113 protein-coding genes (2 of these 113 cut by a window edge) are annotated in these 115,343 nt (G+C 29.9%); 58 read left to right on the top strand and 55 right to left on the bottom strand.

The window, feature by feature from the left end; genetic code table 11:
* Positions 1-375, top strand: the end of a protein-coding gene (locus WG951_RS11305; protein ID WP_105049702.1) for an MFS transporter. The gene continues 894 nt to the left of window position 1, outside the view; only the last 375 of its 1,269 coding nucleotides appear in the window; its start codon lies beyond the left edge, outside the window; it ends in the stop codon at positions 373-375.
* 55 nt (positions 376-430) lie between these two features.
* On the opposite strand, the gene WG951_RS11300 is transcribed toward WG951_RS11305, so the two are convergent.
* From WG951_RS11300 to WG951_RS11280, 5 genes are all read right to left on the bottom strand, one after another.
* Positions 431-2,227, bottom strand: a complete 1,797-nt coding sequence (locus WG951_RS11300) for a cytochrome-c peroxidase (RefSeq protein WP_245893535.1) — start codon at positions 2,225-2,227, stop codon at positions 431-433.
* A gap of 14 nt (positions 2,228-2,241) precedes the next feature.
* Positions 2,242-3,762, bottom strand: a complete 1,521-nt coding sequence (locus WG951_RS11295; protein WP_105049704.1) for a phosphatase — start codon at positions 3,760-3,762, stop codon at positions 2,242-2,244.
* Between the two features lie 236 nt (positions 3,763-3,998).
* Positions 3,999-4,337: a hypothetical protein gene (locus tag WG951_RS11290; RefSeq protein ID WP_105049705.1), complete on the bottom strand. Its 339-nt coding sequence runs from the start codon at positions 4,335-4,337 to the stop codon at positions 3,999-4,001.
* Between the two features lie 312 nt (positions 4,338-4,649).
* Complete coding sequence (locus WG951_RS11285; RefSeq protein WP_105049706.1) at positions 4,650-4,988, bottom strand: hypothetical protein; 339 nt, start codon at positions 4,986-4,988, stop codon at positions 4,650-4,652.
* Positions 4,989-5,299: 311 nt separating this feature from the next.
* The gene (locus WG951_RS11280; RefSeq protein WP_105049707.1) at positions 5,300-6,946 is read right to left on the bottom strand and encodes a glycerol-3-phosphate dehydrogenase/oxidase; all 1,647 of its coding nucleotides are present in this window, start codon (positions 6,944-6,946) and stop codon (positions 5,300-5,302) included.
* Positions 6,947-7,090: 144 nt separating this feature from the next.
* Between WG951_RS11280 and WG951_RS11275 the strand changes: the two genes are divergently transcribed.
* Together WG951_RS11275 and WG951_RS11270 are read left to right on the top strand one after the other, a co-directional pair.
* Positions 7,091-7,525, top strand: coding sequence for a fructose 1,6-bisphosphatase (locus WG951_RS11275; RefSeq protein ID WP_105049708.1), 435 nt, complete (start codon positions 7,091-7,093; stop codon positions 7,523-7,525).
* Positions 7,526-8,155: a 2OG-Fe(II) oxygenase gene (locus tag WG951_RS11270; protein WP_245893536.1), complete on the top strand. Its 630-nt coding sequence runs from the start codon at positions 7,526-7,528 to the stop codon at positions 8,153-8,155.
* A 42-nt stretch (positions 8,156-8,197) separates the two neighbouring features.
* On the opposite strand, the gene WG951_RS11265 is transcribed toward WG951_RS11270, so the two are convergent.
* Positions 8,198-8,740, bottom strand: coding sequence for a pyridoxamine 5'-phosphate oxidase family protein (locus tag WG951_RS11265; protein ID WP_105049710.1), 543 nt, complete (start codon positions 8,738-8,740; stop codon positions 8,198-8,200).
* A 94-nt stretch (positions 8,741-8,834) separates the two neighbouring features.
* On the opposite strand from WG951_RS11265, the gene WG951_RS11260 reads away from it, so the two are divergent.
* Both WG951_RS11260 and WG951_RS11255 read left to right on the top strand, forming a co-directional pair.
* Positions 8,835-10,310 carry a Na+/H+ antiporter NhaC family protein gene (locus WG951_RS11260; RefSeq protein ID WP_105049711.1) on the top strand — a complete coding sequence of 492 codons (1,476 nt, stop codon included), beginning with the start codon at positions 8,835-8,837 and terminating at the stop codon, positions 10,308-10,310.
* A gap of 57 nt (positions 10,311-10,367) precedes the next feature.
* Positions 10,368-10,652 carry a hypothetical protein gene (locus tag WG951_RS11255; RefSeq protein ID WP_105049712.1) on the top strand — a complete coding sequence of 95 codons (285 nt, stop codon included), beginning with the start codon at positions 10,368-10,370 and terminating at the stop codon, positions 10,650-10,652.
* A gap of 277 nt (positions 10,653-10,929) precedes the next feature.
* On the opposite strand, the gene WG951_RS11250 is transcribed toward WG951_RS11255, so the two are convergent.
* The 8 genes from WG951_RS11250 to pheS all read right to left on the bottom strand — a co-directional run bounded on the left by WG951_RS11250 (position 10,930) and on the right by pheS (position 19,819).
* The gene (locus tag WG951_RS11250; protein WP_105049713.1) at positions 10,930-11,325 is read right to left on the bottom strand and encodes a hypothetical protein; all 396 of its coding nucleotides are present in this window, start codon (positions 11,323-11,325) and stop codon (positions 10,930-10,932) included.
* Between the two features lie 9 nt (positions 11,326-11,334).
* Entirely contained in the window at positions 11,335-11,931 is a 597-nt protein-coding gene (locus tag WG951_RS11245; RefSeq protein WP_105049714.1) for a TetR/AcrR family transcriptional regulator, read from the bottom strand.
* A 6-nt stretch (positions 11,932-11,937) separates the two neighbouring features.
* On the bottom strand, positions 11,938-13,356 hold the full coding sequence (locus WG951_RS11240; protein WP_105049715.1) for an efflux transporter outer membrane subunit: 1,419 nt from the start codon (positions 13,354-13,356) through the stop codon (positions 11,938-11,940).
* A gap of 1 nt (position 13,357) precedes the next feature.
* Positions 13,358-16,504, bottom strand: coding sequence for an efflux RND transporter permease subunit (locus WG951_RS11235; protein ID WP_105049716.1), 3,147 nt, complete (start codon positions 16,502-16,504; stop codon positions 13,358-13,360).
* A gap of 21 nt (positions 16,505-16,525) precedes the next feature.
* Complete coding sequence (locus tag WG951_RS11230; protein WP_105049717.1) at positions 16,526-17,659, bottom strand: efflux RND transporter periplasmic adaptor subunit; 1,134 nt, start codon at positions 17,657-17,659, stop codon at positions 16,526-16,528.
* A 12-nt stretch (positions 17,660-17,671) separates the two neighbouring features.
* Positions 17,672-18,175 (bottom strand): GbsR/MarR family transcriptional regulator, encoded by a 504-nt coding sequence (locus WG951_RS11225; protein WP_105049718.1) that lies wholly within the window; start codon positions 18,173-18,175, stop codon positions 17,672-17,674.
* Positions 18,176-18,422: 247 nt separating this feature from the next.
* Positions 18,423-18,680, bottom strand: coding sequence for a hypothetical protein (locus WG951_RS11220; RefSeq protein ID WP_105049719.1), 258 nt, complete (start codon positions 18,678-18,680; stop codon positions 18,423-18,425).
* Between the two features lie 119 nt (positions 18,681-18,799).
* Positions 18,800-19,819 (bottom strand): phenylalanine--tRNA ligase subunit alpha, encoded by a 1,020-nt coding sequence (gene pheS, locus WG951_RS11215; protein ID WP_105049720.1) that lies wholly within the window; start codon positions 19,817-19,819, stop codon positions 18,800-18,802.
* Positions 19,820-20,036: 217 nt separating this feature from the next.
* Between pheS and gdhA (WG951_RS11210) the strand changes: the two genes are divergently transcribed.
* From gdhA (WG951_RS11210) to WG951_RS11130, 17 genes are all read left to right on the top strand, one after another.
* Positions 20,037-21,380, top strand: a complete 1,344-nt coding sequence (gene gdhA / locus WG951_RS11210) for an NADP-specific glutamate dehydrogenase (protein ID WP_105049721.1) — start codon at positions 20,037-20,039, stop codon at positions 21,378-21,380.
* A gap of 117 nt (positions 21,381-21,497) precedes the next feature.
* The gene (locus WG951_RS11205) at positions 21,498-24,530 is read left to right on the top strand and encodes a PEP/pyruvate-binding domain-containing protein (protein WP_105049722.1); all 3,033 of its coding nucleotides are present in this window, start codon (positions 21,498-21,500) and stop codon (positions 24,528-24,530) included.
* 179 nt (positions 24,531-24,709) lie between these two features.
* A complete protein-coding gene (gene gdhA / locus WG951_RS11200; RefSeq protein ID WP_105049723.1) occupies positions 24,710-26,047 on the top strand; it encodes an NADP-specific glutamate dehydrogenase in 1,338 nt (445 codons plus the stop codon).
* 87 nt (positions 26,048-26,134) lie between these two features.
* Positions 26,135-26,758, top strand: a complete 624-nt coding sequence (locus WG951_RS11195) for a LysE family transporter (RefSeq protein ID WP_105049724.1) — start codon at positions 26,135-26,137, stop codon at positions 26,756-26,758.
* A gap of 6 nt (positions 26,759-26,764) precedes the next feature.
* Positions 26,765-27,385 carry a LysE family transporter gene (locus tag WG951_RS11190; protein ID WP_105049725.1) on the top strand — a complete coding sequence of 207 codons (621 nt, stop codon included), beginning with the start codon at positions 26,765-26,767 and terminating at the stop codon, positions 27,383-27,385.
* Positions 27,386-27,443: 58 nt separating this feature from the next.
* On the top strand, positions 27,444-28,049 hold the full coding sequence (locus WG951_RS11185; RefSeq protein ID WP_245893537.1) for a LysE family transporter: 606 nt from the start codon (positions 27,444-27,446) through the stop codon (positions 28,047-28,049).
* Positions 28,050-28,059: 10 nt separating this feature from the next.
* Positions 28,060-28,899 carry an alpha/beta hydrolase family protein gene (locus WG951_RS11180; RefSeq protein ID WP_105049726.1) on the top strand — a complete coding sequence of 280 codons (840 nt, stop codon included), beginning with the start codon at positions 28,060-28,062 and terminating at the stop codon, positions 28,897-28,899.
* Positions 28,900-28,994: 95 nt separating this feature from the next.
* Positions 28,995-30,077, top strand: coding sequence for a DNA polymerase IV (gene dinB / locus WG951_RS11175; RefSeq protein ID WP_105049727.1), 1,083 nt, complete (start codon positions 28,995-28,997; stop codon positions 30,075-30,077).
* Positions 30,078-30,220: 143 nt separating this feature from the next.
* On the top strand, positions 30,221-30,670 hold the full coding sequence (locus tag WG951_RS11170; RefSeq protein WP_211296736.1) for a GNAT family N-acetyltransferase: 450 nt from the start codon (positions 30,221-30,223) through the stop codon (positions 30,668-30,670).
* Complete coding sequence (locus tag WG951_RS11165; protein ID WP_105049729.1) at positions 30,671-31,120, top strand: 3-oxoacyl-ACP synthase; 450 nt, start codon at positions 30,671-30,673, stop codon at positions 31,118-31,120. It abuts the gene before it with no gap.
* Between the two features lie 4 nt (positions 31,121-31,124).
* The gene (locus WG951_RS11160) at positions 31,125-32,033 is read left to right on the top strand and encodes an AraC family transcriptional regulator (RefSeq protein ID WP_105049730.1); all 909 of its coding nucleotides are present in this window, start codon (positions 31,125-31,127) and stop codon (positions 32,031-32,033) included.
* A gap of 318 nt (positions 32,034-32,351) precedes the next feature.
* Complete coding sequence (locus tag WG951_RS11155; RefSeq protein ID WP_105049731.1) at positions 32,352-32,987, top strand: DUF6973 domain-containing protein; 636 nt, start codon at positions 32,352-32,354, stop codon at positions 32,985-32,987.
* A 191-nt stretch (positions 32,988-33,178) separates the two neighbouring features.
* Positions 33,179-34,795 (top strand): aspartate:alanine exchanger family transporter, encoded by a 1,617-nt coding sequence (locus tag WG951_RS11150; RefSeq protein ID WP_105049732.1) that lies wholly within the window; start codon positions 33,179-33,181, stop codon positions 34,793-34,795.
* Positions 34,796-34,840: 45 nt separating this feature from the next.
* On the top strand, positions 34,841-36,703 hold the full coding sequence (locus tag WG951_RS11145) for an SLC13 family permease (protein ID WP_105049733.1): 1,863 nt from the start codon (positions 34,841-34,843) through the stop codon (positions 36,701-36,703).
* A gap of 249 nt (positions 36,704-36,952) precedes the next feature.
* Positions 36,953-37,618 (top strand): succinate dehydrogenase cytochrome b subunit, encoded by a 666-nt coding sequence (locus WG951_RS11140; protein WP_105049734.1) that lies wholly within the window; start codon positions 36,953-36,955, stop codon positions 37,616-37,618.
* Between the two features lie 12 nt (positions 37,619-37,630).
* The gene (locus tag WG951_RS11135; RefSeq protein ID WP_105049735.1) at positions 37,631-39,643 is read left to right on the top strand and encodes a fumarate reductase/succinate dehydrogenase flavoprotein subunit; all 2,013 of its coding nucleotides are present in this window, start codon (positions 37,631-37,633) and stop codon (positions 39,641-39,643) included.
* Positions 39,644-39,653: 10 nt separating this feature from the next.
* Entirely contained in the window at positions 39,654-40,394 is a 741-nt protein-coding gene (locus tag WG951_RS11130; protein WP_105049736.1) for a succinate dehydrogenase/fumarate reductase iron-sulfur subunit, read from the top strand.
* Positions 40,395-40,550: 156 nt separating this feature from the next.
* On the opposite strand, the gene WG951_RS11125 is transcribed toward WG951_RS11130, so the two are convergent.
* Positions 40,551-40,823 carry a helix-turn-helix domain-containing protein gene (locus WG951_RS11125; RefSeq protein ID WP_105049737.1) on the bottom strand — a complete coding sequence of 91 codons (273 nt, stop codon included), beginning with the start codon at positions 40,821-40,823 and terminating at the stop codon, positions 40,551-40,553.
* A gap of 326 nt (positions 40,824-41,149) precedes the next feature.
* Here WG951_RS11125 and WG951_RS11120 point away from each other — a divergent pair, with 326 nt between their 5' ends.
* The 12 genes from WG951_RS11120 to WG951_RS11065 all read left to right on the top strand — a co-directional run bounded on the left by WG951_RS11120 (position 41,150) and on the right by WG951_RS11065 (position 52,211).
* The gene (locus WG951_RS11120) at positions 41,150-43,507 is read left to right on the top strand and encodes a TonB-dependent receptor (protein WP_105049738.1); all 2,358 of its coding nucleotides are present in this window, start codon (positions 41,150-41,152) and stop codon (positions 43,505-43,507) included.
* 6 nt (positions 43,508-43,513) lie between these two features.
* Positions 43,514-44,512, top strand: a complete 999-nt coding sequence (locus WG951_RS11115) for a DUF4249 domain-containing protein (protein WP_105049739.1) — start codon at positions 43,514-43,516, stop codon at positions 44,510-44,512.
* Positions 44,513-44,740: 228 nt separating this feature from the next.
* Positions 44,741-44,932: a hypothetical protein gene (locus WG951_RS11110; RefSeq protein ID WP_146105291.1), complete on the top strand. Its 192-nt coding sequence runs from the start codon at positions 44,741-44,743 to the stop codon at positions 44,930-44,932.
* A gap of 107 nt (positions 44,933-45,039) precedes the next feature.
* Entirely contained in the window at positions 45,040-45,258 is a 219-nt protein-coding gene (locus WG951_RS11105; RefSeq protein WP_146105292.1) for a carboxypeptidase-like regulatory domain-containing protein, read from the top strand.
* 282 nt (positions 45,259-45,540) lie between these two features.
* Positions 45,541-45,768: a hypothetical protein gene (locus tag WG951_RS11100; RefSeq protein ID WP_105049741.1), complete on the top strand. Its 228-nt coding sequence runs from the start codon at positions 45,541-45,543 to the stop codon at positions 45,766-45,768.
* 60 nt (positions 45,769-45,828) lie between these two features.
* Positions 45,829-46,560, top strand: a complete 732-nt coding sequence (locus WG951_RS11095; RefSeq protein ID WP_105049742.1) for a GLPGLI family protein — start codon at positions 45,829-45,831, stop codon at positions 46,558-46,560.
* Between the two features lie 33 nt (positions 46,561-46,593).
* A complete protein-coding gene (locus WG951_RS11090; protein WP_146105293.1) occupies positions 46,594-46,806 on the top strand; it encodes a hypothetical protein in 213 nt (70 codons plus the stop codon).
* A gap of 55 nt (positions 46,807-46,861) precedes the next feature.
* Positions 46,862-47,584 carry a GLPGLI family protein gene (locus WG951_RS11085; protein WP_105049744.1) on the top strand — a complete coding sequence of 241 codons (723 nt, stop codon included), beginning with the start codon at positions 46,862-46,864 and terminating at the stop codon, positions 47,582-47,584.
* A gap of 69 nt (positions 47,585-47,653) precedes the next feature.
* Positions 47,654-48,382, top strand: a complete 729-nt coding sequence (locus WG951_RS11080; protein ID WP_105049745.1) for a GLPGLI family protein — start codon at positions 47,654-47,656, stop codon at positions 48,380-48,382.
* A 7-nt stretch (positions 48,383-48,389) separates the two neighbouring features.
* Positions 48,390-48,608, top strand: a complete 219-nt coding sequence (locus tag WG951_RS11075) for a carboxypeptidase regulatory-like domain-containing protein (protein ID WP_105049746.1) — start codon at positions 48,390-48,392, stop codon at positions 48,606-48,608.
* A 204-nt stretch (positions 48,609-48,812) separates the two neighbouring features.
* Positions 48,813-49,550, top strand: a complete 738-nt coding sequence (locus WG951_RS11070; protein ID WP_105049747.1) for a GLPGLI family protein — start codon at positions 48,813-48,815, stop codon at positions 49,548-49,550.
* A 12-nt stretch (positions 49,551-49,562) separates the two neighbouring features.
* On the top strand, positions 49,563-52,211 hold the full coding sequence (locus tag WG951_RS11065; RefSeq protein WP_105049748.1) for a carboxypeptidase-like regulatory domain-containing protein: 2,649 nt from the start codon (positions 49,563-49,565) through the stop codon (positions 52,209-52,211).
* A gap of 262 nt (positions 52,212-52,473) precedes the next feature.
* Here the strand turns inward: WG951_RS11065 and WG951_RS11060 are convergent, their stop codons facing one another.
* The gene (locus WG951_RS11060; RefSeq protein ID WP_105049749.1) at positions 52,474-53,109 is read right to left on the bottom strand and encodes a viroplasmin family protein; all 636 of its coding nucleotides are present in this window, start codon (positions 53,107-53,109) and stop codon (positions 52,474-52,476) included.
* Positions 53,102-53,674: a phosphoribosylglycinamide formyltransferase gene (locus WG951_RS11055; protein WP_105049750.1), complete on the bottom strand. Its 573-nt coding sequence runs from the start codon at positions 53,672-53,674 to the stop codon at positions 53,102-53,104. Before WG951_RS11055 ends, WG951_RS11060 begins: the two co-directional genes overlap by 8 nt.
* Positions 53,675-53,845: 171 nt before the next feature.
* Between WG951_RS11055 and WG951_RS11050 the strand changes: the two genes are divergently transcribed.
* The 6 genes from WG951_RS11050 to WG951_RS11025 all read left to right on the top strand — a co-directional run bounded on the left by WG951_RS11050 (position 53,846) and on the right by WG951_RS11025 (position 59,009).
* The gene (locus tag WG951_RS11050) at positions 53,846-54,082 is read left to right on the top strand and encodes an acyl carrier protein (protein ID WP_004569249.1); all 237 of its coding nucleotides are present in this window, start codon (positions 53,846-53,848) and stop codon (positions 54,080-54,082) included.
* A gap of 6 nt (positions 54,083-54,088) precedes the next feature.
* The gene (gene fabF / locus WG951_RS11045; RefSeq protein WP_105049751.1) at positions 54,089-55,342 is read left to right on the top strand and encodes a beta-ketoacyl-ACP synthase II; all 1,254 of its coding nucleotides are present in this window, start codon (positions 54,089-54,091) and stop codon (positions 55,340-55,342) included.
* A 6-nt stretch (positions 55,343-55,348) separates the two neighbouring features.
* Entirely contained in the window at positions 55,349-56,086 is a 738-nt protein-coding gene (rnc, locus tag WG951_RS11040; RefSeq protein ID WP_105049752.1) for a ribonuclease III, read from the top strand.
* A 305-nt stretch (positions 56,087-56,391) separates the two neighbouring features.
* Positions 56,392-56,862, top strand: a complete 471-nt coding sequence (locus WG951_RS11035; RefSeq protein ID WP_105049753.1) for an IPExxxVDY family protein — start codon at positions 56,392-56,394, stop codon at positions 56,860-56,862.
* Positions 56,863-56,864: 2 nt separating this feature from the next.
* Positions 56,865-58,292, top strand: coding sequence for a pyruvate kinase (pyk, locus tag WG951_RS11030; protein WP_105049754.1), 1,428 nt, complete (start codon positions 56,865-56,867; stop codon positions 58,290-58,292).
* Between the two features lie 246 nt (positions 58,293-58,538).
* Positions 58,539-59,009 (top strand): CBS domain-containing protein, encoded by a 471-nt coding sequence (locus WG951_RS11025; RefSeq protein WP_105049755.1) that lies wholly within the window; start codon positions 58,539-58,541, stop codon positions 59,007-59,009.
* 6 nt (positions 59,010-59,015) lie between these two features.
* Here WG951_RS11025 and WG951_RS11020 read toward each other — a convergent pair whose 3' ends face one another.
* On the bottom strand, positions 59,016-59,366 hold the full coding sequence (locus WG951_RS11020; RefSeq protein WP_105049756.1) for a hypothetical protein: 351 nt from the start codon (positions 59,364-59,366) through the stop codon (positions 59,016-59,018).
* Positions 59,356-59,898: a GNAT family N-acetyltransferase gene (locus tag WG951_RS11015; RefSeq protein WP_105049757.1), complete on the bottom strand. Its 543-nt coding sequence runs from the start codon at positions 59,896-59,898 to the stop codon at positions 59,356-59,358. Before WG951_RS11015 ends, WG951_RS11020 begins: the two co-directional genes overlap by 11 nt.
* A 159-nt stretch (positions 59,899-60,057) precedes the next feature.
* Between WG951_RS11015 and WG951_RS11010 the strand changes: the two genes are divergently transcribed.
* Positions 60,058-60,393: a single-stranded DNA-binding protein gene (locus WG951_RS11010; RefSeq protein WP_105049758.1), complete on the top strand. Its 336-nt coding sequence runs from the start codon at positions 60,058-60,060 to the stop codon at positions 60,391-60,393.
* Positions 60,394-60,459: 66 nt separating this feature from the next.
* On the opposite strand, the gene WG951_RS11005 is transcribed toward WG951_RS11010, so the two are convergent.
* On the bottom strand, positions 60,460-61,380 hold the full coding sequence (locus WG951_RS11005; RefSeq protein WP_105049759.1) for a L,D-transpeptidase: 921 nt from the start codon (positions 61,378-61,380) through the stop codon (positions 60,460-60,462).
* 153 nt (positions 61,381-61,533) lie between these two features.
* Between WG951_RS11005 and WG951_RS11000 the strand changes: the two genes are divergently transcribed.
* Positions 61,534-62,031, top strand: coding sequence for a hypothetical protein (locus tag WG951_RS11000; RefSeq protein ID WP_105049760.1), 498 nt, complete (start codon positions 61,534-61,536; stop codon positions 62,029-62,031).
* Between the two features lie 14 nt (positions 62,032-62,045).
* On the opposite strand, the gene WG951_RS10995 is transcribed toward WG951_RS11000, so the two are convergent.
* From WG951_RS10995 to WG951_RS10980, 4 genes are all read right to left on the bottom strand, one after another.
* Entirely contained in the window at positions 62,046-62,507 is a 462-nt protein-coding gene (locus WG951_RS10995; RefSeq protein WP_105049761.1) for a pyridoxamine 5'-phosphate oxidase family protein, read from the bottom strand.
* A 151-nt stretch (positions 62,508-62,658) separates the two neighbouring features.
* A complete protein-coding gene (locus WG951_RS10990) occupies positions 62,659-62,955 on the bottom strand; it encodes a chaperone modulator CbpM (RefSeq protein ID WP_105049762.1) in 297 nt (98 codons plus the stop codon).
* 2 nt (positions 62,956-62,957) lie between these two features.
* Positions 62,958-63,845 carry a DnaJ C-terminal domain-containing protein gene (locus WG951_RS10985; RefSeq protein WP_105049763.1) on the bottom strand — a complete coding sequence of 296 codons (888 nt, stop codon included), beginning with the start codon at positions 63,843-63,845 and terminating at the stop codon, positions 62,958-62,960.
* Positions 63,846-64,011: 166 nt separating this feature from the next.
* On the bottom strand, positions 64,012-64,425 hold the full coding sequence (locus WG951_RS10980) for a hypothetical protein (protein ID WP_105049764.1): 414 nt from the start codon (positions 64,423-64,425) through the stop codon (positions 64,012-64,014).
* 140 nt (positions 64,426-64,565) lie between these two features.
* On the opposite strand from WG951_RS10980, the gene WG951_RS10975 reads away from it, so the two are divergent.
* The 11 genes from WG951_RS10975 (at position 64,566) to WG951_RS10925 (ending at position 75,194) form a co-directional block, all read left to right on the top strand.
* Positions 64,566-65,807 (top strand): PAS domain-containing sensor histidine kinase, encoded by a 1,242-nt coding sequence (locus WG951_RS10975; RefSeq protein ID WP_105049765.1) that lies wholly within the window; start codon positions 64,566-64,568, stop codon positions 65,805-65,807.
* Positions 65,804-66,853 carry a response regulator gene (locus tag WG951_RS10970; protein ID WP_105049766.1) on the top strand — a complete coding sequence of 350 codons (1,050 nt, stop codon included), beginning with the start codon at positions 65,804-65,806 and terminating at the stop codon, positions 66,851-66,853. The genes WG951_RS10975 and WG951_RS10970 overlap by 4 nt, the downstream gene beginning before the upstream one ends.
* An 89-nt stretch (positions 66,854-66,942) precedes the next feature.
* Positions 66,943-67,782 carry a universal stress protein gene (locus WG951_RS10965; RefSeq protein ID WP_105049767.1) on the top strand — a complete coding sequence of 280 codons (840 nt, stop codon included), beginning with the start codon at positions 66,943-66,945 and terminating at the stop codon, positions 67,780-67,782.
* Between the two features lie 11 nt (positions 67,783-67,793).
* A complete protein-coding gene (locus WG951_RS10960; RefSeq protein ID WP_105049768.1) occupies positions 67,794-68,180 on the top strand; it encodes a hypothetical protein in 387 nt (128 codons plus the stop codon).
* A 93-nt stretch (positions 68,181-68,273) separates the two neighbouring features.
* Positions 68,274-68,576: a ribosome hibernation-promoting factor, HPF/YfiA family gene (gene hpf / locus WG951_RS10955; protein WP_105049769.1), complete on the top strand. Its 303-nt coding sequence runs from the start codon at positions 68,274-68,276 to the stop codon at positions 68,574-68,576.
* Positions 68,577-68,917: 341 nt separating this feature from the next.
* Positions 68,918-69,769: an ATP cone domain-containing protein gene (locus WG951_RS10950; protein ID WP_105049770.1), complete on the top strand. Its 852-nt coding sequence runs from the start codon at positions 68,918-68,920 to the stop codon at positions 69,767-69,769.
* A gap of 4 nt (positions 69,770-69,773) precedes the next feature.
* Positions 69,774-71,147 (top strand): MBL fold metallo-hydrolase RNA specificity domain-containing protein, encoded by a 1,374-nt coding sequence (locus WG951_RS10945; RefSeq protein ID WP_105050601.1) that lies wholly within the window; start codon positions 69,774-69,776, stop codon positions 71,145-71,147.
* A 15-nt stretch (positions 71,148-71,162) separates the two neighbouring features.
* Entirely contained in the window at positions 71,163-71,579 is a 417-nt protein-coding gene (locus tag WG951_RS10940; RefSeq protein ID WP_105049771.1) for a hypothetical protein, read from the top strand.
* A 247-nt stretch (positions 71,580-71,826) separates the two neighbouring features.
* The gene (locus WG951_RS10935) at positions 71,827-72,276 is read left to right on the top strand and encodes a hypothetical protein (protein ID WP_105049772.1); all 450 of its coding nucleotides are present in this window, start codon (positions 71,827-71,829) and stop codon (positions 72,274-72,276) included.
* Positions 72,277-72,456: 180 nt separating this feature from the next.
* Positions 72,457-72,918, top strand: coding sequence for a (2Fe-2S)-binding protein (locus tag WG951_RS10930; RefSeq protein WP_105049773.1), 462 nt, complete (start codon positions 72,457-72,459; stop codon positions 72,916-72,918).
* 59 nt (positions 72,919-72,977) lie between these two features.
* Positions 72,978-75,194 (top strand): xanthine dehydrogenase family protein molybdopterin-binding subunit, encoded by a 2,217-nt coding sequence (locus WG951_RS10925; RefSeq protein WP_105049774.1) that lies wholly within the window; start codon positions 72,978-72,980, stop codon positions 75,192-75,194.
* A gap of 331 nt (positions 75,195-75,525) precedes the next feature.
* Here the strand turns inward: WG951_RS10925 and metG are convergent, their stop codons facing one another.
* Positions 75,526-77,580: a methionine--tRNA ligase gene (gene metG / locus WG951_RS10920; RefSeq protein WP_105049775.1), complete on the bottom strand. Its 2,055-nt coding sequence runs from the start codon at positions 77,578-77,580 to the stop codon at positions 75,526-75,528.
* A 172-nt stretch (positions 77,581-77,752) separates the two neighbouring features.
* On the opposite strand from metG, the gene WG951_RS10915 reads away from it, so the two are divergent.
* Positions 77,753-78,706 (top strand): S66 peptidase family protein, encoded by a 954-nt coding sequence (locus WG951_RS10915; RefSeq protein WP_105049776.1) that lies wholly within the window; start codon positions 77,753-77,755, stop codon positions 78,704-78,706.
* Here the strand turns inward: WG951_RS10915 and WG951_RS10910 are convergent.
* Entirely contained in the window at positions 78,696-79,085 is a 390-nt protein-coding gene (locus WG951_RS10910; RefSeq protein ID WP_105049777.1) for a hypothetical protein, read from the bottom strand. The genes WG951_RS10915 and WG951_RS10910 overlap by 11 nt on opposite strands.
* Positions 79,086-79,148: 63 nt before the next feature.
* On the opposite strand from WG951_RS10910, the gene WG951_RS10905 reads away from it, so the two are divergent.
* Together WG951_RS10905 and WG951_RS10900 are read left to right on the top strand one after the other, a co-directional pair.
* Positions 79,149-79,508, top strand: a complete 360-nt coding sequence (locus WG951_RS10905) for a YraN family protein (RefSeq protein WP_105049778.1) — start codon at positions 79,149-79,151, stop codon at positions 79,506-79,508.
* Positions 79,509-79,586: 78 nt separating this feature from the next.
* Complete coding sequence (locus tag WG951_RS10900) at positions 79,587-80,489, top strand: DMT family transporter (protein WP_105049779.1); 903 nt, start codon at positions 79,587-79,589, stop codon at positions 80,487-80,489.
* A gap of 2 nt (positions 80,490-80,491) precedes the next feature.
* On the opposite strand, the gene WG951_RS10895 is transcribed toward WG951_RS10900, so the two are convergent.
* The 3 genes from WG951_RS10895 to WG951_RS10885 all read right to left on the bottom strand — a co-directional run bounded on the left by WG951_RS10895 (position 80,492) and on the right by WG951_RS10885 (position 82,846).
* Complete coding sequence (locus tag WG951_RS10895; protein ID WP_105049780.1) at positions 80,492-80,983, bottom strand: TlpA family protein disulfide reductase; 492 nt, start codon at positions 80,981-80,983, stop codon at positions 80,492-80,494.
* The gene (locus tag WG951_RS10890) at positions 80,983-82,347 is read right to left on the bottom strand and encodes a TlpA family protein disulfide reductase (RefSeq protein WP_105049781.1); all 1,365 of its coding nucleotides are present in this window, start codon (positions 82,345-82,347) and stop codon (positions 80,983-80,985) included. Before WG951_RS10890 ends, WG951_RS10895 begins: the two co-directional genes overlap by 1 nt.
* Before the next feature lie 148 nt (positions 82,348-82,495).
* Entirely contained in the window at positions 82,496-82,846 is a 351-nt protein-coding gene (locus WG951_RS10885) for a hypothetical protein (RefSeq protein ID WP_105049782.1), read from the bottom strand.
* An 83-nt stretch (positions 82,847-82,929) separates the two neighbouring features.
* Between WG951_RS10885 and WG951_RS10880 the strand changes: the two genes are divergently transcribed.
* Complete coding sequence (locus WG951_RS10880; RefSeq protein ID WP_105049783.1) at positions 82,930-83,433, top strand: CvpA family protein; 504 nt, start codon at positions 82,930-82,932, stop codon at positions 83,431-83,433.
* A 90-nt stretch (positions 83,434-83,523) separates the two neighbouring features.
* Here WG951_RS10880 and WG951_RS10875 read toward each other — a convergent pair whose 3' ends face one another.
* From WG951_RS10875 to WG951_RS10790, 18 genes are all read right to left on the bottom strand, one after another.
* Entirely contained in the window at positions 83,524-84,150 is a 627-nt protein-coding gene (locus WG951_RS10875; RefSeq protein WP_105049784.1) for a carbonic anhydrase, read from the bottom strand.
* An 11-nt stretch (positions 84,151-84,161) separates the two neighbouring features.
* Complete coding sequence (locus WG951_RS10870) at positions 84,162-86,024, bottom strand: SulP family inorganic anion transporter (protein ID WP_340914206.1); 1,863 nt, start codon at positions 86,022-86,024, stop codon at positions 84,162-84,164.
* A 93-nt stretch (positions 86,025-86,117) separates the two neighbouring features.
* The gene (locus tag WG951_RS10865) at positions 86,118-86,747 is read right to left on the bottom strand and encodes a carbonic anhydrase family protein (protein ID WP_105049786.1); all 630 of its coding nucleotides are present in this window, start codon (positions 86,745-86,747) and stop codon (positions 86,118-86,120) included.
* 14 nt (positions 86,748-86,761) lie between these two features.
* A complete protein-coding gene (locus WG951_RS10860) occupies positions 86,762-87,547 on the bottom strand; it encodes a universal stress protein (protein WP_105049787.1) in 786 nt (261 codons plus the stop codon).
* 5 nt (positions 87,548-87,552) lie between these two features.
* Positions 87,553-89,145 (bottom strand): SulP family inorganic anion transporter, encoded by a 1,593-nt coding sequence (locus WG951_RS10855; protein WP_105049788.1) that lies wholly within the window; start codon positions 89,143-89,145, stop codon positions 87,553-87,555.
* A gap of 83 nt (positions 89,146-89,228) precedes the next feature.
* Positions 89,229-89,525: a hypothetical protein gene (locus tag WG951_RS10850; protein ID WP_245893538.1), complete on the bottom strand. Its 297-nt coding sequence runs from the start codon at positions 89,523-89,525 to the stop codon at positions 89,229-89,231.
* Positions 89,526-89,591: 66 nt separating this feature from the next.
* On the bottom strand, positions 89,592-90,350 hold the full coding sequence (locus WG951_RS10845) for an SH3 domain-containing protein (protein WP_105049789.1): 759 nt from the start codon (positions 90,348-90,350) through the stop codon (positions 89,592-89,594).
* A 1-nt stretch (position 90,351) separates the two neighbouring features.
* On the bottom strand, positions 90,352-92,115 hold the full coding sequence (locus WG951_RS10840; RefSeq protein WP_105049790.1) for a BatD family protein: 1,764 nt from the start codon (positions 92,113-92,115) through the stop codon (positions 90,352-90,354).
* A 130-nt stretch (positions 92,116-92,245) separates the two neighbouring features.
* Complete coding sequence (locus tag WG951_RS10835) at positions 92,246-93,097, bottom strand: tetratricopeptide repeat protein (protein ID WP_245893539.1); 852 nt, start codon at positions 93,095-93,097, stop codon at positions 92,246-92,248.
* Positions 93,098-93,454: 357 nt separating this feature from the next.
* Complete coding sequence (locus WG951_RS10830; protein ID WP_105049791.1) at positions 93,455-94,849, bottom strand: glycosyltransferase; 1,395 nt, start codon at positions 94,847-94,849, stop codon at positions 93,455-93,457.
* 555 nt (positions 94,850-95,404) lie between these two features.
* Complete coding sequence (locus tag WG951_RS10825) at positions 95,405-96,451, bottom strand: vWA domain-containing protein (protein WP_146105295.1); 1,047 nt, start codon at positions 96,449-96,451, stop codon at positions 95,405-95,407.
* Positions 96,452-96,614: 163 nt separating this feature from the next.
* Positions 96,615-97,619 (bottom strand): vWA domain-containing protein, encoded by a 1,005-nt coding sequence (locus WG951_RS10820; RefSeq protein ID WP_105049794.1) that lies wholly within the window; start codon positions 97,617-97,619, stop codon positions 96,615-96,617.
* Positions 97,606-98,523, bottom strand: coding sequence for a BatD family protein (locus WG951_RS10815; protein ID WP_105049795.1), 918 nt, complete (start codon positions 98,521-98,523; stop codon positions 97,606-97,608). The genes WG951_RS10820 and WG951_RS10815 overlap by 14 nt, the downstream gene beginning before the upstream one ends.
* A 19-nt stretch (positions 98,524-98,542) precedes the next feature.
* A complete protein-coding gene (locus WG951_RS10810; protein ID WP_105049796.1) occupies positions 98,543-99,412 on the bottom strand; it encodes a DUF58 domain-containing protein in 870 nt (289 codons plus the stop codon).
* Between the two features lie 96 nt (positions 99,413-99,508).
* On the bottom strand, positions 99,509-100,498 hold the full coding sequence (locus WG951_RS10805) for an AAA family ATPase (RefSeq protein WP_068447642.1): 990 nt from the start codon (positions 100,496-100,498) through the stop codon (positions 99,509-99,511).
* Between the two features lie 105 nt (positions 100,499-100,603).
* On the bottom strand, positions 100,604-101,380 hold the full coding sequence (locus WG951_RS10800) for a UDP-2,3-diacylglucosamine diphosphatase (protein ID WP_170062914.1): 777 nt from the start codon (positions 101,378-101,380) through the stop codon (positions 100,604-100,606).
* Between the two features lie 435 nt (positions 101,381-101,815).
* Positions 101,816-103,735, bottom strand: coding sequence for a M1 family aminopeptidase (locus WG951_RS10795; protein ID WP_105049797.1), 1,920 nt, complete (start codon positions 103,733-103,735; stop codon positions 101,816-101,818).
* 62 nt (positions 103,736-103,797) lie between these two features.
* Positions 103,798-104,994: a choice-of-anchor B family protein gene (locus WG951_RS10790; protein ID WP_105049798.1), complete on the bottom strand. Its 1,197-nt coding sequence runs from the start codon at positions 104,992-104,994 to the stop codon at positions 103,798-103,800.
* Positions 104,995-105,144: 150 nt separating this feature from the next.
* Here WG951_RS10790 and thiL point away from each other — a divergent pair, with 150 nt between their 5' ends.
* Complete coding sequence (gene thiL, locus WG951_RS10785) at positions 105,145-106,194, top strand: thiamine-phosphate kinase (RefSeq protein WP_105049799.1); 1,050 nt, start codon at positions 105,145-105,147, stop codon at positions 106,192-106,194.
* A gap of 207 nt (positions 106,195-106,401) precedes the next feature.
* On the opposite strand, the gene WG951_RS10780 is transcribed toward thiL, so the two are convergent.
* The 8 genes from WG951_RS10780 to gndA all read right to left on the bottom strand — a co-directional run.
* Entirely contained in the window at positions 106,402-107,526 is a 1,125-nt protein-coding gene (locus WG951_RS10780; RefSeq protein WP_105049800.1) for a Fic family protein, read from the bottom strand.
* A gap of 667 nt (positions 107,527-108,193) precedes the next feature.
* Positions 108,194-109,258 carry a polysaccharide lyase family 7 protein gene (locus tag WG951_RS10775; protein ID WP_105049801.1) on the bottom strand — a complete coding sequence of 355 codons (1,065 nt, stop codon included), beginning with the start codon at positions 109,256-109,258 and terminating at the stop codon, positions 108,194-108,196.
* 40 nt (positions 109,259-109,298) lie between these two features.
* Complete coding sequence (locus WG951_RS10770) at positions 109,299-109,733, bottom strand: RbsD/FucU domain-containing protein (RefSeq protein ID WP_105049802.1); 435 nt, start codon at positions 109,731-109,733, stop codon at positions 109,299-109,301.
* Between the two features lie 26 nt (positions 109,734-109,759).
* Positions 109,760-110,530, bottom strand: coding sequence for an SDR family NAD(P)-dependent oxidoreductase (locus WG951_RS10765; RefSeq protein ID WP_105049803.1), 771 nt, complete (start codon positions 110,528-110,530; stop codon positions 109,760-109,762).
* Positions 110,531-110,594: 64 nt separating this feature from the next.
* Positions 110,595-111,707: a polysaccharide lyase family 7 protein gene (locus WG951_RS10760; RefSeq protein WP_105049804.1), complete on the bottom strand. Its 1,113-nt coding sequence runs from the start codon at positions 111,705-111,707 to the stop codon at positions 110,595-110,597.
* Between the two features lie 4 nt (positions 111,708-111,711).
* A complete protein-coding gene (locus WG951_RS10755) occupies positions 111,712-112,431 on the bottom strand; it encodes a FadR/GntR family transcriptional regulator (protein ID WP_105049805.1) in 720 nt (239 codons plus the stop codon).
* A gap of 67 nt (positions 112,432-112,498) precedes the next feature.
* Positions 112,499-113,773, bottom strand: coding sequence for an NRAMP family divalent metal transporter (locus WG951_RS10750; protein ID WP_211296737.1), 1,275 nt, complete (start codon positions 113,771-113,773; stop codon positions 112,499-112,501).
* Positions 113,774-113,794: 21 nt separating this feature from the next.
* Positions 113,795-115,343, bottom strand: partial view of an NADP-dependent phosphogluconate dehydrogenase gene (gene gndA, locus WG951_RS10745; protein WP_105049806.1) — the 3' portion only. 350 nt of this gene lie beyond the right edge of the window; only the last 1,549 of its 1,899 coding nucleotides appear in the window; the start codon falls outside the window, past its right edge; it ends in the stop codon at positions 113,795-113,797.

Raw genomic sequence — 115,343 nt, 5'->3', positions numbered from 1 at the left:
TCTGTCTTTGTCTTCGGATTAAGTATTATTGCCTTTGGGTTGTCTTCTATTTTTTGGGTAAGTATTTTAGCTTTATTTGTAAGTGGTGCTGCAGATGGAATATCGATGGTTATTCGTCAAACTATTTTACAATTAAAAACTCCAGATGATATGAGAGGTAGAGTATCTTCTGTAAATTCTATGTTTGTGGGTTCTTCTAATGAATTAGGTGCTTTTGAAAGTGGTTTAGCAGCTAAACTATTAGGCCCTGTAGTTGCTGTTGTTTTTGGAGGAACAATGACCTTAATTACTGTAGTAGCTATAGGTGGTTTAAACCCAACTTTAAGAGAGTTAGATTTAACAGCAGAAATAGAAGCAAACGATAAAGAAGAATAAAAAAAACCTGCTTTAGTAAAAAACAGGTTTTTATAAGATGCAATTTTATGGATAATTAATAGTTATCGGTGAGTGTTTTCATAAAAGAAATAAGACTCTTTTTCTCTTCTGTACTCAAATTTAAATTATCAAAAGGTAACGTTTGGTATTCTTCATAAATACCAATTCCTTTTCCACCACCACGATTATAAAAATCTACGACTTCTACTAATGTTGTGTATACGCCATTGTGCATATAAGGTGCTGTTTTAGCAATGTTTCTAATAGTAGGTGTTTTAAAAAAACCTTTTTTTTCTTTAGTATGAAATAAATTGTATCTACCAGGATCACTGCTAATTGTAGCATTTATAGTATCTTTTTTTTCAGGAACACCAATCAATTCTAATTCTGTATCTGTAAAATTAGGAGGCACAGTTCCGTTAAATAATGGAGGAAAATGACATGTAGCACAAGCTGCTTTTCCCATAAATAAATTAAAACCCTCTTTTTCTTGATTGGTTAACGTATTTTCTTTTCCGTTGATATTGTTATCAAACTTAGAATTAAAAGAATTTAGCGTTCTAACATAAGAGGCAATAGCATGTCTAATATTAAAATCGATTCTTTTAGATTGATATAAAGACGTTAATAAATGCTTATATTTTATATTTTTTTGCACCCTATTTACAATAGAATCCATAGGCAGGTTAAATTCATTGTGGTTGTTAGCAACCCCTATTATTTGCCCTTCTAAGCTTCCTGTACGAGCATCCATAAAATAAGATTGTTGGTAGGCAGCGTAGGTTAAAGTAGGACTGTTTCTAATCTGTCTGCTATCAAAAGTTTTTTTACCATCTGTAAAAGCTAAATCTTTTATATGACAACTAGCACAAGCCATATTTTTATTTTTAGAAAGAATTTTATCATTAAATAACGCTTTACCAAATAATTCTTTTTGTTGTAAATGCGTGGTATCACTTTTATAATCTGTAAAATAGAATACATTAATTGCTTTCGAATTAAAAAGGGCAGAAGCGGTATTTGAGATGGCCATTTCAAAAGGAAAAGTAACGTTCCAATCTTTTTGAGTTTCTATTAATACCTTTAATTGCTTGTCTGTATTTTCTTTGATAAAGGCAAACCTATCAAACGTATCAAAATCTGTATTTAATGCTTTAATAGCCGTTTTAAAAGAGGTAATTAATTGTTGATAAACTTTTTTAGAGGTAAATTTATCTTCAAAAAATTCTACGAGTGTTATTAGCGTTTCATAAGTGTATTGACTTTCTAACAAGGATGCTTTTAATACAGGAGAATCAAACCCTGTAATTCCGGTTGTAGAAATTCTAATAATTTGATTTCTTATCAACCAAATAACATGATAATCTTTTAAGTTGATGTTTATATTTTTTTTAATTAATTTTAATCTATTACTAGTTACAGCAACTGTTTTTTTAATATTTAATGAATCTAATGTAGTATCATAAAGTAGTTCTTCTATAACCTGAAAACCAAAAGGATTTGAAATTTTTATATCTGTTAAATCTTCTTCTTGTACCTGTAAAATGTTAGGTGCATTTAAAGATTTATAGTTGTTTTTATCTAATGAAGCTAAAATAGGTTCTATTCTTTTAAAGTGTTCACGAGCTTTTTTATAAAGAGTTTTATTGGTTGCTATTTTTTTTGAAACAGATATAGAATCTAGTAGCGTAATACAGGTATTTAATTGTGCATCATAAAATGTTTTTATGTTTTTGTTTGTAGAAGAGATGTTTACCATTTTCTCTTCTTTTTTGCAAGCTACTAGGGTTAAAAGCAAAAGACATATACTAAAAGTATATGCCTTGGCTTTCATAAATAAGATGTTATTCATGATGTTTTTTTAAATTATCTTTCTAAACCTTTAATTAAATAAAGCATAGAACCTTCTTTTCTGTTTGCTAAATCTGGGTTTGCATTAGGATCTGTAAAAGAAGTTCCGTCTGCAGGTTCCCATCCATGGTTTTGTGTTATTACTAAGAAGTTATTATCACCATTGTTAACAACATCTGTTACATCAATCATCCCTGTAATTTCCCATCTTCTAGCAGTGCTTCCGTATCCAATACTTGCAGCTCTATTTTGATCACATTCTAAAACGGTTTTAATAGCACCCGTAGTTAAGTTATATTGATATAATTTAGCATACCCATTAACAGCAGTATCTAAATACCCGTTTGGATCTTCTTGTATGTATGCATAGTTTTCTGTTACTAAGATATTATCTGGAGAGTGAAAACCAGCTGCTTTACCACCAATTTTATCACCATCTAATACACAGGTAATTTTACAAGCTCCTGTAGGATCTGTTTCATTTAAAACAACTTTGTATACACGTCCTAAAACGCTTCCTTTACCAATTAAATCTGGTTTATCACGTCCTGTAACACAGAAATATATTTCTCTTTGGTTTGCTGCAGAGCCTCTTCTCCAGTCGATATCTTCTAATCTAGAGAATCCCATAACGTTTTTTGTTTTAGCTTCTGTGTCTAACGCATTAATTTCTCTTTCTTCTAATTCTACAAATTCTGCATTATATTCTGTTCCTTCTGCCATATCCATTTCAAAATCAACACCAGTAGAAGTTACTTTTAAGCCATATAATTTTCCTCCATTTAAATCTCCTCTATTTCCAACATACATCCCTAATTGACCAGAAGGAACTGTATTGTCTGAGTGATCATCTCCAATAAAAATAACTGTTTTATCTGCATAAGCATCTTTACCTATTGGTACTGCATTTTCTGTAGACCATTGCCCTAAAGCAGACAATAATTCTCCTGTACTAGCATCATCAGGACTTTTTGTAGGGTCTGTTAAAAACACACCTTTAGATGCTCCTCCCCATTCACCACCAGATAAATACAAAGGACCAAATCCATGTTCTTCCGGACTTATTAATGTTCCTGAACATTGTGCTGTTTGAGCCGTAGCTGTTGCATTTAAGATATATTCTCCATGAAATGGTCTTAAATTTTTGTTTAATAAAATACGTGCTATCGAATAATCTGCTTCAATATTATTTATTAAAGTAAAGGTTTCATCTCCGTTGTTAATTAAACCTGCACCATCAGCCATAGATCCGTATACAAAATCTGGAGTATTTGGTATTACGTCTTCAGAAGTTAATAAAGGAGTAATTTTTAAGTGTAAAAAATCGTTTGTAACTTTTAAAAGACTAGGTGTTTTTGAAGTTGCTAAGAAAACAGAAGCATCTTTACCATTTTCTCCATTAATACCGTCTTTACCATCAACACCATCCACTCCGTCAATACCATCTTTTCCGTCTTCTGGCTCACAGCTAATTAATACTGTACTAGTGGCTGCCATCATAAAAAGTGCAATTACTAGTTTAAAATAATTTTTCATAATTCTGATTTAAGTTTTGTTGTTTAATTTTTGTCAAAACTATTCTTTGAATGTATGAAAGACGTTAAATTAATAAGGTTGTATGATTAACTTATAGTTAGTTTAAAGTTATTAAGGTTAAAAAATTTTTAAGCTTTTTTAACTGCTTTTGTAGTTTGTAATTAATTTGTATTTCTGTTTTTAAGGCATAAAAAAACCGTTTATCAGTAGTATTGATAAACGGTTGTAGAAATTTATTATTTTTCTTCTGTTATGGCTGTAATAGATTTAACAGTTTCTTTTTCGTCCGTAGGATTGCCATCTTCATCTAGGATATCAATTTCTTTAGTAACCCAAGTAATATTAAATTTTTTACCAATCAATTCTTCTTCGTACAAAGAAAGCTCTATATTTTCATCTAAGTCATAGAATAAAAAGGAAACATTTTTATCATCTACAAATTTAAAATATTCGGTTTCTGTAAGTCCTTTAAAAGTAGCGATAAGTTTGTTTGATGTGTCTTGAGCAGAAATTGTATTTACAGCAAAAGAAAGAGAAATAAACAGCACGAATGCTGATGCATATAATTTTTTCATGATTTTTAATTTTAAGGTTATTTTTTAATAAATATAGTAGCTTGCTCTTTTTCCTAAAAGAACCTGCTTTTGTTTTGAAGTACTCGAAACTATATTTTCATAAGCCTTAAAATTACTGATATGTGTATATCAAATATACATTTTTTTTCGATTGAAAATTAAATTTGGTGTTTATTTTTCATTCAACAAATAATTATTTTTAAACACTCGTTTTTTTAGTTATTAATTTGATTTTAAGTGTATTAAATTTTATGTATTTTTTTGTTAAAGTTGCTATATAACCTGTTTTAGCTTGATAAATAAGGTTAACTATTATTTTGTTGCTTTAATAGTTAATATGGTTTTTACAACAATTTTAGAGCCTGTTTTTTGTCCTACCGAATTGTATTCATCTACAAGTTTCTTTTTCCAGGTAAGTGTAAATCTTTTATTTATTTTACTATCATCTTCTTTTTCAAAATCTATATTTTTTGATAAATCATAGAATAAATATTCTACATTATTATCGTCTACAAATTTATAGTCTTGATTTTCTGTAGGACCAACATAAGTTGCAACTAAGGTGTGTACTGTTTCTTGAAACGTAATTTTTTTTGCAGAAAAAGAGATAGTAATAAATAAGATAACAGCCGTGGTATAAAACGTTTTCATAATTCTTAAATTTAAGGTTATTGTAAATTATAAATATTTTAAATACTCTTTTTGGGAGAAAGAAGTTATTTAAATAGAAAAGCGTAAATTCATAAGCATTATAATTATAATGATACAATCAAATATAAGCTATTTTTTTATTGAAAACCAGTATTAAGTTTCATTTTTTTTAAGTATTTTATTTTAATTGTTTTGATTTTCAGTAGGTTAAATCTAGTAAAGTATATTTAAAATACTGTTATAAAATAAAAACCTCACAGACTTTTTACAATCTATGAGGTTTTTAAATTTGTATTTTGCAAAACAATATTTTACTTAAAAGTAGTAGCCAATTGTATTTTTTCTTCTAGTTCTTTTAGATGTTTTTCTGTTGTTTTTTCGTTCCAAGAAAAATAGTTTTTAAACTCATTAAGCACATACTCTTTGTATAAAAATACACTGCGTGCATCAAAAAATAAACGTCCGGTTCTGCGCATAAAAAAATCGGTGGGAGTACAGGTCATTTCATAATTTATGGTAAACCAAATTTCTGCTTTCATCATTTTTTCTTGCATGTTATCATGCATTAAATCATCAAACTTTTGTAAAATAATATCTGTTTGTTTTCCATAATTATGCACTAAATATTCTGCATCTTTTCTATCGAAATCTACTTCTGCAATTCTATTCTGAATAGCATCTGTATAACTTTGTACTTCTTGGTAATTATTAAAAGCTCCACCAGAAAGAGCTATTTTTTTTGTTTTTATATCCTCAAACTTTGTGTCGAATCTTCGTTCGTATTTTTTGGCAACCAAATCTACAATACGTTCTGCCATTTTTCTATAACCGGTTAATTTTCCGCCTGCAATAGAAATTAATTCTGTATCAGAAACAAAAATTTCATCTTTTCTAGATAGTTCTGAAGAAGACTTTCCTTCTTCGTGTATTAAAGGTCTTAAACCTGCCCAAGAAGACTCAATATCATGTAATGATAAATTGATGTCTGGAAACATATTATTTACCGCAGAAATCAAATAAGTGGCATCTACTAAATTAGTTTCTACATTGTTTTTATCTAGTTGATAATTGGTGTCTGTAGTACCAAAATAGGTAACTTTTCCACGCGGAATGGCAAACATCATACGTCCATCTGGTATATCAAAATAAACCGATTGTTTTACCGGTAATTTATTATGTGCAACTACCAAATGAACTCCTTTGGTTAAATGTAATCGTTTTCCTGTTTTAGAATGATTGGTTTGTCTTAAATCATCTACCCAAGGTCCTGTTGCATTTACTACATACTTTGCTTTTATATCAAAAGAAGTATTAGAAAGCGTGTCTTTTACAGTAGCACCAAGAACTCTATTATCTTCGTAAATAAATTGGGTTGCTTCTGTATAATTTAAAATTTTAGCCTCGTAATCTAACGCTGTTTTTAGTACTTCTATGGTTAAACGGGCATCATCGGTTCTGTATTCTGCATAATAACCAGCGCCATTTAAAATACTTTCTGGCAACAAAGGTTCTTTTTCTAAAGCTTCTTCTTTGTCTAACATTTTACGTTTGTCTTCTCCTTCTACAGAAGCTAAAATATCATAGACTTTCAGTCCGATAGACGTTAACCAAGAACCATAGGTTCCGCCTTCAATTAAAGGTAAAATCATTTTTTCTGGAACCACCAAATGAGGCGCTAAATCATGCACAATGGCGCGCTCTGTACCCACTTCTTTTACCAACCAAAAATCGAATTGTTTTAAGTAGCGCAAACCACCATGAATTAGTTTTGTAGATTTACTAGAAGTACCAGAAGCAAAGTCGTTTTTTTCTATTAAAGCCACTTTCATTCCTCTAGAAGCAGCATCTAAAGCAATACCTGCACCTGTAATTCCACCACCAATAATTAAAACATCAAATTCTGTAGTTTGTAAATCTTTGGTAATATTTTCTCTATTGAAGTAAGAAAAGTTGCTCATAATTAAAATTGAATTTCTTTAAAGAATAATCAGTATCGATTATTTGTTAGCAAAGTACAAAAAAGCAAAACATTCATTTTATCTTTTTAGTTTTTTTTAATTGCCTTTTCTACATCATTTGTTTTATATTTATAAAAAAACAAAATGGCAATTTTAGATTTATATTCTAAAGGAAAACACCAACAAGAAATAGGACATTTTGCAAATATTGTAAAAATTGCAAAAGTAGATGGTGAAATTACCGATAATGAAAAAGAATTATTAATTAGAATGGGGAAAAACTTAAACTTAACATTAGATGAGTTTGCAGTTATTCTTAATAATCCGGAAAAATTTCCAATAAATGCACCTGTCAGTTATAATGATAGAATAGAACGTTTACACCGTTTAACAAAAATGATTTTGGTAGATGGTAACGCTAAATTAATAGAAGTTCAATTGATGATAAAAATTGCTGTAGGCCTACATTTTTCTACGGATAATGTAGAAAAAGTATGCGACGAAGCTATTCATTTAGTTTTAAATGAGAATAGTTTAGAAGATTTTACCGAGGCTATTAAAAAAGTACATAATTTTTAATTGCAAACAATTCACAAATTAGAGCTGTGGTTGTCCTGGATGGACGATCTTGCAGAGCAAGATTATGTGGTTATTGATGATTTTATAGACAACAACCTTTATAAAGAAATTAAAAACTTCCTTTTTAAAAACATAGATGTTTTTGATAAAGCAGGTATTGGTTCTCTTAACCAACACACAATAAAAAAAACCATTCGTGGCGATAAAACCTATTGGTTAAATAAAGAACGAGATACAATTCTTAAAGATTTTTGGAATTTATTAGAAGAAACAAAAAGCACGTTAAATAGGTATTGTTATCTAAGTTTATCTGGGCAAGAATTTCATTTAGCTCATTATCCTTCTGGAGGTTATTATAAAAGGCATTTAGATCAATTTGAAGGTAGAAATAATAGAATGATTTCTATGATTATTTACCTAAATGATAATTGGGAAACAGAAAATGGTGGACAATTAGAAATTTTAGATAAAAATAAAAAATTGCAATTAGTAGAACCTATTGCAAAAAGATGTGTTTTATTTAAAAGTGATAAAGTTCCACATGCTGTTTTAAAATCTTTTAAAGATAGATATAGTTTAACAGGTTGGTTGCTTTATCAACCAATAGGTTTAGGACCATTATTAGGTTAATTATAGGTTTCTTTTTTATAAGTTACAGAAATACTAATAATATTAGTCTAAAATTTTTGTTGGTAAACCATCAATACTGGTTTGGTTTTTATCTTGCCAGTATTGTGCTATACCTTCTTTACCTTGCTCTGTTGCCCAATCATTCAGCTCGTTTCTTTCTCCTTTATATTCCATAAACGGAATAGACATTCCGCAAGAGGTTTGTGCAGATGTTATAGTAATATCAAAAATCTGACGCGTTCCTGGAGTTTCTGGAAACAGCGTAATTAACTCATTCCAAGTAGCATCACCTTCTTTAATTTCTTTCCCTTTTCCGTACAAACGTAAAATATTTGGTGCACCTTCAAAAGCACAAAACATAATAGTAATTCTGTCGTTTTCTAATAAATGAGCAGCAGTTTCGTTTCCACTTCCAGTAACATTTAACCATAAAACACGGTTTTCACTTACAACTCTAAAAGAATCCATACCTTTTGGCGATAAATTAATTCTACCAGAATTTGGTGCAGTAGCAACAAAGAATATTTTTTGTGCTTCAATAAATTTTTGAAGTCTTGAGGTTATTTTTGTATAAAATTTAGACATATAAGGTTTCTTTTTAAGTGGACAATTTACAAAATATCGATTGATAAAATGTTTTATAAATTACTACCTTGTAACCAAATTAAAACTTCTCTTTATGGAATATGGATTTCTATCAGTAATACCACCAATTGTGGCCATTATTTTAGCCTTAAAAACCAAGCAAGTATACATTGCGCTATTATTTGGTATTTGGTTTTCTTGGTTAATCATAGAAGGATGGAATCCGTTAGCGGGAACGTTAGCAATGATTGAAGGAATGGTAAACGTTTTTCAGTCTAAAGGAAATACAAGAACCATAATGTTTAGTGCTTTAGTTGGCGCTTTGTTAATTTTTATTCAGTTTTCTAGAGGAGTAGAAGGTTTTATCAATATTATAAATAGAAGATTAGTAAAACTAGAAAATAAAAAAACAGGTTATAGTAGAATAATGGTGCAAGTTTTAGCAACAGTAACCGGTTTATTACTATTTGTAGAAACAAGTATTAGCTCTTTAACAGTAGGTACTTTATACCGTCCTATTTTCGATAAATTAGGCATTCCAAGAGAAAAATTAGCATACATAGCAGATTCTAGTTCTGCACCATCATCCATATTAATACCCTTTAATGCTTGGGGCGCTTTTATAATGGGTCTTTTATTAACACAAGGAATAGACAAGCCTTTTGCAATGATGATGAGTTCTATTAAATATAACTTTTACCCATTAATTGCCATTGTAACTGTTTTCATTATCATTTTTACCAAAAAAGATTTTGGACCAATGAAACAGGCTGAAAAGAGAACCAAAGAAACAGGTGAGTTAATGAACGAAGGCTCTACACCAATGGTTTCAGATGAAATTACATCATTTCCGCCAAAAGAAGGCATTCCTGCAAGAGCATATAATATGATTGTGCCGCTTTTAACCATGGTTTTAATGATGCCAATTAACTTAGTTTACACAGGTTGGAATGAGGTTAAAGAATTTACATCAACCTTAGATCATATACAACAAGCAATTGGTGCAGGTTCTGGTTCTTCATCTGTTTTATACGCTGTAATTACGGCACTTTTAGTGGCAATTGTAATGTATATGATTCAAGGATTTTTAAAACCAAAAGAAGCTATTAATTTAACCTTAAAAGGAATTAGTGAGCTAATGCCCTTAGCATTGTTAATGTTGCTAGCATTTGCTATTGGAGACGCTTGTAAAGTATTAGATACAGGAAACTATGTGGCAAATGTAACAGAAAGTTGGTTGTCGCCAGAACTGTTACCGGCGGTTGTTTTTATAGTTAGTTCTTTCATCGCATTTTCTACAGGAACATCTTGGGGAACCTTTGCCATTATGCTGGCAATTTCTATACCTATGGCAAATATTCATGGGGCAGATGCAACTATTGTAGTGGCTGCAACTTTAGGTGGCGGAATTTTTGGAGACCATTGCTCGCCAATTTCAGACACTTCTATTATCTCTTCTATGGCATCCGCAAGTGACCATATAGACCATGTAAAAACACAATTACCTTATGCTTTGGTTGGCGGTGTACTTACCGTAATTATGTACTTAGTTATTGGTTTTATGGGGTAGTAGGGTAGCATTTGGTAGAAAAGACTAAAACTAAAAAGTAAATATTAAACTAGAAATATGCATTTAGAAAAGTTAACTTTAAGTCATTTCATTTTAACTTTCATAATTATTTTATCTTTTAGTAGTTGTACAAAAGAAGACATTTGTACAAAAGAAATTAATGTGCCTATTTGGAATGAAGAAGCTCAAATATTTGAGGATAATTTTCAAGATTTTCCTTGTGATTTTAATGGAATAATTAAAAGTGTATCAGAGTTTACTCTAAATGAAAAAAAAATACTTTTACTAAATTTACAAAATAAAAAGACTACAGAAATTTCAGTACAATCTCCTGCTTATTAAACAACAAAGTTAGGTCATTGCGAGGAAGAATGACGAAGCAATCTGTTTAATCAAATAAAGATTTTTTTAAACTCTCAGTTTATAATAATTTGGGCGTTACCACAAGGGTCGCGCTTTTCACTATATCTTTTTGTAAAAAACAAAAAGGATGCCGTTGCAATCGCTAACGCGGGCGTATTTGTTAACAATTTGTCTTTACGAGGACGTTAGGACGAAGTAATCTGTTTGTTTAATGAAGAGATTGCCATAGCTTACAAAAAAGTAAACTTCGCAATGATTACTCAGCTAAAATACCACGCTTTTTAATTTCATCAATCATACGCAAAGCACCTTCTTTAACGGTGTTTTCTTTAAAGAAAAATGTTTTTTCGTGTAAAGTGTTTCCTTCAAAAAAAGAAACCTGAAAACGGTTATTTAACTTGAATAATTCTGGTTGAATAAATTCAATTTTAGCAAAAGAATTTGCGGGTAGTTTGTCTAACTTTTTACGTAATAAAGAAGTAGTTTTTGTATCAGAAAAACCCTGAGAAACAATTACCATCATTTCTAAGTCTACTTTCTTATTATTAAGAATATACACATTCCAATCATCTGTTTTGTACAAATCATTGTATTCATAAACAACAGCCATTTCTACGTCTGTAACTTCTGGTATGTGAATGTCTTTTTTCATAAAAAATAATTAAGTAAATAATTTTTTTGTGTCTTTGTAATTTGGTGTGATAAAACCTCGTAAATTATTTAGAATAAGATGCTCAAAAACCACCTCGATACCATAAATTTCAAAAAGATTTTTAGGATTAAAAACAAAGTCTTTAATTCTTGTAAAATACAAATCGCAAAACAAATCTACGTTTAAACTTTTGCGAAGATACTCTTTTTCTATAGCCTCTTCAAGCAAAGGTTTTAAGTTGTTTTTTATAAAGTTGTCTTTAAAATCTTTAAAAACAGTGTCTGCATTGTGGTAATATTTCTTAATTCCGTATAAAAATGTAGGCTGAAAATAGTTTAAATATTGAAAACTATTTTTCTGAATTAAGAGAATTCTTTCTATAGGATCTTCTGTGTTTTTTAGAATTTTATCTACTTCGTGTAAATATTTATCTACAATAAAACGAACCCCTTTAGAAATGAGTTCGTCTTTATTTTTAAAGTGTTTGTAGATGGTTTTTTTAGAAATACCAAGTTCAGAAGCAAGCTGATTCATAGAAAAACGCTTGCTTCCAAATTTGATAAAGTTGGTAATAGAACACTCTAAAAGTTCTTGTTTACTAACCATTTTAGTTTATTTTAAACCACCTCCTAAAGCTTCATAAAGGTTAACAACAGATTGTAATTGTTGTAATCTGCTACCAATCACTTTAATTTCAGAGCTTAATGCACTTTGTCTAGCCGTTAATAAGTCTAAATAAGTGGCATATCCATTTTTTAATAATTCTTCAGAATTTTTTTCTGCTTTGCGTAAAGCTTCTACTTCATTTTGTAAGAATTCATACTTTTTGTTTTCAGAATTGTAAGAATAGAGTGCATTAGAAACTTCGTTACCTGCAACTAATAAAGTCTTTTTAAAGTTTAGTAGTGCTTGTTCTTGTTGTGCAATAGCAACTTCTTTTTGTGTTTTTAATTTTCGTTTATTAAAAATAGGTTGTGTTAAACCCCCAACAATATTCGCAAATAATGAATTTGCGTTAAATAATTTATCAAAATCTAAACTTTGCAATCCGCCAGAGGCAGTTAAAGTTAAAGAAGGATATAAACTACTTCTAGCAACATTTGTTAACTCGAAAGCACTAATTAATCCATATTCTGCAGCCATCACATCTGGTCGGTTGCTTAATAATTGAGAAGCAACCCCTAATTTCATTTCAGAATTTATGGTTTGTTGGTCTAAACTACTTCTCTTAATTTGTTGAGGTGCTTTGCCTAACAAAATACCTAGTGTATTTTCTGCTTTAAAAAGAGCCACTTGTAAATCTATTTCTAATGCTTTAGCGTTATTGTATTGTGCAATATTTTGATCTACTGCTACCTGATTTGTTAAACCAGCCTCTTTTAAAGCGATAATAGTTTCTACTCCTTTTTTTCTAGTTTTAATAGATGTTTTGGTAATTTCTAACTGTGCATCTAAAGCCAAAATAGTGTAATATGTATTTGCAATACTAGAAATTAGTTGCGTTTTTACGGCTTGATGTCCTGCTACACTTTGTAAAAAAGCAGCTTGTGTTGCACGTTTATTACTACGTATTTTTCCCCAAATATCAGCTTCCCAAGAAAGTGAAGCGGTAATATCATACTGGTCTGTAGATGTATTTGTTAAAAAAGCACCAAACTGACTGTTTTTAGACAATTCTTGATGTGTAAGATTTGGACCAACACTTAAAGTTGGTAAATAACCTGCTTTACCTTGTTTTGCATAGGCTTCGGCTGCAACTATTTGTTGTATTGCAATTCTAATATCCATATTGTTTTGCAATCCTTCTTCTATGTATTGCTGTAAATAGGTATCGGTAAACAAGGTTTTCCAAGATACATCTGCCATAGATATACTATCTGATGGCAAATTATCTGTTCTGTACAAGTTTTCTGTTTCTGTAATTTCTGGTCTTGTATACTCTTTGGCAACAAAACAACTTTGTAACGTAAAAGCCATTACAGCTAAAACGACTCCTTTTTGAAGGTTTTTGTTTTTTATAATTGAGATCATCTTATTCTTCTTCTTTTTGTTGAGAAATAACGGCTGGTTTACTAGAAACTTTTTCTTGTAACCATTGAAATAATATAAATAGTATCGGAATTACAAAGACTCCTAAAATGGTACCAATTAACATTCCACCAACAGCACCTGTACCTATAGAGTTGTTTCCTTCAGATCCTACACCTTTTGCTAATACTAATGGCATTAAACCAAGAATAAAGGCAAATGAAGTCATTAAAATAGGACGTAAACGAGATTTTGCTCCATGAATAGCAGCATCTACAATACTTTCTCCATTTTTACGACGCTGCAAAGCAAACTCTACAATTAATATGGCGTTCTTGGCGAGTAGACCAATCAACATAATTAAAGCAATTTGGAAATAAATGTTGTTTTCTAGTCCAAAGAAGTAGGTACTTATATATGCTCCAAATACACCAAATGGTAATGATAATACAACAGCAAAAGGTAATAAGTAACTTTCGTATTGTGCACTTAATAAGAAATATACAAATAGAATACTTAAAGCAAAAATAAATGCAGTTTGGTTACCAGCGTTAACCTCTTCTCTTGTTAAACCAGAATATGCAACGGTATAGTTACTTGGTAATTTTGCAACTTCTTCTTCAATAACTCTAATAGCATCTCCTGTACTAAAACCTTCGTTTGTAGCACCTATTATGGTTGTAGAATTAAATAGGTTAAAACGAGTAACTGATTGTGGTCCATATACACGTTCTAATTTTACAAACTGTGTAATAGGTGTCATTTCTCCAGAATTTGTTCTAACATACATGCTATTTAAATCATCTACCGTTGCTCTGTCATCTGGTAGTGCTTGAATATACACTCTAAATTGTTTTCCGAATTTAGAAAAATCAGAAGCATACACTCCACCAATATAACCTTGTAAAGTAGAAAAGATACTATTAATTGGTACTCCTTTTTCTTTGGCTAAAGGCACATTAATATCCATTTCATATTGTGGATAATTTGTGTTGAAAGATGATTGTGCGTATTGTACTTCTGGATGCTTCATTAAAGCCATGGCAAATTCTTTATTTGCTTTATCTAAGTCTTTAAATTCTCCACCAAATTTATCTAGTAAATTTATTTCAAAACCTGCAGAGTTACCAAATCCACGTATACTTGGTGGCGAGAAGAAAATTATTTTTGCTTCTGGCATTGTAGATACAATTCCAAATAATTTACCTGTAATGGCTTGTACAGAGGTTGATGGATCTTTACGTTCTCCCCAATCTGCTAATTTTATAATACCAAAACCATAATTACTACCCGCTCCACTAATTAAACTTCTACCTTTAATAAAGTTTACTGCTACAACACCTTCTATACCATTTATTTTTCCATATAAATCTTTAGCAACCGCATTGGTTCTATCTAAAGAAGCACCTGCAGGTAACTCTATATTTGCAAAAATAATTCCTCTATCTTCATTAGGTACAAATCCTGTTGGTGTATTTTCAGTTGCCCAAAAAATTCCAACAACTGCTAAGACTAATAATAAAACAGGTATCCATTTTCTTTTGTATAAGAAATGTAGCGATTTACCATATCTTTCTACTGTAGCGTTAAAACCACGATTAAATAAAGTGTAAAAACGTTTTAATGGGCTTTTTCCTTTTAACTCTTCATCTTCTTTATGTGTTTTTAATAGTAAAGCACACAAAGCCGGACTTAATGTTAATGCATTAACTGCAGAAATAAGAATGGCAATAATTAACGTAACACCAAATTGCTCATAAAACACTCCTGTTGGTCCTGTAATAAAGGTAACCGGAATAAATACAGCTGCCATTACTAAGGTAATAGATATAATGGCACCAGAAATTTCGTTCATGGCTACCAATGTTGCTTTCTTCGGATTTTTCTCTCCTTCATCCATCTTCGCATGCACTGCTTCTACAACCACAATAGCATCATCTACCACAATACCAATGGCGAGGACTAATGCAAATAGTGTTAATAGGTTAATAGAGTATCCAAAAACATTTAAGAAAAAGAAGGTACCAATAATAGAAACGGGTACTGCAATTGCAGGAATTAACGTAGATCTAAAATCTTGTAAGAATAGAAATACTACTAAGAATACCAATAAAAAAGCTTCCATTAAAGTACTAATTACTTTTTCTATTGATGCATTTAAGAATAAACTGGTATCGTAAGGCACAAATACATTTAACCCTTCCGGAAGGTCTTTTTTAACGCTTTCTAAAGTTGTTTTAATGTTTTCAATAATTTCTCGTGCGTTAGAACCTTTTGTTTGAAAAATCCCCATAAATACGGCAGGTTTTCCTAAACTCATTGCATTAGACGCATAAGATTGTGCATCTAATTCAATTTTAGCAACATCATTTAAACGAAGAAATTGTCCGTTTCCTAATGCTTTTATAATAATATCTCCGTATTGTTTTTCTTCTTTAAAACGACCACTATACGTTAAGGTATAAGAAAATGCTTCTCCATTATTTTGACCTAAAGAACCCGCTGCTGCTTCTAAATTTTGTTCTTTTAAAGCTGCAGTAACATCCGAAGGAATTAAATTATAAGCGGCTAATTTTTCTGGTTTTAACCAAATACGCATTGCATAATCTTGTTGAGAAAATACACTTACATCTCCAACACCACTAATACGTTGCATTGCCGGAATTACGTTTATTTTTAAGTAATTCTGAATATAAGTAGCATCGTAATCTGTATTCTCAGAATACATAGAGATAAACATTAATGCACTTGTTTCTTGCTTTTGAGTTGTTACACCAGTTTGTATTACCTCTTGAGGTAATAAAGGCGTTGCTCTAGCTACACGATTTTGTACGTTTACAGCCGCAATATCTGCATCTATTTCTTGATTAAAATAAACGGTAATTTCTGCGGTACCTGTATTAGATGCCGTAGAAGTAATGTATGTCATTCCTTCTACACCATTTATTTGCTCTTCAATAGGAATAATTACACTTTCTAAAACGGTTTCTGCATTGGCACCAGGATAAGAAGCAATCACTTTAATTGTTGGTGGTGCTATATCTGGATATTCTTCTATTGGTAAGCTTGTGATACTGATAATCCCTAGTACAACTATGATAATAGAGATTACTGTTGAAAGCACGGGTCTTTCAATAAATGTTTTTAACATGTCTAATATTTTTGTTAGTTACTAGTTTTTAAATAAGATTGCTACTGGTTTAAGAGCTTCATCAAAAGAAGTTTCTTTAGGAGAAATAGCCATACCATTTCTTAATTTACCAACTCCTGATGCTATAATTTTGTCGTTTAAATCTACACCAGATGTTACTACATATAAATTATCTACAGTTGCTTTTACCTTAATAATAGAGCTTGTAACTTTATTTTCTTTATCTAACTTAAATAACATAATGTTTCCTTGTTGCTCATAAGTTGCTGCTTGCGGAACCACAATGGCATTTTCATAAACTGTTGGAATTTGAATTTTACCACTATTACCATTTGTTAATAGTTGGTTAGGATTGTTAAAAACAGCTCTTAAACTAATAGTACCTGTATTTTTATTTACTTGTCCTGTACTGGTTTCTATTTTCCCTTTTTCTGCATATATACTACCGTTAGCTAAAACTAAATTGATTGCAGAATAATTAGCTAGTTTTTCTGCTAAGTTTTTACCTTTTGCATTTTGTAAAAAGTCTAAATACTGGCTTTCGTTTAAACTAAAAAAAGCATATACCTTACTAATATCACTAACCGTTGTTAATGGAGTAGGATCTGCAGGACTAACCAATGCACCTTCTCTAAAATTAATTGCACCAACATAACCATCTACTTGGCTTCTTATGGTACCGTAACCTATGCTTGCAGAAATACTACTATAATTAGCTTTTGCTTGTGCTAAATTAGCTTTTGCAGTTTCTAATTGTACTGCACTTATTATGTTTTTTTCTACTAGAGGTATTAATTTGTTAACCTCTACCTGTGCTACATTAATACGAGCTTTTGCTGCTCCGGCATCTTGACTTAAAGATTGTGTTTCTATTTTAAATAATACTTGTCCTTTACGTACTTTTTGTCCCTCGTCTACCATTACTTTTTGAATGTATCCAGAAACCTTTGCTCTTACAGCACTATTTACGATACCTTCTATACTTGTTGGGTATTCTTTGTAACCCGTTACTGTTTTAGTTTGCATTGCAATTACAGGAAAAGAAGGTGCAGGTTGGTTTGCTGCAGCTGTTGTCTGTTTTGCCTCTTTTGCACAACTTGCAATAACTAAAAATACGCTTAGTGATAGTAGTGTTAATAATTTATGATGTTTCATTTTTTACTTCGTTTAAATATGGAATTGGTTGTTTATTAATTTTTCTCTTAATGTTTTTACTGAAAATGATGCTTCATCTATAAACTTAACATAATCGTTGTGAAAACTTAAATCAAATTTATCTTCTTCATTTTCAATTTTTAGACTGTTCTGTTTTTCTTTATAGTCTTTAATTTCTAAATGTATTGAGCGTTCTTCTTGCCAATGGCTTATCATTCTATCAACATGTTGAATAATAGTATCCTTATTAATGATAAAATATTTTTTACGATCTCCTGTTTTGGTGAAATACTCAATTTTATTTAAATCTTGTAAATGATTTAAATGGGTAGATATAGTGCTTTTACTAGCGCATAAAATACTTACCATATCTTCAAAAGTGGCTCCTTTTTTACCTGTTAAAATTATATAAGATAAAATACGAGCTGCAACAGGTGCTAATTGTTCTCTATTTTCTAGATGAACACCCAGTCTTTCTACCAAAGCCATTTTTTTCTTGCAGATTTCTTCTTTCATTTTAATTCGTTTTATACTGTTTTTGAATATCAATATTTTATTCACAGTGAAATTCTCTGCAAATATATATTATTAGTTCGGAACAAACCGAACTAGACGAAGTTAATTTATTGTTAAAGAAAAAAGCCGATATTTCTATCGGCTTTAAATTGTTTAAGTAAAAATGTATTTTAATACTGTATTATAGCTTTTCTATTTAGATTTGCTAAGTATAATGCTATTTTAGTTTGTTTTGGTATTTAAAGAATTACCAAACTTTATAGAAATCTTCTTTAGAGATTAGATCTCCATCACATTCATCAATAGTTAATGTGTCTTCACACAAACCACCAAATTGATCTTCAAGATTTTCATCACTGTATTTTGTAACTTTTCCGTTTGCATAAACGGTAATTTGTTTTAAAACTTCATCGGCATCATTGGTTTCAAAATACCAAGTAGAGGTTCCCCAATCTGCATATTCATCATCTCTGTTTTCATCCCAAAATTGTGTAAAATAGTTCATTATATAACTTATTTTCTTAAAAATGATTTTTCATTTTTGATTAGACTTATTGTTTTTTTGTTAAAATACATCAAATAGTTTAACAAGGATGATTTTATAAATAGACTCGCTTTTCTTTTTTATAAAACAGATTTAAATTGCTCTAAGAAACGTTTGTCGTTTTCATAAAACATTCTAATATCTGGTATTTGATATAATAACATAGCAATACGTTCTATTCCCATACCAAAAGCGTAACCAGAATATTTAGTTGGGTCTATGTTTGCATTTTTTAATACATTAGGATCTACCATACCACAACCCATAATTTCTAACCAACCTGTACCTTTTGTAATTCTATAATCAGTTTCGGTTTCTAATCCCCAATAAATATCTACTTCTGCACTTGGCTCTGTAAACGGAAAATAAGAAGGACGTAAACGAATTTTAGATTTACCAAACATCTCTTTTGTAAAGTATAAAAGTGTTTGTTTTAAATCGGCAAAAGAAACATCAGTATCTATATATAAACCTTCTACCTGATGAAAAATACAATGTGCTCTTGCAGAAATATCTTCATTTCTAAAAACTCTTCCTGGAGAAATAGTTCTTATAGGTGGTTTATTTTCTTCCATATAACGTACTTGTACAGAAGACGTGTGTGTTCTTAATAAAATATCTGGATCTTGTTCTATAAAGAACGTGTCTTGCATATCTCTTGCAGGATGATATTCTGGTAAATTTAAAGCGGTAAAGTTATGCCAATCATCTTCAATTTCTGGTCCTTCAGAAACGGTAAAACCAATTCTATTAAAAACATCAATAATTTGATTTCTTACCAATGAAATTGGATGACGAGAACCTAAATTAATTGGTTCTGACGGACGCGTTAAATCTCCATAAAATGATTTCTGACTAGCAGCTCCTTCTAAAGATTCACTTAATTCAGCAACTTTTCCTTCTGCAGACTTTTTTAAATTATTTAATGCCTGACCAAAATCTTTACGTAATTCTGCATCTACATTTTTAAATTCAGCAAATAAGTCTTTCAATAAGCCTTTGCTTCCTAGGTATTTAATTCTAAAAGTTTCTACTTCTTCTTTTGTAGTGGCATTAAATGCTTTTACATCACCAATCAGTTCTTTTACTTTGTCTAACATTTTAAAGGATAATTAAGGGGCAAATTTAATCTTTTTTAATGAAAAGTGGTGTTCCTTTTTTAGAAGAGTTAAAGGCTGTTAAAGTCAATTATACGAAATCGATTGAGTAAACGAAATAAATTAGGTAAATAAATGGTTTTTTAAATTTAACAAAATGTAAAATAATTATATTTGCACTTTAAAATTATCATTATCATAATAATTGAATATTTAATTTATGAATTCTAAAATAAATGCCTTTGTGGATTATGTTAAAGAACGTAATCCAAACGAACCAGAATTTTTACAAGCAGTATACGAAGTTGCAGAAACTGTAATTCCGTTTATAGAGGAGAATTCTAAGTATCAAAATAAAAAATTATTAGAAAGAATGGTAGAGCCAGAAAGAACGTTAATGTTCCGCATACCATGGGTTGATGATAATGGAGAAACACAAATTAATAGAGGATATAGAGTAGAATTTAATTCTGCAATTGGTCCTTATAAAGGTGGGTTGCGTTTTCATCCTTCAGTTAACTTATCTATTTTAAAATTTTTAGGTTTTGAGCAAGTTTTTAAAAACTCGTTAACAACTTTACCTATGGGTGGAGGAAAAGGAGGATCTGATTTTAATCCGAAAGGAAAATCAGACAGAGAAGTAATGGCATTTTGTCAAGCTTTTATGTCAGAATTATTCCGTCATATTGGTGCAAATACAGATATACCTGCAGGAGATATTGGTGTTGGAGGAAGAGAAATTGGTTTTATGTTTGGTCAATATAAAAAATTACGCAACGAGTTTGTGGGTGTTTTAACAGGTAAAGGTTCTAGTTGGGGAGGTTCTTTAATTAGACCAGAAGCAACAGGTTACGGAAACGTATATTTTGCACAAAACATGTTAAAAAGAAAAGGAGATTCTTTAAACGGAAAAAAAATAGTTATTTCTGGTTCTGGTAATGTTGCACAATATGCTGCAGAAAAAGCAATAGAATTAGGGGCTACAGTTTTAACGTTATCTGATTCTTCTGGATATATTTTAGATGAAGAGGGTTTAAATACAGAAAAACTAAAACACGTTATGTTTATTAAAAACGAAAAACGTGGAAGAATTAGTGAATATGTAACGAAATATCCGAAGGCAAAATTTGTGGCCGGAGCAAGACCTTGGGGTACAAAATGTGATATTGCTTTGCCATGTGCAACGCAAAATGAGTTAAATGGAGACGAAGCCAAACAACTAATTAAAAATGGTTGTATATGTGTTTCTGAAGGTGCAAATATGCCTTCTACACCAGAAGCAATTCATGAATTTCAAAACGCAAAAATTTTATTTTCTCCAGGGAAAGCATCTAATGCAGGTGGCGTTGCTACCTCTGGTTTAGAAATGAGTCAGAATTCTTTACGTTATAACTGGACTAGAGAAGAAGTTGATGTGAAATTGCATCAAATTATGAACGATATTCATAATTCTTGCGTACAATACGGAGAAAATGAAGACGGAACAATAGATTACGTAAAAGGAGCAAATATTGCAGGTTTTGTAAAAGTAGCAAACGCAATGTTAGACCAAGGTGTTGTTTAAATTACAACATTAATAATAGGTAAAAGCGCATCATTTTTTGATGCGCTTTTTTTTTATTTTTATAAGAGTTAGAAACTAAAATTTATATCTTGTGTGTTCAACAAGAAAGCAACTAATATGAAAGAAAATATAATAGACAACTTAAAATCTTACGCATTTAAAGAAGTTACTTTCGATAAGTTAATGAAAAAAAGAATTAACCAAGTGTTAATAGTTTGTTCTAACTATGATTTTTACATGCTCGAAGAAGATGGTAGAATTGAAGAGCGAATTTTTAATGAATATACTTCGTTAAACTTAAGATATCCACCAAATTTTGTGCACGCAAATTCTGCAAAAAGAGCCATTAAAATAATGGATTCTCATAAAATAGATATCGTTATTACTTGGTTAGATATTGGTCATTATAAAGCATTTGAAACATCAAAAATAATTAAAGAGACGTTTCCTAATGTACCCATTGCGGCATTAAGTCATCATTCATCAGAATTAAGAAGCAAGTTAAAAAAAGGAAACACAGGTATTATAGATTTTGTTTTTCATTGGAATGGCAATGCAGATATATTTTTGGCCATTATAAAGTTAACGGAAGATAGAATGAATGCAGAAGTTGATATTAATGGTGTTGGTGTAAAAGCCATTTTATTAGTAGAAGATTCCCTTAAATTTTATTCAAGATATATTCCACTTATTTATAAAGTGATCCTTAAACAAACCCAACAAATAATGTCTGAAGGGTTAAATGAGCAACGAAAAATGTTGTTAATGAGAGGAAGACCAAAAATTTTATTGGCAACAACTTATGAAGAAGGAATGCATTTATTTGATACCTACAAAGAAAACTTATTAGGTGTAATATCTGATGTTAATTATTTTAAAGATGGTGTGCGAAATGAAGATGCAGGATTTTTATTTTTAGATTATGTAAGAAATTACAAGCGTTATTTTCCTTTTTTAATTCAATCTTCGGATGCAAATAATAAAAAACGAACTTTAGAATTGAAAGGGAAATTTTTATATAAGCATTCAGAAACATTAGGGGTAGATATCAAAAATTATATTGTAAAATATTTTGCATTTGGAGACTTCGAATTTTGGGATCCCATACAAATGAAAGTCTTAGCTAAAGCCAAAGATTTAAATGAATTTCAAAAAGCAATAAAAATTGTTACAGAAGATTGTTTGATGTATCATGCCACAAGAAGCGAGTTTTCTAAATGGTTAAAATCTAGAGCACTTTTTCCTTTGGCAGATTTATTAAGCACTATAGAATATGATGATTTTGAAAACAGCAATCAAATAAGAGCGTTTTTAAATAACGCAATTAAATTATATAGAATTTATAGGTCTAGAGGAGTAATTGTAAAATTTAACAAACTTAAATATGATGAATTTGTTGGCTTTGCAAGAATAGGAGAAGGAGCTTTAGGAGGAAAAGGAAGAGGTTTGGCATTTATAGACTCTTTTTTAAAGCGAAATAATTTATATAATAAATATGAAAACGTAAGCATATCAATACCAAGAACCGTTGTAATAAGTACCGAAGTTTTTGATCAATTTATTGATACTCATAAGCTAATTGAATTTGTTGCAGAATGTTCTGATGATGATAAAATACTAAATAAATTTATTTCAAAAGATTTACCAGAATGGGCTTTAGAAGATATTAAAGCATTTTTAAAAACAACCAAATGCCCAATTGCCATTAGATCTTCTAGTATTTTAGAAGACTCTAATTTTCAGCCTTTTGCAGGTGTTTTTTCAACCTATATGATTCCGGATTCTGATATTGATAAAAAAGTTGAAATGGTTTCTAATGCCATAAAATCGGTTATGGCTTCTTCTTTTTTCGAAAACAGTAAAACCTATTTAAAAGCATTATCACACACCATAGAAGAAGATAAAATGGCGGTAATTTTACAAGAGGTTACCGGTAAACAATACCAAGACGTGTATTATCCAAATATATCGGGAGTGGCACGTTCTATTAATTTTTATCCGATTGGAGAAGAAAAACCAAACGAAGGAATTGCTAATATTGCTTTAGGTTTAGGAGAATTGATTGTAGGAGGAGGAAAATCTTTACGTTTTTCACCTTATCATCCCAAAAAAGTACTACAATTATCCTCTCCGGGTTCTACACAAAGAGATACACAACAATATTTTTATGGTTTAGATGTAGACCCAGAAAGTTATCAAACATCTACTTGTGAAGCCATTAATAAAAAGAAAGTAACGATTAGAAAAGCAGAAAATCATGGTTCTTTAAAATTTGTTGCATCTACCTACGATCTACAAAATAATAGAATTAGACCTGGCGTAATGCATGATGGAATTCGGGTAATTACCTTTGATAATATTTTAAAATACAACACTTTTCCTTTGCCAGAAATTTTACAAGAATTATTAAGAGTTGGGCAAAGAGAAATGAGAAATCCTATAGAAATAGAGTTTGCAGTAAAGCTAGATGTGCCTTCAGGAAAACCCAAAGAATTTAGTTTTTTACAAATTAGACCTATTGTAGAAAGTGTAGAAGCAGTGTGTAAATTGCCCGAAAATTTAAATGTTTTAGATACTATTATTTATTCTGAATCTGCCTTAGGAAATGGAAAATATGAAAACATTTGCGATGTTGTTTATGTAAAACCTCACACGTTTAATTCTGCCAATACAAGAGATATTGCAAAAGCAGTAGAAGCCATTAATAAAAAATTTGTAGCCGCAAATAAACCCTATATTTTGGTGGGGCCTGGTCGTTGGGGTTCTAGTGATTCTTGGTTAGGGATTCCGGTACTTTGGTCTCAAATTTCTGCAGCAAAAATAATTGTAGAATCTGGTTTAAATGATTTTAGAATAGACCCGAGTCAGGGAACTCATTTTTTTCAGAATTTAACCTCCTTTAAAGTGGGGTATTTAACCATAAACTCGTTTATACAAGATGGTTTTTTTGATGTAGATTATTTAAATGAACAAGAAGCTGTCTTTGAAGATTCTTATTTAAGACATATTTCTTTTAAAAACCCGCTTACCGTTATTGTTGATGGAACCAATAATAAGGCAGCAATTTTTAAAGCAGGTATTTCTTTAAAAGATATTTATCCTAATGAAGAAAAAACCGATGAAGAGTTGCCTCCTGAGGGATTTATGTAAAAATATGTATTCAATAAAAAATATCCTTTATGAATTTAATTATATTTCATATTCGTAAAAAAGAGTTATTTTTTTGTTAATCCTTAAAAATACAGCAAAATATGTTGTTTAAAAATCAATTTTAAAAATGTATTTTTGTTATTAAAATGATTTTATAAATAGTTGTTAATTATATAAATATGAATGTTACAGAAATTTTAACAAATCTAGAAACCAAACATCCTAATGAAAAAGAATATTTACAGGCTGTTAAAGAGGTTTTAGAATCTATAGAAACAATTTATAATGAAAACCCACAATACGAATCGGCAAAAATTATTGAACGTTTAGTAGAACCAGATCGCATTTTCACTTTTAGAGTTTCTTGGATTGATGATTCAGGAAATGTTCAGGTTAATTTAGGTCATAGAATACAATTTAATAATGCCATTGGCCCTTATAAAGGAGGTATTAGATTACACCCAAGTGTAAATTTAAGTATCTTAAAGTTTTTAGGGTTTGAGCAAATATTTAAAAATGCCTTAACCACATTACCAATGGGAGGTGGAAAAGGAGGCTCTGATTTTAATCCTAAAGGAAAATCGGATACAGAAATTATGCGTTTTTGTCAGGCTTTTATGCTAGAGTTATGGCGCTTTATTGGCCCAAGTACAGATGTACCTGCAGGTGATATTGGTACTGGAGCTAGAGAAATTGGGTTTATGTACGGTATGTATAAAAAATTACAACAAGAAAACTCGGGCGTTTTTACAGGTAAAGGTTTAAATTGGGGTGGAAGTTTAATTAGACCAGAAGCAACAGGTTTTGGTGGTGTTTACTTTACAAAAGAAATGTTACAAACCAAAAATGATGATTTTAATGGAAAAACAATTGCACTTTCTGGTTTTGGTAACGTTACTTGGGGTGTTGCTTTAAAAATTACAGAATTAGGCGGAAAAGTAGTTACAATTTCTGGTCCTGATGGATATATTTATGATGAAAAAGGTTTGGATGAGGATAAAATAAGTTACTTACTACAATTAAGAGCAAGTAATAATGATATTGTTTCTCCGTATGCAGATGAGTTTCCAGAAGCTATTTTTTATGCAAATGAAAAACCTTGGGGCGTAAAATGTGATATTGCAATGCCTTGTGCTACTCAAAATGAGTTAAACGGAGAAGATGCTGTTAAATTAATAGCAAATGGCGTACAATATGTTGCAGAGGTTTCTAATATGGGGTGTACTCCAGAAGCCATTCATGAGTTTCATAAAGTTAAAATTTTATACGCACCAGGTAAAGCAGTAAATGCAGGTGGAGTTGGAGTTTCTGGCTTAGAAATGTCTCAGAACGCAATGAAAATGAACTGGACAAAAGAAGAGGTAGATGCTAAATTACACCAAATAATGCACTCTATACATACTGCTTGTTTAAAATTTGGAACAGAAGAAGATGGGTATATAAACTATGTAAAAGGAGCAAATATTGCTGGTTTTATTAAAGTAGCCGATTCTATGTTAGATCAAGGAGTTATTTAATAAAACTCTTTTAAGTTATTACAAATATGAAACGCGTCAATTTTTTGACGCGTTTTTTTGTTTATTTGCCTATGTAAAAAACAATTTATGCACATTCTAATTTTTATTTTCTTAGGTTTTTGTATTGCTGCTGCAGGTAGTATTACACCCAGTTTTTTAAACTTAACGGTAGTTAAATTCAGTTTAAGAAATGGTAAAAAAGCAGCATTTTATCTTATTGGTGGTTATGCAACCATCTTATTTTTTCAAGCAAATATAGGAGCCTATTTGTCTAGTGTTTTAATGGAAAATTCAGAATATATAACCTTAATTCAAAAAATTGGAACAGGAATTCTTTTTCTATTATCTATCAATTTTTTTAGATTGTATTTTACATCAATAGAAAAGAAAGAGAAAAAAGAAATTCCGAAGTCTAAGGCTTATTTGCACGGTATTATCATGTCTTCTTTAAACACCATTGCCATTCCTTTTTATTTTACTTCAATTTCTGTTTTAATAGGATTAGAATATTTTGAATACTCCTATTTAAATAGTTTTTACTTTTCAATTGGTTCTACTTTGGGTTCTTTTACTTTATACTCTTTGTATGCGATTATTGCAAACAAAATAGAACACAAATTAACTTTTATTGCTTCTAAAATGGATTTTATTTTAGGTTGTTTAACAGGAGTTGTTGCAATAGGAAATGCTGTATATTTGTATATCCAATAATTAATTTTGAACATACTTTTACTTTTTTTCTTCGGATTTTTCTTCTCTTTCGTGGGGTCTATTACACCAAGTATGTTAAACATGACTGCCTTAAAAATTAGTTTAGAAAAAGGAAGAACAGCTGTAAATAATTATGCGTTAGGTGTTTCTTTAGTAGTTATTCCTCAAGTAATAATTGCCGTTATTTTAACCAAGTATATTGCAGAAAACCCAACAATTTTAGAAACTTTAGAAAAATTTGGTATTGTTATTTTTATCCTTTTGTCTTATTATTTTTATAGAGAATCTAAGAAAGAAAAGATTAAAGTTGATGGAATAAAAAGGAAAGAAACAAAACCGTTTTTAACGGGCATAACCTTGTCTGCTTTAAACATGTTTTCAATTCCTTTTTTTAGCGGAACCGCTATAGCTTTAGACGCTTTTAATCTATTTAGCTTTAAATATGTACTTGTTTTATTTTTTACTTTAGGATCTGTAATTGGCACGTATTATATCCTCTTTTTGTATGGGAAATTTGCAAAAAAAATTCAACAAAAAACAGGAAAACTAACAAAAGATATCAATATAATTTTAGCAATTTTAACCGGTTTTGTGGCTCTTTTTTCTCTTGTAAAACTCTTATTTTAATTCGCTACAGTAATTTTTTTAAATAAATTCCGACAGAATTGTTACTAAATAAAGTAACATGATTTCGCTATTTTTCTTTGGGTTTGTTTTTTCTTTTTTAGGATACACGCTACCAAGTGTGTTAAATATGACTGCCTTAAAAATTAGTTTAGATGCTACTAAAAGAGAATTTACCAATTTTACTTTAGGGGTTTCTTTGGTTATTTTTGTCCAGGTTTATGTGTCTATTTATATGATAGAATACATTTTAGAAAACCCAAAATTGTTAGAAATTTTACAGAAATTAGGCATTGTTGTCCTTATTTTCTTATCAATTTATTTTTACAAACAGAATCAGAAAGAAAAGAAACAGTTAGAGGTAAAGAAAAGAAACTCATTTTTTACAGGCATTATTTTGTCTTTATTAAACATGTTTGCCATTCCTTTTTTTTGTGGAGCAGCAGTACTTTTAATGACATTTAAGAGTTTTAATTTTGATGTTGTTTCTACGCTTTTTTTTGTCTTTGGTTCTGTAATTGGTGCCTATTTTATACTTTATTTATATGGCAGATTTGCAAAATGGATTCAACAAAAAACAGGTAATTTAACCAAGAACATCAATTTGTTATTAAGTTTTATTACGGCAAGTTTTGCTTTGATTACATTTCTTAAATTTGTAGTATAACTTACAGAAGATGAAAATAATTAAAAACTTCCTTGTTAAAGGAAAACATAATAAACCGATTGTAACAGATGTTTTTTATAAAGAAGAACATCAACCAAAAAAAATAGTTGTTTTTTGTCATGGTTACAAAGGATTTAAAGATTGGGGAGCTTGGAATTTAATGGCAGAAGCATTTGCAAATGCAGGATTCTTTTTTATCAAATTTAATTTTTCTCATAACGGAGGTACTTTAGAACACCCCATAGATTTTCCAGATTTAGAAGCTTTTGGTAATAACAATTACTCTAAAGAATTAGATGATTTAGGAAGTATTATCGATTGGATTTCATCCGAAGAAAAATTTAAAAATGAGGTTGATGCTAATGATATTTCTATAATCGGGCACAGTAGAGGTGGCGGTATTGTATTATTAAAAACCAATGAAGACCCAAGAGTTAAAAAAGTAATTACGTTAGCAGGAGTTTGTGATTTTGAAAAAAGAACAGCAACTGTTGGTGATTTAGAAGAATGGAAACAAAAAGGTGTAAAATATGTTTTAAACGGAAGAACAAAACAAAATATGCCTCACTTCTATCAGTTTTACGAAGATTTTATTCAGAATAAAAAACGTTTGGATGTTAAAAAAGCTACGGAAAATTTAAAGATTCCGCATTTAATAATTCATGGAGATAAGGATACTTCTGTTTTAATTAATGAAGCAGAAAACCTAAAAAAATGGCATCCAAAAAGTCAATTTGAGATTATAGAAAATGCAAATCATGTGTTTAACGTTTCTCATCCTTGGCAAGAAAAAACAGTTTCTAAAGAGCTAGCAAAAGTAACGCAGCTTTGTATTGATTTTTTAAAATAGATTTGTCATTACAAATGAGGTAGTCTGTTTATTTAAAAAGAGATTGCTTCGTAAACTCGCAATAACAAACAACATCTTTTTTGTACTTTAGAAACATGGAATTGCAACCACCTTTTAGAAAAATAATTCATGTAGATATGGATGCTTTTTACGCATCTGTAGCAGAATTAGACAATCCAGAATTAAGGGGAAAAGCGATTGCAGTTGGTGGCGAAGGTAGACGAGGAGTTATTTCTGCGGCAAGTTACGAGGCACGTAAATTTGGTGTAAAATCTGCCATGAGTGGTACTTTAGCAAAACAAAAATGTCCGCATTTAATTTTTGTAAACTCAGATTTTAAGCGTTATAAAGAAATTTCATTACAAGTAAGAGAAATATTTTATGAGTACACAGATTTGGTAGAACCACTTTCTTTAGATGAAGCTTATTTAGATGTTACTGTAAACAAAAAAGGAAATCCGTCTGCAAATACCATTGCAAGAGAAATTAGACAACGTATTTTTGATAAAACGGGTTTAAGAGCATCCGCAGGTATTTCTATAAATAAATTTATTGCCAAAGTAGCTTCGGATATCAACAAGCCTAACGGACAAAAAACGGTTCATCCAGAAGAAGTTCTTCAATTTTTAGAAGAATTACCCGTAAATAAGTTTTATGGAGTTGGTAAAGTAACGGCAGCTAAAATGTATAATTTAGGCATTTTTGTGGGAAATGATTTAAAAAAGAAGTCTTTAGAAGAATTGATAAGGCTATTTGGTAAATCGGGGACGCATTATTACAATATTGTTCGTGGTATTCATAATAGCGTAGTAAAGCCCAATAGAATTCGGAAATCTGTGGCAGCAGAAAGAACTTTTAGCGAAAACATTTCTTCAGAAATTTTTATGATTCAAAAATTAGAAAAAATTGCTGACGAGTTAGAAAAACGCATGAAAAAAACGGATACAAAAGGAAAAACTATTACTTTAAAAATTAAATATTCTGATTTTACACAGCAAACAAGAAGTAAAACCAAAGACTATTTTATGCAAACCAAAAAAGAATTTTTTCCTGTGGTAAAAGAGTTGTTGTTTCAAGATAAAATTACAAATTCTGTACGTTTATTAGGTTTATCTTTTGGCAATCTAAATACAGAAGATAATGAACCTGTTTGGGTGCAATTAAAGTTCGATTTTTAGATATGCAGTGTTTTTTAGTATTCTTAGCAGATATTTTTTTAAAAGCTACTTAACTGAAAATGTAATTTGATTGAAAGTAGCTAACGAAGCTAATAAAGAAGGATTTGAAAATATTTTTTTTGAAATGATAAAAAACACAAATTATGATAAAAATAATCAGAACTAATTCCGAGAATATAGATTTTATCAATTTGGTAAAAGAACTAGATGCTTATTTAAAAATTACAGATGGAGATGAACACGATTTTTACCATCAATTTAATAATATTGATGTTTTAAAAAATGTTGTTTTAGTTTATGTTGATAAGGTGGTAGTTGGTTGTGGTGCAATTAAAAAGTTTGATAAAACTTCGGTTGAAGTAAAAAGAATGTTTGTTTCTCCTGATAAAAGAGGTTTAGGAATTGCACAAAAAATACTTACAGAATTAGAAATTTGGGCCAAAGAATTGGGATATCAAAAATGTGTATTAGAAACCGGAAAAAGGCAAGTAGAAGCAGTTAAATTTTATAAGAAATGCAATTATAAAGTGATTGAAAATTATGGTCAGTATACAAACATGGAAAATAGTATTTGTTTTTCTAAAACAGTTTAAATGGATATAAAAGAAGCTCTTTTTAAACAATGTGAGTTGTTTGTAAATAAACGCTTACAAACTGTAGATGACATAATTTCATCGAACCAAAAAGCATTGCAATCAGAAACTAAAAGTTCTGCAGGTGATAAGCATGAAACTGGTAGAGCCATGTTGCAATTAGAAATGGAAAAAGCAGGTCAGCAACTAGCAGGAATCAACCAAATGAAAGAAATTTTGGCTAAAATAGACGTTTCTAAGGTTTCTAATGTTGCTCATTTAGGGAGCGTAATTGAAACAACTTCTGCAAACTATTTTCTATCTATTTCTGCAGGACAAATAATCGTTGATGGCAAGGTATATTTTGCTATTTCGGTGTCATCACCCATAGGGAAACTACTATTAGGTAAGAAGACTAATGACCAATTGGTTTTTAATAATAAAAAAAGTATAATTAAAAGTATTAGTTAAAATTATGTACTTTAGGGTTTTAAATAGCTCATCATCAATGATAAAATCTCCCATTAAGACCCATAATTACGAAAAACTCGAAAAATTTAATTTTGATATTGTAAAACTCGAAAAATTAGTAGAATTTGAAAGTGAAGAAGTTTTAACAAAAAATCATAAAGTTAGTTTTTATGCATTAATTTTTATTACAGAAAATAGTGGTAAACATTCTATAGATTTTACAGATTATGATTATACTAAAGGAACAGTTCTGTCTATTAGAAAAGACCAAATGCATAAGTTTTATTTAGATAAAAAGACAAAAGGTTTTTTGTTGTGTTTTAAAGAAGAGTTTTTAAACAGTTATTTAAATGAGATAGAGGTTGCTAGTGCAATACAGATGTTTAATGAGTTATTAGTGTCTCCAAAAACACAATTAATAAATAGCGATTTTGTAAGTATTTTTCAATTAATAAAAGGTATAGAAAAAGAAGTTTTACTTGTACATGATATGTATTCTTATAAGTTGATTAGAAGTCTTTTACATATTTTAATTACTTTAATTTATCGATTAAAATCTAAAGAATATAATAACATACAACAAAGTAAATATTTAAAAGAGTTTATTAAATTTCAGAGTGCTTTAGAAGAAGATTACGCTAAAACTAAAAAAGTGTACGATTATGCAAATAAATTAGGTTTTTCAACAAAAAAATTAAATACAGTTGTAAAATTTATAGCCAATAAACCTGCTAAAGAGTTTATTGATGATACCGTTATTATAAAAATAAAAAGATTGCTTTTGCAATATAATCTATCTATAAAAGAAATTGCATTTCAGGTAGGTTTTAAAGACCCAGCTAATCTTTATAAGTATTTTAAAAAGCATACTACATTTACCCCAGATGAGTTTAGAAAGCAAATTACAAGTTAATTTGTCTCATTTTTACAGTTTAAAGGCACTTTATTACATTTTTTGTGTTGTAGTTTACACTTAAATTTGCCCCACAATATTTAATGTTAAAAATACGAAGTTATATTCCCCCTTTTTTTTCATAGAATTTACTTTTTTTTGAAAAGTATATAATTCAATTACCTTAATTCTTTTTAGAATTAAGGTTTTTTTTTGAATTTATAGAACCTAAAAGAAAGTTTATTTTTTATAATTTTAAAATTGATGAGCAAGTAATTATGGTTAAAAAAAAGCCTTATTTTTACCGTATTAAGTTTATAAATTATATTATTTCTTTCAATGAAAAAATACCTCTTTTTTTTAGTACTCTTATTTTCTGTACAAATGTTTGCTCAATCTAATTTTAAAAGTTTTTTTAAACTTTCTGCTCCCATAAAAAAATGGGTATTATTTCATCCTTTTAAAGCAAAAAAATCTTTAGACGTTTCTAAAGAAGCCAATAAGGTTTCAGATTCTATTGCAAAAACCAATTTATTAGATGGAGATGGTGCAGGTGGTCAGGTAGATGCATTTAGACATGCCTATTGGATGGCGCGTATGCATCAAGAAATAGGGGAGAGAGCTGCGCGTTCTTTAGGGAAAGCACATGAAAAAGAAAATTATATTACTTATAAAAAAAGAAATTTAGAAGAAGGAGTAGTGCCAGATAAAATATCGTCTGAAATGGATTTATATAATAATGAACAAGGATTACAATTAATAACAAAAGGAAGTAAAATTTCTAAAAAGGGATTAACTTATAAAATTGTAAATGCTATTAAAAAAGGTACCTTTAAAATTATAAAAAAAGATATGAATGGTAATTTTTTAACTTGTGAGGGAAAAGTTATTGCCAAAGAGTCACTTAAGGGAACTTGGCAAAATAATAAGTGCTTGGTTTCTTCTAAAAAAGGTAAAAACCTTGTTTTTAATTAAGAAAAAACTTACTACAACGTATTCGTTCAATAGACACGGTTGTTAGCGATGTTTTATCTAAAAAAAACCAATAATAGCAAGACTTCAAGTGATAAATATCATGAAAATTTATTGTTGTAAAGCCCTACTTTTGCCCACTTAAATGAAATTCAGTTTTTTATAAAATTATACTAAAATAAATATTAAAAATTATGGAATTTTTTTCAGAATTACTCACTAAAGATTACTTTGTGTTATTTCTAGTTATTGGCTTAGGAATTACCCTTGGAAACATTCGAATTAAAGGGATTAATTTTGACACTTCAGCAGTTATTTTTGTAGCTATCTTTTTCGGGTACTTGTATAATTTAAATGGTATTACCTTTAATATTCCACCAATCATACAAAGTGTTGGGTTAGTTTTATTTATTTATACCATAGGTATGCAAGCAGGTCCTTCTTTCTTTAGTTCTTTTAAAGAACAAGGAATAAAATTAATTATTTTAGCAGGAATTACTGTAATTACAGGAGGAATAACAGCAATATCTATTTCTTATCTTTATGATGTAGATATGAATATGATGAGTGGTTTGTTAACAGGTGCATTAACATCTACACCTGGTTTGGCGGCTTCTATAGAGGCTTCTCACTCTCCTTTAGCATCTATTGGTTATGGTATTGCCTATCCGTTTGGGGTATTAGGTGTTATCTTATTTGTAAAATTAGGCCCTTCTTTATTTAGAGTAAATATCAAAAAAGAAGAAAAAGACTTCGAAGAACAATCTACTTCTAATACACCAATGGTAATTAACAAAAACTTAATTATCTCTAATGAAAACGTTAATGGAAAAACCATTAAAGAGTTAAGAATACGTTTTATGACCAAAGCGAATATTTCTCGTATCATGAAACCGAATCAGTTACCAATTTCTCCTACAAAAGATACCATTTTAGAAACCGGAGATATTATTAAAGCTGTAGGTACTGTAAATGCATTAGAAAGAATAGAGGTTTTATTAGGTAAGGTTACCGATATAAAAATTCCACGTAGTGGAACTTACGAAGTAAAATGGTATGTAGTAAGTAATGATGCTGTGGTAAACAAAAGCATTAGAGAACTTAATCTTTTAGAAAACTATTCTGCAACCATTACTCGTATTAGAAGAGCAAGTATAGATCTTGCACCACACCCAACAACCAAAATAAAATTTGGTGATAAAATTTTAGTTTCTTGTTCTAAAGGAAACGTTCCTGCTGTTACACAACTTTTTGGAGATAGTTTAAAAAGAATAGGACAAACCAGTTTTTTACCCGTTGCATTTGGTATTGTAATTGGTATTATTGTGGGGGCTATTGCCATCCCTTTAGGAGGTATCAGTCTAAAATTAGGGCTTACAGGAGGAGTGCTTTTAGCTTCGATATTTTTAAGCTGGAAAGGAAAAGTAGCATCTGTAATTTGGAATTTATCAGGACCTGCAAATCAAATATTACGTCAGTTCGGTTTGTTGTTATTTCTTACCCCTGTAGGATTAAAAGCAGGACAAAGTTTAATTTCAGCTATTGAAAAACATGGGTTCATTTTATTTTTGTACGGAGCGCTTATTACATTAATACCAATGATTACAACCGTTCTTGTTGGGCGTTTCTTGTTAAAAATTAATTTTTTATCTATTTTAGGGGCATTAACTGGTGGAATGACATCTACTCCAGGATTAAGTGCCACAGATTCTATGACCGAATCAGAAGCACCACAAGTTGCTTATGCAGCAGTATATCCTTTTTCTTTAGTACTTATAATAATTGTGGCAGAAATAATGGCAATGTTATAATCTATTTTTAATCAACATAAATTTGCAGTTATTAATAATTAAACTATGACAACTACATTTATTATTTTAGCAATAACAATTATTCTTTTTGTTTCCGGAAAAATTAGGCCAGATATTGTAGCTATCACTAGTATGATGGCATTAAGTATGACGGGTGTTTTAACTGTTGGTGAAACATTTTCTGGATTTAGCAACTCAAGTATTATTTTAATTGCAGGTCTTTTTATTGTTGGAGAAGCAATGAGTAGAACCGGATTAACTTCTTGGTTGGGTAATAAAATTATTGTGCTATCAAAAAATAATTCAAATAAACTATTAGTCTTAATTATTATTGGTTCGGCTATTCTGTCTGCCTTTATGAGTAACACGGGTACAGTTGCATCTTTAATGCCTGTTATAATTGCTGCTTCTTGGAGGTTGAAAACACCTGCTTCAAAAATGTTAATTCCCTTGTCATTTGCAGCGGCAACTGGAGGGTTGTTAACCCTTACAGGTACACCTACAAATATTGTAACAAACCAAGCAATGATAGATGCAGGTATTCCTGAATTTGGCTTTTTTGAATTTGCTTATATAGGAGTTCCTTTATTGTTTTTAACAGTAATTTATATGCGTTATTTGGGTACAAAGTTATTACCAAGTAATAAATCTAGAAGGTTAGAAGATATTGATGAATCAATACAAAGTATAGAAGATTCATATCAATTATTTGAAGGGTTTTGGAGGGTAAGAATTAGACCAAACTCTTCAGCTGTTGGAAAAACGATGAAAGAATTAAAGTTAGGATCCTTAATGGGGGTAACTATTATAAAAATGATTTCTAAAGAAGATATTACAACTTCTTTTCTTAAAAAAGTAGGTTTCAAAAAAAGTGATTTAGATGAGTTTCCAGATTTAAATAGACAAATGAATATTGGTGATGAACTAATTGTAAATTGTAGTGAAAATCGTATTCATAGATTTATTGATAAGTATAATGTAGCTGCAACTAGATTAACTGATGTTGATGGAGAATTTATCAAACAAAATGTACTTTCGGATGAGATTGGAATGTGCGAATTGATTATTGCACCAAAATCTAGTTATAAAGGTAGGCATATTAATACCGGTAGGTTTGGAAAAAAATACAACTTGCAAGTTATTGCGGTAAGTAGATATAATAAAAGAATTAGAGGTAGAGAATTTGATTTGCGAGAAGGCGATGTTATTTTGGTAAGAGCAAAATGGGAAGACATTAAAGCAATTCAAGAAGAAAGTAGAGATTTCTTAATTATTGGTTCTCCAGAAGAACTCTCTAAAGAAGTAGGAACAATAACAAGAAAAGGTATTATCTCTATTTTGGCGATGATATTTATGGTATGCATGTTTATTTGGGGGCCTTATTCGTCATCAATTACAGTAATGTTAACTGCTTTTATTATGATTGCCGGTGGTTGTATTAATATGAATCAATCTTATAGATCTATTAATTGGAATGTGATTATAATAATGGCAGGTATGATACCGATGGGGGTTGCACTTCAAAAAACCGGAGGCGCAAAATTTATTGCAGATTCTATGATTTTATTAGTGGGAGAAAAACATCCCACTTATTTCTTAGCAGGTATCTTCTTAATTACTTCTTTTTTAAGTCAGGTAATGAGTAATACTGCAACGGCCATTTTAATGGCGCCAATTGTTTTGGTAGCATCTTTAGAGTTAGGGTATTCTCCACATCCATTTATGATGGCATTAGCTGTTAGTGCGTCTACGGCTTTTTTAACACCTTTTGGTACGCCAACAAATACAATGGTAATGAATGCAGGTAATTATAAGTTTACAGATTATTTAAAAAGTGGTGCTATTTTACTTTTAATGTTTTTTATAGTAAGCATTGTGTTGATACCTATAATTTGGCCATATAGTTAAAGCACTATTAAAAGGGATTTTATTTTAACTCTTTTTTTGGTTTACCAATTTAATAAAAGATATAATTTGTCATTATTTTTTAATAAATATTAATATGTAAGAATCTGTTGTTTAGTGTTTTAAGGTGAATTTATTTTCTTTATTAAAACGATTCTAAATAACTAAAAAATAACCATTTTATTTCAATAAAGAATATGTAAATGGTACATTTGTAAAACAACAATTATAACTTAATTATACATTTATACAATGAGCGGATTTTTCAAATCTTCAGTTGGAAGAAAGATAGCCATGGCGCTTTCTGCATTCTTCCTCATGTTTTTCTTAATTATACATTTAGCGGTTAATGTTACTTCACTTTTTAGTGAAGAGCTCTTTAATCAATTATCTCATTTTATGGGTACAAATCCTTTAATACAATTTGCTTTGCAGCCTGTATTAATTTTTGGAGTTGTTTTTCATTTTGTAATGGGGTTTGTATTAGAATTGAAAAACAAAAAAGCAAACGGAGTTGCCTATGTTAAAAACAATGGAGCAGCTAATTCTACATGGATGAGTAGAAACATGATTTATAGTGGATTGGCTATTTTAGCTTTTATTGCACTACATTTTATTGATTTCTGGATTCCAGAATTAAACCACAAATACGTTGCTGTGTTGCCAGAAGTTCCAACAAGATATTTTCATGAATTACAAGAAAAATTTATTCCAATCTGGCGAGTAGCTGCTTATGTAGTAGCATTTGTTTTCTTAGGATTGCATTTAGCACACGGTTTTACATCTGCTTTTCAATCGATGGGAGTTACCGCAGGAAGAAAAAAAGCATTACAAAATTTTGGTAAAATCTATTCAGTAGTTATTCCTTTAGGATTTATCATTATTGCATTGTTTCATCATTTTAATCATAACCATTAATCTTAAATAACTATGGCTTTAGATTCAAAAGTACCAGAAGGTCCAATTAAAGATAAGTGGACAATTTATAAAGACAAAATTAATCTTGTAAACCCAGCAAACAAACGTAATATAGATATTATAGTTGTTGGTACAGGTTTAGCAGGTGGTTCTGCAGCGGCAACGTTAGCAGAATTAGGATATAACGTAAAAGCATTTGCTTATCAAGATTCTCCACGTAGAGCGCATTCTATTGCAGCACAAGGAGGTATTAATGCAGCAAAAAACTATCAAGGAGATGGAGATTCTAATTACAGATTATTTTACGATACTGTAAAAGGAGGAGATTACCGTTCTCGTGAAGCAAACGTACACCGTTTAGCAGAAGTATCTGGTAATATTATAGATCAATGTGTTGCACAAGGAGTTCCTTTTGCACGTGATTATGGTGGTTTGTTAGACAATCGTTCTTTTGGTGGGGTTTTAGTTTCTAGAACTTTTTACGCAAAAGGACAAACAGGGCAACAATTATTATTAGGATGTTATTCTGCAATGAATCGTCAAATTGCTCGTGGTAAAATTGAGATGTTCAATCGTCATGAAATGTTAGACGTTGTAAAAATAGATGGTAAAGCAAGAGGTATTATTGCACGTAATTTAATTACCGGAGAAATAGAACGTCACTCTGCACATGCTGTTGTAATTGCAACAGGAGGTTACGGTAACGTTTATTTCTTATCTACCAATGCAATGGGGTCTAATGCTACAGCAGCATGGAAAATTCATAAAAAAGGAGCCTTTTTTGCAAATCCTTGTTTTACACAAATTCACCCAACGTGTATTCCTCGTTCAGGAGATTATCAGTCTAAATTAACATTAATGTCTGAATCTTTACGTAATGATGGTAGAATTTGGGTTCCAGCAAGAATAGAAGATGCAAAATTAATACAGCAAGGTAAATTAAAACCTACAGAGATTGCTGAAGAAAATAGAGATTATTACTTAGAACGTCGTTACCCTGCCTTTGGTAACTTAGTACCACGTGATGTTGCTTCTAGAGCAGCAAAAGAACGTTGTGATGCTGGTTACGGAGTAAATGCAACAGGAGAAGCGGTGTATTTAGATTTTGCTTCTGCTTTTGAACGTTATGGTAAAGAGCAAGCTAAAATACATGGTATTAAAAATCCTTCTAAGGAAAAAATTAAAGAATTAGGTCAAGCAATTATAGAACAGAAATATGGAAACTTATTTCAGATGTATGAAAAAATCATCGCTGAAAATCCGTATGAAACTCCAATGATGATTTATCCTGCAACCCACTATACAATGGGTGGTGTTTGGGTAGATTATAACTTAATGACTACTGTAGAAGGTTTATATTGTATTGGAGAAGCAAATTTCTCTGATCATGGTGCAAACAGACTTGGTGCTTCTGCCTTAATGCAAGGTTTAGCAGATGGTTACTTTGTATTGCCTTATACTATTGGTGATTATTTATCTAATGACATTAGAACAGGTGCAATACCTACAGATACCAAAGAGTTTGATGACGCAGAAAAAGAAGTAACAGATAGAATTAATTTCTTCCTTAACAATAAAGGAACAAAATCTGTAGATCATTTTCATAAGCGTTTAGGTAAAGTAATGTGGGATAAAGTAGGAATGTCTCGTAACGAAAAAGATTTAAAAGCTGCAATGGCAGAAATTAAAGCAATTCGTGAAGAATTCTGGAAAGATGTTATGGTGCCTGGAGCAGCTAATGAAATGAATGTTGAACTAGAAAAAGCAGGTCGTGTAGCAGACTTCTTAGAATTAGGAGAGTTGTTTGCAAAAGATGCTTTAATAAGAAATGAGTCTTGTGGTGGACACTTTAGAGAAGAATCTGTAGAGTTAGATGGCGAGCAAAAAGGAGAAGCAAAACGTAATGATAAAGATTTCGCTTTTGTATCTGCCTGGGAATATAAAGGAGAACCTGCAGACGCAGTTTTACACAAAGAACAATTAGAATTTAAAGATATAGAACTTAAACAACGTTCATACAAATAATAAAGACATTATGAATTTAACACTTAAAATTTGGAGACAAAAAGACGCTGGTTCAGAGGGTCAAATGGTAGACTATAAAGTGACTGATATTTCAGAGCATATGTCTTTCTTAGAAATGCTGGATGTTTTAAATGAACAATTAGTAAACGCAGGTGAACAACCCGTTGCTTTTGATCATGATTGTCGTGAAGGTATTTGCGGAATGTGTTCTTTATATATTAATGGAGAAGCTCACGGACCTGATAGAGGTATTACTACTTGTCAGTTACACATGCGTATGTTTAAAGATGGAGAAACTATTACAATAGAGCCATTTAGAGCATCAGCATTTCCGGTAATAAAAGATTTAATTGTAGATAGAATGGCTTTTGAGCGTATTCAACAAGCAGGTGGTTACATTTCTGTAAACACTTCTGGTAATACCCAAGATGCCAACTCACTGCCTATTTCTAAACACGCAGCAGATGAGGCTATGGATGCCGCAGCTTGTATTGGTTGTGGTGCTTGTGTAGCAACATGTAAAAACTCTTCTGCAATGTTATTTGTGGGTGCAAAAGTATCTCAGTATGCTTTATTACCACAAGGACAAATAGAGGCTGCAGATCGTGTAAAAAACATGGTTGCACAAATGGATTTAGAAGGTTTTGGTAACTGTACAAATACAGGTGCCTGTGAGGTAGAATGCCCTAAAGGAATTTCTTTAGACAACATTGCAAGAATGAATAGAGAATTGATGAAGGCTAATTTATAATTTGTCATTGCGAACGATAGTGAAGCAATCTGTTTAATAATAAGAATGAATTGTCATTTCGAGTTTTTACGAAGCAATCTTAAAGTAAATTAATAAATATAAAAACCCAAAACTAAACATAGTTTTGGGTTTTTACTTTTTGTTTGTAATCTACAATTAGTCTTTATAATCTTTAAAAAACTCCTTTGGAGAAATAGCTAATTTATTTAAAATAAGTAATAAGCGTTCTACATCTAACTTTGTGTGTCCTTTAATAACCTTAAAATAACCATTTTCTGTTAAGCCTAAATGAAGTGCCATTTCATAACGGCTTATACCAACTTGTTTTCTTTTTTCTTCTAAATTGTTTAATATAATCTTGTAAGTATCTTTTATTCTTTCTCTTTCTCTTTCTCTTTCTCTTTCTCTTTCTCTTTCTCTTTCTCTCATTAATTTTTTCTTTTTCGATGTAAAAATAAGTAAAATTAGTATTTAAAATATTTCCATTTTGGCATACCTGAAAACAGTGAGGTTCTTATACCCTATAATTGGGTATGCTATAATGGAAAGTGATTTTTTAGGTGTAATAAAAAATGTTTTCGATCTTTGAAGTGCGAAGGAAAAGCTATGAAAAAGAAAACTATTTCGCAAGTTCTTAATCTGAGATTTTCAATTTTTTATTAAATATTATTGAAAAACTTCATTTTAAAAAATGATTAAAACTCCTTAGTAAAAACAAACTAAGGGTTTTTTATAGCATTTAAAAACATTGTGAAATGAAAAAATATATATTCTTTTTTTTGCTATTTAGTAGTACCTTATTTTCTCAAAACCATACTGTTTACGGTGTTGTTTCTGACGCACAAAGTGGAGAAAGGTTAATTGGAGCTACTATATTTATACCAAAAACCAATGTTTATACAACATCAAACTCTTATGGTTTCTATTCTTTAGAACTTCCAAAAGGAGAAAGCACTATAAAAGTATCATATCTTGGATATAAAACATATGCAAATACCTTAATTATTTCTCAAAATTTTTTATTAAATATCGATTTAACAGAAGAATCAAAAAGTTTAAATGAAATTTTAATTAATGCCAAGAGAAAAAATGATATTACAAATTCTGAACCAGGTACTCATATTTTAAATTTAGATAAAATAAAACAAATTCCTGCTGTAGCAGGTGAAGTTGATATTTTAAAAGGCCTCCAATTATTACCAGGAGTACAAACATCACATGAAGGCACTACAAACTTATCTATAAGAGGAGGGTCTCACGATCAAAACTTATTTTTATTAGATGATGCACCCATATATAATCCATCTCACGCTCTCGGTTTCTTTTCTGTCTTTAATACAGATGCTATTAAAAACGTAAAGTTATATAAATCATACATACCTTCTCAATTTGGCGGAAGATTATCTTCTGTTGTAGATGTTAGAATGAAAGAAGGTAACAATAAAGAGCAAAAAGTAAGCGGAGGAATTGGTTTAATTGCAAGTAGATTAACCTTAGAAGCACCTATTGTAAAAGAAAAATCGTCTTTTATAGTATCTTCTAGATACAGTTATGCAGGTAGTATAGTAAATGCTATTGGAAGTGGACTTTCTCGGCTAGGAGCAAAAAGTTATAGAGATTTTAATCCAAATAAAGAGGTTAGTTTTTTTGATATTAATACAAAAGTAAACCTAGAATTAGATGATAAAAATCATTTATATTTCTCAGCTTATGCTGGTAGAGATCATTTTTTTTATAGTGAAATAGATGATAGTAGTAGTATGGATTGGGGAAACGTAATTGGAAACTTACGTTGGAATCATATTTTTAACTCTAACTTATTTGCCAACACAATGTTGGTTTATAGTAAATATGATTACTCCTATATTTTAAGAGATGATATAAGAGAATTTAAATGGTTGGCAGATATGAAAGAATTTGACTTTAAGTCAAATTTTGATTATTATTTAAATTCTTCAAACCATATAAAATTTGGTTTTTCATTAGAAAATCATTTTTATAATCCAGGAAAACTAGAGCCAAGAAATAGTGAGTCCATTACAAAACCTTTTGAACTAGAAAGTAAAAAATCTTTAATAGCGAGTATTTATATAAATAATACTCAAAAAATAACTAATAAATTAAAATTTAATTATGGATTTAGATATTCAAGTTTTTTTCTTTTAGGGAAAGCAAGTGTAAATGAATACGATGATGATTTTGATATTGTTACTACAAAACAATATCAAAAAGGAGAATTGGTTAAGTTTTACCATAGTTTAGAACCACGCATATCAGTAAATTATTTATTAAACAATAGACAATCAATAAAAACCTCATATACCAGAACTACACAATATCAACATCTTATTAGTAATTCTACAGTAGGTTTACCAACAGATGTTTGGATTCCTTCAGATAGCTATATAAAACCGCAAACCGCAAACCAATATTCTTTAGGATATTACATGAATACAAAGGATAATAAATATAATTTTTTTACAGAAATATATTGTAAAAAAATGTACAATATTATTGATTATAAAGATAATGCAGACTTATTTTTAAACCCAAATATTGAAACACAAGTATTGTCTGGAGAGGGAGAATCTTATGGAATAGAGTTTTTATTAGAAAAAAAGAAAGGTCAATTTAAGGGCTGGTTAAGTTATGCTTTATCTAATACAGAAAAAACAATTGAAGGAATTAATAATAATAATTCTTACTCTGTAACGTATAATAAAAAACATAATTTTTCAGCTACTTTATTTTATAATTTAACAAAAAGATTTAGTGTCTCTTCTATTTTTAAGTTTACATCTGGCGGATTTATAACTGTTCCGGAAGGAGTTTTTAATCATTATGGCGCTTCTTTTAGTTATTATTCAGATAGAAATGGCTACCAATTACCTGCATATCATCGATTAGATGTTTCTGCTACTTTAAAATCTAAAAGAAAAGAGTATAGAAAAAGGGAAGGAGAATGGTCTTTTGGTATTTATAACTTATATAATAGAAAAAATATATTCTCTTTATTTATTAAACAGAATCCACAAGATTTAGGTGAAAGTAAAGCATACAAAATGTTTTTGTATGGCGCTTCGCCTTATCTAAGTTATAATTTTAAATTTTAATTATAAATGAAAAGATTTGCCTTGTATATCATGTTAATTATAACACTTTATAGTTGTGTTGAAGAGATTGATTTAAACCTTGATAAAGAAACGCCAAAACTTGTAATAGAGGGTTTGGTAGAAAGTACAGATGGTCCACATTTTGTAAGATTAACTGAAAGTAATGCAGGTATTCTATCTACTTATTCAGAAATGTATCCCAATTTAATAACGTTAAACCCTGTTTTAGATGCTTTAGTAATTCTCTCAGATGATTTTGGGCAAATAGATACCCTTAAAGCAATACAGGCAGATAGAGAAGAATATTTTTTTGATGAATCTTTAAATGCTACTGTAAAACAGATTAAAGATGAGAAAGGTAATGTTATAGAAACTATTTATTTGAATGATATTCTTAATTATCACATAGGTGGCTTTTACAAAACCTCCAACTTCATTGGAGTTCCTGGGCGCACTTATACGCTAGAAGTTATTACAGAAGAAGGTAAAAGCTATACAGCATCAGACCATATGTATGTGTCTGCTAAAATAGATTCTATAGGTTTTGAAAAAAAAGTTTCGGACAAGGATGGGCAAGAAGGTTTGGTTCCTTTACTATATTTTAAAGACCCACAAGAAAATGTTTTAAATCAATATTTATTTCAATTACAAAATGAAGAATATTTTAGAACAGGTTCGAGTGATATTTGGGAGTTTTCAATTTTTTCAGATAAAAATACAGAGCCAACGGTAAACGGACTAAACCTTGATGATGGTGCAGAGTTAAAGGGTTTTAATTTTTTTATCCATGGTTTTCGAGAAGAGTTATACTTTAAAATGAATAGTCTGTCACCAAAGGCATATAATTATTATGAAGCACTTCTAAATCAATTTGACCAAGATGGCGGAGTTTATCATCCTGCACCTTCTTCACCACCAACAAATATAAGTAATGGAGGGTTAGGGTTTTTTAGAACCTCTGCAATTACAGAAATCACAGTTTCTACAGGCATTTTTAATCAGTAATTAAACTCGAAAAATTAATATATATGATAAAAACTAAATAAAAATAGAGTTCTTATTGTAATCGGTTGTTTTTAAAAAGTGCATAAAAACAAGTATAAGAGCTTAGCAGAAAATGGCACAAAAAAGTGAGTTTGTCTAAAACTAAAAGGAATATAAATTTTCGACATTCAATCCTAATAGATTTACAATAGCAAACCCACCCAATTACTAATTACAAAATTAAATAGAATGAAAAGATTAATATACAAAAAAATGTATTTATTTATAATGTTGGCAGTTTTTAGCTTTATGAGTTGCCAAGAGCAAGAAGTAGATATTGAGGGACCTGTTAGTTTAACAAAGGAATTAGAAAAAACAGAAACAATTTATAGTGAAGGTGATACTAAATTGAAAATAAAAATTTTGGAGAGAAAATTGTGATAAAAGAGCCAAAAGGAGGTAAACGTGTTAGTTTTGAAGAATATTCGAAAGAAATAAAAACTGCTAAAAAAAGAATATTTGGTAATTAGAATAAGTATTTAAACTTTATGAAAAACAAACTCCTATTTCTATTATTGTTTAGTATTACAACTTTTTGTTTTTCGCAAAAAGTAACCCTTTCAGGTACTGTAAAAGACAGTTTACAAAACCCAATGCCATATGCAAATGTAATTGTAAAACCCAAAGATGTTTCTAAAAACCTACAATTTGCTATTACAGATAATGAAGGTTATTATAAGTTGTTATTAGAAAAAGGAGATTCGTAACTATTCTGAGTATTTATAACTAAATAATTAGTTATAACTAATTATTTAGTTGTATTTGAGTTAAGAAATATAAAAATGAAACGATTGTCATTTCGAAATGAGCTTTTTTAGCGATTGAGAAATCTAATTTTATCTGTCATTCTGAATGAGGAACGAAGAGGAATCTGAAAAGTAAGCCTTTTTCTATAAGTTTTTAGAGAATTTTAAACTTGTTAACTCATATAAAGCTCTAAATATTTTTAAATCAATTAACCTAAAAAAATAGGTTACAAATTTTATATTATGAAAAAATTAATTTTAGCAATGGTTTTTGTTTTTGCAACAGAAACTATGATGAATGCATCTACAGAAAGTTCTATTAACAATTTATATGTTGGACCTGCGGAAGATTGTGCAGGACAATCTTTAAATACGTACAATTTTTTAGAAGCTTTTACGGGCGATTGGGAATTAGCTTTTGAAATTTCTGAAGCACAATTAACAGAATGTTTAGACGGTGCAGGATATTAATTATTAAATTTATAATGCATTGAGTGATATGTTCTCAATGCATTTTTTTAAAATATAGAAATGAAGAGAATTATAATTTTAATCTTATTATTTAGTAATATATATTCTTTGAAGAGTCAATCAAGTTCTGGAAATGTAGAATATAAATCTAAAATAGATGGATCATACATTAAGAATGATTTAATTAATAAGGAAAAGGATGAAAATTTAAAAAATACTTTAATTTTTTTAAACTCAAGTTTAAAAAACAATCAAAATAAATTTGTTTTTACTTTGAACTTTAATAGAAATGAATCTGTATATTTTATGAATAAAATATTAAATATTGATAATGATAGACAAATGAAATATGCAATCATTATGAATGGTGGAAATAAAACATTTTATCAGGATATTAAAAATCATAATGTAATTTATAAAACAAATGTATTTGGAGAAGAATTTAATGTAAGAAGCTCCTTATACTCTATAAAATGGGAACTTACAAGAGAGGAAAAGAAAATAGGTAATTATAAATGCTATAAAGCAACCACATTTTTGAATAAAAAAACAAAGATAGAAGCTTGGTATAGTCCTGAGATACCTTTTAGTTTTGGCCCAAAAGGATTTGGTGGTTTACCAGGTTTGATAATAGAACTTAAAGAGAATAATATTATTTATTATGCGAACAAAATCACCCTTAATAAAGAAAAAGAATTTGCAATAGAATTTCCTGAAAAAGAAAAAATAATTTCTAAAGAAAAATTCGATAGTATTGGGAAAAGCGCAAAATATAAAATGTCAAATTACTAGCATAGTTCTTAATGTTTTTTTGCAACAAGAACTATGATGAATGCGAATACTTCAAATGAGATAATAACTACACCTGCAATTAAAACGGTTGAAATAGTTGAAGATTTTGGTTGTGCAAGTGATTGTGTTAGAAGTGCCAGAGCAACAATTTTAGAGGCCTCAGAAACACTAGGTGAAGACCCTAATGACCATATGGATGATTATATGCTAGAATATGGATATTGTTATTACAATAATTGTGGTTAGTAAATATTAATCAATAACCTTTCCAAAGTTTTTGGAAAGGTTTAAAAACTGAAGAATGAAATACACGACTATTAAAACAATAATTATATTTTTATTGAGCCTTAATGTTTATTCTCAAAATAATTCTGGTATTGTAAAATATGAAGTTAGTTTAAATTTTACACTAGAAGATATTGTTACAGAAGAAAAAAAACAAAAGAAAGAATTAAGAACAATGCGTAAGATAATTTCAGAATCTAAAAACTCTGAAGTTGTACTTAAATTTGAGTCGACAAAATCTTTTTCTTCTGTTTCTAAACGCATGAAAATAAATGAAGAAAAAACCGGAACGGACTTCGTTTATTCTAGAGCGGGAAGAGATAAAAAATTTATTACAAACTTAATCACAAACTCTAACGAGATGCAAGAATGCAAAGTTTTAGAAAAGTGCTATTTAATTCAGCAACCAAGTTTAGAGTGGCAACTTACCCAAGAAACTAAACTTATTGGAAGTTATTTATGTTATAAAGCCATAAATATTTCATCAAAAAATAAAAAGAAAAAACCAATTGCCTGGTATACAACTACAATATCAGCAAGTTTTGGTCCAAAACAATATTTTGGTTTGCCAGGATTAATTTTAGAACTAGAAGAAGCTGCAGTAATTTTTAAAGCTAAAGAGATTACTTTAAACCCAAAAGATAAAATAGTTTTTGATACCCTTAAAGGTATTAAGATTAACAAAGAAGCTTACAATAAAAAAGTAAAAGAAGCATATTCAGATTTTTATAAAATTTAGTTTTTTTATAATTGAAACCTTTCATTTTATAAATCGTTTTTAATAGTAAAGTTGTATAAATTAATTGACATGAAAAATTTTATAACCCTTATAATTTGTTGTTTTTCAATAACGGTTTTTTCTCAGAAAATAAGTGGTAAAGTTACTTATGTGGTTTCTATGGAATCATTTTCAAAAGAAAAAATAGATTCCATATCTAAAAAATTGAAGTCAAAAAAAGTAAAAATGGACAAATGGATGCGAGATGTTTTTCAAAACACACCCAATGTAAATGCCTATTTAGAGTTTTCTAATGATGAGTCTTTATATTACGTAGAGGATAAAATGCAAAATGATGGAAAACCCATTTTTAATGTAAATAGAACTTTTGCTGGAGGAGATAATAGATATTACAAAAACACAAAAACGAATGAGTATTTTAATGAAAGTAGCACTTTTGGAGAATTATTCTTAATAGAAATTAATTCTAAAAAGTGGAAAATAACACAAGAATCTAAAAAGATTGGTAGATATCTATGTTTTAAAGCAATTGATATTGAATCAACCAGCAAAAAAATGAAACCTGTAGTTTGGTTTACACCAGAATTACCTGTTAGTTTTGGTCCTTTAAAGTATAATGGTTTACCTGGTTTGGTGCTTTTAGTAGAACTGTCTAAAAGAACTATTAGTGCATCAGAAATAATTATAAACCCTAAAAAAGAAATTGTAATTAAAAAACCTACAAAAGGTAAAAAAATGACAGCAGAAGAGTCTAGAAAAAGAGGAGAAGCGTTTTGGAAAAGTATTAAAAAACAATAAACATCCTATGAAAAACAAACTCTTATTTCTATTATTGTTTAGTATCACAACTTTTTGTTTTTCGCAAAAAGTAACCCTTTCAGGTTCTGTAAAAGATAGTTTACAAAATCCATTATCTTATGCAAATGTAATCGCAAAACCCAAAGATGTTTCTAAAAACTTACAATTTGCCATAACAGATAACGAAGGCTATTATAAGTTGCTTTTAGAAAAAGGAGATTCGTAACTATTCTGAGTACTTATAACTAAATAGTTAGTTCAAACTAATTATTTAGTTATATTTGAATTAAGAAATATAAAAAAGAAACGATTGTCATTTCGAAATGAGCTTTTTTAGCGATTGAGAAATCTCATTGATGTGTAAACCTTTTTCTACAAGTTTTTTAGAGAATTTTAAACTTGTTGAGTCATTTAAAGTTCTAAATAAATTATGAATAAAATATTAATAATACCTTTTGTGTTGCTCTTTTTTTTTAATACTAACTCACAAAATTCTAGAGGAATAATTGAATACGGAAAAAAATCTAAAACGCAAGTTTTTTCTAAAACAGACTCAATACGGGCAAAAGAAAACCCAGAGAAACATAACCGATTTCAAAACATGAGGGAAATAATTGCTGAAGGAGAAAAAAAATTAAGTTTTAAACTAAAAGTAGATAAGAATATTGGGTCTTTTACAATGAAACCATTATTAGAATCTGAAGATAATAAAAAACAATTAGGTCCAGGCCCATATGATAAAGGAGTGTATTATAATAAAGATGAACGTATTTTACAATTAAATGCTTTTGGAGAATTGTTTTTAATTACAAAACCTAAGTTGAATTGGAAAATACAAAAAGAAAGAAAAAAAATTGGAGAATACGACTGTTTTAAAGCTACAACAGAAGTCATTGTAAATACTAAAGGGAGAAAGCAATTAATTACTGCTTGGTTTACTCCTAAAATACCAATTTCTTTTGGTCCTTTAGGATATGATGGTTTACCTGGTTTAATTTTAGAATTAGAAGTTCATAAGAAAATTTATTATGTAAAAAAAATTACGTTAAACCCTAAAGAAGAAATAAAAATAGAAAAACCAACTAAAGGAATTAAGGTCACTGAAAAGGAATATCAGGAAATGGCATCATCTACAATGCAAAAATTTAAAAAAAGTAAAGGGTATTAATTTTTACAGTCTATGAAAAACAATCTCTTATTTCTATTATTGTTTAGTATCACAACTTTTTGTTTTTCACAAAAAGTAACCCTTTCAGGTTCTGTAAAAGATAGTTTACAAAATCCATTATCTTATGCAAATGTAATCGCAAAACCCAAAGATGTTTCTAAAAACTTACAATTTGCCATAACAGATAACGAAGGCTATTATAAGTTGCTTTTAGAAAAAGGAGACACCATAACAATTAGTATTTCTTATTTAGGATATAAACCTATAGAATATCAATTTATAGCCTTAAAAACCACTAAAAAAGACTTTGTATTACAACAATCTTCAGAGCAATTAGATGAAGTGGTTATAGAAATGCCAGTTACTGTACGTGGAGATACCACTATATATAAAACAGATAAATTTATAAACGGAACAGAACGTAAACTAAAAAATGTTTTAAAAAAATTACCTGGAGTAGAAGTAAGTAAAAACGGAACAGTTACCGTGCAGGGTAAAAAAGTAACCAAAATGTTGGTAGATGGTAAAAAGTTTTTTGGTGGTAATTCTAAATTGGCAGTAGAAAACATTCCTGCAAATGCTGTTGGTAATATAGAAGTAATCGATAATTATAACGAAGTTTCATTTTTAAAAGGGTTAACAGATTCTGATGAAATGGCAATGAACATCAAACTAAAAGAAGATAAAAAACGCTTTCTTTTTGGTGATGTAGAAGCAGGTAAAGGCAACAAAGAGTTTTATAAAACCAGCGCAAATTTGTTTTATTATTCACCCAAAACCAATGTCAATTTTATAGGAAACATTAATAATATAGGCGAAAAAACATTTACGTTTAGAGATTATATGAGTTTTTCTGGCGGTATGAATGCTATATTTAGTGGTAATTTTAAATGGAAAGGTGGCGATTTTTCTCAGTTTTTAGAAAGTAGAGATTTGCAGACAAGTAGCCAAAAATTTGGAGCTTTAAACATTACAAAAACGGCAACTTCAAAGTTAGATATTGCTGGTTATGCTATTTTTTCGAATACAAATACCAGTAGTTTTGTAGAAAACCAAAACGAATACACCACGTTTACAGAACAAAGAACTAATAAAACAGCTACAGATAACTTGTTAGGCATTGGAAACCTAAATATAGAGTACACACCAAATAATAGAGAAAAATGGTATGCAAGAACCCAAGTAAAAAGGACCAATAACACCAAAATAAATACAGTTGCTTCCTTAATAAATGCCAATACCAATACTATTGCTACAGATAGAGATTTAACAGCAACGTACATCAACCAAAATATAGAATGGCACAAAAGACAAAATGATAAACACACGTTTTCATCCATTTTTAATTATGTATTTGATAAAAGTGATAAAACAAACTATTGGCAAACACAAGATGCTATTTTACAAGGTTTAATTCCTGCAGATACAGATCAAGATTTGTTAAGAATTCATCAACTTAAAAATACCAAAGAACAAAATATTGATGCAGTTTTTAAACACTTTTGGGAAATTAACAACAGCAACCATATTTACACAACGTTGGGAAATAAATTTTTAAACGAAGATTTTGTTAGTGATGATTTTCAGAAGTTAGATAACGGCACCACAAATAATTTTTCTTCGGATGATTTTGGCAACGATTTAAATTTAAAGCTAAACGATTTCTTTGTAGGAATGCATTATAAATTTAGAGCAGGAATTTTTACTTTAAAACAAGGAGTTGAATTACACAATTATAAATGGAAATTAGATAAACAAACCCATTTAGAAAACAACAAATGGATTGTTTTACCAGATTTTTTAGCAAAAATTGAGTTTAATAAATCCAAAAAAATTACCATTAATTACAATTTAAAAACGTCTTTTTCTGATGTAGATAAATTTGCCAATCGTTTTTATTTACAATCGTATAATTCGGTTTTTAAAGGAAATGAAACGCTAGAAAATAACTTGTATCACGCAGCGCGTATTTATTACAGCCGTTTTAGTTTGTATAGAGGTTTAATGCTTTTTGCAAACTTAAATTATAGTAAACAAATAAAAGGTGTTAGAAATACAGTAGATTTTAATGATGTTAACCAGTTTTTAACCGTAAAAATGTTCGACAATCCGTCTGAAGATCTTCATGGAAATATACATTTAGAAAAAAGTATTAAAAATATAAAATATAAGTTTGATGTTGGTTTTAGTAACAATAAGTACTTACAAGAATTAAACGGAAATACCCAAACCAATAAAAATAATGGTTATAATTACGAAGTAGGTTTCGAAACCTTGTTTGATAATTTTCCAACAATAGAAGTTGGTGTAAGTAGAGATATTGGTAAATTTATTTCTAGTAATACTACTTCAAAATTTATAACCACAGAACCTTTTGTAACCGTAGATTATGATTTTTTAAAAGGCTTTATTTTTAATTTTGATTATAAGTTAAGCAACTATCAGAATAAAACATTAGGGCAAAAAAATGTGTACGAAATTGCAAATACCACTTTGTCTTATAAAAAGGAAGATGCTGCTTGGTCTTATAAAATAAGTGTCCAAAATATGTTTAATACACAGTTTAAACAAAGCAATAGTTTTTCAGATTATTTAATATCAGATAGTAAAACCTTTATTTTACCTAGAATAATCATGTTTAGTATTGGGTATAATTTGTAGTTTATTTTCATACAGTTTTATCATTTCGACGATAGGAAAAATCACATAATGCTATTCAGTTTTGTGTTATCACTGTTATGAGACTTCTCAATACTTCGAAGTGACAAGTAGTATGTATTAATAAGAATTTTTATGTTTTCTATTGGATATAACTCATAGATTTTTTAAATTCTGATAACTGATAACTGATAACTGATAACTGATAACTGATAACTGATAACTGATAACTGATAACTGATAACTGATAACTGATAACTGATAACTATTTCCTTCCAAAATCTGCAGGAATTTCTCCCCAAGCTTTGGTTTCCCATTTCAAAATAGGATTTTTATATGTGTTTTCTTTCAGCCATTTTTCGGCTCTTTTTATCAAGTCTAATAAATCTTTGTTAGAAGCATCAAAATGCATGTTGGTTTTACATCTTTTCTGTTTTACCCAACTCATGGCAATCTTAGAATCAGAATAAATAGGAATATGCTCTTTGTTCTTACTCTTTAAAAGCGCAATTCCGTGTACTAAAGCTAAAAATTCGCCAATATTATTGGTTCCCTTAGCAAAAGGACCTTTTATAAAAATTTGTTTCTTATTATGTGTTAAAACACCTCTGTATTCCATTTTTCCAGGATTTCCAGAGCAAGCAGCGTCTACAGAAATACTTTCTAAAATAGGTCTCCCTAATTTTTCTTTTTCTGCGGATGATAAAGTTGGTTTTTTAGTGTCTTTACCAACGTAATCTGCATAGTTTTTGGTAGCCGCAATTTCGGCTTCGTTTAAATCGGCAAAAGATTTGTATTGTGCGCCTTCAAAACCATCAATTTGTTTTTTACAGACTTTCCAAGAAGTAAAAACACCTTTTCTACGTCCGTTCCAAACAACATAAAACTTTTTTTTACTCATTTATAGTTAAAATTACATCTTCAATAACTCTTGGAAAGTAACGTTGTTCTAAAATATGAATCTTTTCTGCGATTTTTTCTGGTGTATCTTCACTTAAAAGAGCTGTTTTTTCTTGAAAAATGATAGCTCCTTCATCATAATTGGCATTTACGTAGTGAATAGTGATGCCAGTTTCTGTTTCTTTATTTTCTTTTACAGCTTTATGAACGTTCATTCCGTACATCCCTTTTCCTCCATATTTTGGCAATAAAGCAGGGTGAATATTGATGATTTTATTAGGAAAAGCATCAATAATTTTTGTTGGAATTTTCCATAAAAAACCAGCCAAAATAATATAATCTGCTTGCTCTTTTAAGAGATTTAGAATTTCATCCGTAGTAAAAAAAGCTTCTTTTTTAAAATGTAAACATTTGATGTCTAAATTTTTACATCTATCAAAAACTTTGGCATGTTCATTGTTACATAATACGGTAGTAACCTTAGCGGTTTTAGTATGATTAAAAAATTTAATAATGTTTTCGGCGTTCGTTCCAGAACCAGATGCAAAAATAACAATACGTTTCATAACTTCATTTCTAGGCTACAAAAAAAAGAATAATTATTAACAATTAGATTGTTTTAAGTGAAGATTAAATATTTTTCTTTACTTTTAAGAATCATTTTTACGGCAAAAATTAGTTTTAATTGTTAAGATTCGTATTTTTGCCACGATTAAAATTTTAAAAAACACAAAATTATGTCAGACATTGCATCAAGAGTAAAAGCTATTATCGTAGACAAATTAGGAGTAGACGATAACGAAGTAACAACAGAAGCTAGCTTCACAAACGATTTAGGAGCAGATTCTTTGGATACTGTTGAGTTAATTATGGAATTCGAAAAAGAATTCGATATTCAAATTCCAGACGATCAAGCTGAAAACATCGGAACAGTAGGTCAAGCAGTTAGCTATATTGAAGAAGCAAAAAAGTAAATTTATATGCAATTAAAACGAGTTGTAGTCACTGGACTTGGCGCACTAACGCCAATTGGTAATAATATTGAAGAATATTGGAATGCTTTAGTTAACGGAGTTAGCGGTGCAGCGCCTATTAAAGGTTTTGATGCTGCCAAGTTCAAAACTCGTTTTGCATGTGAATTAAAGAACTTTGAAGTTACGGACTTTATCAATAGAAAAGACGCCCGTAAAATGGATAGGTTTACGCAGTATGCAATGGTAGCTTCTGATGAAGCAATTGCAGATGCAAGCCTAGACTTAGAAAAAATTAACAAATTACGCGTAGGTGTAATTTGGGGAGCCGGAATTGGAGGTTTAGAAACTTTTCAAAACGAAGCCATAAATTTTGGAGCAGGAGATGGCACACCAAGATTTAATCCTTTCTTTATCCCAAAAATGATTGCAGATATTGCACCAGGAAACATTTCTATTAAGAATGGATTTATGGGGCCAAATTATACTACAGTTTCTGCATGTGCATCATCAGCTAACGCAATGATAGATGCTTTAAATTATATTCGATTAGGTACTTGTGATGTTATTGTAACTGGTGGCTCTGAAGCTGCAGTTGTAATTTCTGGTGTGGGTGGTTTTAATGCTATGCACGCTTTATCTACAAGAAACGAAAGCCCAGAAACAGCTTCTAGACCTTTTGATGCAGAACGTGATGGTTTTGTGTTAGGTGAGGGAGCAGGTGCTATTGTACTAGAAGAATATGAACATGCCAAAGCTAGAGGAGCAAAAATTTATGCAGAGGTTATTGGAGGCGGTATGTCTTCTGATGCTTATCATATGACAGCACCACATCCAGAAGGAGTTGGTGTAATTGCTGTAATGAAAAATTGTTTAGAAAATTCAGGAATTAATCCAGAAGATGTAGACCATATTAACACACATGGTACTTCTACACCTTTAGGTGATGTTGCAGAATTAAAAGCAATTTCTGAGGTTTTTGGTGAACATGCTAAAAACATCAATATTAATTCTACAAAATCAATGACAGGTCACCTGTTAGGTGCTGCAGGAGCTATTGAATCTATTGCTGCTATTTTGGCAATGAAACATAGTATTGTACCACCAACAATTAACCATGTTAATGTAGATGAAAACATCAATCCAGAATTAAACTTAACTTTAAATAAAGCTCAAAAGCGCGATATTAAAGTCGCTATGAGTAATACGTTTGGTTTTGGTGGTCATAATGCATGTGTTGCATTTAGAAAATTAGATGAATAATACTCTATGAATTTTATTCGTAAAATAGTAAAGCCTCGCAATGAAGAGGACGCACAATTATATAACGAATTAAAAAAATTACTCAACTTTTCACCAAGAAGTATTAATAAATACAAAAAAGCATTTACACATAGATCTGTGCAAATGCTAGACAGTAAAGGAATACCAATTAATTATGAACGCTTAGAGTTTTTAGGTGATTCTATTTTAGGTTCTGTAATTGCTGCCTATTTGTATAAAAAAGTTCCTACAGGAAGTGAAGGTTACCTTACGCAGATGCGCTCTAAAATAGTAAGTAGAGAGCATTTAAATGAATTAGGTAAAGATTTAGACTTAATACGATTTGTAAAAAGTAATATAGATCAAGCTAACGTTGGTGATAATATTCATGGTAATATTTTTGAAGCATTAGTAGGTGCTATTTATTTAGATAAAAACTACAATACCTGTCAGAAATTTATTTACGAAAATGTAATTGTTCCTTACGTTGATATAGAAAAACTAGAAGGAAAAATAACCAGTTACAAAGGTCTTATTATAGAGTGGTGTCAGAAACAAAAGAAGAAATATACTTTTGATACTTACGAAGATTCTGGTAACGAGGCTATTAAGCATTTTAGTGTAAAGGTTAGTATAGATGGCGAGCAAATAGCCAAAGGTAGAGCCACTTCTAAGAAAAAAGCAGAAGAACAAGCAGCTAAAAGAGTATATTTTGCTTTTCAGGAAGAGATTTCTTTGGGGTAAATAGCTAAGGTTTTTGTGTATTACATACTTGTAAAACCCTAAATCTGCATATATAATTAAAATAATTTTTTTGGTTTGATTCTTATGCTTATTTAGAGTACTTTTTTATAAGAAATCACAAAAAAAATAACGTTATTTTAGAAGCTGAAATAATTTTTTAAGAAGCAAAAAATAGAACGTACTTATTCTTTCAAGAATGCATTAATTTAAAGTAACAACGATAACGTTTTCGTTAAATTAACACTAAAATTCGTAAACAATTAGTAATTTAGCTAACTCATAGAAACGAGTATTAGTTATAATTTATGCAGGTACACGCTTTAGAAATGGACGATTTTTTTGAAGAAGAATATTCTTTAATAGGCATCCATTCTACCTTAGAAGATTATAAACTTGCCTACTTATTAAATAAAAACCTAAACGCAAGGTTTTATAAAGCAAAAGAAGATTTAGAGTTTGTTAGAGAAAAAAAGAAATCCTCTTTTTCTATTTATAAATATAAAAATATAGAATTCGATTTCGATTGTTTTTTAATAGCAAATAGTTATAAAGGAGAAAATCAAACAGCGTCTAATCAATTATTACTAACATTAGAAACAAAAACATATTTAATTCCAGAAAAGAAAAAAGTAGATTTCTTTTTAAAAATTTGTGGAGTATCAGAAGATGAATTTGTTTTGAAAACGATAAATAGAATTAAAAGTATTGACAATGTAATTACGGCATATTCAATAGATAAAAACACCTTAAAGTCTAAAGACTTTTTAATATTTTAAACATGAAAAACTACAAAAAAACAAAAATAGTTGCAACCTTAGGTCCAGCAATAGATACCAAAGAAAAAATGAAAGAATTGGCCGTTGCTGGTGTCAATGTCTTTAGAATTAATTTTTCTCATGCAAATTACGATATCGTAAAACAAAACGTACAAAGAATTAGAGAAATTAATGAAGAAGAAGGATTTAACGTAGCCATTTTAGCAGATTTACAAGGACCAAAACTTCGTGTAGGAGTAATGGAAGAAAATGTAGTTTTAAAAGATGGAGACTTATTTACTTTTACTACAGAGAAATGTGTTGGTAACAAGAACAAAGCATTTATGACGTACCAACGTTTTCCTAAAGATGTAAAAGTTGGTGAACAAATTATGGTGGATGATGGTAAATTATTATTTGAAGTAGTTTCTACAGATAAAGATAAAGCCGTTGTTGTAAAAGTAATTGTTGGTGGACCTTTACATTCTAAAAAAGGAGTAAACCTACCTAACACTGCTATTTCTTTACCAGCGTTAACAGAAAAAGATAAAGAAGATGCTATTTTTGCCTTAGGTTTAAATATAGATTGGATGGCGCTTTCTTTTGTAAGAACCCCAGAAGATTTAAGAATGTTACGCGATTTAATCGATGAACATTCAGATTATAGAGTACCTGTAATTGCTAAAATAGAAAAACCAGAAGCAGTTGCAAATATAGATGCTTTAATTCCTTATTGTGATGGATTAATGGTTGCCCGTGGAGATTTAGGAGTAGAAATACCTATGCAAGATGTGCCATTAATTCAGAAAAAATTAGTGAGACGTGCTAAGAGAGCAAGAATTCCTGTAATTATTGCAACGCAAATGATGGAAACAATGATTGACAATCCTGTGCCAACAAGAGCAGAAGTTAATGATGTTGCAAACTCTATTATGGATGGTGCAGATGCAGTAATGTTATCTGGAGAAACATCTGTAGGGAAACACCCATTAAGAGTAATTCAAAAAATGTCTGAAATCATTAGAGCTGTAGAGAACTCTAACATGATTAAAGTACCACACGAAGCACCACATATTAGAACAAACAGATTTATAACAAAATCAGTTTGTCATCACGCAGCATTAATGGCAAATGATATTGATGCAACCGCAATTTCTACATTAACAAATAGTGGGTATACTGCATTTCAAATTTCTGCATGGAGACCACAAGCTAAAATTTTAGCATTTTCATCAGAAAGAAGAATTTTAGGAAAACTAAATTTACTTTGGGGTGTAAAAGCTTTTTATTACGATAAAAACTTAAGTACAGATGATACAGTTGTAGATATTAATAAAATATCTAAAGAAAAAGGCTTTGTTAAAGAAGGAGATTTAATGATTAACCTTACTTCTATGCCAGTAGAAGCTAAAGGTATGGTAAATACCTTAAGAGTTTCTGAAATAGACTAAATACAAGTCTTTAAGAATATTTAAAAAGCATCTTGATTTTGTCAAGATGCTTTTTTTTGTGTGAAAATAAAGTTTTTAATGTTGTATCTATTTAAAAAAAATACAGAAAGAAGAATAATAATTGTTTTTAAATGATTATTTGATAAATAAGATTCTTTATTTATAAGAAATTAAAAAAAAATGAATGTAAATGTTGCATAAAACAGAAAAAACAGTACATTTAAAAGAACTAAAAACGAAACTATTATGGCAATTAAAAGCTTTCAAGGAAAAAGAGACGTAAGTCAAGGAAAAGAAGAGTCACAAATTTTAGTATCTGATTATATGACAACAAAATTGGTAACTTTTAAAGCTGAAGACACTTTAGACCATGTAATTAACCAATTAATTACTTATAAAATTTCTGGAGGACCGGTTGTGAACGATAAGAATGAATTGATTGGTATTATTTCTGAAACTGATTGTATTAAACATATTTCTGAAAGTAAATATTACAATATGCCTTCTGATACAAATAATACTGTAGGTAAATATATGGTTACAGGTGTAGATACGATTGATAAAGACATGAATATTTTTGATGCTGCTTTTAAATTTATTACCTCGCACAGAAGAAGATTTCCTGTTGTAGAAAACGGAAAATTAATAGGACAACTTAGTCAAAAAGATGTTTTAAAGGCTGCGATAAGTGTAAAAGGTAATACTTGGAATAGTTAAACTGTATTATTCTTTTCTGATCAATAAAAAGGTTTCATTTTCTAAAGCCAAATAACCTTCATTGTAAATATAAAAATAAGTATTACCTGTTTTTGTTTTATAAATAGAGGTAAAAAACTGAAAGTCGAAACCTTTATCATATAATTTGGTTCTAGTTACTTTTGTTTTTCCGGAAGTATTTAATTCTGATAAAATTTTATAGTTTTTTCTAAGACGATTATTAATATTTCTGATAAGGTTTTTACTGTCTTTATTAACACGATTGTTATAAGCATTTCTGCAATAATCAGAACAAAATTTCTTATCAATTCTACCCTTTACTATTTCATCACACTCTAAACACTTTCTACTTTCCATAATTTATTTTTTTTAGTTCATACCAATTTACTTGCTTATTACCTTCTTTAAATTCATTAACAAATTGCAAACCAATTTTTTGTAAAATCTTATTAGAACCAATATTTCTTGTTTCTGCAGCTCCATAAATAATATTATAACTCATGGTTTTAAAACCATAATCTAAACAGGTAATTGCAGATTCTAATCCATACCCTTTTTTCCAATATTTAGGAATAAATCGATAGCCAATATCAATAAAATCTTGGTAACCATTTAAACTTTCTTTTTTACCTTTATTTAGTTTTAATCCAGACCAACCTATAAAATTACCCGATTTTTTTTCTATAACAGCAAACCTTCCAATACCATTTTCTTGGTATTGCCTCCTAACAAAAGCAATATTTTTTTCTGCCTCTGCTTTGGTTTTAATGGTATTATTTCCTAAATATTTATGTACCTCTGGGTTAGAATCTAATTCAAACATACCTTCTAAATCAGTTATTCTAAGGTCTCTAAGAATTAATCTTTTTGTTTGTAATTGAAATTTCATAGAGTAAATATACTTAAAAAATATCCGTTTACAAACGACTACAAGTAATTACAACAGAAAGTAATTGTTTTGTAACCGAATAAAATTGCAATGGTGTTGCAACTTTGCGGTGTCAAAACGAATTGACAACAATAAAATAATAATTTAAAAACTTATCTTATGAATACGTTAAGAAACAAAGTACAGTTAATTGGTAGATTAGGTCAAGAACCAGAAATAGTAACTTTTAAAGATGGCAATAAAATGGCTAAATTTTCTATGGCAACAGATGATAGTTATAAAGACAAGGCAGGTAATAAAGTAGAGCGTGCTTATTGGCACAATATTGTGATAACTGGTGGTTTGGTTAATGTGGTAGAAAATTATGTAAAAAAAGGACAAGAAATAGCCGTTGAAGGGAAATTAACAAATAGGTCTTATGACACAAAAGAAGGTGAAAAAAGATATGTAACAGAAATTTTGGTGAACGAATTGTTGCTTTTAGGAGGCAAATAAATTTACGGTTTTTGGTAAAAATAAAAGCATTGGTTTAAGTACCAATGCTTTTATAATGTACATTCATTATTTTTTTTGATAGCCATAAATATCTTTTAAAACAGTTGTTTTTCCGCTAATTGAGTCTTTTACATTTAAATGATATCTAATGGTAATTTTAGTATTGACGGGAGCATAATAATAGATAACCCAAATATCTGCTTCTTTTGTGCCAATACAGCCATTAGAATAGGCTTTTTCTAATGTTTTAGGATTGGTAGTTGTATGTATTAATTGTCCGTAACGGATGCCATTAATTTCGGTTTCTATAAAAGGCACTTGTGGTAACTTTGTAACCTTTTTATCATCTCTGTTGGTTACATAATATCGATGTCCATTTGCTGGGTTATAGAAATCAGGAAAACGTTCATAGCCAACTATTTTTCCTTCTCCTGTTTTTGTTTTTAGATCTAAAACGCGTCCTGCCATTTTTAGATATTTCTTTTCATTTCTACCCACTCTAATAGGAAAACTATAAAGTTCTTTTGAGTTTTCTAAAATTCGGAGTTTAAATTCAGGAATATTGACATCAATTCTTGTATTTTTAAAAGAATCAGACAACTTTTTAGCTAATTTAGAGTTGGGTACAATAAGTTGATCTCCTTTTTTTAAGACAATCATTTTTTTCTGATCATAAACAAAAGAATCCTTTTTAATCATCAGATAATAATCTGTATTTTTTAGCACATCAATTATATAAGGATTTGCCCTAACCAGTAAATGTTCTGTTAACTTATAGTTTGTTAAAGAATCGTATTTTATCACTACAGAATCTATAAATTGAAAGTAATTTTCTACGGTTATATTCTTTTTTACCTTTACTTTTTTAGGGATAAAAGTATGTTTTAAAATAGGGTTTACTTGTAGAAATGTAATTGCATTAGAATTGCTAATATTAAAGAATATTAGTACTACTAAAACGATATAATATTTTACTTTATTTTTCATAATTCAACGAATTAGAAACCTGGTAGACCTAAGTTATACTTTTTTTAAAAGAAATAGAATGATATTCATCATACATAGAACTAGCTGATGAATATCATTTCTAATTGATAGAATTTTAAGTTCTTTTACATAAGTATTTTAAAATGTATTATTATGAAAATAGAACATTTAGAAGAGCGGATTAATGATTACAAAGCATCTATTAAAATAGTTGTTGATAAAAAATCTGAGTGGGAAACTAATACTAAAAAGTTAATATTAAAAACCTTACGGAATACTGTTAAAAGCTATAATATTGGGTGGAAAGTTCAAGAACTTAATTGGATTAATAATAATGAAGCAGTAAATATTATATTCGATTCTTTTCCTGCAGAGCTTATAGATTGTACAAATAAAATACCTGCATATCAATTTATACAAGGAGGTGCATTGGTTTTTTCACAATCGTATAGCGGAGATGTATATGTAATGGTTCTTTTTCCGTACGTAGAGCAGTTACCAATAGAAAACAATAGTTTAGAATTAGGTATTTATGGTCCAACAGAAATTACAGCAAAGCTAATTATAGAAAAAGTAGATGAATTTTTAAAAGAGATGATAAAATGGGAAGTTCCGTCTTATAAAACTCAATTAGGTTTTCAGCACAAATAGTTTTTTGTAAAAGATTAAGAATTATCGTGTGTAACCTTTTTACCAGTTATTTCATCAATGGTAATTTTAAATACAATAGGTGTATTATTTTTGTTTATTTTATGTGAAAAATCACTAATACAGTGTAAGTTTCTATGTTCTTTTTTAGAAATAAGCTCTTTAATTCCGGCATAAAATTCATGTAAATGTTTTTTTGCTTCTGAGCCAGATAATTCTTTATAAAAGCCATGTACTAAAACAGAATTACAAACAGTACTGCTTTGTTTTTCCGAAACTTGTAGAGATACTTTTCTATAATTTCTCATTGCCATTGTTTTATGACCGTCTTCAGAATAACCAATAATAATATTTTCCTTATCAAAAAAATAGGTCATAGGTACAACAAAGGGTCTGTCTATATAAATATAACCTAATTGCCCTACATAGTTGTTAGATAAAATTTGTACGCATTCATTATCGTTTAAATTCGTTACCATGATGCTAGTTTTTAAGTGAAAGTATGACTAAGGTAGTTAAAGTCAGGTAACTAAAAACTGATATAAATCAGTTTTTTAAAATTAAAAAAGATGATATTTAAATAAATCTTATGGCTGTGAAGTGTAAATAATAAGAAATTATTTTAATTTTTTACTCTTTTTCATAAAACGTAAGCTTGTTTTGCAAATCTGTAATTTCTTTTTTTAAAGCATCTACTTGGTTTAATAAGTTGTAAATTACATCAACACCTTCTAAGTTTATGTTTAAATCATAGTGTAAGCGAATCATTTTTTCTACTTCTGTAATTTGAGTAACTTTTATATAATGATTATCATTTTCTACAATAACTTCTATTAATTCGTATTCTTTTAATTCATTTATAAAAGTTTTAGGAATGCTGTAGTGCTTACAAAATTGCTGTATAGATATTAAATTTTGAGTTTCCATAATTAGCGTTGTTTTTGTAATTCTTTAATTAGCTCTATTTCTTTTTGGCTTAGTTTGGTAGGTATTTTAAGTTTATAGGTGATAAACAAATCTCCAAACTGACCTTCTTTTTTATATGTAGGAAACCCTTTTCCTTTCAATTTTACTTTGGTGCCATTTTCTGTTTCTGGTTTAACCGTTAATTTTACTTTTCCATCAAAAGTATCTACCATTAATTGACCGCCAAGTAAAGCAGTGTACACGTCTAAATCTACATCAATATAAAGGTTGTCTTTGTCTCGTTTAAATTTAGTGTTGTTTACAATAGAAAACTGAATGTATAAATCGCCATTAGGTCCGTTATTTACGCCTTTACCGCCATGACCTTTAATTTTGATGATTTGTCCGTTTTCTACACCGGCAGGAATGGTAATTCTAATGTTTTTACCATTAACAGTAATTACCTGTTTTTGGGTTTTATAAACATCTTTTAAATTTAGTTGAATTTCAGAATTGTAATCTTGTCCTCTATATTTTGCACTTGTTCTTCTTCCAGAAGATGCACCACCGCCAAAGATGTCTCCAAAAATATCAGAAAAATCTTCTTGAGAATAACTTCCTTGACTGCTTTGAGATCTTTTTTGATGTGCTTGTTGTCTTTGTTTTTCTTGTTCGTAAGCCTCTCCGTTTTGCCAATGCTCACCATATTGGTCGTATTTCTTACGATTTTCTGGATTGCTTAAAACTTCATTAGCTTCATTAATTTCTTTAAATTGTTTTTCGGCAGTTTTATCATTCGGATTTAAATCTGGATGGTATTTTCGTGCTAATTTTCTGTAGGCTTTTTTAATATCAGCTTCAGAAGCACTTTTAGTAATTCCTAATATTTTGTAATAATCTACAGTTGCCATTTTTTGTTTTTTTAAGCTTCTAGAGCAAAACTAAAAGTAGTACAATTAAATTATAGATAAAATGAGAAATATCAGTTCTTTAAACCGATAACTAATCATTTTAGCAGTTTTTTAAATTAATCAATAAAAACCAAAAAGAAGTTTAACATTGTGTTTTTTGTGCAGACTATGTTGTTTTTTCTAATGCTAAATTTAGTTTTTTAACCAAGTTAAATTCAGATTGATCTGTATCGTCTACAGAAGCTGCTATTTTGGTAGCTGTTTTGCTTATTAGACTTTTAATGCCTTCTGTAAATAAAGATGGATGTTCTTTTTTAAAATCTATAAACTCAGCATAACAAGTTTCAGAATTAGAAAAACCTTCGGTATTTAACCAATCGAAAACAGTTTCAATTTGATAGGCTGCATCAGAATGAAAATCATCATCAACAGGATCTACTTTTGTCCATTTATTTTTTACAATTTCTTTTAAAATAGTAAACTCAATTTCTTCTACAACATTATCGGCGGCAGCAATTGCATAAAATAATTTACCTAGGTTTTCATAAAAAGAAATAATAGTGTTTTGTGAAGGTTTCATAATTAAAAGATTTATGAATGTTTGTAAATTTATACTATTATTTACGGTTAAATTATGACATTCGTCATTATTAAGTGTCTCTTTTGCACAAAATATAGTATTTTTAAACCTTTAATTAATCTGATAATTTATTACAAATAATGCTAAACAAAGAGCAAGATATTTTTAATGTACTTTTTGAAGCTGTTTCAGAGGGAGTTGTAGTGGTAGATGATCAGCAAAACATTGTTTCTGTAAATACTTCTGTAGAAAAAATGTTTGGTTACGAGAAAGGTGAGCTTGTTAAAAAAAAGCTAGATATTTTAATACCTAAAAATTATCATGCCGGTCATGGAGCTCATTTTGATGGCTTTATGAAGAATAAAGAAAAAAGGCAGATGGGGAATGGGCGAGATTTATATGGCGCTCGAAAAAATGGAGATATTTTTCCTTTAGAAGCCGGTTTAAATCCGTTTGAAATTTATGGAAAAACTTTTGTAATGGCTTTAGTTATAGATATTTCTGTTAGAAAACAACAGGAAGAAGAAATCTATAAATTAAATGAAGAGCTCGAAAAAAAGGTGAGCGAAAGAACAAAAGAACTAAGCAAAACGGTTAACGAATTAAAGGTAGTTAATTTAGAGTTAGACGAAGAAAACCATAAAAGGATAGAAGCCGAAAACCAAATTAAAGCCGCGTTAAAAAAAGAAAAAGAGCTCAATGAATTAAAAACCAAATTTTTATCGTTGGTTTCTCATGAGTTTAAAACACCTTTAAGTGGTATTTTAACTTCTACCATGTTATTAGGTAAATATAAACTGTCTGAACAACAAGAAAAAAGAGACAAGCATTTACAAACAATTACCAATAAAGTACATTATTTAAATAATATTTTAAATGATTTTTTATCCGTAGAAAAATTAGAGACGGGTAAAATAAATTACAAGTTTCATACTTTTAAATTAAGCAAGGTTGTAGATGAGGTAATTTACAATGCAAATATGCTTTTAAAAGAAGGACAAAGAATTAATTATCCAGAAGACATTGATGAAATTTCTTTAACACAAGATGAAAAAACGGTGGAGTTAGCATTATCTAACTTGGTAAATAATGCCATTAAATATTCACCAGAAAACACAGAAATTAGCATCAATATAACACAAGATAAAAAAGAGACTACCATTAATATTAAAGATAACGGAATTGGTATTCCGAAAGCAGATCAGAAAAATATCTTTAATCGTTATTTTAGAGCAGAAAATGCTTTATTAACACAAGGAACAGGAATTGGCTTAAATATTATTAAAAGTCATTTAGAAAATTTAGGAGGAACGATTACTTTTGAAAGTGAAGAAAATGTCGGTTCTACTTTTACAATGAAGATTATTAACAAAGCAATATGAAAAAAATATTATTAATTGAAGACGATGTAGTTTTAAGAGAAAACACATCAGAACTTTTAGAATTATCTAACTACGAGGTTGTAAATGCTGCAAATGGAAAAATAGGAGTACAAGTAGCAAAAGAAACTTTACCAGATATTATTGTTTGTGATATTATGATGCCAGAACTAGATGGTTATGGTGTTTTAGAAGCTTTAACTAAAAATGAAAGCACACAACACATCCCTTTTATATTTTTATCAGCAAAAACAGAAAGAAAAGATGTTAGAAAGGGAATGGATTTAGGTGCAGATGATTACATAACAAAACCTTTTAGTGAGGATGAATTGATTAGTGCTATAGAAAGCAGATTAGCAAAAGCGTCTATACTAAAAGATATTAGAGAAAAAAAAGTAGTAAAAGTAGAAGAAACAGAAGATATAAGAAGTCTTAATGATCTAAAAAATTATTTTGAAGATAACGGAGAGTCTTTTGTTTTTGCTAAAGAAGCAACCATTTATAAAGAAGGTAATAACTCTAATTATATTTACTTAATAAATAAAGGGTTGGTAAAATGCCATAAATTAGATGAACAAGGTAAACAACTTACCACTGCTTTATATAAAGAAGACGATTTGTTTGGGTATACTTCTTTTACTCAAAATTTAGCCTATCAAGAATCTGCAACTGCAATTAAAGAAACCGAGTTGGTAGGGCTTTCTAAAAAAGCATTAACCAATGTTTTAAACAAAAATCATAAAGTAACGTTAGAATTAATAGAATTGCTAACAGAAGATTTGGCAATTGTAAAAGACCAGCTTTTGCAAATGGCCTACAGTTCTGTAAGTAAAAAAACGGCAAAAACAATTTTAATATTTGCAGAAAAATTAAATAGAAAACCAGAAGATCAAATAAAAATTTCTAGAAACGATTTAGCAAGTGTTGCTGGTATTGCAACAGAAACATTAATAAGAACCATGTCTAATTTTAAAAAACAAGGACTTATAGAAATAGAGGGTAGAACTATTAGAATTTTAGACTTAGAAAGGTTAAGAGAAATCTGCTAATACGTACTAAGTGTAGGTTGATATGACCAATATCATTTTTTAAAAAGCATTGTAGCCATAAATTTGTCTGATATTAAAGACGAATTACAATGAAAAATATTTTATTACCTACAGATTTTTCTGATAATTCTTGGAACGCTATTGAGTACGCTTTAAATTTTTATAAAGACTCAATGTGTAATTTTTATTTATTACACATTAATAGACTAAGCAACGTTGCAACAGAAGATTATTATTACGCCCAAACGCAAGAACTTCTTGTGGATGTTAATATAGAAAACGCAAAAACAGCATTAAAAAAACTACAACAAAAAATAGTAGAAAATTTTAATAACACCAAACATAAATTTGTCACTTTAACAGATACCAACTTTTTTATAGAATCGATAAGACAACATATCGAAGAAAAAAAAATAGATGTAATTGTAATGGGAACAAAAGGAGCTAGTGGTCTTGCCGGTTTTATTACGGGTAGCAATACCGGAGATGTTATTACAAAAGTAAAATGTACCACTTTAGTAGTGCCAGAGAATGCAAAATTTGGTAAAATTGAAGAGATTGCATTTCCTACCGATTTTTCATTGTCTACAGATTTGCAATTATTACAACCTATCATAAATATTTTAGAAGAAAAAAAAGCATCATTAAGAGTTTTAAATATCAGTAAAAAAGTAACTGCATTAAATGCAGATCAACAAAAAAGTAAAGAATTACTAGAAGATTACTTTTACAATTACAGTCATAGTTTTCATTTTTTAACCAATAAAAAAGTAGAAGATGCGGTACAGTGTTTTGTAAACAGTAGAAATATAGACATGATTGTTATGGTTGCAAAAAACCTTAACTATTTTCAACAGATACTATTTCATACCAAAGTGGCAGAAATAAGTTATCATACAGACGTTCCTTTTTTAGTGCTTCATGAATAAAACATTATGTTATGGAAAATTCAATTTTTTTAGCAAAGTTTTGGGGTTATTATTTACTTATATTTTTCGTTATTCTAAGCTTTAATCCAAAAAGGATTCGGCAAATATTTAATGATTTAGAAGATCAGAAATTTTTAATTATTCTATCTTTTTTATCAATTATTATTGGGTTGATAAATATTCTACTTCATAACATTTGGCAGCCTAATTGGAAACTCATCATAACCCTAATTGGTTGGTCTTCATTACTTATTGGTTTGTTTCTTTTTATTTTTCCGAAACGAACAATCAATTGGTTAAAGTTTGTAAATATTAAATTTGTACAAGTAATTTACACACTACTTTTTTTAGTAGGTATTTACCTATTAAATATAGGATATGCCATTATAATCTTTTAAATTAAAAGAATTCCTCTTGATGTTTTTAGAGGTTTCCTTAGATATTGTCTCTCCCATGAAATGGGAATTTATATTAACTTAAAATTCATAAAGATGAAAATAAATATTCAATTTGTTAACATGTCTACAAGTGAAACTATGGAAGCTTATACAGAAAAAAAGCTAGCTAGTTTGGTTAAAAAATTCGACAAAATTTTAAATGCAAACGTGTTTTTTAAAAAGGAAAATGATTCTAAAGATAAAGGAATGATCTGCGAAATAGAATTAAGTGTTCCAGGACCAAGACTATTTGCTTCTTCTAACGAAAAAAATTATGAACTTGCTGTAAAAAACACTATTTCAGATTTAGAAATTCAATTAAAAAAGAGAAAAGGAATTGTAAAACCTTATTTATAATTTTAGCATTAAAAACCTTCTAAAATAGCACTCTTTTTTAAGCTGATATATATCATACTTTTATTGTAAAGATAAAGTTAGCTTTAAAAAGTGTACGCTACATATACGTGCAATGATAATAAAAGAACTTAGTTAGTACTTAAAAAGCATTAACTAAGTTTTTTGAACCTGTAAAAGTAAAAATAAATTTAAAAAAGAATTAGCACTCTTTTATAAAGGTATTGATACTAAAGTAAAAACTGTTTAAGCTGTACATGATATGGCTTATAATTAGGTAAGCTCATTGGGTAGAAATTTTCTACATCTTACAATTTTGTTTATAATGTTCTTTAATTTTCAATATGGATGATACTAATATAAATGTCATAAAATATTCTGGAAAAAAAGTAAAATTTTCTACAAGTAAGCTCTATGCTTCATTAAAAAGAACCGGAGCAGAAGATGCTATTGTAAATCAAATTATAGATAAAGTTAGAGATGAGTTATACCAAGGTATTTCAACCAAAGAAATTTATAATAGAGCGTTTGCGCTACTTAAAAAGAAAGAACGTCATTTTGCCTCTAAATACAAATTAAAGAAAGCAATTTACGAGTTAGGACCCACTGGTTTTCCTTTTGAAAGGTTTGTTGCTGCAGTTTTTAAATATGCTGGATACAGTGTAGAAGTTGGTAAAATTTTAAACGGTAAATGTGTTACACACGAAATAGATGTAACTGCAACAAAGAATAAGGAAACCATTATTGTAGAATGCAAGTTTCATGGAGAGCAAGGCTTTAATTGTAATGTAAAAGTGCCTTTATACATTAACTCTCGTTACTTAGATGTAAAAGCACATTGGGACACAAACAATCAAACAGAATCTAAATTAATAGAAGGTTGGGTTGTTACAAACACAAGATTTACAGAAGATGCATTAAAATTTGGTAACTGTTGTGGTTTGCATTTATTAAGTTGGGATTATCCTAAAGGAGATGGTTTAAAAGATAAAATAGATCGTTTAGGATTGTACCCAATTACAGTTTCTACCTTACTAACAAATAGAGAAAAAGAATTTTTATTAAACAGAAATGTAGTTTTATGTAGAGAGGTAATAGAAGACGTTTTTTACTTAGATCATTTAGGTATTTCTAACATTAGAAAAGATAGAATTCTAAATGAAATTAAGCAATTGTGTAACAGTAAAAATCATTAATCAAATGGAACATTTTGCTAAAATAAATTTTTTAGGAGCTTCTGGAGTGGTAACAGGCTCAAAATTTTTAATTGAAACTTCAGAGAAAAACATATTGATAGATTGTGGTATGTTTCAAGGTTTAAAAGAACTTAGAGAACTAAATTGGCAAGATTTACCTGTTGATGTTAGTAAAATTGATGTTGTACTTTTAACACATGGCCATTTAGATCACGTTGGATATTTACCTAGATTAGTAAAACAAGGTTTTGAAGGTAAAATTATAGGAACCGCACCCACATTAGCCATTGCCAAAATTATATTAAAAGACATTGCTAAAATTAATGAAGAAGAGGCAGAAAAAGCAAACGAAGAGGAATATTCATCTCACAAACCTGCGTTACCTTTTTATACTATTGAAGATGCCGAAAAAACCATCAAGCAGTTTGATGTAAAAGAAGATAACGAGTGGCTTTTGTTATCAGAAAATATAAAATATCGTTTTCAACAGAACGGACATATCATTGGTGCAACTTTTATAGAATTAGACATTAAAGGTAAACGTTTTGTGTTTTCTGGAGATATTGGTAGAAAAAATGATTATCTTTTACAAGATCCCAAAACACCAGAAAGGGCAGATTTTTTATTTATAGAAAGTACGTATGGTAATAAGCTACATCCAGTAGAAGATGTAGAGCAAAAATTGGCTACTATTATTAAGAAAACTATTCAAAAGAAAGGAAACCTAATAATTCCGAGTTTTGCTGTAGAACGCTTGCAAACACTTATGTATATTTTATGGAAACTGTATAAAGAAAACAAGATTCCGAATATCCCTATTTTTGTTGATAGTCCGATGGGTAATAGAGTTTTAGATGTTTTTAAACGTTTTCCTACCTGGCATAAATTACCAGTAGAAGATTATAATGCTATGTGTAATCATGTAAATATTGTTCAATCTTACAAAGAAACATGGGAAACAATAGACGATAAAAGATCTAAAATTATAATTGCCGGAAGCGGCATGGTAACAGGTGGTAGGGTATTAACCTATTTGCAACAATTAATAGATGAAAAAGCAACTACAGTTTTATTAGTAGGTTATCAAGCAGAAGGAACTCGTGGAAGACAATTATTAGATGGCGCTCACGAAATTCGTTTTAGAGGTAAATATTATCCTATAAAAGCAACAGTTAAAACCATAGAGAGTTTATCTGCACATGCAGATCAGCAAGATTTAATAAGCTGGATGAAAAACATTAAAAATGTTCCAGAAAAAATATTTTTAATTCATGGAGAGCCCACCGCTTTAGATGCTTTTAGGGTTAAAATAAAAGATACTTATAATTGGAATGCAGTGATACCTAAACTAGATTCTGTTGAGAAAGTTGAAATTTAATAAAAATTGAATAAAATGGAAGCAAACAAAAGTTATAAAAGTTTTAATGAAAACAAATCTATTGAAGAATTAAAATACAATATGCTTCAATATACAATAAGAATAGAAGAAGAACTTATTGAATATAAATTTTATCAAAATCTTATAGAAGCCTCTACTTTTAAAGGAAACTCTATGAATCTATTTGAGAACTTAGAAATGTTTAAAAAAGATATTAAGACCACAGAAAAAGAAGCTTTTGCGTTGTTAGATGAAATTAAATTACATTCAAACTCAATTTCAAATAAAATAGAATGTGATGATTTATCGTGCGATAATTTCTTTATAAATAAGCACAATGAGTTAGAAGAAAAAACATATAATTTTTTCAGGAAATGCAAGGCCTTTAAAATTCAAATGTTTCAATATCTAGAAAGTGTTTTAAAAATATAAATATTAATTAACTGATAATTATCAGTTTATGGGTTTTTTGTTATTCGTAATTTGGTACGAGAATTAATGATGACAAAGAGTTTTTAAGAGTACCTTATATTTTTATAAATAAAAATCACTTTTTTTTAGTTTATAAAAATATAAAAACAGCAACCAAAGTAACTTCTAAGGTTGTGTAAATGTAATTAATAAGTAGTTAGGAGTTCGGGGGAACTCCTTTCTACTGATTAGATTTAAAAATAACATCATGAAAATAGCACAAGTAAATACAAGTTTTATAAAATGGTTAAGTGCAGAAGAAATGCATAATGACTCTAAAGAATGGCTTATAGATTTAGAATTTTTAAATGATGAATATCTTTTTTTTGAAGATTTAATAAAGTGGAATACGCTTCAATTAATCGATTTTCAAGCCTATTCTAAAAGTAAAGAATTTATCGAAATTTTAAGTAACTCTAAAAAAACCAATGACAAGTTAATTGAGTTGGTTAAAAAGCATAAAAATGGTCTTGAAGTTTTAGTAGACGTAAAAGATGAACCTAAAAAAGAGGAAGCTTATAAAACAGAACACAAAACAGTTCTTGTTCTGTTTAAAAATCATTTAAAAGAGCACAGAGCTCTAAAATTAAATTTATTTGAGATTTTAAAAAAAATTAAAAAAACAGAAAAAGGAAAACGAATAATAGATGTAGAATAAGATTATTGTAAAATATTAAGATAAAGCTGCAGAAAATTGCAATGAAAATTAAGAACTCGTTCATTATTGAACGGGTTCTTTTTTTGTTAAAAAAATCACAAATACTCTTGGTTTTACATCTGGTTAAAATAACAAAGGCAATTTTTTGTAACTTTCAAGTTAAATTATAAACCTCTTTCTATGCCAAATTATAAGCTTCATATTAACGGAAAAGTACGTGCAGTTTCTGCGGATGCAGATACACCCTTGTTATGGGTTTTAAGGGATGAACTAAATTTAGTAGGCACAAAATTTGGTTGTGGTATTGCACAATGTGGTGCTTGTACAGTACATATAGACGGTGTTGCTACAAGAAGTTGCCAAATGCAAGTTTCTATTTTAGATGATGTAAAAATTACAACGATAGAAGGGTTGTCTGATGATGGAAAACACCCTGTACAAGAGGCTTGGAAAGAAATTGATGTACCACAATGTGGATATTGTCAGGCAGGACAAATAATGACTGCTTCTGCGTTTTTATCAGAAAATAAAAATCCTTCAGAAGAAGAAATAAGAGAAGCTATGCATGGTAATATTTGTAGATGTGCTTCTTATAATAGAATAGAAAAAGCGGTAAAAGTTGCTGCAGAAAAAATGTCTTAATATAAAAAAGTGGTTCCTCAAATTTTTCGAAGAGGAAAACCTAAAAATTACTTCACAAAATGGAATCTAAATCAAAGAATAATTTTAGCAGAAGAAACTTTTTAAAGGCATCTGTTTTAGCAAGTGGTGGCCTTTTAGTTGGTTTTAATTTATTAACGGCTTGCAAACCAGAAGCCGTAATGCCAGTAGATATTGATAGTTTAAACTTTAATGATTTTAACGCATTTATTAAAATCTCTGATGATGGTTACGTTACTATTTTTTCTCCAAATCCAGAAATTGGGCAAGGTGTAAAAACAGCAATGCCTATGATTATTGCAGAAGAATTAGATGTAGAATGGAGCAAAGTACGTGTTGTACAAGCTAATTTAGATACTAAAAATTTTAAAAGACAAGTTGCAGGAGGTAGCCAATCGATACGTTTTGGTTGGGATGCTTTAAGGCAAACAGGTGCAACTACAAAACAATTGTTAGTAAATGCGGCTGCCGTAAAGTGGAATGTAGATGCTAGTACTTGTAAAGCATCAAAAGGAATTATTACAAATGCAAACGGAGATAAATTAGGCTATGGAGATGTTGTAAAAGAAGCAGCTTTGTTATCAATTCCAGAAGATGTAAAGTTGAAAGAAATTAAAGATTTTACAATTATTGGTCAAGAAATAGTAAACGTAGATATTGATAAAATTATTACAGGAAAACCTCTTTTTGGATTGGATTATAAGGCAGAAGGTATGTTATATGCATCTGTTTTAAGACCTCCAGCTTTTGGGCAAATATTAGAAAGTTTTGACGCTTCTGAAGCAAAAAAAATAAATGGTGTTATTGATGTAATTACCATTGGCGATAAAGCGAGAAAATTTTTGAATTCTGGGAAGAAAAACTGGACTTTTAAAATGTCAGAAACCGATAAAGTAGTGGTAATTGCAACAAATACTTGGGCTGCAATTAAAGGAAAAAAAGCACTTACTGCAATTTGGAAAGAAGACTCTAAATTAGAATCTACAGAAAATCAAAATAAAGCATTAACGAAGATATTAGAAGGTAAAGGGTTAACTACAAGAAGAGAAGATGGTGATTTAAAAAAGGCTTTTGCAACGGCAGATAAGGTGATTGAAAAAACATATCATTCTCCTTTTTTACCACACAATTGTATGGAACCTATGAATTTTTATGCAAATGTAACTGCAGAAAATATTCAATTAGCAGGTCCTGTACAAACACCAGAATTTGCAGCACAAGTGGTTGCAGAAATGTTAGATTTTGATGTTGATAAGGTGTCTGTAGAAATGACAAGAATGGGAGGTGGTTTTGGTAGAAGACTCTACGGAGATTTTGTATACGAAGCCGCAGAAATATCTAGTGTTATAAAAAAACCGATTAAATTAATTTCTACAAGAGAAGATGATATGACTACAGGAGTTTACAAGCCTTCTGTAAAATATAGAATAAAAGCCGCTTTAAAAGACGGAAAAGTAATTGGATATCATTTAATTGAAGCAGCTGTTGGTAGTAATATGTATGGATTAATTCCTAATTTTTTTCCTGCAGGATGTATTCCTAATTATAAAGTAGAAACAGGCAATTCTAAAAGTAACGTTACAACAGGTGCGTGGAGAGCTCCTTATACCAATTTTTTAGCATTTGCAGAACAAAGTTTCTTTGATGAATTGGCATCAGAATTAAATATAGATCCTATTCAATTACGTTTAGATTTATTGCAAAATGTAAAAGGGACTACTGATAAAAAAATTGAATATTCCGGACAAAGAATGCAAGACACTATTAAATTAGTGAGAGAAAAAGGAAATTGGGGAAAAACAAAAGAAGGTGTTTACCAAGGTTTTTCTGCATATTATAGCCATAATACACATGTTGCAGAAATTGCAGATATTGTTTTAAAAGATGGTTTTCCTATAGTTAAAAAAGTAACTGTTGCGGTAGATTGTGGTGTTGTAGTAAACCCAACAGGAGCAAGAAACCAATTAGAAGGTGGTGTTTTAGATGGAATAGGGCACGCTATGTATGCTGATTTTTCTTTAAAGGATGGAAAACCAACACACAAAAATTTTGATACATATAGATTAATCAGAATGCAAGAAACGCCAAAAGTCGCCGTTCATTTTGTAGAAAATGATTTATCTCCTACAGGTTTGGGAGAACCAGGTTTACCTCCAGCAGGTGGGGCAGTTGCCAACGCAATTAATGCGGCTTTAGGTAAGAGAATTTACAAGCAGCCGTTTATAAATGAATTAAAACAAGATTCAATTTTAAGCTAATTTTAAATGAGTTTAAAACAAAAAAATTGCCAAAACCAAATACATGGTTTTGACAATTGGATGTGAGTAACTTTTTTTGTTAAAATTCTTAGGGAACCTTTTAACTTGCTACTCAATATTTAGCACATTTATGGGGGCATTGCTAATATGATACAAATATAAAGCGTTTCTAAAAGTAATTTTTTAAATGCTTACAAAGTGTAAGTGTCTTTCGGTTATTGACAATAATCTGTCGATTAAAAGAGTATCTTTAGTCGTGTAAAATTGCTGATAAACTAAAAAAAGCCACTTAAAAGTGACTTTTTTTAGTTTATCAGTAAATAAAATAGATTTAACTTACTTGTTGTCCGTTTTTAACGGCTTTTTCTGGCTCTACAAAAGCTAATTTTCCATCAGGAGTATCTGTCATTAAAATCATACCTTGGCTTTCTACACCTCTAATTTTTCTAGGTGCTAAGTTTACCAAAACAGAAACTTGCTGACCAATAATATCTTCTGGCGAAAAGCTTTCTGCAATACCAGAAACAATAGTTCTTGTATCTATACCAACATCAACCTTTAATTTTAAAAGCTTTTTAGTTTTAGCCACTTTTTCTGCTTCTAAAATAGTACCAATTCTAATATCTAGTTTGGTAAAATCTTCAAATTCAATAGTTTCTTTTTGAGGTTCTAGCACTTTATTTTCTTGCTCGTTGGCAATTTTAGTTGCTTCTAATTTTTCTATCTGAGCATCAATTGTTTTATCTTCAATTTTAGAAAACAACAATTCTGCTTTGTTTATTTGATGAGCTGCTGGTAATAAAACATCTTTTTCGGTAACATCTGTCCAAGAAAGCGAGTCATCAATATTTAAAATTCCTTTTAATTTATCCGAAGTAAACGGTAAAAATGGTTTAGAAGCCACTGCCAATGCTGTAGAAATTTGCAAAGCAACATACATAATTGTTTGTACACGTGCTGCATCAACTTTTATAACTTTCCAAGGTTCTTCATCCGCTAAATACTTGTTACCAAGTCTTGCTAAATTCATTAATTCTTGGCTAGCTTCTCTAAATCTGTATCTTTCAATAGACTTACCAATAATATTCGGAAACTCTTTTACAGCTGCTAAAACATCTTCATCTACTTCTGTAAAATCATTTGGTGCAGGTACAATTCCCTCGTAATATTTGTTAGTTAAAACCACAACTCTATTAATAAAGTTACCAAAAATAGCAACCAATTCGTTGTTGTTTTTAGCCTGAAAATCTTTCCAAGTAAAATCGTTGTCTTTACTTTCTGGTGCGTTTGCAGTTAATGTATAACGTAAAACATCTTGCTGATCTGGAAATTCTTCTAAATATTCGTGCAGCCAAACTGCCCAATTTTTAGAAGTCGATAATTTATTTCCTTCTAAATTTAAAAATTCATTGGCAGGTACATTGTCTGGCAAAATAAAATCTCCGTGAGCTTTTAGCATTGCAGGGAAAATTATACAGTGAAAAACAATATTGTCTTTCCCTATAAAATGAACCAATTTGGTATCATCTTTTTTCCAATAATCTTCCCAGTTTTTTCCTTCTCTTGCAGCCCATTCTTTGGTAGATGAAATGTAGCCAATTGGCGCATCAAACCAAACATATAAAACTTTTCCTTCGGCATCTTTTAAAGGAACCGGAATTCCCCAATCTAAATCTCTTGTTACTGCTCTTGGTCTTAAACCATCTTCTACCCAACTTTTTACTTGGCCGTAAACATTAGGTTTCCAATCTTTTTTATGACCTTCTAAAATCCACTCACGTAAAAAAGCTTCGTGTTTATCTAAAGGTAAAAACCAGTGTTTTGTTTCTTTTACTGTTGGTACATTACCTGTAATTGCAGATTTAGGGTTAATTAAATCTGTTGCGTTATGAGAAGTACCACAGTTTTCACATTGATCTCCATAACTTTCTTCGAAACCACATTTAGGGCAAGTTCCTACTACAAACCTATCTGCTAAAAACTGATTTGCTTCCTCATCATACAATTGTGCAGAAACTTCTTCTATAAACTCACCATCATTATACATTTTTGTAAAAAAATCAGATGCAGTTTCATGATGAATTTTAGATGAGGTTCTAGAATAATTATCAAAAGAAATTCCGAAATCTTCGAAAGATTTTTTGATGATTCCGTGGTATTTATCAATAATTACTTGCGGAGAAACGCCTTCTTTTTTAGCTCTCATTGGTATGGCAGCTCCGTGTTCATCTGAACCAGAAATGTAGGCAACATCATTACCAGTTAAGCGTAAATAACGCGCATAAATATCTGCAGGAACGTAAACACCTGCTAAATGACCAATATGAATTGGACCATTTGTATAAGGTAAAGCGGCAGTAATTGTATATCTTTTAGGAGCACTCATGTGTTCTATGTATTAATTGTGGACTGATTTTTGAAGTGCAAAAGTACGAAAAACGGAGTTTTAAAAACCATTGAAAATTGATACATTTACCATAATAAGATTTTTATACAATCAGAAACAAGAAACAACACCTATTTTGAAGAAAAATATGCTATTTATTACGTTTTTATTGATGATTTTTTCATCGATAAAAGCACAAGAAAAACTAAGTACACCTGCTTATTTAAAAAAAGGAGATACAATTGCTATTGTTGCGCCTGCTGGAATTTTAAAAAACAGACAAGCAACCATTCTTAAAGCTAAAAAATTAGCAGAAAGTTGGGGTTTAAAAGTAGTTATAGGTAAAAACGTATTCAAACAAAACAATCATTTTGCAGGAACGGATGTAGAACGTTGTCAAGATTTTCAGGATGCGTTAGATAACCCAAACATTAAAGCAATTTGGGCTGCAAGAGGCGGTTACGGTTCTGTAAGAATTTTAGACTTATTAGATTACACAACGTTTATGGAGCACCCAAAATGGATCATTGGGTATTCTGATATTACTGCGTTTCACAACCACATTCATAATTTAGGTGTAGAAACCATTCATGGAATGATGGCAAGTAGTTTAGAGGAGAAGCCAGAGGAAATTATTAAAACAATTTCGAGTTTTAAAAATGCGTTGTTTGGTACAGCTATTTCTTATAAAATTCCATCATCAAAATATAATAGAATTCCATCATCAGAAATAATAGAAGGACAAATAGTAGGAGGAAACTTGGCTATTTTAGCATCTATGTTAGGTTCTAAAAGTCAGTTAAATACGGATGGTAAAGTGTTGTTTATTGAAGAAATTGGCGAGTATAAATATTCTATTGATAGAATGTTACAAAGTTTAAAACGTGCCGGATATTTTACAAATGTAAGTGCTGTAATTATAGGTAATATGTCTTCTATCAGAAAGAATTCTACTAAATGGGGAAGTACTATTGAGCAATTAATTTTAGATGTTGTTCCAGAGGATATTCCTGTTTTCTTTGATTTCCCTGCGGGACATGAAGCAGATAATAGAGCAATGATTTTTGGACGAAACATAAAGCTATCTGTTGGTAACGGACAGTATTTTGTTAAGTTTACAAAATAGATTTTACTTTAAATAAAGTAGCGTCTAGCTCATTGTAAAGTTTTAAAAACCGTTGTTTACGATTTTCTTGTTGCTTAAATTCATTAGCCTGAAAACCACCAATAAAATTCAGCCATTTGTGTTTTGGTTTATTGTGATTTTCTTCATTTAGGTTAAAGTCTATTTGTGATATTATGAATTTTATTTCTTTAGAAAATAAGCTTTCTTTAACTTTCTGTATAAATCTTTTTATTTCAATTTCTAATTGATTTAACTCATCATCAGTAATAATTTTATCATTTTGATGTCTTTTGGATTCTGTTTTTAAGAACTCTAAATATTTAATAAGCGTTTCTTTTTCCATTATTATAAAAGTAAGTAATAATTTGTAAATTAACATGCTGCAATTTTCAATTTAACAACAGACTGAAAACTGCCAACTGAAGACTAAAAACTCAAAAAAATGGCAGAACACAATGAACTTGGAAAAGAAGGAGAAAAATTAGCCATTGATTTTTTATTAAAAAATGGTTATAAAATTTTAGAAACCAATTACCGTTATTTAAAAGCAGAAGTAGATATTATTGCTAAAAAAGATAACACTTTAGCGGTTGTAGAAGTAAAAACAAGAAGTACCGATTATTTTGGTAATCCGCAAGACTTTGTAAATCCGAAGAAAATAAAACTCTTACTGTCTGCAATTGATTATTACGTGGTTGATAAAGATTTAGATGTTGATGTCCGTTTTGATATTATTGCGATTATCTATCAAAAAAAAGAAACAAAAATAGAGCATTTAGAAGATGCTTTTCTTCATTTTTAACAATTCCTTTTCAGCTGAACATCGTAATCAATATTCAATAAAAGATCTTTTTAAAAGCCTAAGTTTTAGTTTCGTTCTATGGTTACAAAAAAGTTTTGGTTTGGTGTTCTTTTAGGTGTTTTAGGTATTGTCCTTTTTTCTTCTAAAGCTGTAATGGTAAAACTGGCGTACAATTATAATGTAGATGCCATTACTATGTTATTGTTAAGGATGTTATTTTCTTTTCCTTTTTATGTGGTGATTGCGTTTTTGTACCGGAAACAAAATGAGCATATTAAAACGACTCATAAAGATTATTATTGGGTAGTATTTTTTGGTTTGGTTGGTTATTATTTAGCAAGTTATTTCGATTTTGAAGGCTTAAGCTACATAAAAGCAAGTTTAGAGCGTATTATTTTATTTGTATATCCTACCATTGTTATTTTATTAAATAGATTATTCTTTAAACAACCTATTACTAAATTTCAGGCGCTTGCCATCTTTTTATCATACGTAGGTATTGTAATTGCTTTTTCTGATGAGGTTGATATTTCTGGTAATAATGTGTATTTAGGAGGCTTCTTTGTGCTTTTAAGTGCAATAACCTATGCTTCTTATTTGGTAGGTAGCGGCTGGTTAATTCCTAAATTTGGTGTGGTAAGGTTTACGGCTTATGCCATGTTAGTTTCTTGCTTTTGTGTGTTTGTTCACTTTAGCATTATTGGTGATACAGATTTGTTTCATCTACCTTGGCAGGTATATGGTTTTGGGTTTTTAATAGCAATATTTGCAACCGTAATACCTTCGTTTTTAGTAAGTACTTCTATTAAAATGATTAGCTCGTCTAACTTTGCTATTGTTGCTGGTGTTGGGCCAATATCTACCATAATATTAGCGTCTTTTTTCTTAGGAGAACGGTTAACTTTACTTCAGTTTTTTGGAGCCTTTTTAGTGGTAATTGGTATTATTATAACCTCTTTAAATCAAGCAAAGAAAAAGTAAGACTACTTTAAAGCTTTTAAAATAGCTTTTCTTAAATCACTAATATCAGTTTTTTTACTGCCACTATCTATGTAGGTAATTTTTCCTTTTTTATTGATGATAAAATAAGAGGGGTATACTTGTTGTTTGTTAAATTTCTGACTTACATCCATTGCTGAATAAGCAATTTGAAAGTTAAAAGGATGTACTTTTAATAGTTTTTCTATTACTGGTTTTCTATCTAATGCAGGTGCAATAAATAAAATATCATCTCTTTTTTCAAACTCTTTTACAAGGTTATTTAAGTTAGGAATGTCTGTTAAACAAGGCATGCAAGAGGTAAACCAAAATTTAAAAATAACTACTTTTTCTTTAATTTCTTTATTGGTTAATTTTGTACCATCTGTAAGCCATAATTTAAAGCTAGGAGCGTCATCATTAATTTTAAAATATTGTTGACTAACAACATTATAATTAATAAATAACGCAAAAATAACTACCCATTTTTTTACCATTACTTTTCGGTAAAAAAATCTTTTACATCTTTTAAATGTTCTGGTTTTGCAATAATTTTTTTGTTAGCATCTAAAATAAAATAACTTGGTGTAGAAACAATATTATAGGTTCTTGCAATTTTGTTTTCCCATTTGTTTAATCCTAAAACATGATGCCAATTTGGTAGTGTTTTCTTAAAACTGTTCCATCCAAAAGCCTCTTTTTCTAAAGAGAAAGCAACTACTTTTACTTTTTTATTATCTTTTAAAAATTTATGTACTTGTGGTACTTCGTTTAAACAATGTGAGCAAGTGGTACTCCAAAAAATTAATAAATAATTTTCTGCATCGTCTAACTTAGAAAGTTTTAATTCTTTACCGTTTTCTTTCCAAGAAAAATCTGGTGCAATTCTACCTACTTCAGCAGCAAATAGGGCTTGCTTAGCTTTTTTAAAGTTTTTATCTTGAATGTTAGCTGGTAATTTGTTGTAATAAGTTTCAAACAAATAATCTATTAAATCTAAATTCATAGAAGATTCAAACTGAGTAACCAAAAACTCAATTACATCTTTTTTATAAGTGATATTTTCAATTTTAGAAAGTACGGTATCTACCGATTTTTTATATAATTTTTGTTGTGTTTCTTGGTCTTCAGAATAATTAATATAAAAAACATAGTCTGTAATTCTACTGATTAAAAAAGAAGAGTTTAAAAGCGTTTTATTATCAAAATCTATGTTGTTAAAAAAAGTATTATTCATGCTAGACATATATTCTTCTGGAGTTTTTAAAATATCCGAAGAATTATTTTTTAACGAAGCTTTAATAAAAGGCTGAACATACATGCCGTTTGAAGTTTCTAAATATTCTTTTTGAATATCATTTACTTGCTTTAAAGCTTTTTTATATTCTTTATTTAAATTTAAACTTTTATTTTGTAACCCTACAACTTGTATAGAATCTAATGTTTGTTGCGCTGCAGAACTTTTGTCTAAATAACTTTTATATAAAATATTTTCTTTTGAAGCTGTAAAAAAAACGGTTTGGTTTCCGTAATTAGGATTAAAACTAAAACTTACATCTTCTTTATTAAAAATAAAATCTACAAAACCAGCTTCCTCTAATTTATAAGTTACTCTATAAGAACCCGGTTTTGTGTTTGTTGGTAGTGTAAAACTAAACTTACCTATTGCTTGTTTTTTTCCTTGAATTGTAACAGTATCTATTGCTATTTTAGAATTTTGTACAAACTTTTGTGTGGCTCCTTCTATTTTATATAAAATAACCCAATCACTTTTTAAAGTAGGATACATTGTACCGTTAACAGTGTATTGTGCTTGTGCAAATGAAGAAATTAAGAAGATAAAAGCAAGTATTTTTTTCATTTTTTAAGTTTGATTTGTTCTTATTAAGCTAATTTCAAGAAACGTACCAAAAGTACTATTTCTCTATTAAATTAGGAATTTATTTAATAAATTCTCTCCATAAAAAGGTTCTAAAAAGAAAACAATATTACAGGTTATTAGCGTATTGTTAATAATTTAGCGTGTCGAAATAGTTTATAATAGCTTCTTTCATTAACACAGTTTGTTCTCCTGGTTTTAAGTTTGGTAATTCTGTAAGTGTTTTATAATGTGGCCAAGCATCATCATCATAAAAATCGAATTCGTAATAACCATACGGTTCTAAAAGCTTACAAATGGCAATATGCATTAGGTTTACTTTTTCGTCTTTCTTAAATTCTCTATGACCTTGCCCTAATTCTTGTACGCCAATTAAATAGATAATTCCATCCATATTTAATTCGTCTCCATCTGCAAATTGACCTGTTAATTTACCAACTAACAAATCCCATTTTTCTTTTAAGGTGAGTGTTTTAGACATCTTACTTTTTTTATAAGTTGTAAAGATACAACTGGCATTTTTAAATTGACTAAAAATTATGTAGGTTTGAGAAAATTAATTCCATGAATATTTTTGATATTATTATTGCTTCTTTACTCCTTTTTGGTTTTGTAAGAGGATTGTTAAAAGGGTTGTTTGTAGAAGTAGCTTCTTTGGTTGCATTAATAGGCGGTGTGTACGGTGCAATCCATTTTTCGTATTTTGTTTCAGATTTTTTAAAAGAATATGTTTCTTGGAAACCAGAATATATTTCTTTAACCTCTTTTGCAATTACTTTTGTAATTATAATTGTAGTAATTGCACTTTTAGGAAAAGCATTAACTAAAATTGCTGATTTTGCCTCTTTAGGAATTCTAAATAAAATACTAGGTGGTGTTTTTGGCGCTTTAAAGATTGGCTTAATACTAAGTGTTGTTTTTATTTTCTTTGGTAAAATGAATGATACCATTCCGTTTATAGAAAAAGAAACTTTAGAAGCATCTATATTATATGCTCCTGTAAAAAAAGTAGCACCAACTATTTTTCCATCGATAATTAAAGAAGATAAAGCGGAAAAACCTTTATAGAAATTTTAAGTTTTTTTGATAATAAAGAATAGGCTGTTTAAAAAGGGTAAAGCTTGCCAAAAAAAACTTTTTAAACAGCCTTTTTAATTTCTAATCTAGATGGTAAATTTTCATAATATCTTCTAGATATTTTTCAAAATCAATCTTAAGATCTATTAGTTTTCCTGTATGAATATCAAAAACCCAACCATGTACTTTTAAGCCACGATCTCTGTATGCTTTTTGCACTGCCGCAGTTTTAATTAGGTTTACACATTGTTCTTTAACATTTAATTCTACCAATCGTTCATACTTTTTTTCTTCAGAATCAATTGTATTTAGTTCGTCTGCATGAATTCTATAGACGTCTCTAATATTACGTAACCAAGGATTTAAAATACCTAAATCTGCAGATTGCATTGCCGCTTTTACACCACCACAACCATAATGACCACAAACAATAACGTGTTTAACTTTTAATTGGTCTACGGCATAATTTACAACAGACATTACATTTAAATCGATACTAATAACCATATTAGCAATATTTCTATGCACAAAAACTTCTCCGGGTTTTGCGCCCATAAGTTCTTCTGCTGTAGCTCTACTGTCTGAACAACCAATGTATAATAACTCTGGGTTTTGGCCTTTCCCCAATTCTTCAAAAAAATTTTTATTGACAGATAATTTTTCTTTTACCCAATCTTCATTGTTCTTGAAAACCTTATTTAAATCCATTTTTTTAAGTTTTAATTAGTGTTTTTTCTGTTTTGTTTAATCCAATTGGTACAGGCATCAAAAGATTTAAAAATGTGTTCTTTTGGAATAAAATCTGGAATGATGTCAATTCTTTCCATCATATATCTAGGCTGTTTTAAAAGATCAACAAATAAAACCTCTACGTTTTTAGTTTTTAAATCTAACAACATATCTTCCATAGCATACAGACCAGATTGGTCCATATATTGCATTCTGCCCAAACGCATAATTACTATTTTAGCAGTATTAGGTATTTGTTGATAAAGTGCTTGAAAATCGCTTGTAGAGCCAAAAAATAAAGGCCCTTTAATGTGTTTTATAAACACTTCTTCTTTTAATATAGAAGGAAACTCTTTCTCATCAGACCATTCTTCTTCTTTTAATGATTTTACATCAGATCTTTCTGCCGTTAAATCTCCAATTTTTTTCATGAACATGAGTGATGCAATAATCAAACCAATACCTACTGCATATACTAAATTCCAAAAAGTAGAAAGCAGCATTACTACCATCATAATTAACACCTCTGAACTTAATTTTAAAGGACCTATTTTAATATCTCTAGGTAAACTAGGTATTGCCTTTAATCCTTTGTAATCCATAACTCCAATACCAACGGTAATTAAGATACCTGCTAACACTGCTGCGGGTATTTTAGAGGCAATAGGACCTAAACCAAGCATTACAATTAGTAGCATAACACCAGCAATCATTCCAGAAAGTTTTGTTTTCCCTCCTGCATTAATGTTTACTACAGTTCTAATAGTTGCCCCAGCACCTGGAATTCCACCAAACAAAGCGGCAATACTATTTCCTATCCCTTGGCCTACTAATTCATTATTTGGTTTGTGTTTTGTTTTGGTCATGTTGTCTGCAACAACACTTGTTAAAAGAGAATCTATGGCACCTAAGAGCGCTAATGTTAATGCTGTAAAAATATAAGGAGTAATGCTGTTTAAAGAAAATCCGGTAAATATTTCCCATTTAATAGATGGTATTCCGCTTGGAATTTCTTGTATCGTTCTATATTCTAAGCCAAAAGCAACTGCAATACCAGACATTACCACAAGTGCCACCAATGTACTTGGTACTTTAGTGGTAATTCGTTTAAAGCCATAGATTATAAAAATGGTACCTAAGGCCAGTAAAAGTTCTAACCAATCTATATTTTGTAGTGCTCTAGGAATTGCTTTAATAGCACCTAATGCGCCAGAAGTTTCTTTGGTAGCTAGTATTTGTGCTTCTTTTTCAATGTCTTTAGATGTTGTTTTTTGTGCTGTAGTAATTGTTTCTTTAAAGTTATCGATGACTAAAACTCCGTCTCCAACTTCATCTTTTAAGATGTTTTCTAAAATAACTTGTTGTGCTTGTGCATTAAATTTACTTACAAATTCTACATCATCTTTAGGATAATACCCTACAGAAGGCAATACTTGTGTTAGTAAAATAATTAGACCAATTGCGGTCATAAAACCAGAAACTACTGGATAAGGAATATATCTAATATATTTTCCTAAGCCAATTAATCCTAAACCTATTTGAAATAAACCTGCTAATAAAAAAACGGTTAAAATTGCGGGTAGAGCTTTAGATACATCTCCATCATTTGCTGCAATAAGACCTGCAATAACAACCATACTAACAGCGGTCATTGGTGCTGTTGGTCCAGAAATTTGGGTGCTTGTCCCTCCAAAAAGTGCCGCAAAAAAACTTATAAAAATAGCGCCATATAAACCTGCGCTAGGGCCTAAACCAGAAGATACTCCAAAAGCAAGTGCTAGTGGTAGTGCTACAATACCTGCTGTAATACCACCAAAAATATCACCTTTTATATTTGAGAATAAATTTTTCATATAGTAGTTCTAAATATTCTAGGTAATATAATTAATATATACTTAATAAAAGAGATTTTTAAGGTCTCTTTTATTAAGTAATAGGGTGCTTTTTTAATTAAGGAAGGTTACGCCACCGTCGTTAATATTATACATGGCACCCACAATCATAATTTCTCCATTTTCTTCCATGGTAGATAAAACTTCACTTTCGTGTCTAATTCTTTCTATAGTAAGTGCTACGTTTTTTGCAGCAACATTGTCTACAAATTCTAGGTTAGAAGAATTTCTTAAAGAAGGATCTTTTGGTTCTGAAATAGCGTTTACTGCTGGTTTTATTTTATTAAGCATTGCTGTTAAGTTTCCTAATCTAGCGTTATCGCAAGCTCCTTTTATGGCTCCACAGCTTGTGTGTCCTAAAACAACTATAAGTTTTGTGCCTGCTAATTTACAACCAAACTCCATAGATCCTAAAATATCTTGGTTTACAAAGTTACCAGCAATTCTAATACTAAAAACATCTCCTAAACCTTGGTCAAAAACAAGTTCTGCAGAAACTCTAGAATCGATACAACTTAAAATAGTTGCAAAAGGAAATTGACCAGAACTGGTATCGTTAACTTGTTCTAATAAGTTTCTATGTGCTTTTAAATTGTCTTGAAATCTTTGGTTTCCTTCTTTTAAATACTGTAATGACTTTTCTGGTGTCATTGTAGCTTGCGTTTCTCTTGTATGTGCTTTCATAATCTTTTTGTTTTTTATGTTGTTAAAATAAGAGAGCAATTAAGGTTTTTAATTGCCTCTTTAATATTTGATTTTGTTGTGTTACTATGATTTCTATTTACAAAAAGTAAATTGATACTACTTTTTGATAAATAATTGCAAATGTTTTTCATGGCATTGTCTCCTTTTTCAAAAACGTACTCAGTTGTTTTTTTATCGTTAGATAAAGGTTCTTCTTTTAAATGACTAGAACTATCTACTATTTTAAAAGAAGTTAACTGTTTGTTAGAAGAACTTAAAATATGCTCTACAAGTATATTATTAGATTTTGTCTGGTTAAATATACCTAAAGACATTTCTTTAGGTTGCTCTAAAGAATTATGCTCATCTGCAATAACAATTGTCCCTTTGTGTTGTTGTAAAACAAAGTCTGTAATATTATCTCCAAGAAAATGTAAAGATTTCGATTTTCTTTTTCCTAAAACAACAATATCTGTGTTGTTTTCTTTTAAATAAGTATCGATTTCGTTTTTTACATTGCCAATAGTAAAAGAATATTTAATAGGTACGTTATTATCTTTAGTAAACGAATTTACAATGTTTTTAATTTCTTTATCAATTATAAAAGACGATTCATTTATCGCCCTTTTGGCGGATAATTGATTGTCGTTTTTTACAATATCTGTAGGTGATTTGGCATAAAAAAAATGAATGTCTGCATCTATTATTTTAGCTAAACTTACAGAGCTTTTTAAGACACTTAGCGTGTTTTCTTTTAGATCTGATAGTACTAAAATTTTATATTTTTTCTTTTTTTCCATCGTCTTTAACTTAAACTTAAATTAGATTTAGGTCTATCATTAAAGAAGTGAATAAAACTTGCCGGATTTTCTACCGTACCACGTTTAGATATTAATTTTATTTCAATGTTTCGTTCTTTTGCTTTAAACAAGAAATCTTCTAGAATTTCTATAATGTCGTTATCTAAATACCTTGTTTTAATAAGATTTATTTCTAAATAGGTATCTCTTGGTAGGCTATCTAATTCTTTTAAAATAGCACCTTTGTTAAAAAATGTTACCTCTTCGGCTAAAGTCATTTTTATTTTGTGTTTACCATTACTTTTATCTTCAATATGAAGAAAGTGAGAGTTTTGGTAACTTTTTAATAAAATAACTACAATTCCTACCGCTAATCCTAGACCAATACCTACTAACAAATCTGTAAAAACAATACCAACAACCGTTGCAATAAACGGTACAAACTGTTTCCATCCTAGTTTATACATTTGTTTAAATAATGCTGGTTTTGCTAATTTGTAACCAACAACTAATAAAATGGCAGCTAGTACGGATAATGGAATTTTATTTAATAAAGTTGGAATTAAAATTACAGAAATTAACAAAAGGAAACCATGTATAATAGTAGATAATTTTGTTTTTCCGCCAGATTGTACATTTGCAGAACTTCTTACAATTACTTGCGTAATTGGTAAACCTCCTACTAAACCAGAAACGATGTTTCCTGCTCCTTGTGCCAATAATTCTCTATTGGTTGGTGTAACGTTTTTGTCTGGATCTAATTTATCACAAGCTTCTACACTTAATAAAGTTTCTAAACTTGCTACTAATGCAATTGTAAAAGCTACTACCCATACTTCTGGATTTGTAATTGCACCAAAATTAGGAAAACTAAATTGACCTAGAAAAGAATCAATATCATCAGGAATAGGTACACTTACTAAATGTGATGCAGAAATAGCTAATGTTTCATTACTACTTGTAAGTAAATGGTATATAATACCTAAAACAACTGCAATTAATGGCCCTTGAATAACCGTAAAAAATTTGGCTTTTTTAGCCAAAACAGTATCCCAAAATAAAATTACAGCTAACCCTAAAAGACCAATTACAACAGATCCTAAAATAAGATGATCAAATATATTAAAAATAGAAGAAAAAGTGTTTTCTCCTGAAGTTTCTAAGAAAGCATCAGCTCCTTCTGGTTCTGCATCATACCCAAAAAAGTGTGGGATTTGTTTTAAAATAATGATGATACCAATACCGGTTAACATCCCTTTAATTACAGAAGATGGAAAATAATAACCAATAACTCCGGCTTTTAATACCCCAAAAATTAATTGAATAATACCTGCTAATACTACAGCAACTAAAAAGTTTTCATAACTACCTAAGGTTCCAATAGCGGTTAATACAATAGCTGCTAATCCTGCTGCAGGACCACTAACACCTAATTTAGAGCCACTAAGGCTACCTACTATAACACCTCCAATAATACCGGCAATAACTCCAGAAAATAATGGTGCCCCACTTGCTAAAGCAATACCTAAACATAAAGGTAATGCTACGAAAAACACTACAATACTTGCAGGTAAATCGTTTTTAATGTTTTTAAACATATGTAATGTGTTTTTACTCCGTTCTTATAAGAATAGAGTTTTTTTGTTAAGTTAAATAAATTGTTGTTTTTTTTGTACGAAGGTTAAAGTACAAACTTAGGTGGTGGGGTAGTTATCTTAGGAAACAAAGAGGTGTAGTCTTTAGATGTAAAACGTACAATTTCTCTTCTTTCAATTTTTCTAAAAAATACTTGTAATGAGGAATGCGGATATACTTTTAGTTCTTTAAAAGTTTCTGACTCGTAATTGTCTTCTTCCTCTTCATTTAAACTTAAGAAAATTGAAATATCTTGATTTTCATCAACAAAACTTATAATTGTTGGTGCTGTAATAACACTTACAAAAAGTATAGCGAATAAGATTGCAATTTTAATTTTCAAATATTTTTTATTTTTCCTGAATTGCAAAAATAGCAAAGCAAATCTTAAAAACTTGTTAATTAAACATTAAAAATCGCTTATTATTTTAATTTCGTCAGCAATTATCCATCCTAATTTACCATCTGCTAGTTTAATCTTTTTCCAGTTATCTACTGCATCTAAAACAAATACTTTGGTGCCTTCATGTAACGTAAAAACTTCTTCAGAATTTAATGTTGGCGCATTTCTAACTTCTGTTTTCTCTGCAAAAACAATGGCTTCTTTGTTATTTATAGAAAAATGATATTGATTATAAGTAATAAATAATGAAGCAATTAAAAGTATAAAACTAATGCTACTTGTTGTAAAATAGAATCGTTTTTTAGAAGGGCTTTCTGCAAAGTAAAATAATAAAAATAACAAACTACCTAAAATAGAGCATGCAATAACTACTACTGCCCACTGGTTATAAGATAGTTTTTGTAAATAATTTACAGAAAACTTTTGTAAAACTGTTTTTGGTAATACCTCAATATTATCTAGCGCTAAGCGTTTTGCAAAAACCAAATTGTTTTTTACATCTTCATTTAAAGGATTTAATTTTAAAGCTTTTTCATAATAATAGATAGATGGACCTACTTTGTTAAGTTTATAATAAGAATTACCTAAATTATAATACAACTCTGACGATACTAATTTTTGCGATTCTACTTTTTTATATAACTCAATAGCTTCGTTAAATTTACCGTTTTTATATAAATTATTTGCAGATACAAATAAGCTATCTACATTTTGTGCAGTAACCGAGTTGACAATTATCAACAATAAAAAAAATAGTTTCTTCATTTTATAATTGTTTATCTAATTCAACAATAACTTGTTTAGCTCTTTCAAATTCAGCTTCCATTTCTGTGTTGGTTATTTGAGAGTAACGTGCCATATCAGAATGTTTTAATACTTCTATAAATTGATGAATTGTGGTTGTTTCAATCTTTTTATTTTCTAAAATTTCAGTAATTTTTTCTTTACTGATATCTGCCGTCTCAATACCTAATTTTGCTTTTAAGTAATTGTGTAATGCGCGTTCTAAAGCTTCGTAGAAAGCTTCTTTTTTACCTAATTGTTTTTGTGCTTTAGATAAATATTTCTTAGCCAATCTTTCTGCTTTTCTAAGTTTGTTTCCAATAAGATCGTTACTTCTTTCTTCGTTCTTTTTAGCAATAAAAATACCAATCGGAATTGTAATTAGAGGTAATAATAATAAAATATAAAACAAGTTCGATTTAAAGAAATCACTTGTGTCTACAAGCTCTAAATTACTTTTTGTTTGTATGTATCTAAAGTTTTTACCTGTAGAAGTTACGGTTTGTTTTTGAACTGTATTAGTGTCTGTAACTGGTTTTAATTCTTTGCCTTCTAATACGTTTACATAGAAATCATCGGTTGTAATAGTGTGGTATTTTTCTTCCTTCGGATTAAAATAAGAGAAAGAAACATTCGGAATTTTATATTTTCCTTTATACTGTGGTACAATGGTGTATAAATCGGATACTGAACCCGAAATTCCGCCAGAATTTACTCTAACTTTTTCTTTTCTTTCTGGTTGATATTTTTCTAATTCAACCGGAGTTGTAATTTCTGGTAATTCAAATAATTTTAAATTTCCTTCTCCAGAAACGGCTACTTTAATTTGAGAACTTTCATTTGCTTTTAAAACATCTTTATTTAAAGAAACATCAAAATTAAAATCTCCAACAGCACCATTATAATTTGTAGGTTTGCCTTTTAAAGGAAGACTTTTAGGAGTAATTGTTTTTTTTACGGAAGCAAATTCTTTTCTAACATTTCTGGTAATTACGTTTCCAAAAAAATCTGCTCTCCCTGTAGGAACACCAATAACAATATCCATTTTCATAGGATCTATTGCTAATTTTCCTGTTTTTGTAGGTATTAATAAAGCTTTTTGAAGCACAATGTATCTGTAATCTTCTCCATTATATTTTCCCATTTTTACAGGGTACGCATCTATTTTAATAGCCTGATTCCAAAAACCATTGTATTGTGGTGCTTCTGTAACATTGGTATCGTAAACACTAACATTTTCGCTTACATAAAGTCTATATTCTACATAGATTCCTTCGCCTACATAAGGGCTAGATTTAGAAATTTCTGCAACCAAATGTATGTTTTGTTGTGCAACATAATTAGGGTCATTTGGGTTTTTGGGTACAGCAACAGCATCTGAAACAATAATTTTTATGGGTTCAGATTTTATTGTTTTTCCACCAATTTTAATGCTTGCTGGCCCAATAGTTAATTCTCCTTTTCTTTTGGGTTGAATAATGTACGAGTAAGACTGTGTAAAACTAGCTTTTCCGTTTATCCAAGATTGACTTACCGATTGGCTTGGTCCGCCAACAACTTTGAAATTAGAAAATTTAGGAGGAGAAAAATCATCTCCACCTTGTTTGTTTATTGAGAATTCAATTCGCAATCGTTGGTTTACGCCCAACTTATTTTTACTCACTTTTGCTAATAAGGTTGCTTCTTGGGCAACTCCTGTAAGCGAAAGCAAACTTATAAATAATGTTATGTAAAATTTCAACTTCATATTCGTTTCTCTAAATCTCCCAAAATGGGAGAAACACGCTTATTTTATTTTAAACTATATTTTCCTCAACTATAAATAGTCCTTAAAGTTTGAGTTTCTTCTTTTTTGAAGAAGTAAAGATGGGATTTTTTTACCAATCTTTCTCTTGTTTTACTTTTTTACCTTTTGCTTTTTTAGCATTCATTTTTTTCTGAGTTTTCTTTTCCTCATTATTTAAGCTTTCTAGCAATTGTTTTATTTGTTGCGGAGACATTTTTCCTTGTTGAGGTTTGGGTTTTTGTTGCTCTTTTTTCTCATCTTTTTTAGGATCTTGGTTTTTCTTTTGATCCTTGTCTCCCTTACCATCTTTATCTTTGTCGTCTTTTTTGTCCTTGTCGTCTCCGTCTTTTTTGTCTTTATCCTTGTCTTTATTTTTATCGTCTTTGTCTTTCTTATCCTTATCTTTTTTATCCTTATTGTCTTTATTATCCTTGTTTTTGTCGTCTTTATTATCTTGATTTTCTTTCTCTAATAATTTCTGGGCAACGGCTAAATTATAGCGAGTTTCATCATCATTAGGATTATTTCTTAAAGAATTTTTATAGGCATCAACCGCTGGTTGATATTGTTTTTGCTCCATCATAGCGTTACCGATATTATGAAACGCTTCTGCCTTTGTAAATTTATCTTTTGCCGTTTTTGCAGTTAATTCGTATTGAGGTACAGCCTCTTTAAAATTTTTATTTTGATAAAAAGCATTCCCTAAATTATAAGAGGCTTTATCGTAATTAGAGTTGTTACTTAATGATTTTTGATAAGCAACAGAGGCGTCTGTAAATTGCTTTTTACTGTACAATTCATTTCCTTGTCTTAACAACTTTCTTGCTTGTCGTTGTAAAGCAATAGAATCTTTTTGTGCTAAAATTTCTTTAGATGAAAATAGCATTAAGAAAACGATAAGGATGTATTGTAAATTCTTCATCTTATTTTGAATTTCTTTCATAATTCTGTATCATTTTTCATAAAAATTAATGATTACAAAAGTAAGGCATTCAAAAAAAGTATTTTGTTAATAAGTTGTTATTTTTAATAATTTATACAGTGTAAAAATTACATTCTTTTTTAGTTAAAAGACCTTTATAATCTATAAAACTAAAGTTTTTTTAGGGTTGTAGTTGGGGTATGTTGTTTGCTGTCAGTTACCTAAAAAGGTAGGTGTTTTTGTATGGCTTTGCATAAAACACCTATAAACAAAAAATTGATGAACAATAAATAGTATTTACTGTTCATCAATAGAATTAGGGGTTACTTCTTTAACCGATGTTTACAAAGGTTGTTTTGTCCTTAATTCTTAATCTATTTATGCGGCTAGTTCACGAGTTAACCAACCACTTTTACCTGCTGTTGCAATTGCATATGGAGTAATCCAGAATAATCCGAAGGTGTATAAAATACTGTACGAGTATGCCCACAAAGCTTCTTTTAAATCATATTTTTTTGAGTAAAATAATACAGGGAATGTAGAGAATATTAAAATACTTAATAGTGTAGAACTTATAAATAAAACGGGATGTGTTAAGACGAAATAGAACATGAATATTAAAAAAGGGTAAGACATTATCATTTTTATTGATTGCGTAACAAATAACAATCTCGATCCAAATTTGCTACCTTCTTTAAAATTGGTAAAAACATATTTATACATGGCAATGTTTTCTCTAACATTACTTCTGCCCCATCTAATAAACATTTTATACAAGCCCGTATAGTCTTCTGGTACATTTGTATAGGCATAGGCGTTTTTTTGAAATAACACGCTGTAACCTTGTTTTAAAATCATATTGGTTAAGGCTCTATCTTCACCAATATCCGAAGCTTTCCCCATAAATTTTTGATCGATCCATTCTGGTAAACATGCAAATACGGCAGTTGCTTTGTAAGCCGCTAATGCTCCAGGAGTGCATAAAACAGAATTTAAACTGCTTTCTGCAGATCGTTTAAATTCGAAACTCATTACAAAACTAACATTTAGCATTTTTGGCAACAAGGCTTTTTTATTATTCAACACCTGAATGTTACCTGCTACAGCACCACATTTTTTATCTGTAACTATTGGACTTACTAAATTACGAAGGGTATCCTTTTTTACAATAGAATCACTATCTACCGTTACAAAAACTTCTCCCGTACCCATATGAAAACCACGGTACAATGCGTGTCTTTTACCCATGTTTTTAGGTTGTTGCATTATGGTTACTTGATCTCCTAAAATTCTTTTAGCTTCTTTCATCCAATACCAAGTATCGTCTTTACTACCATCATCAATAGATAGTAATTGTAATTTTTCTTTTGGATAATCGCTTTTGGCTAAACTTTCTAGCGTAGCCCAAACTTGTTTTCCTTCGTTATATGCAGGTACAATTACTGTAACAGTAGGGAGTTCGTTATCACTTACAGAGGCAATTGGTTTGTATTTAAAGTACAAGTATACATCGTAAATAAAAGTCATTGCTCCAAAGACAAATAGTGCAGCTGCTAGTGTAAAAAATAGAAATCCAAAATTGTTATTTAATCTATTAAAATTAAATTTTGAAAAATCATCTTGTAATACATAAACGGAATAAGCAGCGCCAATCATTATAACAAATGAACTTACAAGAATAATAAGAGCTCTATAATTAATTGGAGAGGTTTTCTTATTTTCTATAGAAAATTTGTTATTCTGTAATTTTAAATTAAAGGTTGCTGATTTCATTTTAAAAATTATTTAGATCTTGTGTATACATCTAAACCAATTTGCGTGCCGTTAGAAATAAGTGCCTATTTACTGGTGTTTATAAGTTTTTAGTGTGTTTTTATGTGTAATTTTTACCCACTTGGTGTGTAAAATATATACCTTATTGTTGTGCAGATTACTTTTTTTTTATTGTGGTTTTTGATAGTTGAACCCTTGTAAAAAAGTATAGGTAGCAGCTACCAATTGATAATTGAAACTAGATTTAAAAAAATAGAAGGTTGTTTTTAAGTTTTGGGAGTTTTTTATGGATGGAAATAAGAATTTAGATATAACTATAATACATAAATTTGGATTGATATTTAGAAGCTATATCAACTTTATTAGCAAAGAATACTTTCTTATTGAATCTGTTTTATTAGTTTTTTCTGTTGATGAAAAAATAGGAGGAAAGAGGGTTTTAAAACTGAAATTTTATGGGTTCACACCAAAAGAGCCGATTAAAACTTAATCGGCTCTTTTGATATTATGTAATTTTAGTTGATAAAATTGTGTCTTTTTTAGAAGTAACTTAGGTTATTTATTTGTTTTTTCTTCATTAAACAAATCTACTTTTCGTAACCATTTTGTTTTCTTATCAAATAAGAAAATATCAATCAATAAAAATAGTAAACCGATGGCTAAAAACCACTGAAATTGGTCTTTGTAATCAGAGAATTGTTTGGTTTCAAATTCGCTTTTTTCAGCATTTGCAATCACATCAGCAATAACCTTAACCGGTCTTTCTGTAACATTACCATCAATGTAATTTCCATCGGCAGCATCTGCAATACCTTGTAAAACATCTGGCATTCGCTTGGTAATAACAGTTTCTCCTTTGTTGTCTTTTTTATAGCCAATCATAGAGCCATTTACGCGCATAGGTATAGGTGCTCCTTTTTCTAATCCTACACCAATGGTGTAAATTTTAATGCCCTCGTTTGCTAAATTCTTAGCAACTTGTTTTGTTTCTTCTTGATGATCTTCTCCATCAGATATAATTACTAAAAAACGATTGGTTTGTTCGTCATTATTATAATATGTTTTGGCTAATTCTAAGGCTCCATTTATATCTGTTCCTTGGCTAGAAACCATATCTGGATTTGCGTTTTGCAAAAACATATTTGCCGCTGCATGATCTGTAGTAATAGGTAAAAGCGGATATGCGTTTCCTGCATAAATTATAATTCCCACTCTATCAGACCCTAATTGATCTATTGTTTTAGAGATAATTTGTTTTGCTTTTTCTAATCGGTTAGGCGCAATATCTTCTGCCAACATACTTTTAGAAACATCTAAGGCAAAAACAATATCTACACCTTCTCTTTTTACCGTTTTTAATTTGGTTCCCATTTTAGGGTTTACCAAAGCAATTATTAAAAATGTAATTCCTAAAAGTAAAAATACCAGTTTTAAAACCGATTTAAATGTTGATGAATTTGGTGCTAATTTTTTTAGTAAATTTAAATCAGAAAATTTACGTTGTGTTCTTTTTTTCCACCATAAAACCAACAAGAAAACAACAATCATTGCTGGAACGATTATTAGTAGGGAAAAATAAATTGGTTCTTCAATTTTATACATTGTTTGGTCTTGTAATTTTTATTCACTCTGTCACATCGAGTGAATTTGATTTTTTATCAAATTTGTATCGAGATGTTATTCTATTCTAGATACAACTATTTAATACTGTGTTTTCTAACCTTATTTTGTAAATACGTACAAGCTTTAAAAAAAATAGAGCACTTTAAATAAACGATTTAAAGATGGTATTTCTTAACAAGAATTCTAACAATAAGAATCCTAGTCCTAAAAAGACAAAAATTCTATATTTTTCTTGATAATTGTAATACTTAAATTCTTCTATTTTTGTTTTTTCAAGCTTGTCAATTTCATCATAAATTTCTTTTAACGACTCGTTGTCTGTTGCTCTAAAGTATTTTCCTTGTGTTTCTGTGGCAATTTCTTTTAGTAACTCTTCATCAATTTCTACTGGTAGCTTTCTAAATTGTAAATTACCAGTTCTAGGATCTCTACTATAAGGAAAATCTGCCATTCCGTTTGTTCCAATTCCTATGGTGTAGGTTTTAATGTTTAATTCTTTGGCTAGTTCTGTAGCAGTTCTAGGATCTATGTTTCCTGAGTTATTTACACCATCGGTTAGTAAAATGATAACCTTACTTTTTGCGGTACTTTCTTTTAATCTGTTAACTGCAGAACCTAAGCCCATTCCTATGGCAGTTCCGCCTTCTAATTGTCCCCATTTTAATTCAGAAATAGTACGTTTTACAATCCCTTTATCGCTTGTAATTGGTGTTTGTGTAAAACTCTCTCCGGCGTAAACTACAATTCCTATTCTGTCGTTAGGTCTTCTATCTACAAAATCTATAGCTACTTTTTTAAGAGCCTCTAGTCTGTTTGGTTCTAAATCTCTAGCCAACATACTTGCAGAAACATCAATGGCCATAACAATATCTATCCCTTTATTCGTTTTTGTTTTTTTACTTACAGCAACGTTTCTTGGTCTTGCCAAGGCAATAATAATTGCTGCCAAGGCGAATAGTCTTAAAAGATATAAAGCGGGTTTTAATTTAGATAAAAGAGAGTCTGTATTAAAACCTTTTATACTAGGCATTGTTAAAACTGCGGCATCTTTTTTACGCATAAAAAAGTGCCAAATTGCTAATAATGGTATGATTGCTAACAGCCACAAAAAACCCGGACTATGAAATTCAAAATTACTCCAATTCATCATTTTCTTCAATAATTGGTTTAGGTTTTAAATTACTCACAATGTCTTGTGCGTCTTTTCTGTCTTCTTCAATTTCTATAGCTAAAGGTTTCGATTTTGCAAATTTCACCAAATCTGCTTCTTGTAATAACGCTTTTAACTTTTTAATGGTGTCTTCTGAGGTCTGAATTGTTTCTGCATCTTTAAAATCTTTTAACATATCTAAAACTTCGTCAGTTGTTTTTTCTAATGCAGGTACCTTTAATTCTCGTTCTATATAACCACGAACAATTTCGGTTAATTCAGAATAATATTCTTTTACTTTATTGTTTTGCCACAATAATTTTTCGTCTAATTCATTTAGCCTATAAATAGCTTCTTCGTAAGGCGGTAATGCTCTGTAAGTTGGTTCTTCTTCCTCTTCTTTTCGTTTTCTAATAACAAACCAGTAAATCCAGAAACCTATAATTGCCAAAGCAGCTAAAAGTATGTAAACGTATATTTTAAAATCATCAAAAGTATAAGGTTCGCTTTTAATAGATTTAATAGGAAATTTCTTCACCTTAGTTGTGTCAATAGCAATTGTAGCTACATTTACTAATAGAGAATCTGTTAAAAATGCTTGGTTCTTTACAAATATTTGTTGTTGCGGAATGTAAAATGCACCACTATCAAAACCAGTTAAAATATACTTTCTGATTAAAGAATTTTTAATAGTATCTACTTGGGTAGAATCTATTACCTCTAAACCTTTTAAATGTAATTTAGGTACGATAACATTCTGAGTTTCATCTACCGTAATTTTTAATTGAAACTGTTCACCAATTCTAATATTGGTGGTATCTATTTCTGCTTTTACCATTGGGTTTTGTGCAAAACCTATGGTAGAAATAAATAGTAGTATGTAAAGTATTTGTTTTTTCATTTTTAGGGTAACTACGTTACTATCTTCCTTTATGTTTAAAATAACCTAGTAATTTTTTCACATAGTTTTCATCAACTCTAGCATTTACAGCACCAGCACCGCTTCTTTTAAACATGTTTATATAATAATCTGTTAAACGTAGTGCGTTTGCTTTGTAGCTTGTTCTTACAGATTTCGATGCTGTATTTATCAGCTTAACTTCTCTAGTTTCTGAATCTAACATTGGTACCATCCCTAAATTAGGAATTTCCTCATCATGTTTATCAAAAATTCTAATTCCTGTTAAGTCATGTTTATTTGCCGCAATTTTTAATGTTTTTTCGTAATCATCATCCATAAAATCTGATAACATAAAAACAATGGCTCTTTTTTTCATCACACTAGATAAAAATTTTAAAGCGGCAGCAATATTGGTTTTTTTACTTTTAGGTTTAAATTCTATTAATTCTCTAATAATTCGTAAAACGTGACTTTTTCCTTTTTTAGGAGGGATAAAAAGTTCTACATCATCAGAAAATAAAATTAAACCTACTTTATCGTTATTTTGCGTGGCAGAAAAGGCTAATGTAGCGGCAATTTCTGTAACAGTATCTTTTTTAAACTGCGTTGATGTACCAAATAATTCAGAGCCAGAAACATCTACCAAAAGCATCATGGTTAACTCACGCTCTTCTTCAAAAACCTTTATATAAGGTTCGTTATAACGCGCAGTAACATTCCAATCAATGGCTCTTACATCATCGCCAAATTGGTATTGTCTTACTTCAGAAAAAGTCATACCACGTCCTTTGAATGATGAATGGTATTCACCTCCAAAAATATCATTAGACAAACGCTTTGTCTTAATTTCTATTTTACGAACTTTTTTAAGTATCTCCTTAGTTTGCAACGTGTAATTGTTTAATTGTTGAAGCGTGTAATTGAATCGGTTTTTTAAAACATGAGTAAGCAACTGCCTACTGCTACTGTTTTTACTGCCAACTATCTATGGTACTTCAATCTCGTTAATAATAGAATTGATAATGTCTACAGAAGTTACGTTTTCTGCTTCCGCTTCATAGGTAATTCCTATTCTGTGACGTAAAATATCAAAAACAACTGCTCTAACATCTTCTGGTATTACATACCCTCTTCTTTTGATGAAAGCATAACATTTTGCAGCTTTTGCAAGGTTAATACTTCCCCTTGGTGATGCACCGAAACTAATTAAATCTTTTAATTGTGGTAAGTTGTATTTCTCAGGATAACGAGTTGCAAAGATGATATCAAGAATGTATTTCTCAATTTTTTCATCCATATACACTTCGTTAGCAACTTCTCTTGCTCTTATAATTTGATCTACAGAAACTACAGGATTTACTTTTGAAAATCCGCCAGATAAATTTTGACGCATAATAATTTGCTCGTCTTGTAATTTAGGATAATCAATTACCACTTTTAGCATAAACCTATCTACTTGTGCTTCTGGTAAAGGATAGGTTCCTTCTTGTTCTACCGGGTTTTGAGTTGCCATTACCAAGAAAGGCTCATCTAATTTAAAAGTAGTATCACCAATAGTAATTTGGCGTTCTTGCATTGCCTCTAATAAAGCAGATTGCACTTTTGCTGGCGCTCTGTTAATCTCATCTGCTAACACAAAGTTTGCAAAAATAGGTCCTTTTTTAATTTCGAAACCATTTTCTTTCATGTTGTAAATCATGGTTCCAACAACATCTGCAGGTAATAAATCTGGTGTAAATTGTACTCTACTAAAACTAGCTTGTACCGCTTTAGACAAAGTATTAATTGCTAATGTTTTTGCCAATCCAGGAACCCCTTCTAACAAAATGTGTCCATTACCAATTAAGCCAATTAACAAACTTTCTATCATTTGTTTTTGCCCAACAATTACTTTATTCATTTCTAAAGTAAGAATGTCTATAAAGGCACTTTCTCTTTCTATTTTTTCATTAATAGCTCTTACATCTACATCCATTGTAATATTGTATTAGGTGTTATTTTTTACGAAAACAAAGCTACAATTTTAACATATTGCTATTTGTTAAAAGTAGGTTAAAGATTTCGTAAGTTTCTGTTTAATTTAAAGGGAATTATTATTGTATTTTAACAGTTTAAATTCGGAATCATTAAATTTTCCGTAGGTAAAATATTGAATCCAATCTCCTAGATTTATATAAGTTGAATTTTGTTTAAGACTTATTTCTAAAGGAAGGTGTCTGTGCCCAAACACAAAATAATCGTAATGTTGTTGGGTTAGTTTTTCTTTACAATACAGTACCAACCATTCATTATCATCCCCTAAATATTTAGCATCATCATCCCCAGAAATTAGTTTGTTTTTTACAGACATATAATGTCCTAAACGTACACCTAAGTCTGGATGTAACCATCTAAACATCCATTTAAATAAAGGAAATGTAAACACTTTTTTCATACGTTTGTAACCATGATCTCCAGGGCCTAAACCATCTCCATGCCCAATTAAAAACTTTTTATTGTTGATTAAAAATTCTTGAGGTTCATGATATATTGGTATGTTTAGTTCTTTTTCGAAATAATCATTCATCCATAAATCATGATTACCAATAAAAAAGTAAATAGGAATTCCGCTATCTTTTATTTCGGCTAATTTACCTAAAACTCTAACAAAACCTTTTGGCACAACTGTTTTATACTCGAACCAAAAGTCGAATAAATCACCTAATAAAAAAATAGCTTCTGCATCTTTTTTTACTTCGTCTAACCAAGCAACAAACTTTTTTTCGCGAGGAAAACTAGCTTCTGGCGTTGGTGCTCCAAAATGTTGATCGGATGCAAAATAGACTTTTTTATTTTCTGAAGTTGTTATAGAAATCAAGGAGTTGTTTATTTATATCGGTAAAAATAGAAAAACTAATTTATAAACTGGTGATAGGGATTAAAAACATCTCGATACAATTTTTGTTACCACAATTTTGTGGTATCACTGTTATGAGACTTCTCAATATTTCGAAGTGACAAGCTTTGTGTTTTTTTTCGTTTAGTTTTTTCTGCGTTCAGTTTTGTTTCCATCCAGTTTTGTCATTTCGACCTTTTTGGGAGAAATCACATAAAGTTTGGAAGGTGTTGTGTTATCACTGTTATGAGATTTCTCAATACTTCGAAATGACAAATTGAACGTGTTATTGTATGTTTTTATTACACCCAGTTTTGTCATTTCCGCTTAAGAAGTCTTTTGAATAATACTTATTGTCAGTTCGAGTGAAATTTCTTTTTCAGAAATTTTGTGTCTAGAACATTTCAATTAAAAAAATTACTCTTTAATAATCTTTCTATATAAGTTTCCAACATCTGTAAAAATTTCAATAAAATAAACACCAGCACTTAGCTCACTAAGGTTTATCTGTTTGTTACTAGATTTTAGTATTTCTTTACCAAAAGCATTAAAAAGAAGTGCATTTTTAAACGTATTATTTTCTGATGTTTCAATTGTTAAAAAATCACTTACTGGGTTCGGAAACAAAGAGATATTTTCTGATGTAAAATTATTGTTTTCTAAACCTAAGGTTATAGTACTGTTTCTAGAAATTAAGTGATAATCTGGGTCAAAATCGATAGAACTTACAGTAAAATTTACATTTTCTACAAATATTTCTCCGTTAGTTAAGTTGTTTAAAACCAAATCTAAAACTTCTCCGTTTGTTCCATTTAAGCGTATTGGAACATTGGCTTCAAAGAAAGAAACAGAAGGATGACTCTGCGCTTGGTTTAACTGTATGCTTATGGTGTTTGTTGTTGGTTGATGCCAATTTATGTTGTAAGTTGGATATCCTTGATTGTACACCCAATCGTTAAAAAACTCGTTTAAATCTAAACTACTTGCAGTTTCTAGATGTGCTATTAAATCTGGAGTTTTAGCGTAACCGTATGCCAAATTAGGATCGGTTATGTAGTTTTTTACACCTTTAAAAAAGTTAGTATCTCCTAGTTTTTTACGAAGCATGTGCAAAACCATGGCACCTTTATTATAGGTTAATCTACTATCAAAAATTCTGCTAACACTTGTGGTGTCTATATCAGAAAGGTAAACGGCTCCGCTTGTAGATTTGGTTACCGTATTTATAGTAGTATTTCTCCAGTTTTTAAAAGAAGCATCTCCATCTAAATGTTCTATTGTTAAACCAGATAAGTAGGTTGCAAAACCTTCATTTAACCAAATATCTTTCCAACTACCGCAAGTGACTTTATCACCAAACCATTGGTGCGCTAGTTCGTGGGCAATTAAACCTCTACCAAAATTTCCCATAAAAGAAACTGTTGTGTGTTCCATTCCTCCGCCCCAACCAAACTGAGCGTGTCCGTATTTTTCGTTTTTGTAAGGATAATCGCCAAACAAATCGATAAAATTTTTCATAATATCCACTGTAATACCTGTATTACTTTGTGCATACGCTATGTTTTCTGGGTACACATAATTCACAATCGGAAAGTTGTTGTCTTTATGAGAAACTTGATGCGAATACGTAGTATAATTTGTAACTGCAATGGCAATTAAATAAGCCGGAATTGGGTATTGATGTTTAAAGTGTGTTGTTTTAAGTCCTAAGCTAGTTGTTGTGCCTTGCTCTAATCCGTTGGAAACGGAAACATATTGTTCTGGTGCTGTAATGTACACGTCAATAGTGTCTATTTTATCATTTAAATCTTGTTTACAAGGCCACCAATCTAAAGCGCCATAAGGCTCAGAGAGTGTCCAAAGAATTGGTGTAGCGTTTTCTCCATGGGTTGAAGCTTCAAAAGAATCAAAACCTTTACTTATTGGGGTTCCATGATACGCTATTAAAACAGATGCAGAGTCTCCTTTACTTATAGTGTTTAGAAGTGTAATTACTAATTCGTCATTTGAATTTTGAGTAAAGGAAACTGAATTGTTGTTTTGAGTAACCGAAGTTACCGTCATGTGATCATCTAAATCAAAAGTAACTGTAGTTAGGTTTTCTAAAGCAGTAAAATTTGTGGTTACTTTTCCTGCAATATCTGCTATTGCAGGATCTACAGTAAACTCTAATTTATGATAAGTAATATTATAATTTGAGGTGTTTGGGTTTGCTTTAAACTGAATTTTTGTTGCCGCAGATTTAGCTTCCGCTTCTGCAATTTCTTGTAATTCTTGTGCAGTTGAGGTTAAGGTACAACTAAAAATAAAAAAACAGACTACAATAAAACGAATCATATCTAAAAGTATTTGAATACTAAAAGTACTTCTTTTTTTTTAGAAAATTAATAAGCTTATGGTTACGATTTACTTTTTCTTACTACAAAAAAACCTTTTTCTGTATCTGTAATTAAGATGTTTCCACTTGATAAATTAGGAAAAACATTCAAAGCTCCTTTGGTTTCTTGCGTATCATTTTCTGGATAAGTATCAAAAAAACCACTTTCTGTTACTATTTTATTTTCTATATCAGAAAGATCTAAAACTCGTAAGCCAGCAGTTGTATTTGCTTGGTAATATTTGTCGTTTTTTACAAAACCTGCGTGGTCAATTGCAGTTGTAGTTCCTTCAAAATCTAAATGATGCACAGGATTATCTAGATCAGATACATCTAAAATTACAGTTTTGTTTTGTGCATCGCTTTCATCACCAATAATAACATATTTATAATCTTCAGTAAAAGATGCTTTGGTTGTTTTGCTACTATTTACGTAGCTTATAGTCGCTATTTTAACAGGGTTTTCTTTATCAGTTACATTTAAAATAACAAGTTCATCTTCATTACTTCCTATTAAAATTTCTTGACCTATATAAGCTGCATCAGGTCCGTTGTAGGTGACCACTTTTGCAGGATTATCGTAAGAGTTTTCTTGGTAACTTCCTTTAAATTTAGGTTCAGGAACTACAGATATGTTGTAAAATATTGGTCCGCCTTTGTTATTCTTAGAGCCTAAAAAATAAATAAAGTTGCTTTCTTCATTAATAGCAATACTTTGCGGGTTATCATTATAAACACCTTCTTTATGGCTTATAAAATCTGTTGGCGTAGTACCAACATTTCTTAGTTGTTCTAGGTTAAAAATCTGTAAATTATTAGTGGCATCATTATTAACAATAAATGCAAAAGATTGATATCTTTTTATATCTAAAATACGAGTACCTGTTGTTTTAAGTGTACCCAAAATTTTAGCATCTGCAGGGTTTGTGATTTCTATAAACGTAACCCCTTTATTGGTGCCAACTAAAGCAAATTCTTTTTTGGTTTCTGTATCAGACCAACCCCAACAAGTAGAAATTGTAGTGTCTGTTCCGCCAATATCTTCTAAAGAAAAATGCGTTAATAAATCGTAGTCATTACAAGGGTATTCTCCGGCTAAACCATTCTCGCATTTGGCAATAGGATTAATAATAACTTGGTTTTCTCTATCAAAAACATCCTTTTTTGTACAACTATAAATAAGGGATATTAGCACTAAGAAAAATATATTTTTAAACATTTAATTACTTTTAGAATCTATGAAACGTTTCTTATGATTTTATTATTGTTGTAGACTGTAAATCAAAAATACTATTTAAAATATAAAAAAGATTCATATTAGGTATTAAAGTAGTTCTGTCCTTTTTTAGAATGTACCTATCTTTGCAAAATGTTAGAAGATAAAAATACACAAAAGACATCGTTAGCCGAACTAGGTGAGTTTGGTTTAATCAATCATATTACAAAATATTTTAAGGTACAAAATACATCAACAGTAAAAGCTGTTGGAGATGATGCTGCTGTTTTAGATGCTTCGGATAAACAAACTCTAGTAACCACAGATTTGTTGATAGAAGGTGTACATTTCGATTTAAGTTATATGCCGCTAAAACATTTAGGTTACAAAGCGGTTATGGTAAACTTATCTGATGTGTATGCAATGAATGGAGTTGCAGAACAAGTTACCGTTTCTATTGCGGTTTCTAACAGGTTTCCGTTAGAAGCAATAGAAGAATTGTATGCGGGTATTCAGTTGGCTTGTGAAACCTATAAAGTAGATTTAATTGGTGGAGACACTACTTCGTCTACCAAAGGAATCTTAATTTCTGTTACCGCAATTGGTAAGGCAGAAAAAGCCGATGTTGTGTATAGAGATGGCGCAAAAGAAACAGACTTAATTGTGGTTTCTGGAGATTTAGGTGCGGCTTATTTAGGTTTACAGGTTTTAGAAAGAGAGAAACAAGTTTTTAAAGTAGACCCTAATAATCAGCCAGATTTAGATAGCTATACTTATTTAATTGAACGTCAATTAAAGCCAGAAGCACGTAGAGATATTGCTGGCTTATTAAAAGAATTGGAGGTAAAACCAACTTCTATGATTGATATTTCTGATGGACTTTCGTCAGAACTTTTTCATATTTGTACGCAAAGTAAAGTAGGTTGTAAGGTGTATGAAGATAAATTGCCTTTAGATCCGCAAGTAATTTCTGCTTGTGAAGAGTTTGAATTAGATTCTACCATGGTTGCTTTAAGCGGAGGTGAAGATTACGAACTGTTATTTACAGTGCCTATTGCAGATTTTGATAAAATAAAAGGAAATCCTAATTTTTCTATTATTGGTCATATTACTGCAGAAAACCAAGGGTTAAATTTGGTAACAAGAGCAGCACAAGAAATTGAATTGAAAGCACAAGGTTGGAATGCTTTAAAAAATGAGTAGTTTCAGTGAAAATAATGTATAAAAAAAAGGCGAAAATTTTAAATTTTCGCCTTTTTTTTGGAAGGTTCGTTTAACGAGTTTGTGTATGGAAATTTACGAATAAATAAGCGTATAATTTCCGATTAATTAATAAAATAAATAGGAAAAAAATGGAACAAGGAATAAAGCAAAAAGCAGTAATTTTTTATACATGGTGTTGTAAAAGTCTTATTTAAAAAGTCTAGTGTATTCTCTAAACGAATATATTTTCCCTCTTTTTGCTCCTGTTATTTCTGTTAATATTTCAAGCTTTTCTAGCTCATCTATTAGTTTATAAACAGATGGAGAAGAAAGGCTTGTTAATTCCTTCACTTTTTGAGCATCTATAATTGGTTTTTGAAATAAATGATTCAAAATAAGTTGAGCATTATGAGACCTACTTCCTAATGTTTGAAGTTTAATTTCAACTTCTTTTTGTAGTTTTAAAATACTATCAAATGTATTTATACCACTTTTAGTCGTTTCTATAACTCCAACTAAGAAAAATTTAAACCATTGACTTAAGTCATCTTTTTCTCTAACCTTTGTAAGGTTATCATAATATAGAATTCTATTTCTTTCAAAAAAGTCTGAAAGGTATAGGATTGGTTTTTTTAGTATTCCTTTTTCTACTAAATATAAAGTAATCATTAATCGTCCAACTCTTCCGTTTCCATCTAAAAATGGATGGATTGTTTCAAATTGATAATGGATTAATGCTATTTTAAGTAAGTCAGGAAAAAATGATTCAGAATTATGTGCAAAATTTTCTAAATCTCCCATATATTCATTGATGCTAGAGTGAATAGGAGGGATAAAAGTAGCATCATTAATGCTTGCGCCACCTATCCAATTTTGACTACTCCTAAATTCTCCAGGAAGTTTGTGTTTCCCTCTTACACCTTGTAATAATATCTTGTGAGTTTCTCTAATTAATCGTGAAGAAAACGGTAATTTTTCGAGGTTTTTTATTGCAGAGTTTAAAGCTTCTATATAATTCTGAACTTCTTCCCAATCGTCTCTTTTTTCATCATTTACATCTTCTTTATCTAATAGAGCATCTTCAATATTCGTTTTAGTTCCTTCTATTTTACTTGATTGAGTTGCTTCTTTTAAGACGTGCATACTAATAAATAATTCAATATTTGGAATATATTCCGAATACATATCAAGTCTTCCTAGTTGCCTATCGGCTTGACTTAAAAGGTTCAATACTTCCATATCCTCAATTCCCCATTGTTGATTTATCTTATTAGGTTGGAAGCTTTTATAAGTTCCTTGATTTATACGATTTCCTGATTTGAATGTTTTCATTGTAATTATGTTTAAACTTAAACAAAGGTATTCGTTATTTAAGAATTACACAAATAAATTAAATAGTGATAGGTGTTAATTAAGATTTTAAGTGTATACTTAATTAGTGGGTAGACTTATTTAATGTTTTACAACTAAAATGATAAGGTGAGTTTTAATTCATTTTATCAGAAGTTAAACGAAGTTAGCTGTTTTTTTGAGAAAGTCAAGGGTGTTTTTTTGAGAAAGGTTTGTTTAACTTTAATGTATATGGTAGGTTGTGTGTTTATGTAAGAAGATTTTCTGAAGAAAAATTAGAAGTTAGCAAACGAGCAACAAACATAGATTTAGTTAAACAAGCAATTTTTTATAAACTGTGTTGAAAAATATTTCATCAGATTATTATGTTTAATACTTTATCCTTTAATAACAGATTCCCCTCTTTTATTAACTGAATTTCCCTTATACATTCATTAATAATAGCATACTTATTTATTTAATAAGTATCCATTTACAAAAATGTCGTTTGATTCTTTTAATCCAAAAAAAGCATTTAATTCTTTCTGAGTTTTAATGCTTTAAATAATTGAGTAACCTAAACAAAAAAAATACATAAAAAAAAAGCGAAAATTTTTAAATTTTCACCTTTTTTGCTTCTTATCAAATACGAGTTGATACTCGTTAAAAACTACTCTTCACTTGGCTTTGTACCCGCGCCAACGGTTGCTTGTTTAAACCATACTTCTGCATAGCATCCATTTGCATATTGTTTTGCAATATCACCATTATAGGTTTCTGAGCCGGTATGCCAAACGATATTGTCTTTTGGGTCTTTACCGTTTGTTTGGTTGTAGGCACCTTGCTTAAAGTTTTGTAGTTCTCCTGCATATCCATTTTCTTGTTCTACACCATCACGACCAATTGCTGCGTACAGTGTTAAAATTTGTTGAGGAATATCTGACTTTTTAGAAAATTCTGATTTGATTAAGCTCTTTGTAAACTTTTTAGTTTTGTGACCTTCGCTTTTAAAAGTAAGATACATTACGCCGTTAAATACGTTTATTGTATAACTGAATTCTTCGCCTAACGCAATACCATTTTCTGGTTCTTCTGGGTAAGAAGTAGCAGTGTCTCCAACTACAGACATATCATATCCCCAAACTGCTGTAGAATAATCCCACCTTTTAGCGTTATCACCTTTGGTGTTAATTTCATAATTCCAAAAAATAGACCCTTTTTTGTGTCCCGGAAATTTTTTATAAAATATTTTTAAAGGTTCATTTTCATGTCCGCCATTTCCATGTATTTGTCCAATAACCACCGAATAAGAAGCGGCAACTCTTGCATCACCAGAGGTGGAAACATGCATTACTTTTCCGGTACCTGTTAACTTACCTCCAACTTCAGTTAACCATTTTTTATTTTGTCCTAGTTCTGTTCTTGTATTACTAGAGGTTCTAGAAGTAATTCCAGAATTAGGTGTTTTATAAACTACCCAATCTGTTTTTCCATCATTAGCAACATAAAAAAAGTCTTTATGTTCTTTGTTTGTTAAGTTTTTAATTTTCTTTCCATCTCCACAAAGAATATTCCATTGATCCATAAACGGAATAACATCACTTGGATATGTTATTGATGTTGCTTCTTTTCTAACAGTCGGTTTTTTGGGTGTGTTAGAACAACTGCTAACTAATAAAGCAACGCCTATCAAAAAAAATGGTTGTACGAATGCTTTTGTGAGTTTTATATTCATTTTGTTTGTTTTTTATAAATAAAATAAGGTGTTCAATTTCCTAAAATCCACTTTCTTCTGCCATTTTTACAACGCCAACAGTTAGTATTAAATTAGCAAATCTACGCTGTTCTCCTGTTTGAATAATTAAAGTGGTGTTTGGGTCTCTAATTTTATCGTAGAAAGCCCAACGTTCCATTTCATCCCAAGTTACATCTCCTAGTAATTTTTTATAAGCATCATGTATTTCTGCATTTGCTTCGGCAGGTTTTTCCATAACGATTGCTCCTTGTACAGGGCAAACTTCTAAGATGCCTTCTAGTACGGTAAGTGCATCTAACAATCCTGGTTTAAAATTAAGATGTACCGTTGTAGAGTTAGGACCTGTCATGGCGCCAACAGGTAAATTACCGTCTGCAATAACCACTTGCGCAAAATGACCAGAACGCGCAAGTGTTTCCATAATTGTTGGGTGTATAATCGGAGTTTTTAGCATAAAATTATATTTTAAAAAATTATGAATTACATATTATAAACACCTCCATTAATATCTAGGGTAGCTCCGGTAATAAAACCATCGTATTCTGATGCTAAATACAAAACTGCTCTTGCTACGTCTGCTGCATTACCTGCTCTTTGAATTGGTATACCTGCTGTTGTTGCAGCTGCAGATTCTTTTGTTGTGTGTGTGTTATGAAACGAAGTACCTAAAATTAAACCTGGGGCAACAGCGTTTACTCTAGTTCCCTGAGGACCTAATTCTGTAGATAATGCTCTTGTAAATGTTAAAATAGCTCCTTTACTTGTAGCGTAGACCAATGATCCTGGATGACCACCTTTACGCCCCGCAAGTGATGCCAAATTAACAATACTACTAGTGTTGTTCTTTGCTAAATGTGGCGCTGCTGCTTTTGTAACAAACATCATAGAGGTCATGTTAATGTCCATAACCTTGTGCCAAAATTCAGCTTCCATTTCGTTTAGCATTTTACGAGCAACAAGTGAGCCTGCGTTGTTAATAAGGATGTCTAAACTTCCAAACGCGGCTATCGTTTTTTCTACTATTGTAATTGCATCGGTTTCTTTTGTTAAATCACCAGCAATAGCAATTGCTTTTACTCCTTTACTAGTTGCATCTGCTACTAATTGATTGGCTGTATCTGAACTCGAAAAATAATGGATAGCTACATTGGCTCCACTATCTATAAAATGTTTGGTAATAGATTCTCCAATTCCTTGTGCTCCAGCAGTTATAAGTACGTTTTTACCTGCTAATTTATGATTGATTTTCATGATGTTTCTGTGTCTATAAGGTGTTTTGTTTTTAAAAAGTGTAATGCTATATTGTAGCTAAGTTTTACTGTTTTGCTTGTTTTTTGTACAAGAAATCATTTTTAGCAAAATAACCATCGTTAGAATAAGCATCATCACTTATGGTAATGTTGGCTGTTTTAAACCAAACTTCTGTATAATTTCCGTCTGCGTATTGTTTTTGAATGTCTCCTCCATGAGTTTCTGCACCAGAACACCAGTTTTTATTTATTTCAGGAGATTTTCCGTTTGTTTGGTTGTAGTTTCCTAGTTTAAAGAAACAGCCTTCACCAGTATATGCCTCTGGACGTTCTACTCCGTCTTGACCAATGGATACAAATAATTTTTGAGTTTGCTCTGGAATATCTGCCTTTGTTGTGTATTCTGAAACGATTATGTTTTTTGTAAATGTTTTCGTTTCATGTCCTTCACTTGTAAAAGTTAAGGTCATAATACCATCTTTAATATCTATTTCATAACTAAATTCTTCGTCTAAAGCAATTCCGTCTTTCGGCTCTTCTGGATATGTGCTTACATCGCTACCTACAACAGATAAATCATATCCCCAAACAGCTGTAGAAAAATCCCATCTTCCAGCATTGTCATCACCAGCGGTGTTAATTTCGTAATCCCAAAAAACAGAACCTTTGGTATGACCAGGAAATTTTTTGTAAAATATTTTTAATGGCTCATTCTCTAAACCATCGGCACTATGAATTTGACCTACAACAACCGAGTAAGATGCTGCTACACGAGCATCGCCAGTAACAGATACATTCTTTACTTTTAAAGTTGCTTTTAAATTGGCATCGGTTTTAGGCGTCCATTTTTTAGATTGTGCTAATTCTGTTCTTGTATTGTTAGAGGTTCCGTGTGTATGTCCGGCATTTGGCGTTTTAAAAACAACCCAATTTTCATTACCTTCATTTGCAGTAAAAAAGAAGTCTTTATGCTCAAAATTATTTGCAACTCCAGCGTTAGATCCATCACCTAAAATTAATTTCCAATGATCAAAAAACGGAATTACGTCACTTGCGTAAACGGTTTTTTCTGTTTCTTTTTTTTCTTCCTTTTTAGCGGTTTTAGAACAACTGTTAAGGGTTAGAAAAACGCCAAGAATTAGGCATGCAGCTACCGATGTTATTTTATTATTTTTCATTTTTTTATAATTTAGGTTTAATTGTTTCTTCGTTTTCTATGTGTTTTGATAATTTAAAAAAGTGATCATTCATCATCTTTGAAGCAAGTTCTACGTCTTTAGCTGCTATTGCTAAATAAATATCTTCGTGTTTTTTAATTTCAGAAATTACTTTATCACCTTCACATACAGTTGCTCTATCGTAAGTAATTAAAATAGGTGGCGTTATTAAAAGCATTAGAGAAACCATTGTACTGTTTTGGCTAGCCTTTGCAATTGCTAAGTGAAACAATAAGTCTTCTTCTAAATAATCGTCTCCAATAGTAATTTTTTCTTTAAAAGCATTTAAAGTGTCTTTTATTCGTTTTAAATCTACCTCTGTTCTTCTTTCTGCCGCTAATCTTACGGTCTTTAATTCTAATGAGATTCTGGTTTCTACTAATTCATTAAAAGTAGGTGCATCTAGCGCTATTATTTCTTCTACCATGCCATTAAACCCAGTTAACCCTATGGCTAGAATAGTACCACTCTGAGACATGGATTTTAAGATTCCGTAAAACTCTAGCTTTCTTATGGCTTCTCTAATATGGTTTCTTTTTACATTAAATTTTTCTGACATCATTCTCTCAGAAGGCAATTTATCTCCACGCTCTAAATTTTTAGCGTTAATTAAATCACGAATTTTACAGATCACATCATTCTGTACAATTCTGTTAGAATTTTCATTTATTAAACTTATTTTCACTTTAATTGATTGTTTTAATTGATGATACTCTCTTTTTTAAATACATTTAGAAACCGCTCTTAGTTGTTTAAAAGTAATTTAAAAGTGCCAATATGCCGTTGTAAGAAATTACTAGAGAAAAGAACAAGGCAGCAAACAAACCAATGTATACACCTAAAGTTGTCTTATAGTCTTTCATTACTTTTTTGCTACTTAACATTAATATAATTCCGAGGATTACAATGGGTAATACAAATACATTAAATACTTGCGATAAAATTTGAATTTCTATAGGATTTGCACCAAATGCTGGCCCAATTAATGCAACTAAACAAGCAATAGCAGTGATGATTCTAAACTGACGCGAATTGGTATCTAACTTGCCAGATTGATAATCTGCAATTAATAAAGGTGCAATTAACAAACAAGGAAAAATTGATGACAAACCTGCGCTTAAAGCACCAAAAAAGAAAATAGAAACCGCCCATTTACCTGCCACAGGTTCTAAAGTATTTGCCATATCTAATACTTGTGTAACTTCTTTACCTTGGTAAAACAAAGCTCCTGCAGCCACTGCCATGATAACACCACTAATAATAAAGATTAAAATAGCGGCGGTTATAGAGTCTTTTTTTTGTTGATCTAAGTTTTTAATAGTCCAGCCTTTTCCTTTTACAAATAATGGTCTCGATAAGAATGTTGCCGATGCCATAGTGGTACCTACAAAGGCGGCCACCAACATTTTACCACCAACAACGTTTGGTATGGTTGGTATTAATCCTTTTACAACATCTAATGGTAAAGGTTGTACAAAACATAGTGATAGTATAAACGAGAATCCCATTAAGGTTACAAATATGACAAGTATTTTCTCGAAGAAAGTATATTTACCGACCAACATTAATAAGTAAAAAGTAATTATAATTATAATGGCTGTAATTAAAACGGTTTCATATTTATATGCAGCTAAACCTTCAAAATTTACGGCAAGTATTTCAAAAATAATATTGGCAGAAATACCTAAAATTCCCATTAGAGAATTCCATTGACCAAACGTAATACCCACAATAACTAAAATGGCTAAAACTTTACCATATTTTAAATGTTTTTTAAATCCGTAAAGGGCAGTTTCTCCTGTTAGTAAAGCGTAATTTCCGTAGGCAAACATTAAAATTCCAGAGAAAATACAACTTAACAATAACACCCATAATAATTGCATGTTAAATTTACTACCTGCAACAATCATAGAAGTTACACTACCAGTGCCAATGGTATATCCAATGGCGAAAATCCCAGGGCCAAATCCTAAAATAACTGCTATTATTTTTTTTAGAAATGACTTTTTATTTTGGGTTGTTGTCATAGTTAATTGTTTTTTATTTAGTTAATTATTCCACTCTGTATGATAGAATTTATTAGAATCGTCATTAATTCTTTGATAGGTGTGCGCTCCAAAATAATCGCGTTGTGCTTGTATTAAATTTGCTGATGAATTTGCAACTGCAAAACTGTTTAAGAAATTAATAGATTCGCTAAAATTAGGAACTGCTAATTCGTTTAAAACACCCTCAGAAACCACTTTTTTGATGCTTGGTTTTAATGCTTTTATCTTTTGAATTATGCTTTTATCCGTCAATAAATTATCGGTCGATTTAAATACCGTAACCAATTCTACCATTAAGTCAGATTTAATGATGCAACCATTTGTCCAAATTCTAGCCAATTCGCTTAAGTTTAAATCCCAATGATAACTTTTAGAAGCCTCTTGAATTAATTTTAATCCTTGGTAATGATTTATAATTCTTGCAAATTGATATCCTTCTAAAATATCACCCGTAGTTAAGTTTAAATTTTGTGTCGTATTTTCTTTAAAGCTTTCACTAGCATTCACACGTTCCTCTTTATAAAAAGAAGTGTATCTCGCAAACAATGCAGAAGCAATCATGGTACTAGGCACTCCTAATTCTGCAGTGGCAATGGTGGTCCAGTTTCCTGTTCCTTTATTGCCTGCTTTGTCCATTATTTTATGAACTAACCAGTCATCTCCTTCTTTTTTTCTTAGGATGTCAACAGTTATTTCTAATAAATAACTGTTGGTAGTTGCTTTCCATGATTCTAAAATATTAGCTATTTCATCTGGGTTTTTACCTAATGCTTTTAACATTACAAACACTTCTGCTAATAATTGCATTTCTACATACTCAATTCCGTTGTGTACCATTTTTACAAAATGGCCACTTCCTTCGGTTCCTATATGAGTACAACAAGGCAAATTATTAGCATCTTTAGCGGCAATGGCTTCTAAAAAAGGTTGTACATTTTTGTAAACTTCTTTAGGACACCCAGGCATAATAGAAGGACCTTTTAATGCACCTTCTTCTCCACCAGAAACTCCGGCACCAACAAAATGGATGTTTTTAGATTTTAAATAATCAAAACGTTCTTTTGTTTTGTTGTAGTTAGAATTACCACCATCTATTAAAATATCTCCAGCATCTAAAAACGGCAAAAGATCTTCTATAACATCATCTACAATTTTACCAGCATTTACCATTAACATGATTTTTCTGGGTTTTTCTAGAGAATTTACAAATGCTTCTATATTATCAAAAGGAAGACTTGTTGACAATTCTTTAAATTCATTTTTAAAGTTTTTTGCAACATCTTCTTCTGTGTCTTTAATGTGTCTGTTAAATAGAGATATGTTAAACCCTTTATTTGCTAGGTTTCTACTAAGGCTTTTACCCATAACCCCTAATCCGAATAAACCAAATTCTGACTTTTTTAAGATTTCCTTACTAATCATTTCTACTATATTATTTGGTGTTAAATTTATATTTATATCAATGGCGTTTTTGGGAGTTTCTAAAATATCGAATTGAGATTTTAACAAATCAGAACTCATAAAATGCCCTTTACGATTGTTTACTCTT

The organism is Polaribacter butkevichii (assembly GCF_038024105.1).
GTDB lineage: Bacteria > Bacteroidota > Bacteroidia > Flavobacteriales > Flavobacteriaceae > Polaribacter > Polaribacter butkevichii.
The sequence above is the reverse complement of the archived record's forward strand: the minus strand, read 5'-3'. Positions and strand labels throughout refer to the sequence as shown.

Bases quoted from the DNA above. Each gene is read 5' to 3' on its own strand.
- WG951_RS11065 (WP_105049748.1), top strand. From the start codon at position 49,563: ATGAAAAACAATCTCTTATTTCTATTATTGTTTAGTATCACAACTTTT.
- WG951_RS11195 (WP_105049724.1), top strand. From the start codon at position 26,135: ATGCACATTCTAATTTTTATTTTCTTAGGTTTTTGTATTGCTGCTGCA.
- WG951_RS11185 (WP_245893537.1), top strand. From the start codon at position 27,444: ATGATTTCGCTATTTTTCTTTGGGTTTGTTTTTTCTTTTTTAGGATAC.
- WG951_RS11070 (WP_105049747.1), top strand. From the start codon at position 48,813: ATGAATAAAATATTAATAATACCTTTTGTGTTGCTCTTTTTTTTTAAT.
- WG951_RS11090 (WP_146105293.1), top strand. From the start codon at position 46,594: ATGATGAATGCGAATACTTCAAATGAGATAATAACTACACCTGCAATT.
- gdhA (WP_105049723.1), top strand. From the start codon at position 24,710: ATGAATGTTACAGAAATTTTAACAAATCTAGAAACCAAACATCCTAAT.
- WG951_RS10935 (WP_105049772.1), top strand. From the start codon at position 71,827: ATGAAAATAGCACAAGTAAATACAAGTTTTATAAAATGGTTAAGTGCA.
- WG951_RS10855 (WP_105049788.1), bottom strand. From the start codon at position 89,145: ATGTTTAAAAACATTAAAAACGATTTACCTGCAAGTATTGTAGTGTTT.
- WG951_RS10875 (WP_105049784.1), bottom strand. From the start codon at position 84,150: ATGGATTTAAATAAGGTTTTCAAGAACAATGAAGATTGGGTAAAAGAA.
- WG951_RS11285 (WP_105049706.1), bottom strand. From the start codon at position 4,988: ATGAAAACGTTTTATACCACGGCTGTTATCTTATTTATTACTATCTCT.
- WG951_RS11145 (WP_105049733.1), top strand. From the start codon at position 34,841: ATGACAACTACATTTATTATTTTAGCAATAACAATTATTCTTTTTGTT.
- WG951_RS11140 (WP_105049734.1), top strand. From the start codon at position 36,953: ATGAGCGGATTTTTCAAATCTTCAGTTGGAAGAAAGATAGCCATGGCG.
- WG951_RS11060 (WP_105049749.1), bottom strand. From the start codon at position 53,109: ATGAGTAAAAAAAAGTTTTATGTTGTTTGGAACGGACGTAGAAAAGGT.
- WG951_RS10975 (WP_105049765.1), top strand. From the start codon at position 64,566: ATGCTAAACAAAGAGCAAGATATTTTTAATGTACTTTTTGAAGCTGTT.
- WG951_RS10940 (WP_105049771.1), top strand. From the start codon at position 71,163: ATGGAAGCAAACAAAAGTTATAAAAGTTTTAATGAAAACAAATCTATT.
- WG951_RS11055 (WP_105049750.1), bottom strand. From the start codon at position 53,674: ATGAAACGTATTGTTATTTTTGCATCTGGTTCTGGAACGAACGCCGAA.
- WG951_RS10820 (WP_105049794.1), bottom strand. From the start codon at position 97,619: ATGAATTGGAGTAATTTTGAATTTCATAGTCCGGGTTTTTTGTGGCTG.
- WG951_RS11005 (WP_105049759.1), bottom strand. From the start codon at position 61,380: ATGAAAAATAAAGTAAAATATTATATCGTTTTAGTAGTACTAATATTC.
- WG951_RS11160 (WP_105049730.1), top strand. From the start codon at position 31,125: ATGTACTTTAGGGTTTTAAATAGCTCATCATCAATGATAAAATCTCCC.
- WG951_RS10930 (WP_105049773.1), top strand. From the start codon at position 72,457: ATGCCAAATTATAAGCTTCATATTAACGGAAAAGTACGTGCAGTTTCT.
- WG951_RS10835 (WP_245893539.1), bottom strand. From the start codon at position 93,097: ATGAAAGAAATTCAAAATAAGATGAAGAATTTACAATACATCCTTATC.
- WG951_RS11180 (WP_105049726.1), top strand. From the start codon at position 28,060: ATGAAAATAATTAAAAACTTCCTTGTTAAAGGAAAACATAATAAACCG.
- WG951_RS11205 (WP_105049722.1), top strand. From the start codon at position 21,498: ATGAAAGAAAATATAATAGACAACTTAAAATCTTACGCATTTAAAGAA.
- WG951_RS11015 (WP_105049757.1), bottom strand. From the start codon at position 59,898: ATGAAATTTCAATTACAAACAAAAAGATTAATTCTTAGAGACCTTAGA.
- WG951_RS11100 (WP_105049741.1), top strand. From the start codon at position 45,541: ATGAAAAAATTAATTTTAGCAATGGTTTTTGTTTTTGCAACAGAAACT.
- pyk (WP_105049754.1), top strand. From the start codon at position 56,865: ATGAAAAACTACAAAAAAACAAAAATAGTTGCAACCTTAGGTCCAGCA.
- WG951_RS10885 (WP_105049782.1), bottom strand. From the start codon at position 82,846: ATGTCTAAAACACTCACCTTAAAAGAAAAATGGGATTTGTTAGTTGGT.
- metG (WP_105049775.1), bottom strand. From the start codon at position 77,580: ATGAGTGCTCCTAAAAGATATACAATTACTGCCGCTTTACCTTATACA.
- WG951_RS10770 (WP_105049802.1), bottom strand. From the start codon at position 109,733: ATGCTAAAAACTCCGATTATACACCCAACAATTATGGAAACACTTGCG.
- WG951_RS11135 (WP_105049735.1), top strand. From the start codon at position 37,631: ATGGCTTTAGATTCAAAAGTACCAGAAGGTCCAATTAAAGATAAGTGG.
- WG951_RS10895 (WP_105049780.1), bottom strand. From the start codon at position 80,983: ATGGTAAAAAAATGGGTAGTTATTTTTGCGTTATTTATTAATTATAAT.
- fabF (WP_105049751.1), top strand. From the start codon at position 54,089: ATGCAATTAAAACGAGTTGTAGTCACTGGACTTGGCGCACTAACGCCA.
- WG951_RS11245 (WP_105049714.1), bottom strand. From the start codon at position 11,931: ATGGTTAGTAAACAAGAACTTTTAGAGTGTTCTATTACCAACTTTATC.
- WG951_RS10880 (WP_105049783.1), top strand. From the start codon at position 82,930: ATGAATATTTTTGATATTATTATTGCTTCTTTACTCCTTTTTGGTTTT.
- WG951_RS10860 (WP_105049787.1), bottom strand. From the start codon at position 87,547: ATGGAAAAAAAGAAAAAATATAAAATTTTAGTACTATCAGATCTAAAA.
- WG951_RS11095 (WP_105049742.1), top strand. From the start codon at position 45,829: ATGAAGAGAATTATAATTTTAATCTTATTATTTAGTAATATATATTCT.
- WG951_RS10870 (WP_340914206.1), bottom strand. From the start codon at position 86,024: ATGAAAAATTTATTCTCAAATATAAAAGGTGATATTTTTGGTGGTATT.
- WG951_RS11290 (WP_105049705.1), bottom strand. From the start codon at position 4,337: ATGAAAAAATTATATGCATCAGCATTCGTGCTGTTTATTTCTCTTTCT.
- WG951_RS11150 (WP_105049732.1), top strand. From the start codon at position 33,179: ATGGAATTTTTTTCAGAATTACTCACTAAAGATTACTTTGTGTTATTT.
- WG951_RS10965 (WP_105049767.1), top strand. From the start codon at position 66,943: ATGAAAAATATTTTATTACCTACAGATTTTTCTGATAATTCTTGGAAC.
- WG951_RS11295 (WP_105049704.1), bottom strand. From the start codon at position 3,762: ATGAAAAATTATTTTAAACTAGTAATTGCACTTTTTATGATGGCAGCC.
- WG951_RS11050 (WP_004569249.1), top strand. From the start codon at position 53,846: ATGTCAGACATTGCATCAAGAGTAAAAGCTATTATCGTAGACAAATTA.
- WG951_RS10900 (WP_105049779.1), top strand. From the start codon at position 79,587: ATGGTTACAAAAAAGTTTTGGTTTGGTGTTCTTTTAGGTGTTTTAGGT.
- WG951_RS11170 (WP_211296736.1), top strand. From the start codon at position 30,221: ATGATAAAAATAATCAGAACTAATTCCGAGAATATAGATTTTATCAAT.
- WG951_RS11035 (WP_105049753.1), top strand. From the start codon at position 56,392: ATGCAGGTACACGCTTTAGAAATGGACGATTTTTTTGAAGAAGAATAT.
- WG951_RS11110 (WP_146105291.1), top strand. From the start codon at position 44,741: ATGAAAAGATTAATATACAAAAAAATGTATTTATTTATAATGTTGGCA.
- WG951_RS11000 (WP_105049760.1), top strand. From the start codon at position 61,534: ATGAAAATAGAACATTTAGAAGAGCGGATTAATGATTACAAAGCATCT.
- WG951_RS11265 (WP_105049710.1), bottom strand. From the start codon at position 8,740: ATGTCTAAATTTTATACAAAAATAACCTCAAGACTTCAAAAATTTATT.
- WG951_RS11125 (WP_105049737.1), bottom strand. From the start codon at position 40,823: ATGAGAGAAAGAGAAAGAGAAAGAGAAAGAGAAAGAGAAAGAGAAAGA.
- WG951_RS11080 (WP_105049745.1), top strand. From the start codon at position 47,654: ATGAAAAATTTTATAACCCTTATAATTTGTTGTTTTTCAATAACGGTT.
- WG951_RS11255 (WP_105049712.1), top strand. From the start codon at position 10,368: ATGCATTTAGAAAAGTTAACTTTAAGTCATTTCATTTTAACTTTCATA.
- WG951_RS11220 (WP_105049719.1), bottom strand. From the start codon at position 18,680: ATGAACTATTTTACACAATTTTGGGATGAAAACAGAGATGATGAATAT.
- WG951_RS11225 (WP_105049718.1), bottom strand. From the start codon at position 18,175: ATGAAAGAAGAAATCTGCAAGAAAAAAATGGCTTTGGTAGAAAGACTG.
- WG951_RS10845 (WP_105049789.1), bottom strand. From the start codon at position 90,350: ATGAAGAAACTATTTTTTTTATTGTTGATAATTGTCAACTCGGTTACT.
- WG951_RS10865 (WP_105049786.1), bottom strand. From the start codon at position 86,747: ATGAAAGCACATACAAGAGAAACGCAAGCTACAATGACACCAGAAAAG.
- WG951_RS11165 (WP_105049729.1), top strand. From the start codon at position 30,671: ATGGATATAAAAGAAGCTCTTTTTAAACAATGTGAGTTGTTTGTAAAT.
- WG951_RS10970 (WP_105049766.1), top strand. From the start codon at position 65,804: ATGAAAAAAATATTATTAATTGAAGACGATGTAGTTTTAAGAGAAAAC.
- WG951_RS10980 (WP_105049764.1), bottom strand. From the start codon at position 64,425: ATGAAACCTTCACAAAACACTATTATTTCTTTTTATGAAAACCTAGGT.
- WG951_RS10815 (WP_105049795.1), bottom strand. From the start codon at position 98,523: ATGAAAAAACAAATACTTTACATACTACTATTTATTTCTACCATAGGT.
- WG951_RS11260 (WP_105049711.1), top strand. From the start codon at position 8,835: ATGGAATATGGATTTCTATCAGTAATACCACCAATTGTGGCCATTATT.
- WG951_RS10790 (WP_105049798.1), bottom strand. From the start codon at position 104,994: ATGTTTAAAAATATATTTTTCTTAGTGCTAATATCCCTTATTTATAGT.
- WG951_RS11235 (WP_105049716.1), bottom strand. From the start codon at position 16,504: ATGTTAAAAACATTTATTGAAAGACCCGTGCTTTCAACAGTAATCTCT.
- WG951_RS10950 (WP_105049770.1), top strand. From the start codon at position 68,918: ATGGATGATACTAATATAAATGTCATAAAATATTCTGGAAAAAAAGTA.
- WG951_RS10795 (WP_105049797.1), bottom strand. From the start codon at position 103,735: ATGATTCGTTTTATTGTAGTCTGTTTTTTTATTTTTAGTTGTACCTTA.
- WG951_RS10775 (WP_105049801.1), bottom strand. From the start codon at position 109,258: ATGAATATAAAACTCACAAAAGCATTCGTACAACCATTTTTTTTGATA.
- WG951_RS10960 (WP_105049768.1), top strand. From the start codon at position 67,794: ATGGAAAATTCAATTTTTTTAGCAAAGTTTTGGGGTTATTATTTACTT.
- WG951_RS11280 (WP_105049707.1), bottom strand. From the start codon at position 6,946: ATGAGCAACTTTTCTTACTTCAATAGAGAAAATATTACCAAAGATTTA.
- WG951_RS11250 (WP_105049713.1), bottom strand. From the start codon at position 11,325: ATGAAAAAAGACATTCACATACCAGAAGTTACAGACGTAGAAATGGCT.
- dinB (WP_105049727.1), top strand. From the start codon at position 28,995: ATGGAATTGCAACCACCTTTTAGAAAAATAATTCATGTAGATATGGAT.
- WG951_RS10760 (WP_105049804.1), bottom strand. From the start codon at position 111,707: ATGAAAAATAATAAAATAACATCGGTAGCTGCATGCCTAATTCTTGGC.
- WG951_RS10945 (WP_105050601.1), top strand. From the start codon at position 69,774: ATGGAACATTTTGCTAAAATAAATTTTTTAGGAGCTTCTGGAGTGGTA.
- WG951_RS11155 (WP_105049731.1), top strand. From the start codon at position 32,352: ATGAAAAAATACCTCTTTTTTTTAGTACTCTTATTTTCTGTACAAATG.
- WG951_RS11130 (WP_105049736.1), top strand. From the start codon at position 39,654: ATGAATTTAACACTTAAAATTTGGAGACAAAAAGACGCTGGTTCAGAG.
- gdhA (WP_105049721.1), top strand. From the start codon at position 20,037: ATGAATTCTAAAATAAATGCCTTTGTGGATTATGTTAAAGAACGTAAT.
- WG951_RS10830 (WP_105049791.1), bottom strand. From the start codon at position 94,849: ATGAAATCAGCAACCTTTAATTTAAAATTACAGAATAACAAATTTTCT.
- WG951_RS11010 (WP_105049758.1), top strand. From the start codon at position 60,058: ATGAATACGTTAAGAAACAAAGTACAGTTAATTGGTAGATTAGGTCAA.
- WG951_RS10765 (WP_105049803.1), bottom strand. From the start codon at position 110,530: ATGAAAATCAATCATAAATTAGCAGGTAAAAACGTACTTATAACTGCT.
- WG951_RS10995 (WP_105049761.1), bottom strand. From the start codon at position 62,507: ATGGTAACGAATTTAAACGATAATGAATGCGTACAAATTTTATCTAAC.
- WG951_RS11020 (WP_105049756.1), bottom strand. From the start codon at position 59,366: ATGGAAAGTAGAAAGTGTTTAGAGTGTGATGAAATAGTAAAGGGTAGA.
- WG951_RS11240 (WP_105049715.1), bottom strand. From the start codon at position 13,356: ATGATCTCAATTATAAAAAACAAAAACCTTCAAAAAGGAGTCGTTTTA.
- WG951_RS10985 (WP_105049763.1), bottom strand. From the start codon at position 63,845: ATGGCAACTGTAGATTATTACAAAATATTAGGAATTACTAAAAGTGCT.
- rnc (WP_105049752.1), top strand. From the start codon at position 55,349: ATGAATTTTATTCGTAAAATAGTAAAGCCTCGCAATGAAGAGGACGCA.
- WG951_RS11025 (WP_105049755.1), top strand. From the start codon at position 58,539: ATGGCAATTAAAAGCTTTCAAGGAAAAAGAGACGTAAGTCAAGGAAAA.
- WG951_RS10915 (WP_105049776.1), top strand. From the start codon at position 77,753: ATGATTTTTTCATCGATAAAAGCACAAGAAAAACTAAGTACACCTGCT.
- pheS (WP_105049720.1), bottom strand. From the start codon at position 19,819: ATGTTAGACAAAGTAAAAGAACTGATTGGTGATGTAAAAGCATTTAAT.
- WG951_RS10750 (WP_211296737.1), bottom strand. From the start codon at position 113,773: ATGACAACAACCCAAAATAAAAAGTCATTTCTAAAAAAAATAATAGCA.
- hpf (WP_105049769.1), top strand. From the start codon at position 68,274: ATGAAAATAAATATTCAATTTGTTAACATGTCTACAAGTGAAACTATG.
- WG951_RS10905 (WP_105049778.1), top strand. From the start codon at position 79,149: ATGGCAGAACACAATGAACTTGGAAAAGAAGGAGAAAAATTAGCCATT.
- WG951_RS10780 (WP_105049800.1), bottom strand. From the start codon at position 107,526: ATGAAAACATTCAAATCAGGAAATCGTATAAATCAAGGAACTTATAAA.
- WG951_RS11105 (WP_146105292.1), top strand. From the start codon at position 45,040: ATGAAAAACAAACTCCTATTTCTATTATTGTTTAGTATTACAACTTTT.
- WG951_RS11075 (WP_105049746.1), top strand. From the start codon at position 48,390: ATGAAAAACAAACTCTTATTTCTATTATTGTTTAGTATCACAACTTTT.
- WG951_RS10825 (WP_146105295.1), bottom strand. From the start codon at position 96,451: ATGTATAAAATTGAAGAACCAATTTATTTTTCCCTACTAATAATCGTT.
- WG951_RS11300 (WP_245893535.1), bottom strand. From the start codon at position 2,227: ATGAATAACATCTTATTTATGAAAGCCAAGGCATATACTTTTAGTATA.
- thiL (WP_105049799.1), top strand. From the start codon at position 105,145: ATGTTAGAAGATAAAAATACACAAAAGACATCGTTAGCCGAACTAGGT.
- WG951_RS10805 (WP_068447642.1), bottom strand. From the start codon at position 100,498: ATGGATGTAGATGTAAGAGCTATTAATGAAAAAATAGAAAGAGAAAGT.
- WG951_RS11115 (WP_105049739.1), top strand. From the start codon at position 43,514: ATGAAAAGATTTGCCTTGTATATCATGTTAATTATAACACTTTATAGT.
- WG951_RS10990 (WP_105049762.1), bottom strand. From the start codon at position 62,955: ATGGAAACTCAAAATTTAATATCTATACAGCAATTTTGTAAGCACTAC.
- WG951_RS10840 (WP_105049790.1), bottom strand. From the start codon at position 92,115: ATGAAGTTGAAATTTTACATAACATTATTTATAAGTTTGCTTTCGCTT.
- WG951_RS10890 (WP_105049781.1), bottom strand. From the start codon at position 82,347: ATGAAAAAAATACTTGCTTTTATCTTCTTAATTTCTTCATTTGCACAA.
- WG951_RS11275 (WP_105049708.1), top strand. From the start codon at position 7,091: ATGGCAATTTTAGATTTATATTCTAAAGGAAAACACCAACAAGAAATA.
- WG951_RS10910 (WP_105049777.1), bottom strand. From the start codon at position 79,085: ATGTTAATTTACAAATTATTACTTACTTTTATAATAATGGAAAAAGAA.
- WG951_RS10925 (WP_105049774.1), top strand. From the start codon at position 72,978: ATGGAATCTAAATCAAAGAATAATTTTAGCAGAAGAAACTTTTTAAAG.
- WG951_RS11085 (WP_105049744.1), top strand. From the start codon at position 46,862: ATGAAATACACGACTATTAAAACAATAATTATATTTTTATTGAGCCTT.
- WG951_RS11120 (WP_105049738.1), top strand. From the start codon at position 41,150: ATGAAAAAATATATATTCTTTTTTTTGCTATTTAGTAGTACCTTATTT.
- WG951_RS11230 (WP_105049717.1), bottom strand. From the start codon at position 17,659: ATGAAACATCATAAATTATTAACACTACTATCACTAAGCGTATTTTTA.